Origin of the sequence: Burkholderia sp. FL-7-2-10-S1-D7 (assembly GCF_001524185.1) — a bacterium.
GTDB lineage: Bacteria > Pseudomonadota > Gammaproteobacteria > Burkholderiales > Burkholderiaceae > Burkholderia > Burkholderia diffusa.
On the sequence record NZ_LOWY01000083.1, the window covers coordinates 111,611 to 202,137 of the forward strand.

At 67.2% G+C, this 90,527-nt stretch carries 78 protein-coding genes, 1 tRNA gene and 1 riboswitch; of the genes, 42 read left to right on the forward strand and 37 right to left on the reverse strand.

Annotated elements, in window-relative coordinates; genetic code table 11:
- The first annotated feature begins 261 nt into the window (after positions 1-261).
- The 6 genes from moaC (at position 262) to WS75_RS24850 (ending at position 8,532) form a co-directional block, all read left to right on the forward strand.
- Entirely contained in the window at positions 262-750 is a 489-nt protein-coding gene (moaC, locus tag WS75_RS24825; protein WP_059684241.1) for a cyclic pyranopterin monophosphate synthase MoaC, read from the forward strand.
- 115 nt (positions 751-865) lie between these two features.
- The gene (locus WS75_RS24830) at positions 866-3,553 is read left to right on the forward strand and encodes a type VI secretion system Vgr family protein (RefSeq protein ID WP_059684243.1); all 2,688 of its coding nucleotides are present in this window, start codon (positions 866-868) and stop codon (positions 3,551-3,553) included.
- Positions 3,546-4,451: a hypothetical protein gene (locus tag WS75_RS24835; protein ID WP_059684245.1), complete on the forward strand. Its 906-nt coding sequence runs from the start codon at positions 3,546-3,548 to the stop codon at positions 4,449-4,451. The genes WS75_RS24830 and WS75_RS24835 overlap by 8 nt, the downstream gene beginning before the upstream one ends.
- Positions 4,452-4,527: 76 nt before the next feature.
- Entirely contained in the window at positions 4,528-5,688 is a 1,161-nt protein-coding gene (locus WS75_RS24840) for a WD40/YVTN/BNR-like repeat-containing protein (RefSeq protein ID WP_059684378.1), read from the forward strand.
- Positions 5,689-5,961: 273 nt separating this feature from the next.
- The gene (locus WS75_RS24845) at positions 5,962-7,131 is read left to right on the forward strand and encodes a WD40/YVTN/BNR-like repeat-containing protein (RefSeq protein ID WP_059684247.1); all 1,170 of its coding nucleotides are present in this window, start codon (positions 5,962-5,964) and stop codon (positions 7,129-7,131) included.
- Positions 7,132-7,338: 207 nt separating this feature from the next.
- Positions 7,339-8,532, forward strand: a complete 1,194-nt coding sequence (locus WS75_RS24850; protein ID WP_059684249.1) for a hypothetical protein — start codon at positions 7,339-7,341, stop codon at positions 8,530-8,532.
- Between the two features lie 75 nt (positions 8,533-8,607).
- On the opposite strand, the gene WS75_RS24855 is transcribed toward WS75_RS24850, so the two are convergent.
- The 9 genes from WS75_RS24855 to recA all read right to left on the reverse strand — a co-directional run bounded on the left by WS75_RS24855 (position 8,608) and on the right by recA (position 17,724).
- The gene (locus tag WS75_RS24855; protein ID WP_006749941.1) at positions 8,608-8,958 is read right to left on the reverse strand and encodes a TonB family protein; all 351 of its coding nucleotides are present in this window, start codon (positions 8,956-8,958) and stop codon (positions 8,608-8,610) included.
- 392 nt (positions 8,959-9,350) lie between these two features.
- Positions 9,351-11,126, reverse strand: coding sequence for a PglL family O-oligosaccharyltransferase (locus WS75_RS24860; RefSeq protein ID WP_059684251.1), 1,776 nt, complete (start codon positions 11,124-11,126; stop codon positions 9,351-9,353).
- A 165-nt stretch (positions 11,127-11,291) separates the two neighbouring features.
- Positions 11,292-11,888, reverse strand: coding sequence for a pilin (locus tag WS75_RS24865; protein WP_059684253.1), 597 nt, complete (start codon positions 11,886-11,888; stop codon positions 11,292-11,294).
- Between the two features lie 97 nt (positions 11,889-11,985).
- On the reverse strand, positions 11,986-12,687 hold the full coding sequence (locus WS75_RS24870) for a TerC family protein (protein ID WP_059684255.1): 702 nt from the start codon (positions 12,685-12,687) through the stop codon (positions 11,986-11,988).
- A gap of 158 nt (positions 12,688-12,845) precedes the next feature.
- On the reverse strand, positions 12,846-13,727 hold the full coding sequence (gene sucD, locus WS75_RS24875) for a succinate--CoA ligase subunit alpha (RefSeq protein WP_010090788.1): 882 nt from the start codon (positions 13,725-13,727) through the stop codon (positions 12,846-12,848).
- A 64-nt stretch (positions 13,728-13,791) separates the two neighbouring features.
- Positions 13,792-14,958, reverse strand: a complete 1,167-nt coding sequence (gene sucC, locus WS75_RS24880; protein ID WP_059684257.1) for an ADP-forming succinate--CoA ligase subunit beta — start codon at positions 14,956-14,958, stop codon at positions 13,792-13,794.
- A gap of 68 nt (positions 14,959-15,026) precedes the next feature.
- Positions 15,027-15,635 carry a DUF2889 domain-containing protein gene (locus tag WS75_RS24885; protein WP_059528036.1) on the reverse strand — a complete coding sequence of 203 codons (609 nt, stop codon included), beginning with the start codon at positions 15,633-15,635 and terminating at the stop codon, positions 15,027-15,029.
- 146 nt (positions 15,636-15,781) lie between these two features.
- Positions 15,782-16,651 carry a recombination regulator RecX gene (gene recX, locus WS75_RS24890; RefSeq protein WP_059684260.1) on the reverse strand — a complete coding sequence of 290 codons (870 nt, stop codon included), beginning with the start codon at positions 16,649-16,651 and terminating at the stop codon, positions 15,782-15,784.
- Complete coding sequence (gene recA / locus WS75_RS24895) at positions 16,651-17,724, reverse strand: recombinase RecA (protein ID WP_059684262.1); 1,074 nt, start codon at positions 17,722-17,724, stop codon at positions 16,651-16,653. The genes recX and recA overlap by 1 nt, the downstream gene beginning before the upstream one ends.
- 190 nt (positions 17,725-17,914) lie before the next feature.
- Here recA and WS75_RS24900 point away from each other — a divergent pair, with 190 nt between their 5' ends.
- The 4 genes from WS75_RS24900 (at position 17,915) to WS75_RS24915 (ending at position 22,294) form a co-directional block, all read left to right on the forward strand.
- Positions 17,915-18,643 carry a response regulator transcription factor gene (locus WS75_RS24900; protein WP_059607556.1) on the forward strand — a complete coding sequence of 243 codons (729 nt, stop codon included), beginning with the start codon at positions 17,915-17,917 and terminating at the stop codon, positions 18,641-18,643.
- A gap of 17 nt (positions 18,644-18,660) precedes the next feature.
- Positions 18,661-20,214: a sensor histidine kinase gene (locus WS75_RS24905; protein ID WP_059684263.1), complete on the forward strand. Its 1,554-nt coding sequence runs from the start codon at positions 18,661-18,663 to the stop codon at positions 20,212-20,214.
- 222 nt (positions 20,215-20,436) lie between these two features.
- Positions 20,437-22,095, forward strand: coding sequence for an MFS transporter (locus WS75_RS24910; protein ID WP_059684265.1), 1,659 nt, complete (start codon positions 20,437-20,439; stop codon positions 22,093-22,095).
- A 122-nt stretch (positions 22,096-22,217) separates the two neighbouring features.
- A tRNA-Met gene (locus WS75_RS24915) sits at positions 22,218-22,294 on the forward strand.
- Positions 22,295-22,410: 116 nt separating this feature from the next.
- Here the strand turns inward: WS75_RS24915 and WS75_RS24920 are convergent.
- Both WS75_RS24920 and WS75_RS24925 read right to left on the reverse strand, forming a co-directional pair.
- A complete protein-coding gene (locus WS75_RS24920) occupies positions 22,411-23,382 on the reverse strand; it encodes a LysR family transcriptional regulator (protein WP_059684267.1) in 972 nt (323 codons plus the stop codon).
- Between the two features lie 248 nt (positions 23,383-23,630).
- Positions 23,631-24,599 (reverse strand): GlxA family transcriptional regulator, encoded by a 969-nt coding sequence (locus WS75_RS24925; RefSeq protein ID WP_059684269.1) that lies wholly within the window; start codon positions 24,597-24,599, stop codon positions 23,631-23,633.
- Positions 24,600-24,715: 116 nt separating this feature from the next.
- On the opposite strand from WS75_RS24925, the gene WS75_RS24930 reads away from it, so the two are divergent.
- The gene (locus WS75_RS24930; protein ID WP_059684271.1) at positions 24,716-25,399 is read left to right on the forward strand and encodes a DJ-1/PfpI family protein; all 684 of its coding nucleotides are present in this window, start codon (positions 24,716-24,718) and stop codon (positions 25,397-25,399) included.
- Positions 25,400-25,489: 90 nt separating this feature from the next.
- A complete protein-coding gene (locus WS75_RS24935; protein WP_059684274.1) occupies positions 25,490-25,801 on the forward strand; it encodes a cupin in 312 nt (103 codons plus the stop codon).
- A gap of 9 nt (positions 25,802-25,810) precedes the next feature.
- On the opposite strand, the gene WS75_RS24940 is transcribed toward WS75_RS24935, so the two are convergent.
- The gene (locus WS75_RS24940; RefSeq protein WP_059684380.1) at positions 25,811-26,095 is read right to left on the reverse strand and encodes a PAAR domain-containing protein; all 285 of its coding nucleotides are present in this window, start codon (positions 26,093-26,095) and stop codon (positions 25,811-25,813) included.
- Positions 26,096-26,479: 384 nt separating this feature from the next.
- Positions 26,480-26,872, reverse strand: coding sequence for an MAPEG family protein (locus WS75_RS24945; protein ID WP_059684277.1), 393 nt, complete (start codon positions 26,870-26,872; stop codon positions 26,480-26,482).
- Positions 26,873-27,273: 401 nt separating this feature from the next.
- Between WS75_RS24945 and WS75_RS24950 the strand changes: the two genes are divergently transcribed.
- Both WS75_RS24950 and WS75_RS24955 read left to right on the forward strand, forming a co-directional pair.
- Complete coding sequence (locus tag WS75_RS24950; protein WP_059684278.1) at positions 27,274-30,381, forward strand: biosynthetic peptidoglycan transglycosylase; 3,108 nt, start codon at positions 27,274-27,276, stop codon at positions 30,379-30,381.
- 139 nt (positions 30,382-30,520) lie between these two features.
- Positions 30,521-30,766, forward strand: a complete 246-nt coding sequence (locus WS75_RS24955; RefSeq protein WP_059528077.1) for a DUF1272 domain-containing protein — start codon at positions 30,521-30,523, stop codon at positions 30,764-30,766.
- A 21-nt stretch (positions 30,767-30,787) separates the two neighbouring features.
- Here WS75_RS24955 and WS75_RS24960 read toward each other — a convergent pair whose 3' ends face one another.
- Positions 30,788-31,471: a FadR/GntR family transcriptional regulator gene (locus WS75_RS24960; protein WP_059684280.1), complete on the reverse strand. Its 684-nt coding sequence runs from the start codon at positions 31,469-31,471 to the stop codon at positions 30,788-30,790.
- Between the two features lie 156 nt (positions 31,472-31,627).
- On the opposite strand from WS75_RS24960, the gene dgoD reads away from it, so the two are divergent.
- Positions 31,628-32,776, forward strand: coding sequence for a galactonate dehydratase (gene dgoD, locus WS75_RS24965; RefSeq protein ID WP_040144789.1), 1,149 nt, complete (start codon positions 31,628-31,630; stop codon positions 32,774-32,776).
- Positions 32,777-32,915: 139 nt separating this feature from the next.
- On the opposite strand, the gene WS75_RS24970 is transcribed toward dgoD, so the two are convergent.
- A complete protein-coding gene (locus WS75_RS24970; protein WP_059684283.1) occupies positions 32,916-33,848 on the reverse strand; it encodes a copper resistance D family protein in 933 nt (310 codons plus the stop codon).
- Between the two features lie 376 nt (positions 33,849-34,224).
- Here WS75_RS24970 and WS75_RS24975 point away from each other — a divergent pair, with 376 nt between their 5' ends.
- The 3 genes from WS75_RS24975 to WS75_RS24985 all read left to right on the forward strand — a co-directional run bounded on the left by WS75_RS24975 (position 34,225) and on the right by WS75_RS24985 (position 37,902).
- The gene (locus WS75_RS24975; protein ID WP_059528087.1) at positions 34,225-34,989 is read left to right on the forward strand and encodes a c-type cytochrome; all 765 of its coding nucleotides are present in this window, start codon (positions 34,225-34,227) and stop codon (positions 34,987-34,989) included.
- 19 nt (positions 34,990-35,008) lie between these two features.
- Positions 35,009-36,307, forward strand: a complete 1,299-nt coding sequence (locus WS75_RS24980) for a c-type cytochrome (RefSeq protein WP_059684285.1) — start codon at positions 35,009-35,011, stop codon at positions 36,305-36,307.
- A 128-nt stretch (positions 36,308-36,435) separates the two neighbouring features.
- The gene (locus WS75_RS24985; RefSeq protein ID WP_059684288.1) at positions 36,436-37,902 is read left to right on the forward strand and encodes a DEAD/DEAH box helicase; all 1,467 of its coding nucleotides are present in this window, start codon (positions 36,436-36,438) and stop codon (positions 37,900-37,902) included.
- Here the strand turns inward: WS75_RS24985 and WS75_RS24990 are convergent.
- The 3 genes from WS75_RS24990 to WS75_RS25000 form a co-directional block, all read right to left on the reverse strand.
- A complete protein-coding gene (locus WS75_RS24990; protein WP_059684291.1) occupies positions 37,896-38,405 on the reverse strand; it encodes a hypothetical protein in 510 nt (169 codons plus the stop codon). The two genes, WS75_RS24985 and WS75_RS24990, sit on opposite strands and share 7 nt — an antisense overlap.
- A 71-nt stretch (positions 38,406-38,476) precedes the next feature.
- Entirely contained in the window at positions 38,477-39,304 is an 828-nt protein-coding gene (locus WS75_RS24995) for a ferritin-like domain-containing protein (RefSeq protein WP_059684382.1), read from the reverse strand.
- Positions 39,305-39,626: 322 nt separating this feature from the next.
- Positions 39,627-41,267 (reverse strand): gamma-glutamyltransferase family protein, encoded by a 1,641-nt coding sequence (locus WS75_RS25000; protein WP_059684293.1) that lies wholly within the window; start codon positions 41,265-41,267, stop codon positions 39,627-39,629.
- A 223-nt stretch (positions 41,268-41,490) separates the two neighbouring features.
- On the opposite strand from WS75_RS25000, the gene WS75_RS25005 reads away from it, so the two are divergent.
- The gene (locus WS75_RS25005; protein ID WP_040141834.1) at positions 41,491-42,270 is read left to right on the forward strand and encodes a DeoR/GlpR family DNA-binding transcription regulator; all 780 of its coding nucleotides are present in this window, start codon (positions 41,491-41,493) and stop codon (positions 42,268-42,270) included.
- 302 nt (positions 42,271-42,572) lie between these two features.
- Positions 42,573-42,770: a hypothetical protein gene (locus WS75_RS25010; protein WP_006751304.1), complete on the forward strand. Its 198-nt coding sequence runs from the start codon at positions 42,573-42,575 to the stop codon at positions 42,768-42,770.
- A gap of 89 nt (positions 42,771-42,859) precedes the next feature.
- On the opposite strand, the gene WS75_RS25015 is transcribed toward WS75_RS25010, so the two are convergent.
- Positions 42,860-43,228 (reverse strand): hypothetical protein, encoded by a 369-nt coding sequence (locus WS75_RS25015; RefSeq protein WP_059684296.1) that lies wholly within the window; start codon positions 43,226-43,228, stop codon positions 42,860-42,862.
- 161 nt (positions 43,229-43,389) lie between these two features.
- On the opposite strand from WS75_RS25015, the gene glpD reads away from it, so the two are divergent.
- From glpD to WS75_RS25035, 4 genes are all read left to right on the forward strand, one after another.
- A complete protein-coding gene (glpD, locus tag WS75_RS25020; RefSeq protein WP_059684298.1) occupies positions 43,390-44,913 on the forward strand; it encodes a glycerol-3-phosphate dehydrogenase in 1,524 nt (507 codons plus the stop codon).
- A 105-nt stretch (positions 44,914-45,018) separates the two neighbouring features.
- The gene (glpK, locus tag WS75_RS25025) at positions 45,019-46,521 is read left to right on the forward strand and encodes a glycerol kinase GlpK (RefSeq protein ID WP_059684301.1); all 1,503 of its coding nucleotides are present in this window, start codon (positions 45,019-45,021) and stop codon (positions 46,519-46,521) included.
- Between the two features lie 88 nt (positions 46,522-46,609).
- The gene (locus tag WS75_RS25030) at positions 46,610-47,326 is read left to right on the forward strand and encodes an MIP/aquaporin family protein (RefSeq protein ID WP_059607602.1); all 717 of its coding nucleotides are present in this window, start codon (positions 46,610-46,612) and stop codon (positions 47,324-47,326) included.
- Between the two features lie 259 nt (positions 47,327-47,585).
- Complete coding sequence (locus WS75_RS25035; RefSeq protein ID WP_059684302.1) at positions 47,586-48,272, forward strand: HAD family hydrolase; 687 nt, start codon at positions 47,586-47,588, stop codon at positions 48,270-48,272.
- 101 nt (positions 48,273-48,373) lie between these two features.
- On the opposite strand, the gene ribB is transcribed toward WS75_RS25035, so the two are convergent.
- From ribB to WS75_RS25050, 3 genes are all read right to left on the reverse strand, one after another.
- Positions 48,374-49,084: a 3,4-dihydroxy-2-butanone-4-phosphate synthase gene (ribB, locus tag WS75_RS25040; RefSeq protein WP_059684305.1), complete on the reverse strand. Its 711-nt coding sequence runs from the start codon at positions 49,082-49,084 to the stop codon at positions 48,374-48,376.
- A 118-nt stretch (positions 49,085-49,202) separates the two neighbouring features.
- A riboswitch (FMN riboswitch) is annotated at positions 49,203-49,351 on the reverse strand.
- A 185-nt stretch (positions 49,352-49,536) separates the two neighbouring features.
- Entirely contained in the window at positions 49,537-50,220 is a 684-nt protein-coding gene (locus WS75_RS25045) for a helix-turn-helix domain-containing protein (protein ID WP_059684307.1), read from the reverse strand.
- A 212-nt stretch (positions 50,221-50,432) separates the two neighbouring features.
- The gene (locus tag WS75_RS25050) at positions 50,433-51,608 is read right to left on the reverse strand and encodes an MFS transporter (RefSeq protein WP_059684309.1); all 1,176 of its coding nucleotides are present in this window, start codon (positions 51,606-51,608) and stop codon (positions 50,433-50,435) included.
- A gap of 147 nt (positions 51,609-51,755) precedes the next feature.
- Here WS75_RS25050 and WS75_RS25055 point away from each other — a divergent pair, with 147 nt between their 5' ends.
- From WS75_RS25055 to lnt, 8 genes are all read left to right on the forward strand, one after another.
- Positions 51,756-52,688 (forward strand): LysR family transcriptional regulator, encoded by a 933-nt coding sequence (locus WS75_RS25055; RefSeq protein WP_059607610.1) that lies wholly within the window; start codon positions 51,756-51,758, stop codon positions 52,686-52,688.
- Positions 52,689-52,902: 214 nt separating this feature from the next.
- A complete protein-coding gene (miaB, locus tag WS75_RS25060) occupies positions 52,903-54,276 on the forward strand; it encodes a tRNA (N6-isopentenyl adenosine(37)-C2)-methylthiotransferase MiaB (RefSeq protein ID WP_059684311.1) in 1,374 nt (457 codons plus the stop codon).
- A gap of 38 nt (positions 54,277-54,314) precedes the next feature.
- The gene (locus WS75_RS25065) at positions 54,315-55,361 is read left to right on the forward strand and encodes a PhoH family protein (RefSeq protein WP_059684313.1); all 1,047 of its coding nucleotides are present in this window, start codon (positions 54,315-54,317) and stop codon (positions 55,359-55,361) included.
- Positions 55,362-55,510: 149 nt separating this feature from the next.
- Positions 55,511-56,296, forward strand: coding sequence for an rRNA maturation RNase YbeY (ybeY, locus tag WS75_RS25070; RefSeq protein WP_059684315.1), 786 nt, complete (start codon positions 55,511-55,513; stop codon positions 56,294-56,296).
- A gap of 13 nt (positions 56,297-56,309) precedes the next feature.
- Complete coding sequence (locus tag WS75_RS25075; RefSeq protein WP_059684317.1) at positions 56,310-56,942, forward strand: gamma-glutamylcyclotransferase; 633 nt, start codon at positions 56,310-56,312, stop codon at positions 56,940-56,942.
- 52 nt (positions 56,943-56,994) lie between these two features.
- Entirely contained in the window at positions 56,995-57,144 is a 150-nt protein-coding gene (locus WS75_RS34255) for a hypothetical protein (RefSeq protein WP_179948948.1), read from the forward strand.
- Between the two features lie 287 nt (positions 57,145-57,431).
- Positions 57,432-58,319, forward strand: coding sequence for an HlyC/CorC family transporter (locus WS75_RS25080; RefSeq protein WP_059684319.1), 888 nt, complete (start codon positions 57,432-57,434; stop codon positions 58,317-58,319).
- Positions 58,320-58,371: 52 nt separating this feature from the next.
- Complete coding sequence (gene lnt, locus WS75_RS25085) at positions 58,372-60,069, forward strand: apolipoprotein N-acyltransferase (protein WP_059684321.1); 1,698 nt, start codon at positions 58,372-58,374, stop codon at positions 60,067-60,069.
- Between the two features lie 37 nt (positions 60,070-60,106).
- On the opposite strand, the gene WS75_RS25090 is transcribed toward lnt, so the two are convergent.
- Positions 60,107-61,744, reverse strand: a complete 1,638-nt coding sequence (locus tag WS75_RS25090; RefSeq protein WP_059684322.1) for a tetratricopeptide repeat protein — start codon at positions 61,742-61,744, stop codon at positions 60,107-60,109.
- Between the two features lie 343 nt (positions 61,745-62,087).
- Between WS75_RS25090 and glyQ the strand changes: the two genes are divergently transcribed.
- Genes glyQ through WS75_RS25115 form a run of 5 tightly spaced genes read left to right on the forward strand, consistent with a single transcriptional unit; the run spans position 62,088 to position 67,551 of the window.
- Positions 62,088-63,092 carry a glycine--tRNA ligase subunit alpha gene (glyQ, locus tag WS75_RS25095; RefSeq protein WP_082729730.1) on the forward strand — a complete coding sequence of 335 codons (1,005 nt, stop codon included), beginning with the start codon at positions 62,088-62,090 and terminating at the stop codon, positions 63,090-63,092.
- Positions 63,093-63,114: 22 nt separating this feature from the next.
- Positions 63,115-65,214 (forward strand): glycine--tRNA ligase subunit beta, encoded by a 2,100-nt coding sequence (glyS, locus tag WS75_RS25100; protein ID WP_059684324.1) that lies wholly within the window; start codon positions 63,115-63,117, stop codon positions 65,212-65,214.
- Between the two features lie 10 nt (positions 65,215-65,224).
- A complete protein-coding gene (gmhB, locus tag WS75_RS25105; RefSeq protein ID WP_059684326.1) occupies positions 65,225-65,788 on the forward strand; it encodes a D-glycero-beta-D-manno-heptose 1,7-bisphosphate 7-phosphatase in 564 nt (187 codons plus the stop codon).
- Between the two features lie 43 nt (positions 65,789-65,831).
- Complete coding sequence (locus tag WS75_RS25110; RefSeq protein WP_059684328.1) at positions 65,832-66,596, forward strand: lysophospholipid acyltransferase family protein; 765 nt, start codon at positions 65,832-65,834, stop codon at positions 66,594-66,596.
- Between the two features lie 46 nt (positions 66,597-66,642).
- Complete coding sequence (locus tag WS75_RS25115) at positions 66,643-67,551, forward strand: M48 family metallopeptidase (RefSeq protein ID WP_059684385.1); 909 nt, start codon at positions 66,643-66,645, stop codon at positions 67,549-67,551.
- Positions 67,552-67,658: 107 nt separating this feature from the next.
- On the opposite strand, the gene gloA is transcribed toward WS75_RS25115, so the two are convergent.
- Positions 67,659-68,048 carry a lactoylglutathione lyase gene (gene gloA, locus WS75_RS25120; RefSeq protein ID WP_011657880.1) on the reverse strand — a complete coding sequence of 130 codons (390 nt, stop codon included), beginning with the start codon at positions 68,046-68,048 and terminating at the stop codon, positions 67,659-67,661.
- A gap of 360 nt (positions 68,049-68,408) precedes the next feature.
- On the opposite strand from gloA, the gene WS75_RS25125 reads away from it, so the two are divergent.
- Positions 68,409-69,344 carry a DMT family transporter gene (locus WS75_RS25125; RefSeq protein ID WP_059684330.1) on the forward strand — a complete coding sequence of 312 codons (936 nt, stop codon included), beginning with the start codon at positions 68,409-68,411 and terminating at the stop codon, positions 69,342-69,344.
- 122 nt (positions 69,345-69,466) lie between these two features.
- Here WS75_RS25125 and rsmA read toward each other — a convergent pair whose 3' ends face one another.
- From rsmA to WS75_RS25145, 4 genes are read right to left on the reverse strand one after another with little or no spacing between them, the layout of a single operon-like run.
- Positions 69,467-70,297 carry a 16S rRNA (adenine(1518)-N(6)/adenine(1519)-N(6))-dimethyltransferase RsmA gene (rsmA, locus tag WS75_RS25130; protein ID WP_059684332.1) on the reverse strand — a complete coding sequence of 277 codons (831 nt, stop codon included), beginning with the start codon at positions 70,295-70,297 and terminating at the stop codon, positions 69,467-69,469.
- A gap of 55 nt (positions 70,298-70,352) precedes the next feature.
- A complete protein-coding gene (pdxA, locus tag WS75_RS25135) occupies positions 70,353-71,342 on the reverse strand; it encodes a 4-hydroxythreonine-4-phosphate dehydrogenase PdxA (RefSeq protein WP_059684334.1) in 990 nt (329 codons plus the stop codon).
- 11 nt (positions 71,343-71,353) lie between these two features.
- Positions 71,354-72,712, reverse strand: a complete 1,359-nt coding sequence (locus WS75_RS25140) for a peptidylprolyl isomerase (protein WP_059684337.1) — start codon at positions 72,710-72,712, stop codon at positions 71,354-71,356.
- A 51-nt stretch (positions 72,713-72,763) separates the two neighbouring features.
- Complete coding sequence (locus WS75_RS25145; RefSeq protein ID WP_059684340.1) at positions 72,764-75,124, reverse strand: LPS-assembly protein LptD; 2,361 nt, start codon at positions 75,122-75,124, stop codon at positions 72,764-72,766.
- A gap of 223 nt (positions 75,125-75,347) precedes the next feature.
- Between WS75_RS25145 and WS75_RS25150 the strand changes: the two genes are divergently transcribed.
- Both WS75_RS25150 and murU read left to right on the forward strand, forming a co-directional pair.
- Complete coding sequence (locus tag WS75_RS25150) at positions 75,348-76,397, forward strand: aminoglycoside phosphotransferase family protein (RefSeq protein WP_059684343.1); 1,050 nt, start codon at positions 75,348-75,350, stop codon at positions 76,395-76,397.
- Positions 76,398-76,419: 22 nt separating this feature from the next.
- A complete protein-coding gene (murU, locus tag WS75_RS25155) occupies positions 76,420-77,142 on the forward strand; it encodes an N-acetylmuramate alpha-1-phosphate uridylyltransferase MurU (protein ID WP_059684346.1) in 723 nt (240 codons plus the stop codon).
- 210 nt (positions 77,143-77,352) lie between these two features.
- On the opposite strand, the gene WS75_RS25160 is transcribed toward murU, so the two are convergent.
- Positions 77,353-79,224: an ABCB family ABC transporter ATP-binding protein/permease gene (locus WS75_RS25160; RefSeq protein WP_059684348.1), complete on the reverse strand. Its 1,872-nt coding sequence runs from the start codon at positions 79,222-79,224 to the stop codon at positions 77,353-77,355.
- A 177-nt stretch (positions 79,225-79,401) separates the two neighbouring features.
- Between WS75_RS25160 and WS75_RS25165 the strand changes: the two genes are divergently transcribed.
- Positions 79,402-79,797: an acyl-CoA thioesterase gene (locus WS75_RS25165; RefSeq protein ID WP_059684352.1), complete on the forward strand. Its 396-nt coding sequence runs from the start codon at positions 79,402-79,404 to the stop codon at positions 79,795-79,797.
- A gap of 46 nt (positions 79,798-79,843) precedes the next feature.
- On the opposite strand, the gene WS75_RS25170 is transcribed toward WS75_RS25165, so the two are convergent.
- On the reverse strand, positions 79,844-80,326 hold the full coding sequence (locus tag WS75_RS25170; RefSeq protein ID WP_059528173.1) for a nitrate reductase associated protein: 483 nt from the start codon (positions 80,324-80,326) through the stop codon (positions 79,844-79,846).
- Positions 80,327-80,439: 113 nt separating this feature from the next.
- On the opposite strand from WS75_RS25170, the gene fdhD reads away from it, so the two are divergent.
- Positions 80,440-81,270: a formate dehydrogenase accessory sulfurtransferase FdhD gene (fdhD, locus tag WS75_RS25175; RefSeq protein ID WP_108064683.1), complete on the forward strand. Its 831-nt coding sequence runs from the start codon at positions 80,440-80,442 to the stop codon at positions 81,268-81,270.
- An 18-nt stretch (positions 81,271-81,288) separates the two neighbouring features.
- Here fdhD and WS75_RS25180 read toward each other — a convergent pair whose 3' ends face one another.
- From WS75_RS25180 to nudB, 7 genes are all read right to left on the reverse strand, one after another.
- Positions 81,289-82,056: an enoyl-CoA hydratase gene (locus tag WS75_RS25180; protein ID WP_059684354.1), complete on the reverse strand. Its 768-nt coding sequence runs from the start codon at positions 82,054-82,056 to the stop codon at positions 81,289-81,291.
- A 92-nt stretch (positions 82,057-82,148) separates the two neighbouring features.
- Positions 82,149-83,348, reverse strand: coding sequence for an acetyl-CoA C-acyltransferase (locus tag WS75_RS25185; protein ID WP_059684357.1), 1,200 nt, complete (start codon positions 83,346-83,348; stop codon positions 82,149-82,151).
- Positions 83,349-83,374: 26 nt separating this feature from the next.
- A complete protein-coding gene (locus tag WS75_RS25190; RefSeq protein WP_059684360.1) occupies positions 83,375-85,810 on the reverse strand; it encodes a 3-hydroxyacyl-CoA dehydrogenase/enoyl-CoA hydratase family protein in 2,436 nt (811 codons plus the stop codon).
- 113 nt (positions 85,811-85,923) lie between these two features.
- A complete protein-coding gene (locus tag WS75_RS25195) occupies positions 85,924-87,711 on the reverse strand; it encodes an acyl-CoA dehydrogenase C-terminal domain-containing protein (protein ID WP_059607654.1) in 1,788 nt (595 codons plus the stop codon).
- Between the two features lie 58 nt (positions 87,712-87,769).
- On the reverse strand, positions 87,770-88,369 hold the full coding sequence (locus WS75_RS25200; RefSeq protein WP_006751498.1) for a TetR/AcrR family transcriptional regulator: 600 nt from the start codon (positions 88,367-88,369) through the stop codon (positions 87,770-87,772).
- A gap of 199 nt (positions 88,370-88,568) precedes the next feature.
- Positions 88,569-89,843: a cardiolipin synthase ClsB gene (gene clsB / locus WS75_RS25205; RefSeq protein ID WP_059684363.1), complete on the reverse strand. Its 1,275-nt coding sequence runs from the start codon at positions 89,841-89,843 to the stop codon at positions 88,569-88,571.
- On the reverse strand, positions 89,840-90,334 hold the full coding sequence (gene nudB, locus WS75_RS25210; RefSeq protein ID WP_059684387.1) for a dihydroneopterin triphosphate diphosphatase: 495 nt from the start codon (positions 90,332-90,334) through the stop codon (positions 89,840-89,842). Before nudB ends, clsB begins: the two co-directional genes overlap by 4 nt.
- Positions 90,335-90,527: the final 193 nt, after the last annotated feature.

Genomic DNA, 90,527 nt, shown 5'->3' on the forward strand with positions numbered 1-90,527 from the left:
GACGCCGTCCCGCGCGCCGGGCGCGCATCGCGGCGTTTGGTCTGAATATTCGGGTCATTGTACCGGCGACATCGCGACTGTCCCGCGCGGCATATGCGCCATCTGCGCGCTCGGTGCCGCGAAGGCCACTGCTATGATAGGCGCCCATTGAAACGTTGGATCGGATCGGGGTGCAGAGACGGGATTCGGCGCCCCCGGCCGATCGCGAAGCAGGATCGAGGGACGTGCTCGCGCGCGCACTCCGTTCCACTGGAGCAAGACATGTCAGGACTCACCCATTTCGACGCCGCGGGCCACGCACACATGGTCGACGTCGGCGGCAAAGAGGAAACGCAACGCATCGCGATCGCGCGCGGCACGATCCGGATGCTGCCGGCGACGTTCGCGCTGATCCGCGACGGCAAGGCGAAGAAAGGCGACGTGCTCGGCGTCGCGCGCATCGCCGCGATTCAGGGCGCGAAGCGCACCGCCGATCTCATTCCGCTGTGTCACCCGCTCGCGCTGACGCGCGTGGCCGTCGACTTCGAACTCGACGACGCACTGCCGGGCGTGCACTGCGTCGCGCAGGTCGAGACGTTCGGGCGTACCGGCGTCGAGATGGAAGCGCTGACTGCCGTGCAGGTAGGGCTGTTGACCGTGTTCGACATGTGCAAGGCGGTCGATCGCGGAATGGTGATCACCGATGTGAGCGTCAGGGAGAAACGCGGCGGGAAGTCGGGGGACTGGAAGGCGGAGGACGCCGCCGGCTGACCGCTCGGAACCCTGTCGGCCGGTAAATTCGGGATACCGCCCGTTTATCTCATACAATTACCGGATTCCGCACGGGAGAGCGTGCGACTCAGCACAAAAAAAGCGAGCACGGGTGATGAATTCGCAAATGTTAAGAAGCGCATTGCTGGCCGGACCGGTTCAGCACGAGCGCCTTGTCAAACTGGATACGCCGCTGGGCCCCAACGTGCTGCTGCCGCATCGCGTCATCGGCCGATCGCGGCTCGGACGTCACTTCGAGTTCACGGTCGATACCGTGTCGGTGTCCGATAACCTCGAGCTGAAGAAGCTGATCGCGCAGCCGGTCACGCTATGGATCCTGCAGGCCGACCAGTCTTACGCGTCTCACCACGGCTACGTGCATTGCGCCCGCCGGCTCGGCTCGGACAGCGGCGTCACGCACTACCAGATCGTCTTCGCTTCGTTCCTGCACTTCCTGAAGTTCCGCCGCGACCAGCGAATCTGGCAGGACCAGTCCGCGGACGACATCATTGCCGACGTGCTGAACCAGCATCCGCAGGCCAAGGGTCGCTTCACCTTCAAGCTCCACCAGCCGCTGCCGCTCCGCTCGTTCTGCATGCAGTACGAGGATGACTGGAATTTCGTGCATCGCCTGATGGAATCGGAAGGCCTGTATGGCTTCTGGGAACAGGACCAGGACGGCAAGTCGCACCGGCTCGTCGTCGTCGACCGCGTCGACGCGTTGCCCGCGCTGTCGCCGCGAACGGTGCGCTTTCATCATGCGGGCACGGGTGACGAGGCCGACACGTTCGTCCAGTTCTCCGGCACGCGCACGCTGCGAAGTGTCGCCCGCGCCACACGCACGTTCGACTACAAGCAGCCGCCGAGCGCGGCGAATCCGAAGGCGACCCATACGCCGACGATCGCCAATCAGGGTGACCTGCCGCCGCAGCTCGAGGTCTACGAATACACCGGTGCGTACACGTACCTCGAACAGTCCCGTGGTGACCATCTGTCGAAGATATGGATGGAGGAACAGGAGTCGCGCGCGAAACGCTTTTATGGCGTCGGCGGCGTGCGGCGCATGGATGCCGGGCGGACCTTCGAGCTGGCGGATCACCCCGAACACGACAAGGACGATGCCGGGCAGCGCGAATTCGCCGTGATCGAGACGGCGTGGGTCATCGTCAACAATCTGCCCGTTGCCGACGAACAGGCGGTTTTCCCGCACAGCCTGCGCGCCGAGGTCGGCAGCATCGTGCAGGCAACCGATACGGCCCAGTCGCGCGTGCGTCATCCCGACGGCAGCGAAGGCTTCTTTCAGATCCGCGTCGAAGCCCAGCGCACGACCGTACCGTTCCGCAGCCCGTTCGAGCACGCGAAGCCGCCGATGCACCTGCAATCGGCGATCGTCGTCGCACCGAAAGGCGAGGAAATCCACACCGACGCGCTCAACCGGGTCAAGGTTCGCTTCCATTGGGACCGCCTGAACGACGGCGACGAAAAGGCGTCGTGCTGGCTGCGTGCCACCGCGTCGGATTCGGGCAAGGGTTATGGGGCCGTTCACCCGCACCGCAGCGGCGAGGAGGTGCTGGTCGATTTCCTCGGCGGCGACTGCGATCGCCCGATCATCGTCGGCAAGCTGTACAACGGCGCGACGAGCCCGCAGTGGCACAGCAACGGGATCCTGTCCGGATACCGGTCCAAGGAATATGCGGGCGCCGGCTACAACCAGCTCGTGCTCGACGACGCGACCTCGCAGAACCGCGTGCACCTCTACAGCAGCCAGACCAACGCGCACTTGCATCTCGGTTACCTGATCGACCATGCGGGCAACAACCGCGGCAGCTATCTCGGCAGCGGCTTCGACCTGCGCTCGGACGCGTACGGCGCCGTACGCGCGAGCCGCGGGCTGTACGTCACGACGCACCCGAAGCAGCCGGCGAGCCAGCCGCTCGACGTTCAGGAAACGCAACAGCAGCTCGTCCGTGCAGAAGGCCTGATGGAGGCCATGTCGGAGGTCGGCGCGCAGCATCAGGCCGAACCGCTCGACCACGGCCACTCGGCGCTGAAGCAGTTCACCGACGCGACGCAGAACAGCGTGAGCGGCGGCACGTCGGGCGGCAGGACCGCGGGCGGCGGAACCGGCACGGCCAACGCGTTCAAGGAGCCGGTGATGCTGTTCGGCAGCCCGGCCGGTATCGGGATGTCCACGCAACAGTCCGTGCAGCTTGCCGCGGACCAGCACGTCAACCTCGTCAGCGGGCAAAGCACGCACGTGGCCGCCGGAAAGTCGCTGATCGCGAGCGTCCTCGACCGGATCAGCCTGTTCGCGCAGAACTCCGGGATCAAGCTATTCGCCGGCAAGGGCAAGGTCGAAGTGCAGGCGCACGCGGACAACATCGAGCTGACGGCCCAGAAGGCGCTGAATCTGATGGCGGTAACCGAGTCGATCGAAGGCGCCGCGGCGAAGGAAATCCTGCTGACCTCCGGCGGCGCGTACATCCGCATCGCGAACGGCAACATCGAAGTGCACGCACCCGGCAAGATCGACATCAAGGGGGCGCAGCACGCGTTCAGCGGCCCCACGCACCTGTCGCAGACGATGCCGACCCTGCCGAACTCGACCGGCAACTACGATCAGGCGTTCATCGCGCACTGGGCCGGCACCGACATTCCGGTAGCGAACACGCGATACCAGATGTTCTCGAACGGCAAGCTGCTCTCGGAAGGCGTCACCAATGCGGCAGGTGAGACGGGGCTCACGCAGAGCCACGTGCCGCACGACGTCGTCGTCAAGTTTCTAGGGAAATCGAATGGCTGACGGACAACTGGACAAGGTGCTCGGCATCGGCGCGGGGATGCTAACGCCGACAGGGTACAAGGATCGGCCGAAGGTGGAGATCAACATCTGCGACAAGCATGTGACGCCGGCGGCGGATTCCATTATCGGAACGTGCCCGTACTACTACCGGCCGCTGCACGGCGAGTACTGGGAAACGGTCGAAAAAGTCAGCACGTCGAGTATCTGGGCGACCGTCAAGAAATTCGCGACGTCATGGGATCCGTGGAAAGACACGAAAGTTGCCCGTGAACTGCTGCATCGGCGGGAAAACCTGATACAAGCGGAAAGCACCGATTCCGACTGGTCCCGCCACGGCAATTTCATGATGCGTCATATCGGGTGCGGGCATAAGCCGCCGGGATATTACGTCAGCTACGGTTACTACTACTGCTCGAATTACGGCAAATACCTGCTGCCGGAATTGAGCGACAAGGGCAAAGCGTGGCTTGCGAGCGCACGCTGGTTCCTGCAGCATTATCTGGAACAGGGTTTGCAGCAGAACATGCGCGGCGACACCATTTCGATCAGGGGCAAGAAGCCGAACAGCGGCAGCTGCGTGATGAACGTGCCGCAGTACGCGCTCGAACTGGATGACGACACCTTCAAGACGTACGCGTTCAAGACCCACCCTCTCGCCTATCTCGACGGCGGTCTGGCCGGGCTCGGGCCTGTCGATATGTATTACATCCTGAAGCAACCCAACGCCCAGGAATGGGGGGATCTCAGGACATTCTCCCAGGCATTCGACAGCGGCGTCGGCGTGGGCAAACAGTACGTCGACAATACCGTGGAATATGCGAAAAAGGCCGGTGATGCCGTCAACGAACATGTCATCGACCCTGTTGCACAGGCACTCGAAAAACTGATGCCGAAATGAAATGACGAAAAAATTCCTGAAGCTGTCGCTGGCTGCGGCAGTCGTGCTCATTGTTTTGATTGTCGGGTTCTCGTATATGTCGAATGACTGGCAGGTCGTTTCCAACACTTTCATGAAGAACAGCAAGCCTTACGGCGGAGGCGACTTCGTGATATCGGGAAACGAGGCGATCACGCTGAAGATCAGCGATCCTGAAATCACGTTCAAGCCATATGCCGAATGGAAGGACAAGGAAAAAGCCGAGCCGGCCGAAGCGTGGATGAACGACAGTCGCGAAACGCTGAACCGGACGTCGGTCGAATTCTGGCGCGGCCCGGTGAACGGAGACATGACGCGCCATTTCAAGCAGGTGGGCCAGACCGCCGCCTGGTGGCACGCCAAGGACTGGACGGTCGAATTCATCAGCACCGGCTGGATGGACTACAAGTCGCCTCAGCCTGCCGACGGGCTGACGCCGCAAGTGACCAAGCTCTGGAAGTCGTCCAACGGCGGACGCGACTGGGTGCAACTCGCGTGGCCCGAAGACCGGAACATCGGTCGCCTGCTCTTTCTGGATCCGCAGCGCGGCTATGCGATCGGTTGGGGCCCGCACGTGTGGCGCACGTCCGACGGCGGTCAGTCGTGGCGGGAAATCGAACTGCCGCCGGGTGCCGCCGACGCCGGCAAACCCCACCGCACCTTTGACGGCATCGACCTGGGCCCGGACGGTACCTTGCGCGTGGCATACCACGTCGAGAAATCCGAGCATGCTTCCGCCGGAAGCGTCGTCTATCGGCTCGGCTGGGAACAATCCGGGTTCGCCCTGGACGCCGTGTTGCCCGAACAAGTGATCGTCAGCCTGTCCTCGTCACCGACCGCGTCGGATCACTATGCGCTTTACGCGCTGTCGCGCCTCGGCGAACCGCGCAATTTCGATAATCCCGCCGACAAGGGAAAACGCGTCGGCGCCATTTCGACCTGGACGAACGGCGCACCCGAGCAGGTGCGGCAATTGCATTCGTTTGACGACACGCTGACGCTCGATAGCCTGAGCGTCGGCCGGGACGGGTTGCTTCTCGTCTACGCAACCGACGCCAGCCGCAACGGCACACCGCTCGATCTCACGTTCGTCAGCAGCGACGGGGGGAAGACCTGGAACTCGAGCAGAGAGAAGACGGCTCAGGGCGGATATTTCAACGCCCAGACGAACACGCTGTATTCGCTGGTTGCCTATACGCTCAAGAAGCGGCAGTTCTGACGGTTCCGATGCGATTACCGCGGGGCCCCCGTCGCGATTCGGGCGTCGGCTCCGCGGCCTGCGGCCGATCCGAAATGGCCGGGCAATGCGGGGCCCGGCCGCACAATCGCGACGCGACGCCTGCCAGAACCGTCGGATACCGGTCCTGCCGGGTCGGTCATGTCTCGGGGTGACCGCGTATCCAATGACATGCAAAAACACACTCGCCGGATAGGATTCGTCGTGAGCCTCGCCGTCCTGGTCGTGGCGACATTGAGTTATATCCGCCCCACGATGGATCGGGAGACGATTTCGACACACTTCATGCGGGACGACACGCCATACGGCGGCGGCAGCTTCCGCATCAAGGGCAATGACGTGATGAGCGTCAAGCTCGCCAATCCCGTCGTAACGTTCAAGCCCCAGCCCGAATCGAACGAGCCGCAGCGGCCCGAGCCGACCGAAGCATGGATGAACGACACCGGCGAGTTGCTGAACCGCATGACGATCGGCTTCTTCCGCGGCACCATCGACGGCGGGATGAAGCGCCAATTCCAACAGGTCGGCCAGAATGCCGCCTGGTGGTACTCGCCAGACTGGACCGTTCAGTTCATCAGCACGTCATGGATGAACTACAAGGCTCCCGAAGCGCAAGGTGGCGACGCGCCGCAAACCACCAAGCTGTGGAAATCGAGTAATGGCGGCCAGACATGGTCGCAACTTCAATGGCCCGAAAGCCAGAACATCGACCGCCTGCTCTTTCTCGATCCGCAGCGCGGCTACGCAGCCGGCTGGGGGCCTCGCGTATGGCGAACTTCCGACGGCGGAAACACGTGGCAAGCGATCGACGTGCCGGCCGATGCACACGTCGGCAGCGAGACGCGCCAGGATTTCAATGCAATCAGCCTCGGCCCGGACGGTGTTCTGCGGATCGCCTACCATGTCGCACAGACTGCCGAAGCACCCGCTCACAGCGTGGTCGACCGGCTCGACTGGGGGCAGCACGCATTCGTGACAGATACCGTGCTGCCAGGCCAGGTCGTCACTGCGCTCGACACCACGCCGGAATCGGGATCACGTTATTCGCTGTACGCGCTGACGCATCTCGACAAGCCGCAAAACGGCGAGGGTCGCGACAACGGCCGCCGGACGGGCGCCATTTTCACGTGGACGAACGACCATCCCGAGGCCGTGCAGCAACTGCGCACGTTCGACGAGAAGCTCACACTCGACAGCATGAGCATCGGTCGCAACGGCCTCCTGCTCGTCTATGCAACCGATCCGAACTCCGGAAGCGGTGGCACCGGCGGCGGCGCACCGATCGACCTGACGTTCAGCAGCACCGACGCCGGCAAGTCGTGGAATAAAACGACCGACAAGACCGCACAAGGCGGCTACTTCGACGCGCAGACCAACACGCTGTACTGGCTGCACGCATTCACGCTGAAGAAGCGAACCTTCTGATCGCACGCCGGGCGTATCGGAAACCGGCCACCGCTGCGGCCCGCGATCGCGACTGACGATCCCGGACCACAGCAAGGTGCCGTGCCGCACCGGCTGACAGGCGATCCCGGTCGAATCGTCCGTTCAGCGCGCCGGGCGCCGATTCCGATTCGGTCTCCGGCCGACTGCTCGCCGTGATGAACGAAGAAAAGAAAAAAAAATGTTTCGATGAAAAACTTGCTGAACCGCGTAACACTCGCGCTCTCCATCGCCTGCATTACACCGGCCACCGCCGCCGCCGACACCGCCGCACGCGCGGCGCTCGACGCGCAGCACCGCGTACAGCAAGTCCGGAATCCGCAAGGCGACGGCGGCGGCACGGTCGACGTCTCGCCGCCTTTACGCGACGCGCTTCGCGCGTACAAGCAGGCGCTCGTCGGCGCGATCGACGCGCGGCTTGCGTGCAGCGACGAACACGTCGAGCCGGCTGCGCTGAAACGCACGCTTGCGGCCGCACTCGGCGTACCCGCCCAATCCACCCAATCCGCCCAGCCGAAAAACGCCGAATCGGCATTCGGTCGCAACCCGGACGTCGACGTCCAACGCGACGGCACGTCCCGCCCGCTCCTCTTCGTGCGCGCCGGCTTCGACATCCCATGCGGCGACGACAACCTGCTCACTGCCTACGCATGGGAAAACGGCGGCTGGCGGCGGGTGCTGCGCTGGCAGGCCGACGACTACAAGGACATCGGCGGCGCCTACGGCGGCGGCTTCTGGTTCGGCGCATTGCCCGGCGGCCAGGTGGCGGTCGTCCACGGCACGCCGTGGTGCTCGTCGCGCTGGAGCCGGTTCGGCGCGGACGTGGTCGCGCCGGCAAGCGGCGCGGCCGCGCAACACACGCTGTTCCATACGGCTCACGGCTACGTGCTCGACGACGACGCGATCCGCTTCAAGGTGCGCCCCGACGGCTTCGAACTGCGCATGACGGTCGGCTCGCGCGACAGCGACGTGATGACACGGCCGGGCATCTTCCGCTATCGCGTCGACGGCGACACCGTGCAACGCGTGCAGCCGGTCGCGGTCAACGGTCGCGATTTCGTCGATGAATGGCTGGGCGTGGACGATACGCTCGCGCGCGCCTGGAGCGAACCCGCGGCCGCTGCGGCGGCGCTGCAAGCGCGACAGGCGTTCATTGCGGAAAGCAAGGCGCCCGATACCGGGTTCGCCTATGGACCGGTACGCGGCTGCGCGGACAGCAAGGATCTCTTCCAGGTCGAACTGGATCTGACGGGCAAGGACGGAAACACGGTTGCGCGACGCTACGCGCTGATCCGCCAGGAGCGCAACGGGTTCACGATGCTCGGGCTACGCAAGGCGGCCGAGCCGGCATGCCACGGCGCGAACCTGATGCCGCGGCACTGAACGTCGGCGGCACGGCGGCGCCTCACAGGAATCGACGGCAAGCGGCACGCGCGCCTCGGCGTGCCTGGCCGCCCATCATTGGGCGCGTCGCGGCTCGAACACGAACGGTTGCGTGAGCAGGAACGGATTCGCGGTGGCGCCCGTCTGCGCGCAGGTCGCGTGCGTCATCGCATCGACGGCCGCGCGGTCCGCCGCCGCATTGCGGCTGCTCGTCGTCACGGTGACGTTCTGCGCTTCGCCCGCGGTCGTCATCAGCGCGCGCACGAGCACGGTGACCGGACGCGTGAGCGGCTTCGCGCTATCCGGATAGACGGCGCGCGGAATGTGGCAGGTCAGCTTGCTTTCCTGCGACGACGACAGCATCGCGCAGCCGGAAACCAGCACGGCGACGGCAGGCAGGATCAGGAGGGTCGAGCGAAGGGCCATGGTCGAATATCGTTCTTCAGTACTGTTGCGGACGAACGCCGCGCCGGCGGACATCGCCCCGCGCCGCGGCCATCGGACCGGCGCGCCGTTACGGCCGCACGACCGGCGGCTGCCCGGTCGCGATCCTGCTTGTCGGGTTCCCGGAGATCCGGGGCGGCGTTCGCGGTAGCGGCCCGCAGCGGGCGGCCGCGCACGCGAACGCTTTGCCGCATTGTGCACGCGCCGCCTTGCGCGTGGCCGCGATTTGACAATGGTTGACGCGAATCACACCGGATTCGGCAGGCATCCATTCCGCGGGGGAAGCAATCGCCGCCCCCTTCGCCCCGCCATCGCCCACCCGCCTCACCGCAATGCGGCGAGCACCGGGATTCCCCGCCCGGCGCCGCGCGGCATCACTCGGAATCGTCGTCCGAGTCGTCGTCCGCGTCGGGCGGGACTTCCCCGTACTTCGCGACGACGGCCGCCTTGAACGCTTTCAGCTCCGGCCGTTGGTCGCACAGCTTGTACAGCGACGCGAGCTGCTGCGGCCAGTCCTTCAACTCCTTCGCGAACACATGCAGGCGCGCGACCGTATCGAGGGCGTCGGCTTCGCGACCGGCCAGCGCCTGCAGCACCGCATAGCGGCGCAGCACCGTCTCGCCGGGCAGGAGCGCGATCGCGCGCTCATGCGCGACGAGCTTGAGCGGCAGGTTGTCCGGCGAAATCGCCAGCAGCGTGGCCGCCCCGTAATCGCCCCACGCGCCGAACAACAGCGACGGCGCATCGCGGTACTGTGCGGCCGGATCGCTGCCGTAGTACAGCACTTCCGCGCGCTGGTAGTCGCGCAGCACGGGCACCGCCGCCAGCACGCCGCCGAACGACAGCACCGCGAACAGCCCGAACGCCGCGCGCCCCGGCAGGATGCGCAGCGGCTTCACCTCGAGCAGGCCGATCACGAACATCGCCGGCAGCAGGAAGAACATGTACTGCTGCGGATATTCGACGAGCGCATGCATCAACAGGACGCCGATCAGGGCGAGGCCGAACACGCGCGCGCTCGACTGCGGCGCGCGCACCGCGCGCACGAACCACGTCACGAGCGCGACGACGAGCACGCCGAGGCCGACGAGGCCGGACTTCGCGAGCAGGTCGATGAAGATGTCGTGCGAGTTGTTCGCGATCTCGACACCGCCGAGCGTGCGCACGAGCGCGAACTGGTGCGACGGGAATTCGCCCCAGCCGACGCCGAGCACCGGATGCTCGCGGAACATCGCAAGCCCGTACTTCCACAGCGCGAGGCGCGGCGCGATCTGCCCCGCGTCGCGCATCCGGTCGGCCGCCGACTCGGCGAGCCCCAGATGGAAATGCACGTTGGCCCACCGCACCGCGACGTTCACCGCGACGAAGGCCACCGCGAGCGCGACCGGCATCACCCATGCGCGGCGGTTGCCAGGCGCGCGGCGCGACTCGAGCCACGCCATCCAGAAGCCCGCGACGACCAGCACCGCGACCTGCAGCCACGGGCCGCGCGACACCGTCAGCGCGAGCCCGGCCGACAGCACGATCGACAGCGCGAGCCACGCCCATACTGCGAGCCGGCGCGTCTGCACCAGATACAGCGCGCCCGCGAGCGCGAACGCGATGTAGGTCGCCAGGTGGTTCGCCTGTGCCATGTTGCCGTACGGACGGCGATCGACCGCGATGTTGTACACCACGACGAATGGCGACACCGCAGATTCGAGATGGAACAACTGCACGACCTGGCTCGCGACCGCGAGCATCCCGCCGAGCAGCAGCGCGCCCGACATCATTTGCGCGGCGGCTTCGACGAGCCGCTCGCGCGCGAGCGTGTAGCCTGCCTGCATCGCGACCAGCGCGGCGGCCATATAGCCGACCGCCAGCCAGTTCATCGACGGCACCTTCAGCGGCATGAGCGCGACCTGCGCGATCAGCACCGCCGCGAACCCGAGCGGCGCGACGAACGCGGCCGGCGCGGCGAACGGCTCGGCCGGGCGGCCCGTGCGTGCGAGCAGCACGACGGAGAGCCCCACCAGCAGATACAGCACCAGCGCGGCAAACTCGGAATAGAAGGTCGGGATCGGATACGTGTGATTCGTGATCGAGTACGGCACGATCAGGGCGACAGCCAGCGCAACGAGCGGCAACGAACGGGAAAAAGTAGAAGGCATGAGCGAACCGGATGTCAGCAACCGGCGCACTATACAAAACTTTCCCCCCTCTGTGCGGGCCCGTCGTGCCATCCCCCACGCGCTGGAGCGGGCGCAGCCGGCCGACGGGCACGGCGTGCGCCGCGCCGCGCACGCGGCCACGGACTTGCCGGCATGCCCCCGACACTACGCGCGGCACTCCGCGGGCGCATATCGCGCGGGCAACGTCGCGGCCTCCGCCGGCAACGGGCCCGCGCCCGGCGCCGGAAGCGACGACGCAGACTTGCCGGCGGCAAAGCACTCCCACGCGATCGCCCCCGCCTGCATCGCGCCCTTTTTCAGCGGCACGCGCGCGGTCGGCGTGTCGGCCTTGTCCGGGGCGGACGGCACCAGGACGAGCGTATTCGCGCCGGCCGCGGCGACGCGGGCGGTGAACGCCACCGTGATCTGGCCGGTGTCGCCGTCGATGGCGACGGATTCGACGTTGCGGGTAGCGGCCGGCGGGCTGTAGCCGCCGTCGAAGCCCGCGCCGCTCGCGGCGTTGTCGGCCACTGCGAGCCGCGCGGACGAAGCAAGCGCGAGCCCCTCGCCGACACGCGACCGCGCGAGGTAATCCTGGTACGCGGGAATCGCATAGGCCGCGATCACGCCGACGATCGCAAGCACGATCATCAGCTCGATCAGCGTGAAGCCGGCGGGCCGGCAGCGCGGCACCGGCCGGCTCGCGCGCCGCAGATCGGCGGCGATGCGACGGAACAGGGAAACGGAAAAGGCTTCGAACATGACTGGCTCCGGAAACGAAAAACGCCTGCCGAATCAGGCAGGCGTTTCGATCGTAGCCAGCAGGCCGCGGCCCCGGCAGTCGGCCGGACGGCCAACGTCACGCGTGCGTGGCACTGCGGCGTCGCCGGAGCGCGTAACCGGTGGCGACGACGAACAGCGCGCCGGCAATGCTCGCGCCGTAGATCGCCGCCGGCGTATCGAGCACCGGCCAGCGGTCGCCGACCGGGTCGTGCACCATCAGCCCGCCGGCGATCCAGCCCAGCAGCCCGGCGCCGAACGCCACGACGATCGGGAACCGATCGAGCAGCTTCAGCACCAGCGTGCTGCCCCACACGATGATCGGCACGCTGACGACGAGACCGAAGATCACCAGCGCCAGCCGGTGCGACGGATCGGCCTGCTCGGCCGCGCCGGCGATCGCGATCACGTTGTCGAGGCTCATCACGGCGTCGGCGATCACGATCGTCTTCACCGCGTCCCACAGCCGATCGGCCGGCTTCACGTTGTCGTGCGCGTCGGCGTCGGGCGCCATCAGCTTGACGCCGATCCACAACAGCAGCAGGCCGCCGCCGAACTTCAGGAACGGCACGTCGAGCAGCACGACCGCGAACGCGATCAGCGCGACCCGCAGCAGGATCGCGCCGGCCGTGCCCCACACGACGCCGCGCAACCGCTGGTTGGCCGGCAGGTTGCGGCACGCGAGCGCGATCACGACCGCGTTGTCGCCGCCGAGGAGGATGTCGATGATGACGATCTGAAACACCGCGCCCCAGTGGAGCGAGGTCAGGAATTCAAGCATGAGCGGTATCGGGTGCGGGGTAACGGCTGTCGGACAGGCGGGCCGGGTGAACGCCGGGACATGCATCGCGCATGCCTCGTGCTTACAAATTCATTGCGAGAGAATAACAAAAAACGCCGGCAAGGCCGGCGTTTTTTGCAGGACGAACCACACGGAAATTACAGCGCCTTCTTCAGCAGGCGGCCCATTTCCGACGGGTTGCGCGTGACGGTAATGCCGCACGCTTCCATGATTTCCAGCTTCGCTTCGGCCGTATCCGCACCGCCCGAGATCAGCGCGCCGGCGTGGCCCATGCGCTTGCCCGGAGGCGCCGTGACGCCAGCGATGAAGCCGACGACCGGCTTCTTCATGTTGTCCTTGATCCACTGAGCGGCGTTGGCTTCGTCCGGACCGCCGATTTCGCCGATCATCACGACCGCGTCCGTATCCGGATCGTCGTTGAACATCTTCATGACGTCGATGTGCTTCAGACCGTTGATCGGGTCGCCGCCGATGCCGACTGCCGACGACTGGCCGAGGCCCAGCGCCGTCAGCTGTGCAACGGCTTCATACGTCAGCGTGCCCGAACGCGACACGACGCCGATGCGGCCCTTGCGGTGGATGTGACCCGGCATGATGCCGATCTTCAGCTCGTCCGGCGTGATCGTGCCCGGGCAGTTCGGCCCGAGCAGGAGCGTCTTGCGGCCTTCGCGGCGCATGCGGTCCTTCACTTCGATCATGTCGCGCACGGGGATGCCTTCCGTGATGCAGATCGCGAGATCCAGGTCGGCTTCGACCGCTTCCCAGATCGCAGCGGCTGCGCCTGCCGGCGGAACGTAGATGACCGACACGGTCGCGCCGGTTTCTGCCTTCGCTTCCTTGACGCTCGCGTAGATCGGAATGCCTTCGAAGTCTTCGCCGGCCTTCTTCGGGTTCACGCCCGCGACGAATGCTTCGCGGCCGTTTGCATATTCACGGCAGGCGCGCGTATGGAACTGACCGGTTTTGCCGGTAATGCCCTGCGTGATGACCTTCGTGTCCTTGTTGATCAGAATCGACATGTATTTTGACCTCTGTTCGATTGGCGTCGCGTATCTGCCGCGCCGCCATGCGTATTCGATAGCGTTACTTGCCTTCGGCAGCCGCGACGACCTTCTGCGCAGCCTCTTCCATGCTGTCCGCCGAGATGATCGGCAGGCCCGAATCGGCCAGCATCTTCTTGCCGAGGTCCTCGTTCGTGCCCTTCATGCGCACGACGAGCGGCACGTTCAGGTTCACGGCCTTCGAACCGGCGATCACGCCTTCCGCGATCACGTCGCAGCGCATGATGCCGCCGAAGATGTTCACGAGGATCGCCTTCAGGTCCGGGTTCTTCAGCATCAGCTTGAACGCTTCGGTGACCTTCTCGGTCGTCGCGCCACCGCCGACGTCCAGGAAGTTCGCCGGCTCGCCGCCGAACAGCTTGATCGTGTCCATCGTCGCCATCGCGAGGCCTGCGCCGTTCACGAGACAGCCGATGTTGCCGTCGAGCGAGATGTACGCGAGGTCGAACTTCGACGCTTCGATTTCAGCCGGGTCTTCTTCGTCCAGGTCGCGGTAAGCGACGATTTCCGGGTGGCGGAACAGCGCGTTCGAGTCGAAGTTGAACTTCGCGTCGAGTGCGATGACCTTGCCGTCGCCGGAGACGTTCAGCGGGTTGATTTCCGCCAGCGACGCGTCGGTTTCCCAGAATGCCTTGTACAGGCCTTGCAGGATCGCGCGCGCTTGCGGAATCGAAGCAGCCGGCACGCCGATCTTCGTGGCGAGGTCGTCGGCCTGCGCGTCGAGCAGGCCCGTCGACGGCTCGACGATGACCTTGTGGATCAGTTCCGGGTGCTTTTCGGCAACTTCTTCGATGTCCATGCCGCCTTCGCTCGAACCCATCAGAACGATCTTTTGCGACACGCGATCAACGACGAGGCTGACGTACAGTTCCTGCTTGATGTCGGCGCCTTCTTCGATCAGCAGACGGTTGACCTTCTGGCCTTCCGGACCGGTCTGGTGCGTGACGAGTTGCATGCCGAGGATCTGGTTCGCGTATTCGCGAACCTGCTCGATCGACTTCGCCACCTTCACGCCGCCGCCCTTGCCACGGCCACCCGCGTGAATCTGAGCCTTCACGACCCACACCGGGCCGCCCAGCTCTTCTGCCACCTTGACGGCCTCTTCAACCGAGAACGCCGGCTTGCCGCGCGGTACCGCGACTCCGAATTTCCGCAGGATTTCCTTACCCTGGTACTCGTGAATCTTCATGCGTGATTCCCTTCAGTCTGAGAGTTGGATGAAATGTCGCTTAAGACGCTTCTTCGAATGATTTCCGTTCATTCCTTCGTGCTGCCCTCACCGGGCAAGTCCGGCCGGTTCGTGCCATACCAGCGCGGGTAGTACTGCCGCACGACCTCGCCGTCGAACCGCAACGCCCGGCAGCGACCGAGCTGAAAAGGCGGTTCGGCGTGCTCGCCGTCATGGTCCGGCCCTTCGCCTCCCTCCTCGCGCACGTTCCACACGTCACCGGCGAACGCCTGGATCGCTGCCGTCGGCAGCACGGCACACAGTTCGGTGAGATGGGAACAGCCTGCGACGCCGGCGAGCAGCCGGTTCGCGTTGCGGCGGAAATTGCGGAAGAGATTGAGCCCGATGAGGGCCCGATAGGCGGGCGGGGCGGATTGACAGTGACCGGGATAGGGAACCCATTCCGAAGACGCTTCGGCGTCGACGACGTTGAGGTCACGATCGATAGTCACGCGCAGCCAGAGTTCGTGGATCGGCAGGCCTTGGGGCCGGATGCCCGACGCAAGCGCGACATCGCGCGGCTTGTGGTCGGTCAGGCAGGCTTCGATGTCCCACAAGCCGTCGCCGCGCTCGTAGGCTTCCGCTCGGATTGCGCGTCGATGTCGCAACTGACGGGGCACGGGCTCGGATAGCGGCATGCTGGAGGTTGAGGCCGAAGAGGAAAACCCGTGGATTTTAGCATATTGGGTATTTGAGGCACCCGGCCGCGACGGCGGGTATTCACGCCTGTCCGGAAACGGTTGCATTGCAGCAAAATCGCGCGCAGCGCGCGCGACCGAACCGGTCAGTCGTCGATCGAGAAATCGTCGCCGACCTTCAGCAACTTCACGATGGTCGAGCTCGAGAAGCCGCGCGCGGCAAGGAAGCGCGCCTGCTTCGCGCGCTCGGCGGGCGTTTGCGGCAGTGCACCGAATTTCTTGCGCCAGACGGCCTGCGCGCGTGCCCACTCGGTCTCGCGCAATTGCGCATTCACTTCCTCGACGAGACTGTCGCCAACCGCATGACGCTTCAGTTCGCTGACGATGCGCGCGACGCCGACGCGCGATGCGCGGCGATGCACGAGGCTCTCGGCAAAGCGTGCGTCGGACAGCCAGCCGTCCTTTTCCAGTGCATCGAGCACCGGCTCGACGGATTCGTCCTCACCGACGTACGGCGCGAGCTTGCGCGCGAGTTCGGCCCGGCTGTACTCGCGCCGGGACAAATAGCCGAGCGCGCGGCCCTTCAGCGAACGCGGCGGTTTCGACGACTTGCGCTCGGTGGCACCGGATTCGTCGCCGGCAGCAGCATCGGCTGAACCGCCGGACGCACGGCGCGTGCGACGCGGATGCTGGCTGCTGCGCGTATACACATCTTCCTTGACCGACGCAGGCGCATCAGCCGCGCGCTCGCCCGGAAAGTTGACACCGGACACGCGACGGCGCGACCGGTCGTGCGCGTCGAACGATTCGTCGTCGTCGAACGGATCGACCGGCACGGTCATCTCAAACGAAACGAGGGCATCCTCGGATGCCCTCGTCGCGGTGCGGCGCGCGGCATGACCGCCCGCGCTCCGCCGGTTGGCCCCCGAGGATTCGGCTTGCCGGCCGGAGCGACCCGCCGTGTCGGACGCGTCGCTCGGTTCCGGTTCGCCAGCCTGACCTCGGCGCCCGACCATCACTCTTCTTCGTCCATCGCCTCGGCTTCGTCGAGCCTTACACCATCCGGCATGGCGACAACGCCGAGCGATTCGCGAATGCGGTTTTCGATCTCGCGCGCGATTTCCGGATTCTCGCGCAGGAATTCACGCGCGTTGTCCTTGCCCTGGCCGATCTTCTCGCCGTTGTAGCTGTACCAGGCACCCGCCTTGTCGACGATCTTCGCCTGCACGCCGAGATCGATGATCTCGCCCTGACGCGAAATGCCTTCGCCGTACAGGATGTCGAAGATCGCTTCACGGAACGGCGGCGACACCTTGTTCTTGACGACCTTCACGCGGGTTTCGTTGCCGATCACCTCGTCGTTCTTCTTGATCGAACCGATCCGGCGGATATCCAGACGCACCGACGAATAGAACTTGAGCGCGTTGCCGCCCGTCGTGGTTTCCGGGTTGCCGAACATCACGCCGATCTTCATCCGGATCTGGTTGATGAAGATCACGAGGCAGTTCGTGCGCTTGATCGTGCCCGTCAGCTTGCGCAGTGCCTGCGACATCAGGCGAGCCTGCAGGCCCGGCAGCGAATCGCCCATCTCGCCTTCGATTTCGGCCTTCGGCACGAGCGCCGCGACCGAGTCGATGACGATCATGTCGATCGAGCCCGAGCGCACCAGCGCGTCGGTGATTTCAAGCGCCTGCTCGCCGGTGTCCGGCTGCGAGATCAGCAGCTCCGGCACGTTCACGCCGAGCTTCGCTGCATATTGAACGTCGAGCGCGTGCTCGGCGTCGATGAAGGCTGCCGTGCCGCCCAGCTTCTGCAGCTCGGCGATGACCTGCAGCGTGAGCGTGGTTTTACCGGACGATTCCGGACCGTAGATCTCGACCACCCGGCCGCGCGGCAGGCCGCCGACGCCGAGCGCGATATCGAGACCCAGCGAGCCCGTGGAGACGACCTGGATGTCTTCGGCCGCTTCGCCGTCGCCCATCCGCATGATCGACCCCTTGCCGAACTGCTTCTCGATCTGCGCGAGCGCGGCCGCCAGCGCCTTGCTCTTCTCGGCGGTCATCCCGGAGCCCTTCTTGCTATCTTCCATGAATCGTCCTTTGCTATGATGAGCAGCGTCTGTCAGAGGCGCGCCCGCTTTCAAGCGCTGCCCACGAATGCAGACACTGTATAAAAAAACAGTGTTTTATGCAAGCCCGCAATGCAGGCTGCGTTGTACACGGATAACTTCGGAGACAGCCGCGCCGGCGCGAACGCCCCGCCGGCCATCGGTCAGCAACATGCGAATTCTCATCGCCGAAGATGACAGCATACTCGCGGACGGCCTCACCCGGTCACTCCGCCAATCGGGCTATGCCGTCGACCACGTGAAGAGCGGCGTCGAGGCCGATACCGCGCTGTCGATGCAGTCCTTCGACCTGCTGATCCTCGATCTCGGGCTGCCCAAGATGTCCGGGCTCGACGTGCTCAAGCGCCTGCGCGCGCGCAATTCCAATCTCCCCGTGCTGATCCTGACCGCCGCCGACAGCGTCGACGAGCGCGTGAAGGGGCTCGACCTCGGCGCGGACGACTACATGGCCAAGCCGTTCGCGCTCAACGAGCTCGAGGCCCGCGTGCGCGCGCTGACCCGGCGCGGCGCGGGCGGCGGCCCGACCGTCGTGCGCCACGGCTCGCTCGCGTTCGACCAGGTCGGCCGCATCGCCTATGCGAACGACCGCGTGCTCGATCTGTCCGCGCGCGAGCTCGGGCTGCTCGAAGTGCTGCTGCAGCGCATCGGCCGGCTCGTGTCGAAGGAGCAGCTCGTCGACCATCTGTGCGAATGGGGCGAGGAAGTCAGCAACAACGCGATCGAAGTGTACGTGCACCGGCTGCGCAAGAAGATCGAGCCGAGCGGTGTGCGGATTTCGACCGTGCGCGGCCTCGGCTACTGCCTCGAGAAAGTCGCGCCCGCGGCGCCGGCCGACTCGGCCGCGCCCCAGTCCGCGGCGGCCGGCACGCCGCTGCGCTGACCCCGGCCGTTGCCGCGATGGCCACGCCGGCCCATTCCCGCCATCCGACCGGCGATCAACCGTCCGCCGCCGACGTCGCGCGCGACGCGCGCTACGAGAACCCGTTCGCGCCGCCCGACGAAACCGACACGTCCGAGGCCGCGCGTCCGCGCTCGCTGTTCGGCGAAATCCTCGACTGGATGCTCGCGCCGCTCCTGCTGCTGTGGCCGATGAGCATCGCCGTCACCTATCTCGTCGCGAAGACGATCGCGAACGGCCCGTTCGACCGCGCGCTCGAGACCAACGCGTACGTGCTCGCGCGGCAGATCCATCCGGTCAACGGCGTCGCCGAGCTGACGCTGCCGCAGCAGACGCGCGACTTCCTGCGCGCGGACAACGTCGACAGCGTTTACTTCCAGGTGCTCGGCACGCGCGGCGAGCTGGTCGCGGGCGAGGCCGACATGCCGCTGCCGCGCGACGAGGACCGCCCGCCGCCGGGCGTCGTCGTATTTCGCGACGACCTGCTGCGCGGCAACGACGTGCGCGTCGCGTATACGACTGTCGCGCTGCCCGAGTCGAACAGCACGCAGCCCGTGCTCGTGCAGGTCGGCGAGACGCTCGACAAGCGCAACGCGCTCGCGAACGACATCATCAAGGGCGTGATCCTGCCGCAGTTCGTGATCCTGCCGCTTGCGATCCTGCTCGTCTGGTTCGGGCTTTCGCGAGGGCTCGCGCCGCTCAACGCGCTGCAGGCACACATCCGTGCACGGCGGCCCGACGACCTGTCGCCCGTCGAGGCGCAGCGCGCGCCGCCCGAGATCGAGCCGCTCGTCACGTCGTTCAACGACCTGCTCGCGCGTCTCGAACAGAGCATGGCGCTGCAGAAGCGCTTCATCGCTGACGCCGCGCACCAGATGAAGACGCCGCTCGCGGGGCTGCGCACACAGGCCGAGTTCGCGTTGCGCCATCCCGTGCCGCCCGACGTGCAGCGTTCGCTCGAACAGATCGCGACGAGCTCCGAGCAGGCCGGGCGACTCGTCACGCAACTGCTCGCGCTCGCGCGGGCCGAGAACCGCGCGAGCGGGCTGACGTTCGAGCCGGTCGAGATCGCCGCGCTTGCGCGCCGCACGGTGCGCGACTGGGTGCAGGCCGCGCTCGCGAAGCGCATGGACCTTGGCTACGAAGGCCCGGAGGACGACGCGCCACTCGAGGTCGACGGCAATCCCGTGATGCTGCGCGAGATGCTCGGCAACCTGGTCGACAACGCAATCCGCTACACGCCCGAAGGCGGTCGCATCACCGTGCGCGTGAGGGCCGAGCGTGCGGCGCGGCGCGTGCATCTCGAAGTCGAGGACACCGGGCCCGGCATCCCGGCCGCGGAACGCGACCGCGTGGTCGAACGCTTCTACCGGATCCTCGGCCGCGAAGGCGACGGCAGCGGGCTCGGACTTGCGATCGTGCGCGAGATCGCCGCCCAGCACGGCGGCACGCTGACGCTCGACGATCACGTCTACCAAAGCGCGCCTCGCCTCGCGGGCACGCTCGTGCGCATTAGCCTGCCGCTGTCGGACACCGCGCCGGATCAATCCTGATACGCGCGCGTCCGTACCGCGCCGCGATCGCGTCGAAACCGGCGCTTTACCACCCGATTGCGACACGATCGGAACGCGAAACGACCGATTCGGCGCGGGTTAACGCGCAGTCGTTTTGTGCCCGCGAGTCAGTGCGCCGTAAGTTTCCGTGCCAATAATCGTCGACAGGCCCGCCCACCCAAGGCGGCCGCATATCTATATCAAGGGACTTGGAGACGATTCATGGCAACGTTAGGCGAGCAAATTTCGCACTCGCCGATGACGGGCGAAGAGAAGAAGGTGATCTTCGCGTCGTCGCTCGGCACCGTGTTCGAGTGGTACGACTTTTACCTGGCCGGATCACTCGCGGCCTACATCAGCAAGAGCTTCTTCTCCGGGGTCAATCCGACCGCCGCATTCATCTTCACGCTGCTCGGCTTCGCGGCGGGCTTCGCCGTGCGTCCGTTCGGCGCGATCGTGTTCGGCCGGCTCGGCGACCTCGTCGGCCGCAAGCACACGTTCCTCGTGACGATCGTGATCATGGGCATCTCGACCTTCGTGGTCGGCTTCCTGCCCGGCTACGCATCGATCGGCATCGCGGCGCCCGTGATCTTTATCGCGATGCGGCTGCTGCAGGGCCTCGCGCTCGGCGGCGAGTACGGCGGCGCGGCGACCTACGTCGCCGAGCATGCGCCGGCGAACCGTCGCGGCTTCTATACCGCGTGGATCCAGACGACCGCGACCCTCGGCCTGTTCCTGTCGCTGCTCGTGATCCTCGGCGTGCGCACGTTCATCGGCGAGGAATCGTTCGGCAGTTGGGGCTGGCGCGTGCCGTTCGTCGCGTCGATCCTGCTGCTCGCGGTGTCGGTGTGGATCCGGATGCAGCTGAACGAATCGCCGGTGTTCCTGCGCATCAAGGCGGAAGGCAAGACGTCGAAGGCGCCGCTGACCGAAGCGTTCGGCCAGTGGAAGAACCTGAAGATCGTGATCCTCGCGCTCATCGGCCTGACCGCCGGCCAGGCCGTCGTGTGGTACACGGGCCAGTTCTACGCACTGTTCTTCCTCACGCAGACGCTGAAGGTCGACGGTGCCAGCGCGAACATCCTGATCGCGATCGCACTCCTGATCGGCACGCCGTTCTTCCTGTTCTTCGGTTCGCTGTCGGACAAGATCGGCCGCAAGCCGATCATCCTCGCGGGCTGCCTGATCGCGGCGCTCACCTACTTCCCGCTGTTCAAGGCGCTCACGCACTACGCGAACCCGCAGCTCGAACTCGCGACGCAGAAGGCGCCGATCACGGTCATCGCCGATCCGGCCACCTGCTCGTTCCAGTTCAACCCGGTGGGCACGTCGAAGTTCACGAGCTCGTGCGACATCGTGAAGAGCGCGCTCGCGAAGGCCGGCCTGAACTACGAGAACGTCGCGGCGCCGGCTGGCGCGACCGCGCAGATCAAGGTCGGCGATACGGCGATCCCCGCGTATGACGGCAAGGCCGCCGACGCGAAGGCGCAGGGCGCGGCGTTCGACAAGACGCTCGCGTCAACGCTGAAGGCGGCCGGCTATCCGGCGAAGGCCGACCCGGCGCAGCTCAACTGGCCGATGACGATCGTGATCCTGACGATCCTCGTGATCTACGTGACGATGGTCTACGGCCCGATCGCCGCGATGCTGGTCGAGATGTTCCCGACGCGGATCCGCTACACGTCGATGTCGCTGCCCTATCACATCGGCAACGGCTGGTTCGGCGGCTTCCTGCCGGCGACCGCGTTCGCGATCGTCGCGGCGAAGGGCGACATCTACTCGGGGCTCTGGTATCCGATCGTGATCGCGCTGGCCACGTTCGTGATCGGCCTGCTGTTCGTCAAGGAGACGAAGGACTCGAACATCTACGCGCAGGATTGAGGTCGGGCGCGGGCGGCATCCCCGCCCGCAACCCGTGCCGGCCCCGGCCCCGGCACTTTTTTTCAGGAAAGTGAAAAAAGGTGTTGACAGCCCGGCGGCACATCTACATAATTCAAGTCTTCGGCGAATTAGCTCAGTCGGTTAGAGCGACGGAATCATAATCCGCAGGTCCGGGGTTCGAGTCCCTGATTCGCCACCAAATGCGAAAAGCCGCTGTTCCGAAAGGATCAGCGGCTTTTTTCATTGCATCATCCGGGCGTGCGCGGATTCACGCGTCGCCTGTCCGTCAGGCGCGCGCGCGTTCCGTTCCACTTGTTACGCCACCACCGGCCCGCGCTCCTCCATCGCCTCCGCCCGCACCTTCCCCCGCCAGTTCTCCCCGCCCTCCAGCGCCGGCGTCGACTCGAACAGCTCCGCGATCCAGTCCGCGAACACGCGCACCTTCTGCGACAGATGCCGGTTGTGCGGGTACACGATCGAAATCGGCTTGGGCTTAGGATTGCAGTCGGGCAGCACCTCGACCAGCGAGCCGTCGCGCAGGTGCGGCAGCACCATGAACAGCGTCGGCTGGATCAGCCCGAACCCTTCGAGCCCGCACGTCACGTACGCATCCGAATCGTTGACGGTGACACTGCCGTTCATCCGCACCTCGACCGGCTTGCCCTCGATCATGAACACCCACGGAATCGCCCGTGCACCGTGGCTCGCGCGGAAATTCACCGCATGATGGTCGGCCAGGTCGGCGATCTCCAGAGGCTCGCCGCGACGCACCAGATAGTCGGGCGACGCGCAGGTCACGCGCTTGAGCATCCCGATCCGCCGCGCGACCATCGACGAATCCTCGAGCGGCCCGACCCGGATCATGCAGTCGATGCCCTCCTCGACCGGATCCACGTAGCGGTCCGACAAGCCGAGGTCGAGCGTGATGTCCGGATAGCGCTGCCGGAAGACCGACAGCGCCGGCAACACGACGCGCCGCCCGAGCGAATTCGGCATGTGGACGCGCAGCACGCCGCTCGGCTTGCGGTTGCCGGTCTGGAAACTCGCGTCGGCTTCCGCGATCTCCGAGATGATCTTCATGCAATGCTCGTAATACGCGGCGCCCTCCGGCGTCAGCGAGAGCCGGCGCGTCGTCCGGTGCATCAGGCGCACTCCGAGCAGCGCCTCGAGATTCTGGATGATGGTCGTCACCGATGCGCGCGGCATCCCGAGCGTGTCGGCCGCGCGCGTGAAGCTGTTCGCGTCGACCACGCGAGTGAAAACTTCCATTGCCTGAATGCGGTCCATGCTGCGCCCCCTTCGAATCGCCAACGGAACAGAATAGAGCGCGCAACCCGCGCGGCACAAGCCCCCGTCTATTGTTTGCCACCTCTGAATAGTTGCAGCGCTTCGGACTGGAAAGTGATACGGATTCGTGCAGTTCCAGACGCGGCGGCTCCGTCCCCGTTCGCCGTTCGCCGTTCGCCGTTCGCCGTTCGCCGTTCGCCGTTCGCCGCTCACCGCTCACCGCTCACCGCTCACCGCTCACCGGCACGTTACCGCACGAACCGCTCGCGATAGCCCTGCGGCGACACGCCGAGCACGCGCACGAAACTGCGCCGCAGCGTCTCTTCCGAGCCGAATCCGCACCGAGTGGCGATCCGCTTGACGGGCCACGCGGTTTCGCCGAGCAGACGCTGCGCGGCCTCGACGCGAATCTGCTCGACCGCGCGCGCGGGCGTGCGGCCGGTGCCGGCGCGGTAGTGACGCACGAAGCTGCGCTCGCTCATGCTGACGCGCTCGGCGAGCGCCGGCACCGACAGGTCGGCCGTCAGGTGCTCGGCGATCCATGCATGGAGTTCACCGAAGCGGTCGTCGGTACGCTGCATCGATAACATCGTGCTGAACTGCGCCTGCCCGCCCGGCCGCTTCAGGAACACGACGAGCTCGCGCGCGGCGTCGAGCGCGACCGCCCGCCCGAGATCCTCCTCGACCAGCGCGAGTGCGAGATCGATGCCGGCCGTCACGCCGGCCGACGTCCACAGCGCGCCCTCGCGGATGAAGATCGGATCGGGCTCGACGCGCACGTTCGGATAGCGTGCCGAGAATTCATCGCAGCGCGCCCAGTGCGTGACCGCGCGCCGCCCGTCGAGCAGGCCGGCCTCGGCGAGCAGGAACGCGCCGGTGCAGACCGACGCGACACGTCGCGCGCGCTGCGCCTGCTGCCGGACCCAGCGCACCATCCGCGCATCCTGCGAAGCGGCGTGCACGCCCTTGCCGCCGGCCACGATCAGCGTATCGGGCCGCCCGGCCGAGCGCAGCGAATCGGCCATCACCACGAGGCCGGAGGACGTCTCGACCGGCCCCGCCTCCGCGGCGACGACACGTGGCGCGTACGGTGCGGGCCGCCCGCGCTCCTGCGCGAGTTCGTTGACGGATGCGAACACCTGCAGCGGCCCGGACACGTCGAGCAACTGCGCACGGGGGAACGCGAGGACGATGATCGAGCGCGGAGCAGCAGGCATGGCAATTGGCTGAAAACGTGGGCGATATGGCAATTTCGCCAAACACTACGCGCCTAGAATCGATCTGTCCATCTTGCGCCGACCGTGGCGCATCCCCTTCCCTTCGGAGCGTTCGCATGACCCTGCATATCGGCCTTCTCGTGTTTCCTGGCGTCCAGCAACTCGATCTCACCGGCCCGCACGACGTGCTCGCATCGTTGCCCGACGTGTCCGTCCACCTGGTCTGGAAATCGCGCGACACCGTCGCGTCGAGCAGCGGCCTCGCGCTCGCGCCGACCTGCACGTTCGACGATTGCCCGCCGCTCGACGTGATCTGCGTGCCCGGCGGGATCGGCATCAACGACCTGCTGCTCGATGCCGAAACGATCGCGTTCGTGCAGCAGCGCGCGGCCGCCGCGCGCTACGTGACGTCGGTCTGCACGGGTGCGCTGCTGCTCGGCGTGGCCGGCCTGCTGCGCGGCCGCCGCGCGACGACGCACTGGGCATTTCATTCGCTGCTCGCGCCGCTCGGGGCGGTGCCCGTGCGCGAGCGCGTGGTGCGCGACGGCAACCTGATCACCGGCGGCGGCGTGACGGCCGGCATCGACTTCGCGTTGACGATCGCCGCCGAACTCGTCGGCGACGAAGAGGCGCAGTCGATCCAGCTGGCGCTCGAATACGCGCCCGCGCCGCCGTTCGATGCGGGCTCGCCGGATACCGCGCCGGCGTCGGTGCTGAAGCGCGTGACCGAGCGCTCGGCGGCAGTGCTGGAGAAGCGCAGGCAGACGATCGACGCGGCGTTGCGCGCGATGTCGCGCTGAAGACGGGCAAACGAAAACCGAAGGGTGGGCGCGCCGCACGGCCACGCGCCTGCATGACCTCCGTAGCGCATTGACGGACCGGACCTACCGATGAATATCATCCGCAGCACCGCATTCACCGCGCCATGCCCGTGGGGCGCGCTGGATATTGCGAACCTGAACGGCATCACGGTCCGCCTGCACTGGACCGATCGGCCATACCATTGGCACGTGAACGACGGCGAGGAAGTTTTCGCGGTGCTCGACGGCCGCGTCGAGATGCGCTACCGCGCAGCAGGTGTCGAGCACGCGACGGTGCTCGAAACGGGAGACGTATTTCACGCGACGATCGGCACCGAACACGTCGCGCACCCGCTCGGCGAAGCGCGCATCCTCGTGATCGAGACCGAAGGCAGCGACTGACGACGGGCCTCAGCCCGCGATGGTGCCCGTCCCCTGCGACGGGATCAGCTTCGGCTGCGGCGTGCACTGGCACTGGCACAGGTCGTGTTCGAGCGCGACGACCTTGCCCATCACGGTCATCGTCCGCTCGCCGCCGTCGGACACGATCACGCCCTGGGTCTTGCACGCGGCGCAGAACACCGGCGCGCCGAGATAGGCGAGTTCGCGGCCGTCGAACGACGAATTGGCGATTCCGTCGAGCACGACACCGCCATGGTCGGTCGTGTCGCCCTTCAGGATGAATTTGCGGCTCATGCTTCGGCTCTCCCTCGGAAACGCCCGCGCAGCGCGGCGTCGAGCCGCGCGCGGGCAGTCGGTATCCGCCCGTCGGTCGCGGGCGTTTCGCGAGGATATCACCGCGCAGCCGATCGTCGAATGCACGTCGTTCAGCGCGGCGTTCGCACTGCCGCCATGCACCGACACCGTGTCATGCGCGCCGAAGCACTTCATGGAGGTCGACTGGATGCGCGCGCGGATGGTCACGATCGACGTGAAGGAATCGATCCGGGCGTTGTCGGCCGGCGTGCTCACGCGGCGCGATGCGCTGAACACGATCACGTGCGACGACCTCATTTGCTGCTTCGTCGAAGCCGTGCGCCGGCACGATCGCGCGAAGCGGCCATCGCGACAGCGATGCGCTCAGACGAATAGCGCGACGCAAAGCGCGGCGCCGCACAGATACGTACCGAGCGCGCCGATGAAACGCAGGGGGTTCGGCTTGTCCATCGTCGGCCACGCGAGCAGTCCGATCACGAGCAGACAGCGGCACGCGGTTGCCGCGACGATCAACGAGACGATCGCGTGCGACGGGTCGTGTGCGCCGAAATAGAGAAACAGCACCGCGAGAAACGGCGCGTATTCGGCCGTGTTGCCGTGCGCGCGCACGATCTTGTGCAACCCGTCGGTCGGATCGGACGCACACCCGGAACCAGTGGTGTGCCGGAAGCGCGTAACGGACACGATCAAGCCGAGTCCGAATAGCAACAATCCCAAGATCGTCGTGCAAACGAGCGCGACGGGATGGATCGACATGGCCCCCCCGGTGAAAGCGGACACGCGCCGCACATCCGCCGATCGTACCTGCAGCCCGTGCACCCAGCTATCGCGGAAACCCGTACCGGCTTCACGCACCGGCCACTGATTCGGAGAGGATCGGACCCGAATTGCGAACGCTACGGCGGCGATGCACAAACCCGGTGCGTGAACGGCCGGCGCGGCCAACCGCCGTCGCGCCGGGCGCGCAAGCGGTGCACGCAAACGTTACTCCACGGCGACACACGCCCCCCACCGCAACACCGATGCCGGATGTCACGGGCATGTGCGTTGCGTCGACGCATCTTGGTATTGAACCACCCTTGGCAGCCCGCCGCGGAGGACTAAACTAATCCTTAATGAGGTGCGGCCGGAGCCTGCGCCTTCAGGGAGACGCCGCCATGAATCGGCCGCTGAATCGCATCCTGCCGCGTGTGACCGGGAGTGCCTCGGTCTGGACGTGGATCAAGTGGTCCTTGCTGGCCGCGCTGGTGATCGCGATCGCGATCGTCGCGCGACTCGTGATGACCGAGATCGAGACGTCGCGCCTGCAGGCGCGCTATCTGTCGGAGCTCACCCGCGACGTCGGCTACACCGTCGAGGCCGGCGCGAGCGACCACATCCGCTTTCCCGCCAACGGGCCGTACGACCAGCGCCTCGGCTACTCGCTGATTCCGGCGTTCCAGCAGCATCTTCTCGCGCGCGGCTTCGTCGTCGGCAAGCAGGCGCGCGATTCGGAACGCATGCTGTCGCTCGCCGATCACGGCCTGTTCCTGCCTTACGAAGAGAAAGACCAGGCCGGGCTGATGCTGTTCGATTCGACCGGCTCGCCGCTGTTCGCGACCGTGTTTCCGCAGCGCGTCTACGCCGACTTCGACACGGTGCCGCGCGTGATCGCGGATTCGCTGCTGTTCATCGAGGATCGCTACCTGCTCGACGCGAACCAGCCGAACCGCAACCCGGCGATCGACTGGGGACGCTTCAGCCGCGCGCTCGCCGACCAGGCGCTGCACGTCGTCAACCATCACCAGGCGCGTCCGGGCGGCAGCACGCTCGCGACGCAGATCGAGAAGTTCCGCCATTCGCCCGACGGCCGCACCGCGACGCCGCCGGAGAAGCTGCGGCAGATCGCGTCCGCGTCGGTCCTCGCGTACCTGAATGGTCCGCAGACGATGCTCGCGCGGCGCGCGATCCTGGTGCGCTACCTGAACTCGGTGCCGCTCGCCGCGCGGCCGCACGTGGGTGAAATCACCGGCATCGGCGACGGTCTCGCCGCGTGGTACGGCCGCGACTTCAACGACGTGAACCGGATTCTGTCCGCGCCGACGACCGGCGACAACGTCGACGAACAGGGCAAGGCGTTCCGCGAGGTGCTGTCGCTGATCATCGCGCAGCGCGCGCCGTCGTACTTCCTGAATCGCGGCTATCCGGCGCTGCAGAAGCTGACCGACAGCTATCTGCGGCTCCTGTCGAACGGCGGCGTGATCTCGCCCGCGTTGCGCGATGCGGCGCTCGCCGCGCAGATCGAGCGCAGCGCGCCGCCGCCCGCCGCGCACGTGCAGTCGTTCGTGTCGCGCAAGGCAATATCGTCCGCGCGCGCGTCGCTGCTGTCAGCACTCGGGATCAGCGACCTGTACCAGCTCGACCAGCTCGACCTCGAAGCAACCAGCACGCTCGACAACGGCGTGCAGCAGGCCGTCGCCGAACGGCTCGCGCAGGCGTCGACCCGCGCCGGCGCGCAGGCCGCCGGCCTGTACGGCTTCGAGATGCTCGCCCCGAAGGACGACCCGTCGCACCTCACGTACAGCTTCACGCTGTACGAGCACCGCAACGGCGCGAACATGCTGCGTGTGCAGACCGACAGCGTGAACCAGCCGTTCGACGTCAACCGCGGCGGCCGCATCAACCTCGGGTCGACCGCGAAGCTGCGCACTCTGATCACCTACCTGCAGATCGTCTCCGACCTGCATGCGCGCTACGGCGACCTGTCGAACGCGCGACTCGCGAAGGTGAAGCCCGACCCGATCGACGGGCTGTCGCGCTGGGCGCTCGATTACCTGTCGCATACGCGCGATCGCTCGCTGCAGGCGATGCTCGACGCGGCGGTCGAACGCAAGTACTCGGCGAGCCCCGACGTGTTCTACACGGGCGGCGGTGCGCAGGTGTTCTCGAACTTCGAAAAGTCGGACAACGGCCGCATCCTGACGCTGCATGCGGCGTTCGAGCACTCGGTCAACCTCGTGTTCGTGCGGCTGATGCGCGACATCGTCCATTACGAGATGCTGCAGGCAGCCGGCCCGTCGTCGTCGTGGCTCGGCGATCCGGCGCAGCGCAAGCATTACCTCGAGCAGTTCGTCGACGGCGAAAGCAAGGTCTACGTGAAGCGCTACTACACGCGCTATGCGGGCAAGGCGCCCGACGACGCGCTCGCGCTGATGCTGAAGGACGTGCGCAAGTCGCCGCCGAAGATCGCGACGGTGCTGCGCAGCGTCGCGCCGAACGAATCGCTCGCGTGGTTCAGCGCACAGATGCGCGCGAATCTGAAGGGCACGCCGGCCGCGACGCTTTCCGACGACGATCTCGCCGCGCTCTACGCGAAGTACGCGATCGGGCGATTCAACCTCAACGATCGCGGCTATATCGCGAGCGTCCACCCGCTCGCGCTGTGGACGCTCAACTATCTGCGCGCGCACCCGAACGCGCCGCTCGGCGACGTTCAGCGCGACAGCCGCGATGCGCGCTTCTACGCGTACTCGTGGCTGTACAAGACGCGCTACCACGCGACCCAGGACCGGCGCATTCGCCACATGGTCGAGCTGCGCGCGTACGGGGAGATCACGAAAGCGTGGCGTGCGCTCGGCTACCCGTTCGCGGAAGTCACGCCGTCATACGCGGCCGCGATCGGCGCATCGGGCGACCAGCCCGACGCGCTCGCGAAACTGATCGGCCTGATCGCGAACGGCGGCCAGAAAGCGCCGACCGAGACGATCACGCGCCTCGACTTCGCGAAGGGCACGCCGTATGAAACGCGCTTCGTGCGCGCGGCCGCGCAGCCGCAGCCGATGCTGTCGCCGGAGATCGTCAACGTGGCGCGCACGCTGCTGCGCGACGTCGTGCTCAACGGCACCGCGCGGCGTCTCGCGGGCGGCTTCACGCTGCCCGACGGCAAGACGCTCCAGGTGTACGGCAAGACCGGGACGGGCGACCAGCGCTTCAACGTCTACGCGCGCGGCGCGCGGCTGATCGAGTCGCGCAAGGTCAATCGCAGCGGCACGTTCGTGTTCGTGCTCGGCGACCGCTTCTTCGGTGTGCTGACGGCGACCGCGCACGAGCCGTACGCCGCACGCTACGACTTCACGAGCGCGATGGCCGTGCAGTTGCTGAAGTCGATGGCGCCGGCGCTCGCACCGCTGATCGAGCGTCCTGTCACGGCCGGCCCGCGCCCGACGGGCCCGGCGCCGCAGGCGGAAACGCCGGCGCCGCAGGCCGCGCCCGTCGAGCCGTCCTGACGGCCGCGCGCGGGTCGGCGACGGCCCGGCCGGACACCATTGGCGGGGCCGATTCAAGCGCGTACAGTAGTGCGCACCGCGGCGCGCGCATGGTGCGGCAGCGCCCTCCCCAGCCACGCCGACCACGAGGAAAACCGCCATGCTCGAACTGCGCCCCGGCTGCGAATGCTGCGACAAGGATCTGCCGCCCGATTCGCCGGACGCACGCATTTGCACCTTCGAATGCACGTTCTGCGCGACCTGCGCGGACGACGTGCTGAAGGGCCGCTGCCCGAACTGCGGCGGCGATCTGGTGGTGCGGCCGCGCCGCCCGGCGAGCCTGCTCGCGAAATATCCGGCGTCGACGCAACGCGTGCTGAAACCTGGCGGCTGCGCGAACCACTGACGGCCCGCACCGCCCTCCCTGTCAAGACATCTCGATCCGCGCGCGCGTCACCGCGAGCAGCGACGCCATCGCGCGGCGCGCGCCGTCCTCGTCGCGCACGCGGATCGCGTCGCTGACGGCCATGTGCTCCGCGAGCGACGCATTGAACACATGCGCCCGGCGCGCGTTCAGATGCAGCTGTGCCTCGAGCGTCCGATCGATCAGCGCGCCGAGCGGCACCAGCAGCTCGTTGCCGCCGGCCTCCAGCACGCTCAGGTGAAAGCGCAGGTCCGCGCGCACCCATTCGTCTACGTTGCGGGCGGCAGCCATCGCGCGCACCGCATCCTCGATCGCTTCGAAGGCGCCCGGCCCATGCGCGCGCGCGGCGAGCGCGGCCGCATGCGGCTCGATCATCTCGCGCATCTCCTGCAGCTTCAGCGCGAACGCGAGCGGCGGCGCGACGCGCGCGTACCAGTCGAGCAGGTCGGCGTCGAGCAGGTTCCATGCGCGGCGCGGCCGCACGCGCGTGCCGACCTTCGGCCGCGATTCGACCAGCCCCTTCGACGTCAGCGTGCGCAGCGCCTCGCGCATCACCGTGCGGCTCACGCCGAACATCTCCATCAGGTCCGGCTCCCGCGGCAGCAACGACTCGGGCGGATAGTCGCCGCGCAGGATCGCCGTCGCCAGCTGGAAAGCCGTCTGTCCATGCAGGTCGCGTTGAATGATCGTTCTCCGGTGGCCGGGTGCGCGGGCGGCTGCCCACTATCTGCACAATAGTGCTATTAATACTATTTTTTATCGGGCTACGCTAGGATAACCGTCACGCATTCGACCGGCGCCGCATCCGCATGTCCGCGCCGGTCTACCCTGGAGACTCGCGACATGAAAATCACCCGCCTCGAAACCTTCGTCGTCCCGCCGCGCTGGCTGTTCCTCAAGATCGAAACCGACGAAGGGATCGTCGGCTGGGGCGAACCGGTCGTCGAGGGCCGCGCGCACACGGTCGAAGCCGCCGTGCACGAACTCGCCGACTATCTGGTCGGCAAGGATCCGCTGCTGATCGAGGATCACTGGCAGGTGATGTACCGCGCCGGCTTCTACCGCGGCGGCCCGATCACGATGAGCGCGATCGCGGGTGTCGACCAGGCGTTGTGGGACATCAAGGGCAAGCATCACGGCGTGCCCGTGCACGCGCTGCTCGGCGGCCAGGTGCGCGACCGCATCAAGGTGTATTCGTGGATCGGCGGCGACCGACCGAGCGACGTCGCGAACAACGCGCGCGCGGTGGTCGAGCGCGGCTTCAAGGCCGTGAAGATGAACGGCTCCGAGGAGCTGCAGATTGTCGACACGTACGACAAGGTCGAGCAGGTGATCGCGAACGTCGCGGCGGTGCGCGACGCGGTCGGCCCGCACGTCGGGATCGGCGTCGACTTCCACGGCCGCGTGCACAAGCCGATGGCGAAGGTGCTCGCGAAGGAGCTCGATCCGTACAAGCTGATGTTCATCGAGGAGCCGGTGCTGTCGGAAAACGCCGAGGCGCTGCGCGACATCGTCAACCAGACGAACACGCCGATCGCGCTCGGCGAGCGGCTCTACTCGCGCTGGGACTTCAAGCACATCCTCGCGGGCGGCTACGTCGACATCATCCAGCCCGATGCGTCGCACGCGGGTGGCATCACCGAGTGCCGCAAGATCGCGACGCTCGCGGAAAGCTACGACGTCGCGCTCGCGCTGCACTGCCCGCTGGGCCCGATCGCGCTGGCCGCGTGCCTGCAGCTCGATGCGGTCAGCTACAACGCGTTCATCCAGGAACAGAGCCTCGGCATCCACTACAACCAGGGCAACGACCTGCTCGACTACCTGCGCAACCCCGAGGTATTCCGCTACGAAGACGGCTTCGTCGCGATCCCGCAGGGCCCGGGGCTCGGCATCGACGTCAACGAGGAGAAAGTGCGCGAGATGGCGAAGACGGGACATCGCTGGCGCAACCCGGTGTGGCGTCACGCGGACGGCAGCGTCGCCGAGTGGTGATGAGGGCGTGAGATGAGGTGCGTTGCGCGGCGCGCATGCCGCGCACGGCTTCGAGACGGCCGCCCGGCAGGCGGCCGCTTGTCCATCTAAAGCACGGCGACGCGCGGGCATCCGGCCCGGCACCGCGCCGCCCCGGCCGTCAGCCGAGCGCCGCGAACCCCGGCACGCTGAACGACAGCACGGCGGCCGCGACGAATACGCCGATCATCGTCAGCGCCTCGAGATGCAGAATGTTGCGGAACGTGTGCGCGTCTTCAGTCGACGCGGTACGGCGCAGGCGCGGCAGCGCGGAGAAGCGGTTCAACCCGCCGAGCACGAGCGCGAGCGCGACGAGCAGCAGCTTGAGCAACAGCACGCGCCCCCACGTGCTGCCGTCGAGCGGCGCGAGCGAGCCGCCGAGCCCGCGCAGCGCGTTGAGCACGCCCGTGCCGAGCACGAACACGACCGCGATCACCGACGTGCGCGACAGTTGCTGGCCGATCCGGATCAGCGCGCCGCGCGCGACCGACGAGCCGAGCACCGGCAGCACCGCGAGCCCGCCCGCGAGCACGAGGCCGCCCCACACCGCGGTGGCGAGCAGGTGCAGCGTCTGCACGCCGACCGCAGCGGACAGCGGGCCGGTATCGGCCGCATGGCCGAGCGACGCCTTGCCGGCCGCGACCACGATCACCGCGAACCACAGCACCGCGTGCGCGACCGGGCCCTCCGGCTTCGCCAGCGCGACGATCGCGAGCACGATGGCGCCGGCGAACGCGACGCTCCATGCGAAGCCCGTGTGCGTCTGCGCGATCATGACGGGAATCGCGGCGAACGCGCCGCCGAGCCCCGCGCCGCTCATCGACGCGGCTTCGTACACCAGCCAGCCGAGATCGGCGAGCACGAGCGCCAGCGCCGCCGCGACCAGCGAATGTTGCGCGCGCAGCCACGCGGGATGCGACGGCGCGACGACCGGCCGCGCGCCGTCCTTGCCGAGCCACGCCTTGAGCAGCGCCGAGCCGACGGCCATCGCGAACGTCGCGTCCATCAATGCCGCCAACGCGACCTGCCCGATCCACAAGCTGTCGATCCTCATCGCGCGCGCCCTCCCGGGAACGGCCGGCCTGCGGTACGGCGGCAAATGGAACGACAGCGGGAAGACGGCAACGGCATGGTAGGGAACGTCATCGATGAATCCGGAAACGGGAGAAATGACTGGGTCTGCGGCGAAGGCGGCGCCGCGCGACCCGCGAGTGTAGGTCTTCGATGGTCAAAGCGCACGCCGGTTCACACGACCCGCGCACAAAGCGCGTCAAATTGTCGCAAGTCGCAAACAGGCAGGAACCGATGTCCTTTTGCCAAATAGCCGTCATTACCCATCGATGATAGAATGCCGCGTCGCAGCAGCCCGGCTGTCCTGCCGTCCATGCGCCGAGCCGATCGTAGCCCGGACAGGTCCCCGACGAATAAACATGGAGTCTCGTGTGTCTTCAAGACGCCTCTTCCGTCCGTTGCTTGCCGTTCTCCTGATCGGTGGCGCGGGCCTTACGAGCGCTGCCCAAGCGCAGACCAAGCCCACGGAGCAAGCGCACGCCCAGCAGGCGCCGCTCAAGGCACCCGATACCATGGCCGAGCGCGTGCGCGGCTGTACCGCATGCCATGGCGTTCACGGCCAGGGTACGGACAACGACTATTTCCCGCGGCTTGCCGGCAAGCCGGCGGAGTACCTTTACAACCAGCTCGTCAACTTCCGTGATGGCCGGCGCAAGTACCCGCCGATGAACTATCTGCTGACGTACCTGAACGACGATTACCTGAAAGAGATCGCCGAGCACTTCTCGGCCGAGCGCCCGCCGTACCCGACGCCGGCCAAGCCGACGCTGCCGGCTGCCACGCTCGCGCGCGGCAAACAGCTCGTCACGCAAGGCGATCCGTCGCGCAAGCTGCCGGCCTGCGTGGCCTGCCACGGCGCGGGCCTGACCGGCATGCAGCCGGCGATCCCGGGCCTCGTCGGCCTGCACGCCGATTACCTGAGCGCACAGCTCGGCGCATGGCGCTCGGGCAACCGCCACGCGAAGGCACCGGATTGCATGCACGAAATCGCGTCGAAGCTGTCGGACGAAGACGTGACGGCCGTGACCGCATGGCTCGCCGCGCAACCGGCGCCCGCCAACCCCGTGCCGGCCCCGGCGCGTTCGATGAAGACTCCGCTCGCCTGCGGCAGCGAACCGCAATAAGGCAAGGGAGACAGACACAATGAAACGCAAGTCCCTGTTTGCACTCTCGGCCGTCGCGATCGTCGCGGCTGCCGCCCTCGTGCCGGTCCTGTGGCCGAGCAACGACACGCTGCACGGCAACGCTGCCGTCGCGGCCACGCCGGCCGACCAGGCCGCGCTGATCAAGAAGGGCGAATACCTCGCGCGCGTCGGCGACTGTATCGCGTGCCACACCGTGCGCGGCGGCAAGTCGTTCGCGGGCGGCCTGCCGATGGCGACGCCGTTCGGCACGATGTACACGCCGAACATCACGCCGGACGACAAGGACGGTATCGGCAAGTGGACGTCGGACGACTTCTACCGCGCGATGCACACCGGCCGTTCGAAGGACGGCAGCCTGCTCTACCCGGGCTTCCCGTTCGCGAGCTACACGAAGGTCACGCGCGCCGACTCGGACGCGATCTACGCGTACCTGCGCTCGGTCCCGCCGGTCTCGGTGCCGAGCCGTCCGCATGAACTGAAGTTCCCGTTCAACAACCGCAACCTGCTGATCGGCTGGCGCACGCTGTTCTTCAAGGAAGGCGAATACAAGCCGGATCCGACCAAGTCGGTCGAATGGAACCGCGGCGCGTACCTCGTCGAAGGCCTCGGCCACTGCTCGATGTGCCACACGTCGATCAACATGATGGGCGGCCCGGTGAGCTCGGCGGCCTTCGCGGGCGGCCTGATCCCGCTGCAGAACTGGTATGCGCCGTCGCTGACGAACGACAAGGAACTCGGCCTCGGCGACTGGCACGTGCAGGAGCTGTCGGACCTGCTGCAGGCCGGCGTGTCGAACAAGGGCGCTGTGTTCGGCCCGATGGCCGACGTCGTTCACAACAGCCTGCAGTACATGAGCGACGAAGATACGCGCGCGATGTCGACGTACCTGAAGTCGATCCCGCAGAAGGCTGAAGCGCCGAAGAACATGCAGTACGAGCCGTCGAAGCAATTCGGCAACGCGCTGTTCGACCAGGGCAAGAAGATCTACGCGGACAACTGCGCGACCTGCCACGCCGAAACCGGCGCGGGCAAGCCGCCGGCGTATCCGCCGCTCGCGGGCAACCATTCGATCGTGATGGAATCGGCAGTCAACCCGATCCGCATGGTGCTGAATGGCGGCTATCCGCCGAGCACGTTCAAGAATCCGCGCCCGTACGGGATGCCGCCGTTCGCGCAGTCGCTGTCGAACCAGGAAGTCGCGGCGGTCGTCACGTATATCCGGATGTCGTGGGGCAACAACGGTACGCCGATCTCGCCGCAACAGGTGAGCGACCTGCGTTCCGCGCCGCTTGACTAAATAACGCGCGACACAGACGGGGGCGCGGCTGCGGGAAACCGCAGCCGCGCCCCTTTGCTTTTTGCGACGCCGTTCCCCGCGCGGGCCGCGCGAGGCGTCGCCGATCATAAAACTTAAGAGTGGTATCTATGTCTTTCGAATCTCTCGGCCTGGCCGAACCGCTCGTCAGGGCAGTCAACGAGCTCGGCTACACGTCGCCGACTCCCATCCAGCAGCAGGCGATCCCGGCCGTCCTCGGCGGCGGCGACCTGCTCGCCGGCGCACAGACCGGCACCGGCAAGACCGCCGGCTTCACGCTGCCGATCCTGCAGCGCCTGCACACATTCTACGCCGAGCATCGCGGCGCGAAGCGCGCGGTGCGTGCGCTGATCCTCACGCCGACGCGCGAACTCGCCGCCCAGGTCGAGGAAAGCGTGCGCGCATACAGCAAGTACCTGAAGCTGCGCTCGACCGTGATGTTCGGCGGCGTCAGCATCAATCCGCAGATCGATGCGCTCAAGCGCGGCGTCGACATCGTCGTCGCGACGCCGGGCCGCCTGCTCGACCACATGCAGCAGAAGACGATCGACCTGTCGGATCTCGACATCCTCGTGCTCGACGAAGCCGACCGGATGCTCGACATGGGCTTCATCCACGACATCAAGCGCGTGCTCGCGAAGCTGCCGCCGAAGCGCCAGAACCTGCTGTTCTCGGCCACCTTCTCCGACGAGATCAAGGCGCTCGCCGACAGCCTGCTCGATTCGCCGGCACTGATCGAGGTTGCACGCCGCAATACCACCGCCGAAAGCGTCGCGCAGAAGATCCACCCGGTCGACCGCGATCGCAAGCGCGAGTTGCTCACGCACCTGATCCGCGAACACAACTGGTTCCAGGTCCTCGTGTTCACGCGCACCAAGCATGGTGCGAACCGGCTCGCGGAACAGCTGACGAAGGACGGCATCAGCGCGATGGCGATCCACGGCAACAAGAGCCAGTCGGCCCGCACGCGCGCGCTCGCGGAATTCAAGAGCAGCACGCTGCAGGTGCTGGTCGCGACCGACATCGCCGCACGCGGAATCGACATCGACCAGCTGCCGCACGTCGTCAACTTCGACCTGCCGAACGTGCCGGAGGATTACGTGCACCGGATCGGCCGCACGGGCCGCGCGGGCGCGACGGGCGAAGCCGTGTCGCTCGTGTGCGTCGACGAGAAGCAGCTGCTGCGCGACATCGAGCGGCTGATCAAGCGCGAGATTCCGCAGGAGGTGATCGCGGGCTTCGAACCCGATCCGAACGCGAAGCCGGAGCCGATCCAGCAACGCCGCGGACAGCAGCAGCCGCGCGGCGGTGGCGGTGGCGGTGGCGGCGGCGGCGGCGGCGGCGGCGGCAATCGCCAGCCGCGTGCAGGCGGCTCCGGCCAGCCGGCCGCGAAGCGCGAAGGCAATGCGCAGCCGAAGGCCGCGAAGGCAGCCAAGCCGCGCACGGCAGGCGGCGCGAGCGGCAACGCCGGCGGCGGCGCTCGCCCGTCAGGCGGCAACGGCGCGCGTCCGGCGAACGGCAATGCCGCGCACCCGAACCGCAACCGTTCGTCGCGCAGCGGCCAGCGCGGTCACTGAAGCCGCGCGGCCGCGCGCCGCAGGTGCTCGACCTGGCGCTGCCAGCGCGCGAGCACCTCGGCGCGCGCCTCCCCTTCCAGCGCGAACGTGATACCCGTCGCGAGACGCGCATAGCCAACCCGCTGCGCATCGCCATGCGCGATCGTCGCGGCGAATCCGGCCAGTCCGCCGAAGTCTCCTTCGAGCGGCTCGATCCTCAGTTGTGCCTGAAAGAATGCGCCGTCCGCGACGAGCGTCAACGCGGCCGCGCGCCGTTGCACCAGCGCGCGCGCCGCGCGCGATTGCGGCCATAGCGCAAGCAGCAGCGTGCGCGCGTCGCGTGCATGAATCTCGCCGACGCTGAGCAGCGTCGTGCGCAACTGGCCATCGTCGGTCGCGACGATCAGCGATGCGGCGAAGTCGGCATGGCGTTCGAGCGCGGTGCCGTCGAACAGCGCAACGACGGCCGGCGGCCACGCGTCGAACGTCCATTGTTCGAGCGCGTGGCGATGGGTATCGGTCATGATGGCGGCCCCGGTGAGAAACAGACGATGATGCCGAAGCATACGCGCACCGCCGGACCGCGCGGCGACACTCAGCGCATGAACACGTGCCGCGTGATCTTCGTCAGCGGATAGTGGACACTCGGCTGGATCTTCGCGGGCAGGTCGAGCGGCTTGAGCAGCATCTTCACGCACATGTCGGCCGACAGGTTGCGACGCACGAGCGAGCTGATGCGCGCAGCGCGCTCGCGGTTGTATTGATTGTCGCCGACACGATCCGGGTAGCGGATCGCGAACACGTGGCGCAGCGCGATCTCGGAATCCTCGTTCTTGATTTCCATCACACGTCGCATCAGCGCGCCGAGCACCGCGAGCCGGCCGTTGCCTTCGAGCTTGTTGTACTTCTTGAAGAACTTGAAGAAGTGCTTGTAGTGACGCACTTCGTCCGTGCGGATGTTGTCGGTGATTTCCTTCAGCACCGGCTCGTCCGAGCATTCGTTGATCGCGCGATACAGCGTGGCCGTGCCCGTCTCGACCACGCAGCGCGCGACCATCTCGAGCGCACGGGTCTTCTCGAACGCGTCGACCGAGCAGGTCTTCGAATACTCGGCGAAGAAATTCGCGAAAGCGGTATCCCAGTCGAACTCGGGCCATACGTGCGCGATGTACGCCTTCAGCGCGCGCCCGTGCTGCAGTTCCTCGTGCTCCCACGCATTGTTGAGCCACGCGGACACTTCCGGATCGTCGTTGAAGAACTCGCTCAGGTTGCTCGTGTAGAGATCCGAGCCGCTTTCGATGAACGACGACGCGCACAGCAACAGCAGCAGATCCTCATTCGCGGCGGCGCGCTGACGATCGATCCGGTTCAGGTCGATGTCCTCGATACGCCACGGCATGACATGCGTCGTTTCAGTAGGCATGGTGGTGCGCTCCCAGTCGTCGCGCGGCCGGTCGGCCCCGATCTTCGGCACAGGCCCGGCACGCCCGCAGGCGACGTTTTGCTTGCATTCTTGGTGAGTTGGTCCGGCCGAACCATGCTGGCATCTTAGCCGGACTTTTTTGTTCGTGCTTCAAACCACTGACCATACCCGACGGGCGCAGTTCCTCCACGCATGCCGCGGTTCGTTAGATGAGTTGTTCGAACCGGGTGCGCGCGTTCGATACGATGCGCCAGATGCGCTGCGTCAAGCAAAACGGGCGGCCATTCGGCCGCCCGTCGAGCGCAAGACCGGAAGCGTTCCGTCAGAAACCGGCCGCGAGACCGTCGCGGCGGCTGTCGCTCGCGGCCACGTAGCCGCGCTCGGGATCGTCGCGATCGAGCCGCCACACGAACTGCCCCGAGCCGAAATCCATGTAAGGATCGTCGATCGACTTGATCGTATGGCCGCGCGCGGCGAGCGCATCGACCGTCTCACGATTCATCGTCGACTCGACGTCGAGCGTGAAGTCGCGATTGACCTTCCAGCGCGGCGCGTCGCAGGCGGCCTGCGGCTGCTGCCCGTAGCCGAGCATTCGCACGACGGTCTGCAGGTGGCCCTGCGGCTGCATGTCGCCGCCCATCACGCCGAAACTCATCGCCGCCTCGGTGCGGCCATCGACTTCCTCGGTGACGAACGCCGGGATGATCGTATGAAACGGCCGCTTGCCGCCCGCGACCACGTTCGGCGACGCCGGGTCCATCGAGAAGCCGTGCCCGCGGTTCTGCAACGCAACGCCGGTACCCGGCACGACGAGCCCCGATCCGAAACCCATGTAGTTCGACTGAATGAAGCTCACCATCATCCCGCGCTCGTCCGCCGCCGACAGATAGATCGTGCCGCCCGAATGCGGCCGGCCGGCAGCGAAGTGCGTCGCGCGCGCGCGATCGATCAGCTTCGCGCGTTCCGCGAGATACGCGTCGTCGAGCATCTGCGCGGGCGTCACGTCCATCGCGCACGGGTCGGCGACGTAGCGATAGACGTCCGCGAACGCGAGCTTCATCGCCTCGATCTGCAGGTGCTGCGAGTCGGCCGAATCGACCGGCCATTCGGCCACGCCCGCATATTCGGCGATCCCGAGCGCGATCAGCGCCGCGATGCCCTGCCCGTTCGGCGGAATCTCGTGAATCGTGTGCCGGCCGAAGCGCTTGCCGATCGGCTCGACCCATTCCGGCCGGTACGCACGCAGGTCGGCTTCGGTCAGCGCACCGCCGCCTTCGCGCGCGAAGGCCGCGATCTGCCCGGCGAGCGCGCCCTCGTAGAACGCGCGCGGACCGTCCTTCGCGAGGGTGCGCAGCGTCCGCGCGTGGCCCGGCAGGCACATGCGCTCGCCGACGAGCGGTGCGCGCCCGCGCGGCATGAAGGTATCGGCGAAGCCGGGCAGCCCCTGCAGCTCGGGCACCGCGGCCGCCCACTTGTGCGCGACGATCGGCGACACCGAATAGCCGCGCTCGGCGATCTCGATCGCCGGCTCGAGCAGGTCCGCGAACGGCAGCGAACCGAACTTCGCGTGCAGCGCTTCCCAGCCCGCGATCACGCCCGGCACCGTGACGGTGTCCCAGCCACGCGTCGGCTTGTTCGCGATGCCGCGTGCGTCCTTGCCGTGGCGCTGGCGGAAGTATTCGGGGTTCCACGCGGCCGGCGCGACGCCCGACGCATTCAACCCGGACAGCCGCTCGCCGTCCCACACGAGCGCGAACGCATCGCCTCCGAGCCCGCACGACACGGGCTCGACCACCGTGATCGCGGCCGCCGCGGCCAGCGCCGCATCCACGGCATTGCCGCCCTTCCACAGCATCCGCAGACCGGCCTGCGCCGCGAGCGGATGCGACGTCGACACGACGTTGCGCGCGAACACCGGAATGCGGGTCGTCGGATACGGGTTGTGCCAGTTGAAGCCAGTCATCGGTTGCACCTCGTCGAAAGCGGAATGAACGCGCCGGACGCACGACCGGCGCGCGCGGACAGTCCGCCATTGCAGCGCGATCCGCGCGATCGCACAAATTCATTTGTCACATGAATACATGTACTTTCCGCATGAATTCCGCACAGTGATATGCCGGAGGCCGGTCGAACGCCCTTCCCGCCCTTACAATACCCGCTCCGCCTCACGACCTGACCGCCGAGCCATGACCCGAGATCCCCGCCTCACCCTCAACGCGCGCCAGCAGGAACTGCTCGAATGGGTGCAGCGTGACGGCTTCGTGACCGTCGACGATCTCGCCGCGCACTTCGCGGTCACGCCGCAGACGATCCGCCGCGACGTGAACTGGCTCGCCGACCTGAACCTGCTGCGCCGCTACCACGGCGGCGCGAGCCTGCCGACCAGCTCGGAGAACGTGTCGTACACCGCGCGCCAGCGGATGTTCCACGACGAGAAGCGGCGCATCGCGGCGCTCGCCGCATCGCACATCCCCGACCAGGCATCGCTGTTCATCAACCTCGGCACCACGACCGAGGAAGTTGCGCGTGCACTGAACCGCCACCATGGGCTGCACGTGATCACGAACAACCTGAACGTTGCGTCGATGATGAGCGGCTACCCCGACTGCGAGGTGCTGATCACGGGCGGCATCGTGCGGCCGTGGGACAAGGGGATCGTCGGCGAACTCGCGATCGACTTCATCCGCCAGTTCAAGGTCGACTACGCGATCATCGGCACGTCGGCGATCGAGGCCGACGGCACGCTGCGCGACTTCGACACGCGCGAGGTGCGCGTGGCCGAGGCGATCATGCAGCATGCGCGCACGGTCTACCTCGTGGCCGACCATTCGAAGGTCGGCCGCCCCGCGCTGGTGCGCCAGGGCCATCTGAGCCAGGTGCACGCGCTCTTCACCGACAAACCGCTGCCCCCCGAGATGGCCGATACGGTGGCGGCCGCCGGCACTCAGGTGTACGTCGCGGAATGACCGCGCCGATGCTGCACCGCACCCGAAACTTCAAGTGAAATCAAGAAGTTGGCGTCGCAAGCAAACCGCTTGCGCGCGGCCCGGCTGTCAAACGGAAAATTAACGGGGCACGATTTGTCGTTGCCTGCGCGCTCGACTAGACTCCAGTTCCCCGGCCCGTTCGACCGTTCCGCCTGTGCCAGGGCGCGGACGAATGACATGGCCGGCGAATACAGCTTTCCCCCCAAGCCATACCCTGACGGGTATCGCGCGTCGGCTTTTGCGCCGGCCGCGCGGGCTGACTGGTCGCCATGGAGAGAACGATGCTGAGTCCGCATGAATTCGCCACGCTATTGCTTGTGAAGGACGCCCCCGATCAAACCAACATGGATCGGGACGAGATCGACGCACTGCTTGAACAGCAGCTCGTTCGTCTGGAAGGACTCGGATCGGGGCGCAAATACTGCGTGACCGAAACCGGTGACGCCGCGCTGCGATCCATCAAATACCGCTATTCGTAAAACCACACCGCTCCTGACCTGACCGCGCGGCCCGGATTCCGGGCCGCGCGGCCGTTTCCGCACCCGCCGCCAGCCCGCCGAGGCCTGCTTCAGCCGCCGCGCAGCGTCGGATCGACCGCCGCCCGCCAGCTGATGGCCTGCGCGCGCGCACCGTTGAAGTACGCGATCCAGCCGGCACGCGCCGCCGCATCCGGCGCCGCATAGTGCGTCGAAAGTTCGTTTACGAACGCGCAATAGTTCGCTTCGGTCAGCCCGCGATACCGTTTCGCCACGTACGCGTCGTACAACGTCGCATAGACGGGCTGCGCGTCCGCGCCCCAGTCGCGCGCCGTGCCGCCGCACGACGCCTGCAGGTCGACGAACGACGGCGTGCGCCAGTTGCCGACGAGCGGCGGCATGCCGGCACTGCACCCCGCCAGAAGGACGGCGCACACGCCGGCCCACATCCCAATACGCATGATTCACCTCGCGAAACGGTCGATTTCACCAGTATCGTCCGGGATCGCGCCGCGCGCTACTGGCCCGCTTTTTCGAACTTTACTTTTTCGATTTCGTTCGTTAAATTTCGAATTCGAACATTTTCTGTTCACCCATTTCCATCAGACGATAAGGACAGCAGGTGACCCAACCGAATCGCTACGATCTGCTCGTCGTCGGCGGCGGCATCAACGGCGCCGGCATCGCGCGCGATGCGGCCGGCCGCGGCCTGTCGGTCATGCTCTGCGAGCAGGACGATCTCGCGTCGCACACGTCGTCGTCCAGCACGAAGCTGATTCACGGCGGCCTGCGCTACCTCGAATACAACGAGTTCGGGCTCGTTCGCAAGGCGCTGCAGGAACGCGAGACGCTGCTGCGCGCGGCGCCGCACATCATGTGGCCGCTGCGCTTCGTGATGCCCCACATGCCGAACCTGCGTCCGGCCTGGCTGATCCGCATCGGCCTGTTCCTTTACGATCACCTCGCGAAACGCGAACTGCTGCCCGGCTCGCGCGGCATCGACATGCGCCGCCATGCGGCCGGCGCACCGCTGATCGATTCGATCAAGCGCGGCTTCGTCTATTCGGACGGCTGGGTCGACGACGCACGCCTCGTCGTGCTGAACGCGATGGATGCGAAGGAGCGCGGCGCCGAGATCCTGACGCGCACGAAGCTGGTGTCCGCCGAACGCCGCGGCGACGAATGGGAAGCGCGGCTGCAGCACGCCGACGGGTCGATCCGCGTCGTGCATGCGCGCGCGATCGCGAACGCGGCCGGCCCGTGGGTCGGCGAAGTGCTGCACGGCGCGCTCGGCCGCGGCGCGCACCACAGCGTGCGGCTCGTGAAGGGCAGCCACATCATCACGCGCCGCCTGTTCGATCACGACCACGCGTACATCTTCCAGAACCCGGACAAGCGAATCATCTTCGCGATTCCGTACGAACACGATTTCACGCTGATCGGCACGACCGACGTCGAATACACGAACGATCCCGCGAAGGTCGCGATCGATCGCGACGAGACGCAGTACCTGTGCGACTCGATCAACCGCTACTTCAAGCGCAAGATCTCGCCGGCCGACGTGCACTGGACCTACTCGGGCGTGCGCCCGCTGCTGGAAGACGAGAACGCCGCGAACGCATCGGCGGTCACGCGCGACTACCGTCTCGAGCTGGACGATGGCGCGGGCGCCCCGCTGCTGTCCGTGTTCGGCGGCAAGATCACGACGTTCCGCAAGCTCGCGGAAGAAGCCGGCGACATGCTGTGCCGCGCGCTCGGCCGCGACGCGACGACCTGGACGGCCGGCGTCCCGCTGCCGGGCGGCGACATCGCCGATGCGAAGTTCGACGCGTTCGCCGCGCAGTTCGCGAAGCGCCATCCGTGTCTGCCCGCCGCGCTCGCGCGCCGCTACGCGCGCGCGTACGGCACGCGCGCGGAACGCGTGGTCGACGGCGCGACGTCGCTCGCCGACCTCGGCGCCGAGATCGCACCGGGCATCCACGAAGCCGAACTGCGCTACCTGCGCGACGCCGAATGGGCGACCTGCGCGCAGGACGTGCTGTGGCGCCGCTCCAAGCTCGGCCTGCACGTCGCGCCGGGCACGCTCGACACCGTGACGGCCGCTGTCGACGCGTGGTTCGCCGCAGTACATGCGCCGCACGCGTGATTCGTTTGCAGTTGCAATTGTCTGACCGACGTTGATTCACCGACGCGCCGCGTAACATGCGGCGCGCATCACAACTACGCCAATCCACGGATGGAGATGAGAGACATGCAGGATCAGTACATCCTCGCGCTTGACCAGGGCACGACCAGCTCCCGCGCGATGCTGTTCGATCGCCAGGGCAACATCGTATCGATCGCCCAGAAGGAATTCGAACAGATCTACCCGCAACCCGGCTGGGTCGAGCACGACCCGCAGGAAATCTGGTCGACCCAAGCGGGCGTCGCCGCCGAAGCGGTCACGCGCACGGGCCTGAACGGCACGTCGATCGCCGCGATCGGGATCACCAACCAGCGCGAGACGACGATCGTCTGGGATCGCGAGACGGGCCAGCCCATCTACAACGCGATCGTGTGGCAGGACCGCCGCACGGCCGACTTCTGCGATACGCTGAAGAAGCAGGGCCTCGAAGCCAAGGTGCGCGCGAAGACCGGCCTGCCGATCGACTCGTACTTCTCCGCGACCAAGATCCGCTGGATCCTCGACAACGTGCCGGGTGCGCGCGACAAGGCGCGCCAGGGCAAGCTCGCGTTCGGCACCGTCGACAGCTGGCTCGTGTGGAACTTCACGAAGCACGAACTGCACGTGACCGACGTGACCAACGCATCGCGCACGATGCTGTTCAACATCCACACGCGCGAGTGGGACAGCGAGCTGCTGGAACTGCTCGACATCCCGCGCAGCATGCTGCCGGAAGTGAAGGCGTCGTCGGAAATCTACGGCCATACGAAAACCACGGTGTTCGCGTCGAAGATCCCGCTCGCGGGCATCGCCGGCGACCAGCACGCGGCGCTGTTCGGCCAGATGTGCACGACGTCGGGCATGGTGAAGAACACCTACGGCACCGGCTGCTTCCTGATGATGAACACCGGCAACAAGCCGATCGAGTCGAAGAACAACCTCGTCACGACGATCGCCTGGCAGATCGGCGACGACGTGCAGTACGCGCTCGAAGGCAGCATCTTCATCGCGGGCGCGGTCGTGCAGTGGCTGCGCGACGGCGTCGGCATCATCAAGACGGCCGCCGAGATCGAAGCGCTCGCCGCGAGCGTGCCGCATACCGACGGCGTCTATCTCGTGCCGGCGTTCGCGGGCCTCGGCGCGCCGCACTGGAACGCACGGGCGCGCGGTTCGGTGTTCGGGGTCACGCGCGGCACGACGTCCGCGCACCTCGCGCGCGCGGCGCTCGACGCGATCGCTTACCAATCGCTCGACGTGCTGGCCGCGATGGAAGCCGACTCCGGCATCAGCATCGGCGAGCTGCGCGTCGACGGCGGCGCGAGCGCGAACAATCTGCTGATGCAGTTCCAGGCCGACCTGCTCGGCGTCGACGCGGTGCGACCGCAGATCACCGAGACGACCGCGCTCGGCGCGGCCTACCTCGCGGGCCTCGCGATCGGCTACTGGAAGAACCTCGACGAAGTGCGCAGCCAGTGGCAGCTCGATCGCCGTTTCTCCCCGTCGATGCCGAAGGAGCAGGTCGAGCGCTGCATGGCCGGCTGGCAACGCGCGGTGCGCGCCGCCAAGGCGTGGGCCGACGACACGCAGTAACCCGCAGCAACCAGAAGCAATCCGAACGAATTAAAACAACACCGGCGGACCGCGACGCGCGAGTCCGCCGTCATCTACGAGAGACAACATGTCACCTTACATTGCGGAATTCATCGGCACGGCGATCCTCGTGCTGCTCGGCAACGGCGCGGTCGCAAACGTGCTGCTTGCGAAGACCAAGGGCAAAGGCGCGGACCTCATCGTGATCGTCATGGGCTGGGCAATGGCGGTGTTCGTCGCCGTCTACGTGACCGCTTCGTTCAGCGGCGCGCACCTGAACCCGATCGTCACGATCAGCCTCGCGCTCGCGGGCAAGTTCGCATGGTCGAAGGTCGGCGGCTACATCCTCGCGCAGATGCTTGGCGGGATGGCCGGCGCGCTGCTCGTGTGGCTCGCGTATCGCCAGCACTTCGCGAAGGAAGTCGATGCGGACCTGAAGCTCGCGGTGTTCTGCACGGCGCCCGCCATCCGCAGCACCACGCACAACGTGCTGACCGAAGCCATCTGCACGTTCGTGCTGATCCTCGGCGTGCTGTACCTCGCGTCGCCGCAGGTCGGTCTCGGCGCGCTCGACGCACTGCCCGTCGGCCTGCTCGTGCTCGGCATCGGCATCTCGCTCGGCGGCCCGACCGGCTATGCGATGAGCCCGGCGCGCGACCTGTCGCCGCGCATCATGCACGCGCTGCTGCCGATTCCCGGCAAGCGCGACAGCGACTGGCGCTATGCGTGGGTGCCGGTGATCGGCCCGCTGCTCGGCGGCGCCGCGGCGGCCGGCCTGTATCTGCACCTGCACGCGATGGCCTGATCGCGGGTTCGATCGAGCGCGAGCTCGAGCGCGCGGCAGCAACTGCCGCGTGCTTCCGCCCCGCTTCCGCCCCCGCATTCTTCACACGATCGACGACGCGCCCGCCTCGCTCTCGCCGGCCGACGCCGCGATGACGCGTCGGCCGACGGAGTGCGTAGCCGGGACGGGGCGCAGGCGCCGAACGGCTCGCGGTGCAACTTCGAAAGCACGTATCATGGCGGGACGCTCGGCGTCGCCGACACCCCGCTTCTTCACCATCATGCTCGATCACCTTATCTGCGACTGCGACGGCGTCCTCGTCGACAGCGAAGTCATTGCCGACCGCGTGCTGTTCGAAACGCTGTCCGCCACCTTCCCTCACCTCGACTTCGAAGACGCCGCGAAGTCCGCCTTCGGCCAGCAGACATCGCGCTTTCTCGCCGGGCTCGAAGCGCGTTTCGGCATCCAGATGCCCGACGACTTCATCGAGACCGTCGAGCGCAACATCGAGACCGGTCTCGCACAATCGCTCGCGCCGATCAGCGGCGTGCGCGACGCGCTGCTGAAGGTCAGCCTGCCGGCCGCGGTGGTATCGAACAGCCGGCTCGTGCGCGTGCGCAGCTCGCTGAAGCGCGCATCGCTCACCGAAATCTTCGGCGATCGCGTGTTCAGCTCCGAGCAGGTCGCACGGCCGAAACCCTACCCCGACGTCTACCTGCACGCCGCGCAGACGCTCGGCGTGGCGCCGGCGCGCTGCGTCGTCGTCGAGGACAGCGTGTCGGGCCTGAACGCCGCGCGCGCGGCGGGCATGAAGACGATCGCGTTCGTCGGCGCGAGCCACATCCCGGACAACTACGCGGACGCGCTCCGCGCGATGGGCATCACGCGGATCATGCGCAGGATGGATGAACTGCCGGCGCTCGTCGAAGCCGGCCTGCGCGGCGAATTCGGCGACGTGCAGTCCTGACGGACGGTCGCGCCGGAGCCACATGACCGGCGTGCGGCTCGATGCGCACGCCGTCCCGCGGGCGCAACGGCGCGCCCGCTACACCCCCGCTACACCGACCGTCAGGCCGGCTCGCAGCAGCGCTCGCGCGCGGCCGCCAGCGCCTCGCGGAATTCGACGAGTTCCGCGATCGTCAGCATCGGCAACCCGTGCTGCTGCGCGAAACGCTCGACGTCGTCGCCGCGCGTCATCGTGCCGTCCGGATTCATCAGCTCGCACAGCACGCCCGCCGGCTTCAGGCCAGCGAGGATCGACAGGTCGACCGTCCCTTCCGTGTGACCGCGGCGCGCCAGAACGCCGCCCGGTTGCGCACGCAACGGAAACACGTGGCCGGGGCGCACGATGTCGTACGGCTTCGCATCATCGGCGATCGCCGCGCGGATCGTCGTCACGCGATCGGCCGCGGACACGCCGGTATGCACGCCTTCGCGCGCCTCGATCGACACGGTGAACGCGGTGCCGTTGCGGCTCTCGTTGGTCTGCACCATCGGCGGCAGCTCGAGCGCGCGGACCTTGTCGTCGGTCAGGCACAGGCACACGATGCCGCTGCACTCGCGGATCAGGAGCGCCATCGTCTCGGGCGTGATGCGCTCGGCGGCGACGATCAGGTCGGCCTCGTTTTCACGGTCGTGATCGTCCTGCAACACGACTGCACGGCCCGCGCGCAACGCGTCGAGCGCAGCGGCGATGCGCGGCGGCACCGGTTCGGAATCGAGCAACGGGAGATCGGCAAAGGCGTCGGCGGCTGCCGACGAAACGGACATGAAGGACATGTGAAACGCTCCTCGCAATTACGATTTGGGCGAAAAACGTTTCAGGGCATTGCAAACAGACAGAACGACAACCCGCTTCGCACGCATGGCAAAGCGGCCCTGACGGACATGACTATCTGCACATCTTCTCTCATCCGGACTGTGACCGTCGGCTCTGGCATTCGACCAGATCTGCTGACCCCGCGCGGATGCGCGGGCGCTCGCGGGCTCGCCGGCTAACGCCAGCCTACCGCCGGTGGGGAATTTCGCCCCGCCCTGAAGACGCACTGATTACCGGCCGGGGTCTACCCCGAAACCGGCGGGCCAAGCATACATCAGCTGCGCACGCGGCGCAGCGAACCACACTTAAAACCTTACTGACGACTCCGTCTAACGGCATCGTCCGAACGGCCGACACCGGGCCTGCACGCCCGTCCTGAACGGAATCGGCGCCGGCCCTGCGAGCCGCGTGCTCAGCCGGCCGCGTGCGCGGCGTCGGGCACGAGCCAGCGCGGCGGCACCTCGGGGCTCACCGTCACGCGGAACGCGCGCGCCTCGCTGTCGCCCGGATTGCGCAGGCTGTACGGCTGGTCGGCGTCGAACACGATCGCGTCGCCCGTCGCGAGCAGCTGGCGCCGATCGTGCACGCCGACTTCGAGCGTGCCTTCGCTGACGACCAGGTTGACCGTCGTGCCGGGCGCGCGGCGCGTGCCGGGTTCCGTGTGCAGCGGCGCGATCCGCAGCTCGTGGAATTCGGCCGCGGCAGGCTCGCCTTCCGGATACAGCGCGCGCGCCGAGAAGCGGCCGTTCGAGCTGACGACGCGCGCCGCGCGCTCGGCCGCCAGATGCTCGAAGCCGTTCACCGCATGACGGCGCAGGAACGCGGCGACCGATACCTTCAGCGCCGCGGCGATCTTGCAGAGCACCTTGATCGACGGCACGCTGCGCGCGGATTCGATCTGCGCGAGCATCGCGCGCGACACGCCGGACAGCCGCGCGAGCGCATCGAGCGACAGCTGCCGCTCGGCGCGCAAGCGCGCGAGATTCACGCCGACAACCTGCTCGAGGACGTCGAGCGACGCGGTCGTCCGCGCGTCGGCGGCATTGCCGGACTCGAAGGAAGACACGTCGCGCACCAGCGCCAGGGGTGAAGACATAGCATGGCCTCCGGGCCGCCGCGCGGCCCTGCGAATGGGGTAAGCCGGAATCGGGTTGCGCCACGAACGGCGCGTATCGAGACGCTATCACCGGGCCCCGGCCCGGCAAACGAAGTTATCTTCACACCGTTATCAGCATCGCGGAGGAAAGCGTTTCTCGCGAACCTTTTCCTGTCGCCATAGCGCCGGCGCACCGCCGCCCGACACACCCCTCAATGCGCGGCCGGTGCCGCGCCGTGCGCCGGTGCGCGGGCATCGAGCCGCATCGCGAGCCACGTGACGACGAGCGCCGCGAACGTCACCGCGACGGCGACCCACGGCAACGCATCGAGCGCGAAGCCGTGCCCCAGCGCGAGACCGCCGAGCCACGCGCCGCCCGCGTTGCCGACGTTGAACGCGCCGATGTTCAGCGTCGACGCGAGATGCGGCGCGCTCGCGGCCTTTTCGACCACGCGGGCCTGCAGCGGCGGCACCGTCGCGAACGCGGCGATCCCCCAGACGAATACGGTCACCGCGGCCGCGACCGGCTGGTGGCTCGTCTTCGCGAACACGGCCATCACGGCCATCAGCGCGACCAGGATCGCGATCAGCGACGGCATCAGCGCGCGGTCGGCGAGCTTGCCGCCGAGCGTGTTGCCGACCGTCAGCCCCGCGCCGAACAGCACGAGGATCAACGCGACCGCGCGCGGCGAATAACCGGTGACGGTTTCGAGGATCGGCGCGATGTACGTGAACACGACGAACACGCCGCCGAAGCCGAGCACGGTCATCAGGAGCGCGAGCCAGACCTGCGGCTCCTTCAGCACCCGCACTTCGTGGCCGAGGCCGACGGGCCCGCTGTCGTGGCGGTTCGGCACCAGCAGGGCAACGCCGCCGAGCGACAGCACGCCGAGCGCGGCGACGATCCAGAACGACGCGCGCCAGCCGAGCAGCTGGCCGACGAACGTGCCGAACGGCACGCCGAGCACGTTCGACAGCGTGAGGCCCGTGAACATCAGCGCGATCGCGCTCGCGCGCTTGTCGGCCGGCACGAGCGACGCGGCCACCACCGCGCCGATCCCGAAGAACGAGCCGTGCGCGAACGACGTGACGACGCGCGCGACCATCAGCATCGCGTAGCCGGACGCGGTCGCGCACAACACGTTGCCGACGATGAAGATCGCCATCAGCAGCTGCAGCGCGGCCTTGCGCGGCATGCGGCTCGTCAGCACCGCGAGCAGCGGCGCGCCGACCGCGACGCCGAGCGCGTAGCCCGTGACCAGCAGGCCGGCCGACGGCAGCGACACGGCGAGGTCGTGTGCGACTTCGGGCAGAAGCCCCATGATGATGAATTCGGTGGTACCGATGGCGAAGGCGCTGATCGCTAGCGCCAGTAACGGGATGGGCATGACGTTCTCCGGAAAGGCAGCGGACGCGGCAGCCGGTCCGTACCGCAGTGCACAAAAAGCGGGATGTGCGCGCATTGTCCCGAATACGCCTATCTTTGATAATTGGCGTGGCATTTGAATCATTTTCAAAAAACTGTGGAAAATCCGATGGATCGACTGGGCGACATCCGGCTGTTCGTCGAGGCGGCGGAACTGGGTAGCCTGTCCGCGGCAGGACGCAAGCTGAACCTCACGCCGGCCGCCGCGAGCGCGCGCCTCGCGAAGCTCGAGGCAAAGGTCGCGACGCGGCTGTTCGAGCGCTCGACGCGGCAGCTGCGCCTCACCGACGAAGGCCGGCTCTACCTGAACTGCTGCCGGCAGGCCCTGCAGGCGCTCGACGACGCGCACGCGCTGCTGCAGGAAGGCCGCAACGTGGTGGCCGGCAAGGTGCGGCTGTCGTCGACGTCCGATTTCGGCCGCAATCAGCTGCTCGACTGGCTCGACGAATTCACCACGCTGCATCCGGGCGTCACGTTCTCGCTGACGGCGTCCGATTCGTCGTCGAACCTGTGGCAGGACGAGATCGACCTCGCGATCCGCTTCGCCGCCCCGCCCGACGGCGCGCTGATCGCACGCCGGCTCGCCGCGAACCGGCGCGTGCTGTGCGCGGCGCCGTCGTTCGTCGAGCGCCACGGCGTGCCGGCCGATCCGCACGATCTGGCCCGCTTTCCCTGCAACGTGATCACGATCGCGTCGGGCCCGATGAACACGTGGCGCTTCACGCGCGGCGACGAGGTACAGACCCACACGGTGCCGGTGTCGACCGCGTTCGAGACCAACGACGGCGGCCTCACCCGCGAATGGACGCTGCGCGGCCACGGCATCGCGCTGAAGTCGCTGTGGGACATCGCCGACGACGTGCGCGCCGGCCGGCTGCGCGTGCTACTGCCCGACTGGCGACACCAGGACGCGCCGCTGCACGCGCTCTATCACGGCAAGCGCTACATGGCGCCGCGCGTGCGCGTGCTGCTCGACTTCCTCGCCGAACGCTTCGCGCGCGAGGAAGCGGCGCTCGACGACCTGCTGAACGCGTGCCGCTGAAGGTTGCCGCCCAGCCATATCGGGGTCGGAGTTCAATGACAGGCGTCGCGCGGCCGCAACCCGCCGCCCGCCCGGCGCAGCGCGAAAAGCTATAATGGAAGGCTTTCCCGACGGTTTTTCATGCTCGATGCGTGCAACCTGCGCGCAGCGCACGGCCGTCCCGATTCACCCTTGACGACGCCCCCAGGTCAACCACTGCGAACGGCGAATCCCCATGACCAAGAAAGTTTACGTAAAGACCTTCGGCTGCCAGATGAACGAGTACGACTCGGACAAGATGGTGGACGTGCTCAATGCGGCCGAAGGCCTCGAAAAGACCGATACCCCGGAAGACGCGGACATCATCCTGTTCAACACGTGCTCGGTGCGTGAGAAGGCGCAGGAAAAGGTGTTCTCCGACCTCGGCCGCGTGCGCGAGCTGAAAGAAGCGAAGCCGGGCCTGCTGATCGGCGTCGGCGGCTGCGTCGCCAGCCAGGAAGGCGCGTCGATCGTGTCGCGCGCGCCGTACGTCGACCTCGTGTTCGGCCCGCAGACGTTGCACCGCCTGCCGCAGATGATCGACGCGCGCCGCCAAAGCGGCCGCGCGCAGGTCGACATCACGTTCCCCGAGATCGAGAAGTTCGACCACCTGCCGCCCGCGCGCGTCGAGGGGCCGAGCGCGTTCGTGTCGATCATGGAAGGCTGCTCGAAGTACTGCAGCTACTGCGTCGTGCCGTACACGCGCGGCGACGAAGTGTCGCGTCCGCTCGACGACGTGCTGACCGAAGTGGCCGGCCTCGCCGACCAGGGCGTGCGCGAAGTCACGCTGCTCGGCCAGAACGTGAACGCGTATCGCGGCGCGCTGACGGCCGGTTCGACCGAGATCGCCGATTTCGCGACGCTGATCGAATACGTCGCCGACATCCCCGGCATCGAGCGGATCCGCTACACGACGTCGCATCCGAAGGAATTCACGCAACGCCTGATCGACACCTATGCGAAGGTGCCGAAGCTCGTGAGCCACCTGCACCTGCCGGTCCAGCACGGCTCCGACCGCATCCTGATGGCGATGAAGCGCGGCTACACCGTGCTCGAATACAAGTCGGTGATCCGCAAGCTGCGCGCGATCCGCCCGGACCTGTCGCTGTCGACCGACATGATCGTCGGCTTCCCCGGCGAGACCGAGGAAGATTTCGACAAGATGATGGCGCTCGTGCACGAGATGAGCTACGACACCAGCTTCTCGTTCATCTACAGCCCGCGCCCCGGCACGCCGGCCGCGAACCTGCACGACGACACGCCGCGCGAGGTCAAGCTCAAACGCCTGCAACATCTGCAGGCGACCATCGAGGAAAACGTCGCGCGCATCAGCCAGTCGATGGTCGGGAAGGTCGAGCGGATCCTCGTCGAGGGCCCGTCGCGCAAGGACCCGAACGAACTGTCGGGCCGCACCGAGAACAACCGGGTCGTGAACTTCCCGGCGCCGCTCGCGTCGCACCCGCGCCTGATCGGCCAGATGATCGACGTGAAGATCAACCATGCGTACCCGCACTCGCTGCGCGGCGAGCTCCTGCTCGTGAGCGACGACGCGAGCACGGCCACCCACTGACCCGACCGACTGACGCTCAACAGGAGCCCGACGCTACTTTGAAGACCGTCCAAGCACTGGAATTCACCGCGCCGCGCGACGACAACGCGCGCCTCGCCAATCTCTGCGGCCCGCTCGACGAGAACCTGCGGCAGATCGAACAGGCGCTCGACGTCACGCTCGCGCGGCGCGGCCACCGGATCACGATCCGCGGGCGCGGCGCGAAGCTCGCGCTCGCGGCGCTCGAGAACTTCTACAACCGCGCGCGCGATCCGCTGTCGGTCGACGATATCCAGCTCGCGCTGGTCGAAGTGCGCCACACGTCCGGCAACGGCCGCCAGGACACGGTCGACGTGCGCTTTCGCGGCGACCCCGACCATCCGTTCGACGAGCCGGTCGTGCAAATCGACGCGGACATGCCGGACGAAGAGCCCGCGCCGAAGCTCTATACGCGGCGCGCCGACCTGCGCGGTCGCACGCCTGCGCAGCGCGAATACCTGAAGCAGATCCTGTCGCACGACGTGACGTTCGGCATCGGGCCGGCCGGCACCGGCAAGACCTACCTCGCGGTCGCATGCGCGGTCGACGCACTGGAGCGCGACCAGGTCAAGCGGATCGTGCTGACGCGCCCGGCCGTCGAGGCCGGCGAGCGGCTTGGCTTCCTGCCGGGCGATCTCGCGCAGAAGGTCGACCCGTACCTGCGGCCGCTGTACGACGCGCTGTACGACCTGCTCGGCTTCGACAAGACCGCGAAGATGTTCGAGCGCCAGATGATCGAGATCGCGCCGCTCGCCTATATGCGCGGCCGCACGCTGAACCACGCGTTCATCATCCTCGACGAGGCGCAGAACACGACGCCCGAGCAGATGAAGATGTTCCTCACGCGGATCGGCTTCGGCTCGAAGGCCGTCGTCACCGGCGACACGAGCCAGGTCGACCTGCCGCGCGGGCACAAGAGCGGCCTCGTCGAGGCGCAGCAGGTGCTCGGCGGCGTGCGCGGCATCGCGCTCACGCGCTTCACGAGCGCGGACGTCGTGCGCCATCCGCTCGTCGCGCGCATCGTCGAGGCGTACGACGAGTTCCACGTGCAGCATCAGGACGGCTGAACGGCGGCGCCCGCGCGCTGCCCCGGCCTGCCGGCCCGGCCCGCCCGACGGCGCGCCGGGCTTTTTTTCACCCGCGTGCGGCCGTTTCGAATTCGGGAGCGATCGGCCGTTTGGTGTATCCTCAACGCGTTCCAATCGCCGCACCCGTCATGAAATCTTCCCGTTCCCGCAAGTCCGGGCGCGACCAGTCCGCCGCGCCCGATTTCCCCCGTCTCTCGCTGTTCGATGCGAAGGGCAAGGCCCGGACCGTCAGCGCGCAAGGGCTTCGAATCGACTTCCCCGACGGCCGCAGCCTGATGTTCGACCTGTCCGGCAGTTCGGGCGAGGCGGCCGTTGCGATCGTCGCGCAGCACCACGATCCGGCGATGCGCGCGAAGCTCGCGCTGCAGCCCGAGCACTACGACAGCGTGACGCTGCACGTGGGTGCCGAACCCGCGCCGCGCGACGAGGAAATCGCGGAAATGGCGAACGAGGTGCGTGAGCTGGAGTTCGACCTGTCCGTGCAGTACGGTGACGAAATCACCGGCGACATCCGCAAGACGCTTCCCAAGCGCAAGCTGATCGCCGAATGGATCGAGCCGGCGCTGTTCGCGAGCGCGCAGCTCACCGTGCGCTTCGTCGGCGAGGAAGAAGGCCGCACGCTGAACGCCGGCTACCGCCAGAAGGACTACCCGACCAACGTGCTGACCTTCGCGTACGACCCGGCGCCCGACGGCACCGTGATCGGCGACCTCGTGCTGTGCTGCCCGGTGGTCGAGAAGGAAGCGCACGACCAGGGCAAGCCGCTCGCTGCCCACTACGCGCACCTGCTGGTGCACGGCGCGCTGCACGCGCAGGGCTACGATCACGAGACGAGCGACGAGGACGCCGCCGAAATGGAAGCGCTCGAAGTCGACATCCTCGCGAAACTGGGCTTTCCGAACCCGTACCAGTAAAGCCGTCCGCACCATGCACCACGCCGCGATGCTGCCGCCCGCCTACCCGCCGTCGATCGGCGACGGACGGCTGCTGACGGAAGACGAGCTCGCCGCGTCGCTCGCGCACACGATGCGCGACTGGGATGGCCGGCAGGATCTCTGGCTGTTCGGCTATGGCTCGCTGATCTGGAACCCCGGGCTGCCGACCCTCTCCGCCGTGCGCGGCAAGGTGCACGGCTATCATCGTGGGCTTTACCTGTGGTCGCGCGTGAACCGTGGCACGCCCGAACGTCCGGGCCTCGTGCTCGCGCTCGATCGCGGCGGCTCGTGCTCGGGCATCGCATTCCGGCTCGCGGGCCCGACCGCGCAGCCGCATCTCGAGACGTTGTGGAAACGCGAAATGCCGATGGGGTCATACCGGCCCGCGTGGCTGCCGTGCTCGCTCGAAACCGGCGAACGCGTGCGCGCACTCGCATTCGTGATGCGCCGCGACGTGCCCACTTACACCGGCAAGCTTTCCGACGCCGTCGTCAAGGAAGTGTTCAGCTGCGCGGCCGGCCGCTACGGCACGACGCTCGACTATGTGAGCCGCACCGTGGACGCGTTGCGCGCGAGCGGCATCCCCGATCGCGCGCTGGAAGGGCTGCTCGCGCGATGCCGATGAGGCTCGACAGGCGGGCCGCACCGCCCGTGCACGCGAAGGAGGCACCGCGCCCATGAAACCGTCACGCAAATCGAGCACGAAGCTGGCCGCACTGCTCGTCGCTGCCAGCGTCGCGCTGTCCGGCTGCGGCATCCTCGGCTGCGGCGGCGCCGCGACCAACGGCGCGGCTGCCGGCGGCTGCTCTGCCGGCATGCGCTTCTGAGGGCCAGAACGTCGGCTCGGCTAGTCGCGCTCGCGACGAAATGCCGCCGACACCGACAGGCCGGCCGGTCGCCCCCGCTTTTTTGCCATCGCTGCCCCGCCGCCCCTTTCTGAGATAGGATGGAGACGAAGGACGGCGCCGCGCCCGATGCGGCTGTTCCCGAGCGGGGCTTGCGCGCGCCGCATGCCCCTGGCCGGACGGCCGGTGCGACACGGCCGCGCCATGTCCTTGGTGTATCCTTGCCTACTCCGTGACCGCGCGCTCCGGCATGACCCGGGCGCACCACCATGAACGATTCGTATCCCAGTCGTAAGCTCACCGACAAACCGCAAGAAAAGCGCTCGCTGCTCGAGCGCCTGACCGACTTCATCTCGCCCGAGCCCGAGTCCCGGACCGAGTTGCTGGAAATTCTCCAGGACGCCCACGAACGCAACCTGATCGACGCCGATTCGCTGTCGATGATCGAAGGCGTGTTCCAGGTGTCCGACCTGTGCGCACGCGACATCATGGTGCCGCGCGCGCAGATGGACGCGATCAACATCGCCGACAAGCCCGAAGACTTCATCCCGTTCGTCCTCGAGAAGGCGCACTCGCGCTACCCCGTGTTCGAGGAGAACCGCGACAACGTGATCGGCGTGCTGCTCGCGAAGGACCTGCTGCGCTTCTATGCCGAAGATGAATTCGACGTGCGCGGGATGCTGCGCCCCGCCGTGTTCATTCCCGAATCGAAACGCCTGAACGTGCTGCTGCACGACTTCCGCGTGAACCGCAACCACCTCGCGATCGTCGTCGACGAATACGGCGGCGTCGCTGGCCTCATCACGATCGAGGACGTGCTCGAACAGATCGTCGGCGACATCGAGGACGAATACGACTTCGACGAGGAAGCCGGCAACATCATCTCGGGGCCGGACGGCCGCTACCGCGTGCGCGCGCTCACCGAGATCCAACAGTTCAACGAGACGTTCGGCACCGACTTCTCCGACGACGAGGTCGACACGATCGGCGGGCTCATCACCCATCACTTCGGCCGCGTGCCGCACCGCGGCGAGAAGCTGCAGCTCGGCAACCTCGTGTTCGAGATCCAGCGCGGCGATGCGCGCCAGGTCCACGTGCTGCTGGTGCGCCGCAACCCGCTCGCGAGCCGCCGCGCCGAAACCTCGCACGAGGACTGACCGTCTCGCGCCGGCCGCGTCTCCTTCAACCGCTCGCCCTCTTTCGCTTCACATGGACGATCCGATCCCGTCCCGCCCGGCTGGCGGCCTTTTCGCGCCGGCCCCCGGCCGCACGCTGCCGCGCTGGCACTATCCGGCCGCACTGCTCGCCGGCGCGGCCAATACACTCAGCTTCGCACCGACCCCGCACGGCGGCTGGCTGCAGCTCGCCGTATTCGTCTGGTTTTTCGCGCAGCTGACGCGCACGTCGAGCTGGCGCGGCGCCGCGCTCACCGGTGGCGCGTTCGGCTTCGGCAACTTCATCAGCGGCATCTGGTGGCTGTACATCAGCATGCACGTGTACGGCGAGATGGCCGCGCCGCTCGCGGGCGGCGCGCTGGTGCTGTTCTCGCTCTACCTGTCGCTGTACCCGACGTTCTCGGCGGGGCTCTGGTCGTTCTGCGCGGGCCATGCGTGGCACCGCCGCGCACCCGATCCGCGGCCGTTCTCGCCGAGCTGGCACGGTGCGTTCGCCTTCGCGAGCGCATGGGCGCTCGGCGAATGGCTGCGCGGCACCGTGTTTACCGGCTTTCCGTGGCTCGCGAGCGGCTATCCGCAGGTCGACGGCCCGTTCGCGGGCTTCGCGCCGGTCGTCGGCGTATACGGGGTCGCCTGGGTGCTCGCGCTGTTCGCCGCGCTGGTCGTGCAGGCGCTCGTCGCCGCGCGCCGGTCGCCCGAATTCGAATCGGAATCCGGCGGCGCCGGCAACGCGCGCGTGCGCGTCGTCGCGCCGGCCGGCATCGCGGTCGCGCTCGTCGCGGCCGGCATCGGGCTGTCGCAGGCCACGTGGACCGTGCCCGCGAACGCGCCGCTCACGGTGCGGCTGCTGCAGGGCAACGTGAAACAGGACATCAAGTTCGAGCAGGAAGGCATCGACGCGGCAATCAAGATGTATACGCAGATGATCGTCGAGAAGCCCGCCGACCTGATCGTCACGCCGGAGACCGCGATCGCGGTGATGATCCAGGAGCTGCCCGAGCCATTCGCCGTCGCGGTCCGCAAGTTCAGCGACACGACGGGCTCGGCCGTGCTGTTCGGCGCGGTCGGCGCGTCGGTGACGCCGGACGGTCGTTACGTCGACTACACGAACAGCCTGTACGGCGTGACGCCGCATTCGCGCGACATCTATCACTACGACAAGCACCATCTCGTGCCCTTCGGCGAATTCATCCCGTGGGGCTTCCGGTGGTTCGTCGACCTGATGAAGATGCCGCTCGGCGACTTCGCGCGCGGCGCGCCGGTGCAGAAGCCGTTCCTCGTGCACAACCAGCCGGTGATGGCCGACATCTGCTACGAGGACTTGTTCGGCGAGGAAATCGCCGCGACGATCCGCGACAACCCGCAGCCGCCCGGCGTGCTCGTCAACGTGACGAACCTCGCGTGGTTCGGCGACACAATCGCGCTCGACCAGCATCTGCAGATCGCGCGGATGCGCGCGCTCGAAACGGGCCGGCCGATGCTGCGCTCGACCAACACGGGGATGACGGCCGCGATCGACGCGCACGGCCGCGTGCTCGGCCAGCTCAAGCCGTTCACCATCGGCTCGCTCGACGTGCGCATCGAAGGCACGAGCGGCTTCACGCCTTACGTGACGAGCGGCAACAACATCGTGCTCGCGGTGTCGCTGGTGCTGCTCGCGTTCGGCTTCACGTTCGGACCGGGCCTGCGCCGCCGCAACGGCGCGAAGGCCCGCGACGACCGGAACGCCTGACGCATCGGGCGGCCGTCGCACGCGGTGCGGCGGCCGCTCAGCCCCTACGCTTCGCGTCCGCGGCCAGGCCGCGGAGATCCCGCCCGAGTCTCTCCATCACCGGCGCCCAGGCGCCGAACGTCGGCTGCCGGTACAGCGTCGCGGTCGGATACCACGGGCTGTCGGTGCGCTCGAGCAGCCACGGCCAGTGCGGATTCACATCGAGCAACACCCAGGTGCGCGCACCGAGCGCGCCCGACAGGTGCGCGACCGACGTGCACACCGTGATCACCAGATCCAGCGCGCCGATGAACGCGGCCGTATCGTCGAAGTTCTTCAGTTCGGCGGTAAAGTCCTCGATCGCGAAACCGGCCGCGCGCGCCGCCGCGAGATCCGCGTCCGCACCCGGCTGCAGCGAGTGGAACGCGACGCCGTCGATGCCGCGAAACACATCGACGTAGCGCTCGAGCCCGACGCGCCGGAACGGATTGCGCTGGTGCCCCGCGCTGCCCGTCCACACGAGCCCGACCTTCAGCCGGCCGTCGCCCGCGAGCCGCGCCCGCCAGGCGTCGCGCGCGTGCGGGTCGGCATGCAGGTACGGCACCGACGCGCCGAGCGTCGACATCTCCATCCCGAGCATCAGCGGCAGGCCGATGAGCGGCACTTCATAGTCGAAGGCAGGCAGCGCGTCGACGCCGCCGCCCGCGCTGAACGCGTCCGCGTGTGCGCCGAGACTGCGCCGCATCAGCGTGCCCACCTGCGGAAACGTGTTCCACGCGAGCCGGCCGCCCTCGCGGTGCACGCGCTCGGCGAGCGGCGCGACGAAGCGCGCGAACTGCAGCACGTCGCCGAGCCCCTGCTCGCCCCAGACGAGCAGCGTCTTGCCCGCGAGCGGCTCGCCCTGCCAGCGCGGGCCGGGCAGCACCGGCCGCTGGCCGCGCAGCTCGCCGGCGCCGTCCCAGCGTGCTTCATGGCCGCGCCAGCCCGCCGCGTAATTGCCGCGCACGAGCTGGATGATCGCGAGGTTGAAACGGAACGACGCGTCGTCGGGCGCCAGCTCGCACGCGCGCGCCGCGTAGCGCTCGGCGTCGTCCCAGCGCTGCGCCTCCTTCATCGCCATCGCGATGTTGTTCGACGCGAGCGCATTGTCCGGCGCGATCTCCGCCAGCCGTGCCGCGCAGGCGCGCGCGCCGTCGAGGTCGAGCGTCGCAAGCCGCGCAACGATCAGGTTGATCCACGCCTGCACGTCGTGCGGGTCCGCTTCCACGGCCGCGTCGAGCAGCGCGATTTCCTCGCGGCGGTCGCCGCCCGACAGCCGCAGCGCGATCGCCAGGTTGTTGCGCAGCGACGGCCAGCGTGGATCGAGCGCATAGGCGGCGCGGTACGGCGCGACGGCATCCGCGTGACGACCGAGCATCTGCAGCGCGTAGCCATGATTGAAATGGCCACCGGCGTCCGGATGAATGCGCACCGCGCACTCGGCCAGCGCGAGCGCGTCGGCCGTGCGCTGCCGCGCCACGAGCGTCACGGTGAGCTGCGAGAGCGCAGCCATGTCGACTGCGTGCAGGTGGCCGGCGGCGGCGAGCCAACATCCATATGCGTCGCGCTCGCCGCGCGCTTGCGCGTCGGCGGCCTGCCCGAGCAGCGCGAGCAGCGGCGGCATCAGTGGAATGAGGAGATCGTTCGAATCGTCCATGCGGTCCGGAGTGGAAAATCGGTCGCGCGGCAGGCGTCGCGCGCATCGCGATACGCGCATCTTAACGCCCGCGCAAAGCGGCGCGGCAGGCGGCGCAACGAGCGCATCGCGCCGCCGCACGCGCGCGCACCGCGCATACCGGCGAGCCGCGCACAGGCTGCGCACGGCTCGCCGGAACCCTGCCTGCGGCACCTTCGTCCGCGTTCCAGCCGCATCCGCCCGCCGATCCGGTAAAATTGCACGTTTCAGCACACTAACAAGCCGCGCCGCCGCGCGAGCCGACCCTCCGGGCCCCGCCCGGAGCGCCGCCCGCAACGGAGCGCCAGCGCCACGAAGGCTCTTCATGCTTACGTTTCAGCAAATCATCCTGACGCTGCAGTCCTACTGGGACAAGCAGGGTTGCGCCCTGCTCCAGCCCATCGACATGGAAGTCGGCGCGGGCACGTCGCACGTTCACACGTTCCTGCGCGCGGTCGGCCCCGAGCCGTGGCGCGCCGCCTACGTGCAGCCGTCGCGCCGCCCGAAGGACGGCCGCTACGGCGAGAACCCGAACCGCCTGCAGCATTACTACCAGTACCAGGTCGTGCTCAAGCCGGCGCCGGAAAACATCCTCGACCTGTACCTCGGCTCGCTGGAAGCGCTCGGCTTCGACCTGAAGCAGAACGACGTGCGCTTCGTCGAGGACGACTGGGAAAACCCGACGCTCGGCGCATGGGGTCTCGGCTGGGAAGTGTGGCTGAACGGGATGGAAGTCACGCAGTTCACGTATTTCCAGCAGGTCGGCGGCCTCGACTGCAAGCCGGTGCTCGGCGAGATCACCTACGGCCTCGAGCGCCTCGCGATGTACCTGCAGAAGGTCGAGAACGTGTACGACCTCGTGTGGACCGAGTGGGAAGAGCACGGCCCGAACGGCCCCGAGCTGCGCCGCCTGTCGTACGGCGACGTCTACCACCAGAACGAGGTCGAGCAGTCGACCTACAACTTCGAGCACGCGAACGTCGACCTGCTGTTCACGTTCTTCAACAGCTACGAGGCGGAAGCGAAGAAGATGATCGACGCGCAGCTCGCGCTGCCCGCGTACGAACTCGTGCTGAAGGCCGGCCACACGTTCAACCTGCTCGACGCGCGCGGCGCGATCTCGGTGACGGAACGTGCGGCATACATCGGCCGCATCCGCGCGCTGTCGCGTCTCGTCGCGCAGGCTTACTACGACTCGCGCGAGAAGCTCGGCTTCCCGATGCTCGGCAACCCGCCGGGCGTGCCGGGCCTCACCACCGACGCCCAGGACGCCGCGCAGCCGGCATGGGCGCCGCCGCTCAAGGTCGAACGCAAGATCGATCAGGACTGACGAGACGAGATTTATTCCAGACATGACGCACAATCATCCCGCCCCCCTCCTCGTCGAACTGCTGACCGAAGAGCTGCCGCCGAAGGCCCTCGCGCGCCTCGGCGACGCATTCGCCGAAGGTCTCGCGCAACGCCTCGCGGCGCGCGACCTCGTCGAAGGCGAACTCGTATTCGAACGCTACGCCACGCCGCGCCGCCTCGCGGTCGTCGTGCAGAACGTGCGCGCCGTCGCGCCTGAAAAGCAGGTCCGCGAAAAAGTCCTGCCCGTGTCGGTCGCGCTCGACGCCGAAGGCAAGCCGACCGCCCCGCTCGCGAAGAAGCTCGCGGCGCTCGGCCATCCGAACCTGTCGATCGCCGACCTCGAGCGCGCGCAGGACGGCAAGGCCGAAGCGTTCTTCGTCAACTACTCGGCCGCCGGCGTGACGCTCGCCGACGGGCTGCAGGCCGCGCTCGACGAAACGCTCGAGAAGCTGCCGATCCCGAAGGTCATGACCTACCAGCGCCCGGACGGCTCCGACGTGAAGTTCGTGCGCCCCGTGCATCGCCTGACCGTGCTGCACGACGATCGCATCGTGCCCGTCACCGCGTTCGGCGTCGACGCCGGCGACACGACGCTCGGCCACCGCTTCCTGTCCGACGGCCTCGTCGCGATCCAGCATGCGCGCGCGTATGCCGACACGCTGCGCGACAAGGGCCGCGTGATCGCGCACTTCGCAGATCGCCGCGAAACGATCCGCACGCAACTGAACGAACACGCCAACGGCGACACCGTCGTGATGCCCGAATCGCTGCTCGACGAAGTGACGTCGCTGGTCGAATGGCCGGTCGTCTACCCGTGCCGCTTCGAGGACGAATTCCTGCAGGTTCCGCAGGAATGCCTGATCCTCACGATGCAGACGAACCAGAAGTATTTCGCGCTCACCGACATCGCCGGCAAGCTGCGCTCGCGCTTCCTGATCGTGTCGAACATCGAGACGCAGACGCCGGGCGAGATCGTCGAAGGCAACGAGCGCGTCGTGCGCCCGCGCCTCGCCGACGCGAAGTTCTTCTTCGAGCAGGACAAGAAGAAGCCGCTCGCCGACCGCGTGCCGCTGCTCGCGAACGTCGTCTATCACAACAAGCTCGGTTCGGCGCTCGCGCGCGTCGAGCGCCTCGAAGCGCTGGCCGGCGAGATCGCACCCGCGATCGGCGCCGACGCCACGCACGCGAAGCGCGCCGCGCGCCTCGCGAAGGCCGACCTGCTGACCGACATGGTCGGCGAGTTCCCGGAACTGCAGGGCACGATGGGCACGTACTACGCGCGCCACGACGGCGAAGCCGACGACGTCGCGCTCGCGTGCGCCGAGCACTACCAGCCGCGCTTCTCCGGCGACGCACTGCCGACCACGCCCGTGTCCACCGCCGTCGCGCTGGCCGACAAGCTCGAGACGATCGTCGGCATCTGGGGCATCGGCCTCGCGCCGACCGGCGAGAAGGATCCGTTCGCGCTGCGCCGTCACGCGCTCGGCGTGCTGCGCCTGCTGGTCGAGAAGCAACTGCCGCTCGATCTCGTCTCGCTGCTGCGCACGGCCCACGCACGCTTCGAAGGCGTGCCGGGCGTCGCCGAATCGACCGATGCGATCTTCGCGTTCTTCATGGACCGCCTGCGCGGCCTGCTGCGCGAACGCGGCTACTCGGCCGGCGAAGTCGACGCGGTGCTGAGCCTGAACCCGACGCGCGTCGACGATCTCGTCGCGCGCCTCGATGCGGTGCGCGAATTCACGCGCCTCGCGGAAGCCGAAGCGCTCGCGGCCGCGAACAAGCGGATCTCGAACATCCTGAAGAAGTCGGAGGGCGGCGCGAACGGTGCGGTGCAGCCGTCGCTGCTCGTCGAGGCCGCCGAAAAGGCGCTGCACGAACAGCTCGCGGCCGTGACGCCGCGCGTGCAGTCGCAGCTCGAGGCGCGTGAGTACACGGGCGCGCTGTCGGCGCTCGCGGCGCTGCGCGCGCCGGTCGACACGTTCTTCAACGACGTGATGGTCAACGCCGAGGATCCCGCGCTGCGCGCGAACCGTCTCGCGCTGCTGTCCGCGCTGCATCAGCAGATGAACTGCGTCGCCGACATCTCGAAGCTCGCCGCATAAGGGCCGAACGATGCCGACCAGCCCCAACCGCAAGCTCGTCGTCCTCGACCGGGACGGCGTGATCAACGTCGATTCGGACGCGTTCATCAAGACGCCCGACGAGTGGATCGCGCTGCCCGGCAGCCTCGAGGCGATCGCACGACTCAACCACGCAGGCTATCGCGTGGTCGTCGCGACCAACCAGTCCGGCATCGGCCGCGGGCTGTTCGACATGGCCGCGCTCAACGCGATGCACCTGAAGATGCATCGCGCGGCGGCCGCCGTCGGCGCGCGCATCGACGCGGTGTTCTTCTGCCCGCACGTGGCCGAAGACCACTGCGACTGCCGCAAGCCCAAGCCCGGCATGATGCAGATGATCGCGGAGCGCTTCGAGGTCGACCCCGGTCACACGCCGGCCGTCGGCGATTCCCTGCGCGACCTGCAGGCCGGCGTCGCGGTCGGCTTCAAGCCGCACCTCGTGCTGACCGGCAAGGGCAAGAAGACGCTCGCCGCGGGAAATCTGCCGGACGGCACGAAGGTCCACGATGACCTGCGTGCATTCGCGCTCGACTTCCTTTCACACGAACACGAGTGATGCGGCTGCCGCGCGCATCCTCCCTACTGTCAGACCCACGCCGATGCGCTTCGTCCGCTCCCTGCTGCTGCTGATCTACTTCATCGTGTACACGGTGCCTTACGCCACCGCGTGCTTCATCGCGTTCCCGTTCATGCGTCCCGACGCGCGCTACTGGATGGCGGCCGGCTGGTGCAAATCGACGCTGTGGGTCGTGCGCTGGCTGAACGGCATCCGCTACCGGATCGAAGGGATGGAAAACCTGCCCGACGGCCCGGCCGTGCTGCTGTCGAAGCACCAGTCCGCGTGGGAGACGCTCGCGTTTCCGGCGCTGATGCCGAAGCCGCTCTGCTATGTGTTCAAGCGCGAACTGCTGTACGTGCCGTTCTTCGGCTGGGCGCTCGGGCTGCTGCACATGGTCAACATCAACCGCAAGGAAGGCAAGAACGCGTTCGCGTCGGTGATCCGCCAGGGCAAGAAGCGCCTGACGGAAGGCGCGTGGATGATCATGTTTCCGGAAGGCACGCGCACGCCGGTCGGCAAGCAGGGCAAGTACAAGACGGGCGGCGCGCGCTTCGCGATCGAAACCGGCACGCCGGTCGTGCCGATCGCGCACAATGCAGGTCGCGTGTGGCCGCGCAATTCGTTCACGAAATTCCCGGGCGTCGTCACCGTGTCGATCGGCAAGCCGATTCCCGTCGAAGGCAAGACGCCCGACGTATTGAACTCGGAGGTCGAAGCATGGATCGAAGCGGAAATGCGCCGCATCGATCCCGATGCCTATCGCCAGCCGGGCAATGCCGGCACGCGCGATGCCGCGCGCGTCTGAATCACCCGGATTGCAGCCGTTGCGAACGACGAAAAGAAGCGAACTGATGAAAAAGCGTCCGCGGCCACGGCCTGCCGTCGTGGCCCTCGATCATCGCCAGATGGACCTGCCGCTCTTCGACGGGCCGGCGGCATCGCCGGCACCGTCGGCACCCGCCGCACCACCCTCGTCGCCTGAAGCGGCTGCGGCTCCTGCCGTGCCCACGGCGCCGCTCGATCCGGGCCCCGCGCGCGATCGCTCCCGCGTCCGCACATTCGCACTCGACAGCCGTGTGCTCGAATATCGGCTGAAGCGCTCCGCGCGCCGCACGATCGGCTTCACGATCGACGGCAGCGGGCTGTCGATCACCGCGCCGCGCTGGGTCACGCTCACCGACATCGAAGCCGCCATCGCCGAGAAGCAGCGCTGGATCTTCGCGAAGCTCGCGGAGTGGAAAACCCGCACCGAGCAGCGCGCGCTGCCGCAGATCGACTGGCGCGACGGCGCGCAACTCCCGTATCTCGGCAAGACGATCACGATCGCGCTCGGCGCCGGCGCGGCCGCATTCGATGCCGAAGCGCAGCGGCTGTCGCTGCCGCTGCCCGCACAAGCCGACATGCAGCAGATCAAGGATCGCGTGCAGGGCTGGCTGCAGGGCGAAGCGAAGCGAATCTTCGGCGAGCGCCTCGTCGTCTATGCGGAAAAGCTCGGCGTCACGTATTCGATGTACGCGCTGTCGTCGGCCGCGACGCGCTGGGGCAGTTGCTCGAGCGACGGCAAGATCCGGCTGAACTGGCGGCTGATCCACTTCCCGATGTCGATCATCGACTACGTCGTCGCGCACGAGCTGTCGCACCTGCGCGAAATGAACCACAGCCCGGCCTTCTGGCACACCGTCGAATCGATCTTCCCGGAATTTCGCGAAGCGCGGCACACGCTCAAGCATCACCCGCCCGAGCTGCTGCCGTCGCTGTAACGCGATCGGTCGCACCAAAATACGAACGGGCGATGCGGATCCCTCCGCATCGCCCGTTTTCCTTGCCCGCGACGCCCATCGTGCGTCGCGCGCCGCTCATCCCGCGCTCAGTGCGCCTTCTTCTGGATGAACTCGATCTTGTAGCCGTCCGGATCCTCGACGAATGCGATCACGGTCGTGCCGTGCTTCATCGGGCCCGCTTCGCGAGTCACCTTGCCGCCTTGCGCCTTGATCTTGTCGCAGGCCGCGTACGCATCGTCGACTTCCACCGCCAGATGGCCGAAGCCGTTGCCGAGATCGTAGGACGGCGTGTCCCAGTTATGGGTCAACTCGATCACGGTGCCCGTGCTTTCCGCTTCATAGCCGACGAACGCGAGCGTGAACTTGCCTTCCGGATAATCCTCGCGACGCAGCAGCTTCATGCCGAGCAATTCGGTGTAAAACTTGATCGAGCGGTCGAGATCGCCGACTCGCAGCATCGTATGCAGCAAACGCATGTGTTGTACTCCTGTGGGGACTTTCCAGAAGCGGAAATTCTACCGGAGTCAGGTGAATCCCGCCGGCGGCGCCCCGTGCGCCGTCGGCCGATACCGGGCTTCTGGACGGCGAGCCCGATGCCCGCGCGGCGGCAGTGATCGCCGTATCCGACGGCCCCCCGGCAAGTCCACTGATCGGGTAACATCCTCTCACCTCGCACCAAAAGCGGGCATGCCGTCCGCCGCTTGAACGCCACCACCACCTCATTCAGCCACACAGCCCGCCGTGCCAAACCGCCAAATCGAGCGCGCCGGACGCGACATCCGTCCGCCGCTGCCCATGCCTGTGCCCCCTTCCCGCCGCATCGGCGAGGTCCGCCGATGACCGCGCTCGCCGGCACGCACGCGCGCCGCGCGCTCGACACGCGCGCCATCGGTGTGATGCTGCTGCTGTGCGCGATCTGGGGCTTCCAGCAGGTCGCGATCAAGAGCACGAACGCCGCGATCCCGCCGATGTTCCAGGCCGGGCTGCGCTCGGTGATCGCCGCGCTCCTGCTGTGGGGCTGGGCCCGCTCGCGCGGCACGCCGCTGTTCCGCGCGGACGGCACGCTCGGCGCGGGCATCGCGGCCGGTGCGCTGTTCGCCGGCGAGTTCGTCTGCGTTTTTCTGGGGCTGACGCTGACGAGCGCGTCGCACATGGCGATCTTCCTTTACACGGCACCGTGCTTCACGGCACTCGGCCTGCACCTGTTCGCGCCGGGCGAGCGGCTGCAGCGCGTCCAGTGGGCCGGCGTCGGCCTCGCGTTCGCCGGCATCGCGCTCGCGTTCGCGGACGGCTTCCTCAAGCCGCGCACGCCTGGCGCATCGGTGCTGGCAGGGCTGGCCGGTGACGCGCTCGGCATCCTCGGCGGCGCGATGTGGGCCGCCACGACGGTCGTCGTGCGCTCGACGTCGCTCGCGCGGACCAGCGCGAGCAAGACGCTGTTCTACCAGCTCGCTGTGTCGGCCGTCGTGCTGATCGCGCTCGCCGCGCTGCTCGGCCAGACGTCGTTCGCTCAGGTCACACCGATCGCGCTCGCAAGCCTCGCGTACCAGTCGGTGATCGTCGCGTTCGTCAGCTACCTGTCGTGGTTCTGGCTGCTGACGCGCTACAGCGCGTCGCGGCTGTCGGTGTTCACGTTCCTGTCGCCATTGTTCGGTGTCGCGTTCGGTGTGCTGCTGCTCGGCGAGTCGGTCGGCTGGCGCTTCATGTCCGCGGCCGCGCTGGTGCTGATCGGGATCGCGCTCGTCAACGCGCCGCCGCGCCGGCGCGCGTAACGCCGCCCGGCCGCGGTCCGGCCGCGACGAGAGCGGCGCGGAAAAACAAAAAGGCTGCCCGTCAGGGCAGCCTCATGAATCTCGAGCCGGCGGGCACCACGCGCGTTGCCCGCGTGGTCCTGCTACTCCGCGGCCTTGCGCACCTTCGCAAGCGCCTGCGCGACGCCGACATATTCGGCCACGCTCACATCCTCCGCGCGTCGCGCGAGGTCGAAGCCGAGCCCGTCGAAATCGATCGTCTCGCGGTAGTCGCCGAGCGTGTTGCGCAGCATCTTCCGACGCTGCGAGAACGCAGCCGTGACCACTTCGCCGAGCAGCACGGGATCGACGTCCGGCAGTTCGTGCGGCTCGTACGGAATCATCCGGACGATCGCCGAATCGACCTTCGGCGGCGGCTGGAACGACTCCGGCGGCACGTCGAGCATCTTGTCCATCACATAGCGGTACTGCAGCATCACCGACAGCCGCGAGAACGCCTTCGTGCCCGGCTCCGCGACCATCCGTTCGACGACCTCGTTCTGCAGCATGAAATGCTGGTCGATGACCACGCCGGCGAACGTCATCAGGTGAAACAGCAGCGGGCTGGAAATGTTGTACGGCAGGTTGCCGACGATCCGCAGCGACGGCTTGTCGCCGGGTGCCGCGAGCGAGCCGAAGTCGAACGCGAGCGCATCGCCCGCGTGCAGCTCCAGCAGCGCACCGAAGCGCTGCTGCAGGCGACCGATCAGGTCGCGGTCGAGCTCGACCGCATGCAGCGGCGACTCGGGCGTCGCGAGACGCGCGATCAGCGGCTCGGTCAGCGCACCGAGGCCGGGGCCGATCTCGACCATCCGCTGGCCGCGCGCGGGACCGATCGTCGCGACGATCGAGTCGATCACGCCGTGATCGACGAGGAAGTTCTGCCCGAAGCGCTTGCGCGCGAAGTGGCCTTGGTGCTGTCTGCTGTTCGACATCGACTGAGAAAAACGAAAAATACGACGAATGAATTCAGGCCTGGGGCCGCGCGCGTCAGGCCGCGCGGCGATGGCGCGCCATCGTGACGGCCGTGTCGAGCGCGGCGACCATGCTGCCCGGATCCGCGCGGCCCGTGCCGGCCAGATCCAGCGCGGTGCCGTGATCGACCGACGTGCGGATGATCGGCAGCCCGAGCGTGACGTTGATGCCCTCGCCGAAGGTCGCATACTTCAGCACGGGCAAGCCCTGATCGTGGAACATCGCGAGCACGCAATCGGCATCCTCGAGATGGCGCGGCTGGAACAGCGTGTCGGCCGGATACGGGCCGCGCGCGTCGATGCCTTGCACTTGCGCGCGCGCGAGCGCCGGCGAGATCACGTCGATCTCCTCGCGCCCGAGATAGCCGTTCTCGCCCGCGTGCGGGTTCAGCCCCGTCACAAGGATGCGCGGCGCCGCGAGACCGAAGTCACGCCGCAGGTCGCGATCGATGATCGCCAGCGTCTCGACGAGCCCGTCGATCGTCAGCGCGGCCGACACGTCCTTCAGCGGCAGGTGCGTGGTCGCGAGCGCGACGCGCAGCGGCCGCTCGCCCGTGCCTGCCAGCATCATCACGACGCGTGGCGTGTGCGTGCGTTCCGCAAGGTATTCGGTATGGCCGGTGAACGGCACGCCGGCATCGTTGATCGTGCTCTTCTGCAGCGGCGCGGTGACGATCGCGTCGAACCGGCCCGCCATCGCGCCGTCGATCGCGGCATCGAGCAGCGCGAGCACGTAGCGGCCGTTGGCTGCATCGAGCTTGCCGGCCTGCGCGGGCACGGCGAGCGGATGATGCTCGACCGACACCGCACCGCGGCCGGCGAGCAGCGCACGGTCGGCATCGACCGCCGCCGCGCGCGCGTCGAGCAGCGCGGCGTCGCCGAGCACGGTGAAATGCGCGCCCGGCCAGCGCCGCGCGGCATCCTGCAACGCCTGCACGGTCAGCTCCGGGCCGACACCCGCGGGTTCGCCGGTCGTGATCGCGATCTGCAGCGCGGATGCCGTCATGTGAAGCTCGCTCAGTTCGCCGGTCCGACGCCACCGATCTTGTACTGCACGTACGACGAATCGCGCAGTTCGCGCAGCCAGTCGGCGTACGCCTGCTCGGCCTTGCGCTGGCCGATCGCCTGGCGCGCGATATCCATCTGCTGCTGCACCGAGCCTTCCGCCTCGCGGCGCTCGATCACCTGGATCAGGTGGTAGCCGTATTCGGTACGAATCGGCTGGCTGATCTGGCCGTCCTGCAGATTGTTCATCGCGCGCTCGAATTCCGGCACGGTCTCGCCCGGGCTGATCCAGCCGAGATCGCCGCCTTGCGACGCCGAACCGTCCTGCGAGTAAGTGCGTGCAAACTTCGCGAAATCGCCGCCCGCCTCGACCTGGCGGCGGATGTCCTGCAGCTGCTGGCGCGCCTGGCCTTCCGACTTGCCTTCGCCGACCCGCAACAGGATGTGGCGCACGTGCGTCTGGACGATCTTCGGTGCCGCGGCGGTCGCGCCCTGGCTCTGGCGGCGGTCGACGAGACGCACGATCTCGAAGCCGTCCGGCACGCGGATCAGCGTCGGGTTGACCTGGCCCGGGCGCAGCTTCGATGCGGCTTCGACGACGTCGGCCGGCAGCGCGCCCGGCGCCTTGAAGCCGAGGTCGCCGCCCTTCTTCGCGTCATTCGCTTCCGAATTGTTCTTCGCGAGCTTCTCGAAATCGGCGCCCGACACGGCCTGCTGCAGCAGCGCCTCAGCCTTCTTCTGTGCGACTTCGATGTCGGCCTGCGGCGCGTTGGTCGGTGCCTTGATGAAGATGTGCTGGAAGCGCAGGTCCTGCTGCTGCGATGCGTTCGGCCCGCGCTGGCTCGCGATGTAGTTCGCGACCTCGGCGTCCGACACGGTGATCTTGCCGTCGACCTCGCGCTCGCGCAGCTTCGACAGCATCAGCTCGGTGCGGGCGTCGCTCGTGAACACGCTCCAGGGCACGCCTTGCGCGACGATCCGCGCGCGGTACTGCTCGAGCGTCATCCCGTTCGCCTGCGCGAGGCGCTGCAGCGTGGACTGCACGGTCGCGTCGTCGATGCGGATCCCGTCGTCCTTGGCTTTCTGCACCTGGATGCGTTCGAGCACCATCTGGTTCAGCACCTGCGCGCGCAGCTGGTCGGCCGGCGGCACGGGCGCGTTCTGCTGCTGCAGCCGGCGCGAGATCAGGCCGACGCGCTGGTCGAGTTCGCGGCCCGTGATCACGTCGTTGTTGACGACCGCGACGACTTCGTCGGCGAGCTGCGCACCTTGCGAACCGAGCGCCTGCGCCGCGGCCGGCGCGGCGGCGAGCAGCGCGGCGGACGCGGCGAGGCTGGACACGACTGCCGCGAAACGAAGGGTTTTCTTCATTGCCACTGATACTCCATTGAAATCGTGCTGACTGGTGCAGACAAGCCGGCGTTACTCGTAGTTGCTGAAGCGGGACATCGGCGGCGGCGTGGACGGCAGGGGCGTGTAGCCCGGCACCCCGGCGCGGAATGCGGCCACGAGACCGTTGTCGACGCTCGACAGCCCCTTCAACGTCAGCTGCATCATGACTCGCGTCGACGAATTCTGCTGCCCCGATGTGTTCACGCCGTTCGCGTACCGCTGGACACCGACCCCGAGCGCCCAACAATCCGCGTCGTATTGTAAGCCGAGCAGACCGTCGACGATCCGGTCGGCGGCCAGGTCGTAGTTGAAGCGGCCGATCGCATACAGGCGTCGCGTGAGCGGCCATTGCGCGGACACCAGGAACTGGTTGATCGGCTGGTTGTCGAGCGTCGTGTTCGCACGCGTATAGCGGTAGCCGACGTTGATCACGCGGCGCTCGCCCGGGCTGAAACCGAAACCGACGCTCGACTTCACGAGCTGGTTGTTGTTCTGGTTGTACTGGAACGCCGTCTCCGACATGAAGCCGGAGCCGAGTTTCAGCGCGGCGCCGACGATCAAGTCCGAGTGGCGCGCCAGCACGGCGCTCTGGCCGGAGTTCAGCGTGACGCGCTGGTCGGCGAAATAGTACTGCTGCGCGACCACGAAGCGCGCGCGTTCGTCACCGGTGCGCGGATCGATGAAGCGCGACGTCAGGCCGGCCGTGATCCGGTTCGCATCCGCGATCCGGTCGTTGCCGACGAACGTGTTCGGCTGGTAGATCTCCGCGAGGCCGAAGTCCGATTCCGCCGTGTCGAACAGCGGCGCGTTCGACTGGTCGCGATACGGCGTGTACACGTAGTACAGGCGCGGCTCGAGGGTCTGGATGAAGTCCTGGCCGAACAGGCGCACCGAGCGGTCGAAGATCAGGCCCGTGTCGAAGCTCACGGTCGGGATCGACTCGGTGAAGCGCTTCGGGCTATTCGGCGTGCTCGACGACAGGTAGTTCAGGTCGTACGACGCGAAGTGATACTGGACCTTCGGCACGACGAAGTAGCCGGGGCCGTACACGCCGTACGCGATGTACGGGTTGAAGACGATCCGGTCGCCTTCGGTCGCATCGGCGGTCGTGATGCGGAACCGCGAATAGTCGGCTTCCGCGCCGAAGTCGAAGCCGCCGACGTTGTACTTCGTGTACTTCACGTTCAACTGCGGTTCGCGGCTGTACGGCGCGATCGACGGCGGCAGCGTCTGCCAGTGCTGGTAGCGCGCGAGCACCGACCAAGGGCCGTTGTTGTACGTGAGCCCGGCTTCCTGCTGGTACAGCGTCTGCGTCCCGTTGATGAACTGGTTCATCGACCCAAGGTCTTCGGGATACGTGTTGTCCGAGACCTTGTTGAAGTAGACGTAGCCGCCGAAACCGCCGCCGAAGTTCTGCTGGTGCTGCCAGTAGATCGCGTAGCGGTCGCGGTGAGCGAGCCGGTCATCCGGCAGGTAATTGGCCGTAAACGTGCCCGAATACGTCGGCGACAGATAGCGGAACGTCGCTTCGGTCTGCACGCCGCGCCGCGAGATGATGCGCGGCGTGATCGTCAGGTCGCGGTTCGGCGCGATGTTGAAGTAGTACGGCAGCGTCAGCTCGAACCCGTTGTTCGAGTTCATCGAGAACGTCGGCGGCAAGAGGCCGCTGCGCCGCTCGCCCGACAGCGGGAACGTCATCCACGGGCTCGCGAAAATCGGCACGCCCTGGAAGAACAACACGCCGTTGCGCGCGGTGCCTTCGTCGGCGCCCGTGTCGAAGTCGAAACGGCTGCCCTTGATGTACCACGCGGGGTTCGTCGAGCACTGGCACGCGGTGTAGGTGCCGTTGACGAACACCGAGCGCTCGCTGTCGAGCAGGTCGACGCGCTCCGCGCTGCCGGACCCGCCCGTCACGTTGAAGTGGTACTTCGGCGCCGTCATGAAGCCCTGGTTCGCCTCGACCTTCAGATGCGCCTCGGGGCCCGCAAACGACGTGCCGCCGTTGATCACCTTGACCTGGCCGTACGCATCGGCCATGTCGGTATCCTGATCGTAGTGGATCGCGTCGGCCTTCACGACCGCGTCGCCGCGGCGCAGCTCGGCCGAACCCTTCGCGGCGAGGTCCTGATCGGCCGTGCCGCTCGTATGGTCGGCAATCACGAAGGTGGCCGGCTTCGCGCCGTCCTTCAGCGGATGATCCTCGAGCTGCGGGGCGAGACGCAGGTCCCACGGCGAGTCGAGCGGCTGCGGCTGCGCGGCCGCACCCGACAGCTGCGCGTACGACACGGCCGGCACGAGGCCGGGCACGGCCAGGAGCGCGAGCGCGAGCCGCCGTTTGCGCGGCGCCCCGTCACCGGGGAAGACATTCGGGAATAGCGGTTTGGGCGGCATCTATCGTTTGGCGAATCGCCCCTTGTCAACCGCACCTGCACGGCACATTCGCGCGCGGCGGGCCACGCCTTCGCACCGCGACTGCGGCTGAGCGCAAACCGGGGAGGCGATCGGGCGGACGGCGCGACAGGCGGCGAGCCTGCACGGCGGAAGCTGACGCGGGGCGCGTCAAAAAAGTCGTGGGGTATTATATGGCAAGACGTTCCCCCCTCCGCCGAGTTTCATGACACCCCCATCCGCCGCATCCCAGCCCGACGCCCGTCTCGACGCACTGACCGCGTGGCTGCGCCCGCTCGCCGAGCGCTTCGCCCTCGACCTGTCGACCCTCGCACCCGCGTCCTCGGACGCCAGTTTCCGCCGCTATTTCCGGGTCGCGTCGGCCACGCGCCCCGGCGGCTCGCTGGTCGCGGTCGACGCGCCGCCGCCCGAGAAGTGTCGCGAATTCGTTCAGGTCGCGCAGTTGCTCGCCGCGGCCGGCGACCACGTGCCAGACATACTGGCCCACGACTTCGACGCGGGCTTCATGCTCGTGAGCGACCTCGGCCGCACGTCATACATCTCGGTGCTCGATCCGGCCGACCCGGTCGCGGCGCGCCCGCTGATGCGCGACGCGCTCGACGCGCTGATCCGCTTCCAGCTGAGCTCGAAGCCCGACGTGCTGCCGCCGTTCGACGAGGCATTCCTGCGTCGCGAGATGGAGCTGCTGCCCGAATGGTTCGTCGGCCGGCACCTCGGCAAGCCCGTCACCGACGCGATGCGCGGCACGCTCGACCGCACCTTCGCGCTGCTGGTCGCGAGCGCCCATGCGCAGCCGCAGGGCTTCATGCTGCGCGATTTCATGCCGCGCAACCTGATGGTCTGCGAGCCGAACCCCGGCGTGCTCGACTTCCAGGACGCCGTGTACGGGCCGCTGACGTACGACGTCGTGTCGCTGCTGCGCGACGCGTTCATCAGCTGGGACGAGGAGTTCGAGCTCGACTGCTTCGCGTATTACTGGGAAAAGGCGAAGAAGGCCGGCCTGCCGGTCGATCCGGACTTCGGCGAGTTCTACCGCCAGCTCGAGTGGATGGGGCTGCAGCGCCACATCAAGATCCTCGGCCTGTTCGCACGGATCAACTACCGCGACGGCAAGCCGCATTACCTGAACGACCTGCCGCGCTTCCTCGCGTACGCGCGCAAAGTCGCGCTGCGCTACCGCCCGCTCGTGCCGTTCGCGAAGCTGCTCGACGAGCTCGAGGGCAAGGGCGCGGCCGACGTCGGCTATACGTTCTGACCGCCCTCACATTCAGCCGAACATGAGCACTACCCTGACCACGGCGATGATCTTCGCCGCCGGACGCGGCGAACGGATGCGCCCGCTGACCGACACCCGCCCGAAGCCGCTGCTCGAAGTCGGCGGCAAGCCGCTGATCGTCTGGCAGATCGAGGCGCTCGCGCGCGCGGGCATCGAGACGATCGTGATCAACCACGCGTGGCTCGGCGAACAGTTCGAGGCAACGCTCGGCGACGGCTCGCGCTGGGGCGTGCGGCTCGCGTATTCCGCCGAAGGCGACGCGCTGGAAACCGCCGGCGGCATCGCGCAGGCGCTGCCGCTGCTCGAGCGCGACGGCCGGCCGACGGTGTTCGCGGCGGTCGCGGGCGACGTGTACTGCGCATTCGACTACCGGACGCTCGCCGCCCGCGCTGCGCGGATGGCCGCGCTCGACGCGCCCGCGATGCATCTCGTGATGGTGCCGAACCCGCCGTTCCATCCGGACGGCGATTTCGTGCTCCGCGACGACGGCCGGCTGGCGCTCGCCGGCGAGCCGCGTGTCACGTTCGGCAGCATCGGCGTGTACGACACGCGGATGTTCCGCGACATCGTGCCCGGCACGCACCGGCCGCTGACGCCGTACTTCAAGTCGACCATCGAGGCCGGCCGCGCGAGCGGCGAATTGTATGAAGGTATCTGGGAGAACGTCGGCACGCCCGCGCAGCTCGGCGAACTGGATGCGCGGCTGCGTGCCGCCGCAGGCTGATCCGATTCGCGGCTGACCGTCAGGCAACCCGGCGTGGCGGCCAACGGCCCGAAAGGCCGATGACGGCCCGGTCGATCGCCGGCGGGCCGCTCCTGGATCACATGCCGCGAACGCTGCGCCGCAGCGCCGGGCCGTGACGGCGCAACGCCGCCCGATGCCGAACGGCCGGCGAACCGACCGTTCCCACGCCGCCCGGCGCAACATCCACGCTCACGCGGCCTCGGCCGCTTCCCCGCCCGCCGCCGCGCGCTGCTGCTGCAGCGCCCACATCTGCGCATACAGCCCGTCCGCGCGCACGAGTTCGTCGTGCGTGCCGCGCTCGACGATCCGCCCGTGGTCCATCACGAGAATCTGCTGCGCATGCACGACCGTCGACAGCCGGTGCGCGATCACGAGCGTCGTGCGGTGCCGCGCGATCTGGTCGAGTTCGTGCTGGATCGCACGCTCCGAGCGCGAATCGAGCGCCGACGTCGCCTCGTCGAACAGCAGCACCGGCGGATTCTTCAGCAGCGTGCGCGCGATCGCGACGCGCTGCTTCTCGCCGCCCGACAGCTTCAGCCCGCGCTCGCCGACCGGCGTGTCATAGCCCTTCGGCAAGCTCTCGATGAAGTCGTGGATATGCGCGGCGCGCGCGGCCGCGATCACTTCGTCGCGGCTCGCGGTCGGCCGGCCATAGGCGATGTTGTAGTAGATCGAGTCGTTGAACAGCACGGTGTCCTGCGGCACGATCCCGATCGATGCACGCAGCGAGTCCTGCGTGACGTCGCGAATGTCCTGGCCGTCGATCCGGATCGCACCGCCCGTCTCCCGGTCGAGATCGTAGAAGCGGAACAAGAGCCGCGACAGCGTCGACTTCCCGGAGCCGCTATGGCCGACCACCGCGGTCGTCGTGCCCGCGTCGATCGTAAACGTCACGTCGTGCAGGATCTGCCGCGCCGGCTCGTATGCGAAATTCACGTGCTCGAAACGCACCTGCGCGCCGGCCACCGCGAGCGGCCGCGCATCGGGCAGGTCGGCCACTTCCTTCGCGGCCGACAGCAGCCCGAACATGCGGTCCATGTCGGTGAGGCTCTGCTTCAGTTCGCGATAGACGACGCCGAGAAAGTTCAGCGGAATGTACAGCTGCAGCATGAACGTGTTGATCAGTACGAGATCGCCGAGCGTCAACTTGCCCGCGAGCACGCCCTGCGTCGCGCGCCACAGGATGAACACGAGCCCCGTGCCGATGATCGCCTGCTGGCCGAAGTTCAGCACCGACAGCGAATTCTGCGAACGAATCGCGGCCTTCCGGTAGCGCTTCAGGTTCTCGTCGTAGCGCTGGGCCTCCCACTCCTCGTTGCCGAAATACTTCACCGTCTCGTAGTTGATCAGCGAATCGATCGCCCGCGAGTTCGCGCGCGAATCGAGTTCGTTCATCGTGCGGCGGAAATGCGTGCGCCAGTTGGTGACTTTCACCGTGAACACGATGTAGGTAACCAGCGCCGCGAACGTCACGTACGCGTAATAGGCCTCGTACTTGACCACGAAGAAGCCGAGCACGAGCCCGACCTCGACGAGCGTCGGCAGGATGCTGTACAGCGAATACGAAATCAGCTGCTGGATGCCGCGCGTGCCGCGCTCGATGTCGCGCGACATGCCGCCCGTCTGGCGCTCGAGATGGAACCGCAGCGACAGCCCGTGCAGATGCCGGAACACCTGCAGCGCGAGCTGGCGCACCGCGCTCTCGGTGACCTTCGAGAACAGGATCTCGCGCAACTCGGTGAACAGCGACGTCGACAGCCGCACGAGCGCATACGCGACGACCAGCAGCCCCACGCCGCCCGCGAGCACGATGCCGGCCGACTGTTCGGCGCGGCCGATCGCGGTGATCTGCTGGACGTAGGACAGGTGATCGACGATGCGCTTCATCACGACCGGCACGCCGAGGTTGGCGACCTTCGCGCCGATCAGGCAGCCGAGCGCGAGCGCGACGCGCCATTTGTAGGTGGCCAGGTACGGCAGCAACGACCGGATGGTCTGCCAGTCGTTGCGGGGCCCGGTCGAAGCCGGCGCGGGCTCGCCGGAAGCAGGAAATCGGCGCATGGGGGGGGAAGGATCGGGGGCGGCGCCGGGCGCGTGCATCGGCGGCCGGCTTGGTCACTTTCTCGTACAATTTGCGAACGTTGTATTGTCGCAGAAGCCGCTTCGCGCCGCTGCCGGCGCCCTCGCCGGCCGGCCTGCGCGCGGCGGCACGTTTATTACAGGATGAAAGCCCCCGCCATGACCGATTCGACCCTCGAACTCCCGCAAAAGCAACCCGCGCTGCGCGTCGTCCCGCAACCGCACGACGCGAACGTCCACGGCGACGTGTTCGGCGGCTGGATCATGTCGCAGGTCGACATCGCCGGCTCGATCCCCGCTAGCCAGCGTGCAAACGGTCGCGTCGCGACGGTCGCGGTCAACTCGTTCGTGTTCAAGCAGCCGGTGTTCGTCGGCGATCTGCTGAGCTTCTACGCGACCATCACGCGCACCGGCAACACGTCGATCACGGTCGACGTCGAGGTGTACGCGCAGCGCATGCGCCTGATGGGTGAAATCGTGAAGGTCACCGAAGCAACCCTCACCTACGTCGCGACCGGCACCGACCGCAAGCCGCGCCAACTGCCGCCGCTCTGACGGGCGCGCGCCGTGCGACGGCGCCCTCCACCGGCCCGCGGCCGCCTCAGTGCGTGGCCGTCAGCCCGAACTCCCGCATCGCGGGCAGGAAATCGTGGTTCAGCTTCGGCTTGCGCGACAGCTTCATCAGCACGTAGCGCTGGAACGGCGCGAGCCGCTGCCACTGCGCGAGCGCGGGCGCCGGCAGCCCGGCCAGCGCGCTCTGCTGCACCAGCGCGTCCGGCACCGAATCGGTCGCGCGCCAGCTCGGCTGCTCGTCCGGCTGGAACCACGACGGTTCGAGGTCGGCGTGCGTGCGCAGCATTTCGAACAGCGCGTGATCGAAATTGGGCTCGATCGCGGTGTCGTCGTCGGCCGGAAAACGCGCGAGCAGCTTGCGGTCCTCGAGCGGCAGCAGCTGCCACTGCTCCAGCGAAATCCGCAGACCGAAACGGTCGAGATTGAAACGCACGATCATCGGGATGTACGTCAGGTTTTCCGACGAATCGTGTTCGAAATTGAATAGCAGCGGAGCGTCGCTGAGTCCCATGGTCGTTACCTGAAAGGCGGATGCCGGCGCGGCCGGCCTGCCTGAGGTATTTTAGAACCTCTGCGCGCGAGCGGCGGACACGATCGTCGCCGCCCTGCCTCGAATCAACTGGAGTGCTCGTGAATCCGACTGAAACAGAAGAACCGCGCGGCGCGATCGAGCTGTCCGTGCGCCGCACGCGCGGCGGCGCCGTCGAAACCGCGCACGACTACGTCGGCCAGGAATGGCCGGTCGCGCTGGTCTTCAACGGCATCTCGCACGCGGTGATGATGTGCACGCCGCGCGACCTCGAGGCGTTCGCGGTCGGCTTCGCGATCTCGGAAGGGATCGTCGAACGCGGCAGCGACATCAAGGACATCGAGGTGATCCTCCACGCCGACGCGTCGCTGCCGCACGCGGAAGTGCATCTGGAGGTCGTCCAGCAGGCGTTCGCCGCGCTGAAGGACCGCCGCCGCGCGCTCGCGGGGCGCACCGGCTGCGGCGTGTGCGGGATCGAGAGCATCGACCTGCTCGATCTCGCGCCCGAACGGGTGCCCGATACCGGCTTCCTCGCGCGCCTCGCGCCCGACGCGCTCGCGCGCGCAGCCCACGCGCTGCCGGCGCACCAGGCGCTCACGAGACTCACCGGCGGCCTGCACGCGGCCGCGTGGTGCGACGCAACAGGCGCGATCCGGATGGCGTTCGAGGATGTCGGACGCCACAACGCGCTCGACAAGCTGATCGGCTCGCTCGTGCTGTCGCGAGCCGACGCGACCGACGGCTTCGTGTTCCTGTCGAGCCGCGCGAGCTACGAGCTCGTGCGCAAGTCGGCGCGGGTCGGCATCCCGATGGTCGCGACGATCTCCGCGCCGTCGTCGCTCGCGATCGAGATCGCGAAGGCGGCCGGCCTCCGGCTGCTCTGCTTCTGCCGCGAAACCGGCCACGTCGATTACGGCACGGCCTGATGCCGTCAGGCCGCGCCGTCAGTCGAACTGACGGAAATCCGGCTTGCGCTTCTCGAAGAACGCCGTCATCGCCTCGCGTGCTTCCGGCGCGCGCAGCATCGCGGAGAAGTGGCCGGCTTCCTCACTCATCCGCGCGGCAACGGCCACGCCTCCCGTCTCCTTCAACAGCGCCTTCGTCACGCGCAGCGACGACGCCGGCAGCGCCGCGAGTTTCGCGGCCTGCTTCGCCGCGAAGGCGTCGAGCTCGGCGGCCGGCAGCACGCGATTGACGATGCCGATGCGGTGCGCTTCCAGCGCGTCGAACGCTTCGCCGAGCAGCAGCTTTTCAGCGGCGACCTGATGGCCGGCCAGACGCGGCAGCAGCACGCTCGATGCGGCTTCCGGGCACAACCCGAGCTGCGCGAACGGCAGCGAGAACGCCGCGGTGTCGGCCGCGTAGACGAGATCGCAGTGCAGCAGCATCGTCACGCCGACGCCAACGGCGATGCCCGGCACCGCCGCGACGATCGGCTTGGTCGCACTGCTGATCCGCGCGAGAAACTGGAATACCGACGCGTTTTCGTCCTTCGGCGGCGCCTTCAGGAAATCCTCGAGATCGTTCCCCGAGCTGAAGTTGCCGTCGCTGCCGCGCAGCAAGATCACGCGGACTGCCTTGTCCTCCTGCGCGTCGGCGAGCGCATCGGCCATCGTCTGGTACATCGCCGCCGTCAGCGCGTTCTTTTTCGCCGGGCGCGCGATCGTGATCGTCATCACGCCATCGGCGCGTTCCACTTGAATTTCGGCCACAACCGTCTCCTTTGACTTTCCTCTATCGGAATGAAAAAACGGTGCGCGAGCTCGTGGCCCGCGCACCGTCGTCGCTTTTCGTCGCGTCCCGCTTACAGGCGTTCGATGATGCCCGCCGCACCCATGCCGGTGCCGACGCACATCGTGACCATCCCGTACTTCAGGTTGCGGCGGCGCAGGCCGTGCACGACGGTCGCCGCGCGGATCGCGCCGGTCGCGCCGAGCGGGTGGCCGAGTGCGATCGCACCGCCCATCGGGTTGACCTTCGACGGGTCGAGGCCGAGATCGCGCATCACCGCCAGCGATTGTGCGGCGAACGCTTCGTTCAGCTCGATCCAGTCGAGATCGTCCTGCTTCAGGCCTGCGGCCTTCAGCGCGGCCGGAATCGCTTCCTTCGGACCGATGCCCATGATTTCCGGCGGCACGCCACGCACCGCGAAGCTCACGAAGCGCGCGAGCGGCGTCAGGTTGAATTCCTTGAGCACCTTCTCCGACACGACGAGCAGCGCGCCCGCGCCGTCCGACGTCTGCGAGCTGTTGCCGGCCGTGACCGAGCCCTTGTTCGCGAACACCGTGCGCAGCTTCGCGAGGCCTTCGAGCGACGTATCCGCGCGCGGGCCTTCGTCCAGCGCGATCTCGCGCGTCTTCACGTCGACTTCACCCGTCGCGAGGTTCGGGAAACGCTCGGTGATCGTGTATGCGGCGATTTCGTCGCCGAACTCGCCCGCCTGCTGCGCGGCGAGCGCCTTGCGGTGCGATTCGACCGAGAACGCGTCCTGGTCTTCGCGGCTCACCTTCCACTGCTCGGCGACGCGCTCGGCGGTCAGGCCCATCCCGTATGCAATGCCGAAATCCTCGCTGCGATCGAAGATGTGCGGCGACATCGACGGCTTGTTGCCCATCATCGGCACCATGCTCATCGATTCGCAGCCGCCCGCGAGCAGCGCGTCCGATTCGCCGACGCGGATGCGGTCCGCCGCCATCGCCAGCGCCGTGATGCCCGACGCGCAGAAGCGGTTGACCGTCACGCCGCCGACCGTCTGCGGCAGCCCCGCGAGCAGCGCGCCCATGCGGGCGACGTTCAGGCCCTGCTCGGCTTCCGGAATCGCGCAGCCGATGATCGCGTCCTCGATCACCTTCGTGTCGAGGCCGGGCACCTGGGCGACCGCCGACTTGATCGCGTGAACCAGCAGCTCGTCGGGTCGCGTGTTCTTGAAAACACCACGCGGAGCCTTGCCGATCGGGGTGCGGCTGGCGGCGACGATGTATGCGTCTTGCAGTTGTTTGCTCATTTCAGACTCCTTGCCTTGTCGCTCGCTCAGTTACGCACCGGCTTGCCGGTCTGCAACATGCCCATGATCCGTTCCTGCGTCTTCTGCGTGCCGAGCAGTTCGACGAACGCGCGGCGCTCGAGTGCGAGCAGCCACTGCTCGTCGACGAGGCTGCCGGCTTCGACGTCGCCGCCACACACGGCTTCGGCGATACGGCTCGCGATCAGGTAGTCGTGGTCGCTGATGAAGCGGCCGTCACGCATGTTGACGAGCGATGCCTTGATCGTCGCGATCGCCGAGCGGCCTGCGACCGGCACGTCCTTCGCGCGCAGCGGCGCACGGTAGCCGACGGCCGCCAGCGCGCGTGCTTCCTTCTTCGCGGTGTCGAGCAGCTCGAACACGTTGAAGATGATCGTGTCGGACGGCTTCAGGTAGCCCATCGCACGTGCATCGTGCGCCGACGACGAAACCTTGGCCATCGCCGCGTTCTCGAACGACTTCGTGACGAACTTCAGGATGTCGGTGGTCGCGTTCGCGGCCGTTGCCGCTTCCGCCGCGCGCAGCGCCGCTTCCTTCAGGCCGCCGCCCGCCGGCACGAGGCCGACGCCCACTTCGACGAGACCGATGTAGCTTTCGACGTGCACGACGCGCTTCGCGCTGTGCAGCATCAGTTCGCACCCGCCGCCGAGCGCGATGCCCGACACGGCCGCAACGACCGGCACGTTCGCGTACTTCACGCGCAGCATGCCTTCCTGGAACTTCTTCACGAACGGCTCGATGCCCTTCGCGCCGCCCATCATGAACGCGGGCATCGCCTCTTCGAGGTTCGCACCGGCCGAGAACGGGCCACCCGGCGTGCCGAGCTTCAGCGACGTCGGCTGCCAGATCACCACGCCCTTGTAGTCCTTCTCCGCGAGTTCGATCGCCTGCACGAGGCCGTCGATCACGCTCGGCCCGATCGTGTTCATCTTCGACTTGAACGACACGATCACGACGTCGTCCTCGCCTGCACGATCGTCGACCCATGCACGCACCGCGTCGGTTTCGAACAGCGTCTTGCCGTACGTCTTCGGATCGGCGCCGGCTTCGCCGACGAGCGGCGCGCGGAACACCTGCTTGCCGTAGACGGCGAGGTCGGAACGCGGCACGAAGCGCTTCGAAGCAGGCGCCCACGAGCCTTCGGCCGTGTGCACGCCGCCCTTCTCGGCAACCGCGCCTTCGAGCACCCATGACGGCAGCGGCACGTTCGCGAGCGCCTTGCCGGCCGCGAGGTCTTCCTGCACCCACTCGGCAACCTGCTTCCAGCCAGCGGCCTGCCAGCCTTCGAACGGGCCTTCGTTCCAGCCGAAGCCCCAGCGGATCGCGAGGTCGACGTCGCGCGCGTTGTCGGCGATCGACTCGAGATGCACGCCGATGTAGTGGAACACGTCGCGGAAGATCGACCACAGGAACTGCGCGTGCGGATGGTCCGTCTCGCGCAGCAGCTTCAGGCGTTCCGCCGGCGGGCGCTTCAGGATGCGGCCGACGGTTTCGTCCGCCTTCGCACCCGAATCGACGTAAGTGCCCGTCTTCGCGTCGAGCACCTTGATCGCCTTGCCTTCCTTCTTGTAGAAGCCGCCGCCCGTCTTCTGGCCGAGCGCGCCCTGCTTCACCAGTTCGGCGAGCACGGCAGGCGTCTGGTAGACCGGGAAGAACGGATCGTCGGCGAGGTTGTCCTGCATCGTCTTGATCACGTGCGCCATCGTGTCGAGGCCGACCACGTCCGCCGTGCGGAACGTCGCCGACTTCGCGCGGCCGAGGCGGCTGCCCGTCAGGTCGTCGACTTCATCGAAGCGCAGGCCGAACTTCGCGGCCTCGGTAATCACCGCGAGGATCGAGAAGATGCCGACGCGGTTCGCGATGAAGTTCGGCGTGTCCTTCGCGCGCACGACGCCCTTGCCGACGATGCTCGTCAGGAAGGTTTCGAGCTGGTCGAGGATCTCCGGGCGCGTATGCGCGGTCGGGATCAGCTCGACGAGGTGCATGTAGCGCGGCGGGTTGAAGAAGTGCACGCCGCAAAAGCGCGACTTGAGCTCGTCCGAGAAACCTTCGGACAGCTTCGTGATCGACAGGCCCGACGTGTTGGTCGCGAAGATCGCATTCGGTGCGATGTGCGGCGCGACCTTCTTGTACAGGTCGTGCTTCCAGTCCATCCGCTCGGCGATCGCCTCGATCACGACGTCGCATTCGGCGAGCTTCGCGATGTCGTCTTCGTAGTTCGCGGCTTCGAGGTATTTCGCATCGTCCTTCACGCCGAACGGCGCGGGCGACAGCTTCTTCAGGTTCTCGATCGCCTTCAGCGCGATCGCGTTTTTCGGGCCTTCCTTGGCCGGCAGGTCGAACAGCAGCACCGGCACGCGCGCGTTGACGAGATGCGCGGCGATCTGCGCGCCCATCACGCCGGCGCCCAGCACGGCGACCTTGCGAATCAGGAAATTGCTCACGGGATGTCTCCGGATAGTGTCGTGCAGCGCGGGATGTGAGGGCTGCACGGCGAAGTGAGTACCAGGAACCGTTGCGTTCGGGCGGCGCGCGGCGCGCACCGCCCGGACTCGCGTCAGAACAGCGATTCGTCGACTTCCATCAGCGTCTTCGAACCGGCGCGCGCGGCGCGGATCGTCGCCGCCGTTTCGGGCAGCAGGCGCGCGAAGTAGAAGCGTGCGGTCGCGAGCTTCGACTTGTAGAACGGGTCGCCCGACGCTTCCTTGTCGAGTGCGAGGCGTGCCATGCGCGCCCAGAAGTACGAGAACACCAGGTGGCCGACGGTGCGCAGGTACGGCACGGCGGCAGCGCCGACTTCGTCCGGGTTCTGCATCGCCTTCATGCCGATTTCCATCGTCAGCTTCTGCACCTTGTCGCCGATGTCGGCGAGCGGGTTGATGAACTCGGCCATTTCCGGCTTCACGCCTTCGGCTTCCGCGAATTCCGTGACGAGCTTGCCGAACTTCTTCAACTTCGCGCCCATGTCGCCGAGCACCTTGCGGCCCAGCAGGTCGAGCGACTGGATCGAGTTCGTGCCTTCGTAGATCATGTTGATCCGCGCGTCGCGCACGTACTGCTCCATGCCCCACTCGGAGATGAAGCCGTGGCCGCCATAGATCTGCATCGCGTGGTTGGTCGACTCGAACGCGTTGTCGGTCAGGAACGCCTTGATGATCGGCGTGAGCAGCGCGACGAGATCGGCCGCTTCCTTGCGCACCGCTTCGTCGGCGTGCGACAGCTCCTTGTCGATCTGCAGCGCGGACCAGTACGTGAACGCGCGCGCGCCTTCGGCGTAGGCCTTCTGCGTGAGCAGCATGCGGCGCACGTCCGGGTGCACGATGATCGGGTCGGCCGGCTTGTCCGGTGCCTTCGGGCCCGTCAGCGAGCGCATCTGCAGGCGTTCCTTCGCGTACGTCAGCGAGTTCTGGTACGCGACTTCCGTGAGACCCAGGCCCTGCATGCCGACGCCCAGACGCGCGGCGTTCATCATCACGAACATCGCGTTGAGGCCTTTGTTCGGCTCGCCGACCATCCAGCCCTTCGCGTTGTCGAGGTTCATCACGCACGTCGAGTTGCCGTGAATACCCATCTTGTGTTCGATCGAGCCGCACTTGATGCCGTTGCGCTCGCCCGGCTCGCCCGCGGCGTCCGGAATGAACTTCGGCACGATGAACAGCGAGATCCCCTTGGTGCCCTGCGGCGCGTCCGGCAGGCGTGCGAGCACGAGGTGGACGATGTTCTTCGACATGTCGTGCTCGCCGCTCGAGATGAAGATCTTCGTGCCGCTGATCGAGTACGAGCCGTCGCCGTTCGGTTCGGCCTTGGTGCGCAGGATGCCGAGGTCGGTGCCGCAGTGCGGCTCGGTCAGGCACATCGTGCCCGTCCATTCGCCCGACACGAGCTTCGGCAGATACTGCTTCTGGAGTTCCGGCGCGCCGTGCGCGTGCAGGCATTCGTAGGCGCCGTGCGACAGGCCCGGATACATCGTCCACGCCTGGTTCGCCGAGTTCAGCATTTCGTAGAGCGCGTTGTTCACGAACGCGGGCAGGCCCTGGCCGCCGTAGTCCGGATCGCAGCCGAGCGCCGGCCAGCCGGCCTCGACGTACTGCTGATACGCTTCCTTGAAGCCGGTCGGGGTCTTCACGACGCCGTCGCCTTCATACGTGCAGCCTTCACGGTCGCCGACCTGGTTCAGCGGGAACAGCACCTCGGAGCAGAACTTGCCCGCCTCCTCGAGGACCTGGTTGATCGTGTCGGCGTCGAGGTCCGCATGCCGCGGCATTTGCTTGACCTCGGCTTCGACGTTCAGAAGCTCGTGCAACACGAATTGCATGTCGCGCAGCGGCGCGGCGTACTGTCCCATGACTCTCTCCAAAGGTGGGCAAAACGGCTCGAGCTCCTGGCGGGCGGATCACGCGCCGCTAACGGCTCTCGCTCTGATACGAAACGATCGTTTTTTCCAGCGCGGCCCACGTGAGGCGCACGGCATCCGGCGAATGCAGGAATCGTGCGTCGTGATGCAGGCCGAGCGTGAAGCTGTACAACTCGAAGAGCATCAGGTCCGGATCCGTATCCGCACGCAGATGGCCTTCTTCCTTCGCCTGCGAAATGGCACGCAGCATCGCGGCACGCCAGGCCGTCACGCTCGCGATCAACTGCTCGCGCACGGGGCTGTCGGGCCGGTCGTCGTACTCGACGGCGCCGCTGATGTAGATGCATCCGGTCGTCACTTCCTGGATGCGCTTCTCCGTCCAGCGGGCCAGCATCGCCCGAAGGCGCGGCAACCCTCGCGGCTCGCGCAGGCTCGGAAAGAACACCTCGTTTTCGAAACGATGGTGATACTCGCGGACGACCTCGACTTGCAGGTCCTCGCGCGATCCGAAGTGCGCGAACACACCGCTCTTGCTCATCTGCATGCGCTCGGCCAGCAGGCCGATCGTCAGCCCCTCCAGCCCGTCACGGCTGGCGAGGTCCAAAGCAGCTTCGAGTATCGCGGCACGCGTCTGTTCGCCTTTTCGCATAGCTATTTCTGTAACCGTTCGGGGGTTCGAATAAAATCGAACGGCCGTACTATTATTGAGTGCAGCCGCTCGCGAAACAAGGAAATTATTAGAAACCGGTGTCTAACCGAGCCGCTATTTTGCGCGATTCCGGCGGGACCGGAGCGGCTTTTCCGCACGAACGTGCGGACAGATTTTTGAAGCGAACGCTTAGTCTTCGTCAGTCGTAACCACCGACCGTCAGCGCCTTCATCACGATGCGGTACGTGTTGTACGCGAGCCAGTTCAGCATACGCTCGATGCGCGGCCGCGCGGCATACCTAGCCGCATCGATTTCACGGCCTTCGGTAAAGGCGGCCGCGATTGCGTCGCGCAGTTCGTTGGTGATCTCATCGTAGCGCACCAGCACGACGTTCGCCTCATTGTTCAGCATCAGGCTCAGCGCGTCGAGGTTCGACGAGCCGACGGTCGCCCAATTGTCGTCGATCACCGCCACTTTGCCGTGCAGGATCGTCTTGTCGTATTCCGCCACGCGCACGCCCGCGCGCAGCAGCGCGTGATACAGGAACGGCACGGCCGTATCGAGCGCCGTGAACTCGTTACGGCCGATCAGGATCCGCACGTCGACGCCGCGGCGTGCGGCGCCCGTTAGCGCGCGGCGCAGCTTGCGGCCCGGCATGAAATACGGATTCGCGAGCAGGATCCGCTGGCGCGCCTGGCCGATCGCGGCGAGATACGCCTTCTCGATCGCGCGGCGGTTCACGACGTTGTCGCGCGCGACGAACGCGACGCTCGGCTCCGTCACGACCCGCAGCGCACCGGCCTTGATCCACCGGTGGCTGCGCATCCAGCGCCGGAACATGTCCGGGAACGCCTCGCCGCCGTGCAGCCCGGCCGCGTACTGCGCATAAGGCTTGTGGCCGAACTGGATGCGGTGCCACTGCAGCTCGAACGCGGCGCGCACGTCCGACACCACCGGCCCGGCCATCTCGACCGCGAAATCCCAGCGCGGGAACGGCAGCGTCGCGCTGCCCTGCGTGTAGTCGTCGACGATGTTGATGCCGCCGCAGAACGCGACCGCATGATCGATCACCGCGAGCTTGCGGTGCGTGCGCGAGAAGCCGAAGCGGCCGAACAGGAAGCGGTTGTAGATGCAGTGCTCGACACCGGCCTCGGCCCACGTATCGAACAGCGGCAGGCGCGCGGTGCCGACGCCGTCGGTGATCACGCGCACGCGCACGCCGCGCTGCGCCGCGCGCATCAACGCATCCGACACCGGGCGGCCGGCCGCGTCGTCGCAGAAGATGTAGGTTTCGAGCATCACCTGCTCGCGCGCCGCATCGATCCGTTCGATCAGCGCGTGGAAGAATTCATTGCCGGTCTCGCAAAGGCGCACCGTGTTACCGGCCGTGAACGCGAGCCGCGACGCGGAGCCGCGCTCCTGCAGGAACATCTGCCGCAATTGCGCGAAGCGCTTGCGGGTTTCCGCATTCATGCGGACGAGCCGTGCGGTGATCGTGCGAGCGACACGCGCACGGGCAGTTGCAGGATCGCTTCGGCATTCGACGGAGAAAAGCAACGCGCGGCCGCTTCGCGGAACGGCAGCCACGCGTAGTCGACATGCTCGCGCGGCGACAGCGTCACGTCCACGCGGCGCGGCACGCACAGGCCGAACCAGTGCTCGATATTGCGCGTGACGCCCGGCGCATAGCGATGCAGGTATTGCGGATAGATGTTGTATTCGATCCGGTGGTGCCAGTCGATCAGCGCGGTGGCCGGCACGTCGGGCGACCCGACCGCGATGCCGGTTTCCTCGGCGACTTCGCGCGCGGCCGTGAGCGCGAGCGGCTCGTCGAGCGCGTCCTTCGATCCGGTCACCGATTGCCAGAAATCGGGCTGGTCGGCACGCTTGATCACCAGTACGTCGAGTTCGGGCGTGTAGATCACGACGAGAACGGATTCGGGGATTTTCGGCGGCTTCGTCATCTTTGTTTCATGCGGCACAGGGCCGTGCGCCGGGCCTGGACCCGAACGTGCGGCAAGTGCTGCGACTGTACCGCAAAAAGCGAAAAAGGCGCACAACGGCGCCTTTTTTGTTGGGCGTGACCCGTCCTGAAATAGGTTGACACTTTTTCGCCGAAACGAAGAGGTGCCAAATGGAGCAAGGGATCAAGCGGAC

What these genes read in the sequence shown, in the direction of transcription:
- WS75_RS25125 (WP_059684330.1), top strand. Translation starts at nt 68,409, where the DNA reads ATGACCGCGCTCGCCGGCACGCACGCGCGCCGCGCGCTCGACACGCGC.
- nudB (WP_059684387.1), bottom strand. Translation starts at nt 90,334, where the DNA reads ATGACGAAGCCGCCGAAAATCCCCGAATCCGTTCTCGTCGTGATCTAC.
- WS75_RS24920 (WP_059684267.1), bottom strand. Translation starts at nt 23,382, where the DNA reads ATGGACCGCATTCAGGCAATGGAAGTTTTCACTCGCGTGGTCGACGCG.
- WS75_RS24955 (WP_059528077.1), top strand. Translation starts at nt 30,521, where the DNA reads ATGCTCGAACTGCGCCCCGGCTGCGAATGCTGCGACAAGGATCTGCCG.
- glyS (WP_059684324.1), top strand. Translation starts at nt 63,115, where the DNA reads ATGACGCACAATCATCCCGCCCCCCTCCTCGTCGAACTGCTGACCGAA.
- WS75_RS24845 (WP_059684247.1), top strand. Translation starts at nt 5,962, where the DNA reads ATGGATCGGGAGACGATTTCGACACACTTCATGCGGGACGACACGCCA.
- recX (WP_059684260.1), bottom strand. Translation starts at nt 16,651, where the DNA reads ATGGTCGGGCGCCGAGGTCAGGCTGGCGAACCGGAACCGAGCGACGCG.
- WS75_RS24840 (WP_059684378.1), top strand. Translation starts at nt 4,528, where the DNA reads ATGTCGAATGACTGGCAGGTCGTTTCCAACACTTTCATGAAGAACAGC.
- WS75_RS25195 (WP_059607654.1), bottom strand. Translation starts at nt 87,711, where the DNA reads ATGGGACAGTACGCCGCGCCGCTGCGCGACATGCAATTCGTGTTGCAC.
- WS75_RS24980 (WP_059684285.1), top strand. Translation starts at nt 35,009, where the DNA reads ATGAAACGCAAGTCCCTGTTTGCACTCTCGGCCGTCGCGATCGTCGCG.
- WS75_RS24935 (WP_059684274.1), top strand. Translation starts at nt 25,490, where the DNA reads ATGAATATCATCCGCAGCACCGCATTCACCGCGCCATGCCCGTGGGGC.
- WS75_RS24985 (WP_059684288.1), top strand. Translation starts at nt 36,436, where the DNA reads ATGTCTTTCGAATCTCTCGGCCTGGCCGAACCGCTCGTCAGGGCAGTC.
- dgoD (WP_040144789.1), top strand. Translation starts at nt 31,628, where the DNA reads ATGAAAATCACCCGCCTCGAAACCTTCGTCGTCCCGCCGCGCTGGCTG.
- glpK (WP_059684301.1), top strand. Translation starts at nt 45,019, where the DNA reads ATGCAGGATCAGTACATCCTCGCGCTTGACCAGGGCACGACCAGCTCC.
- WS75_RS24855 (WP_006749941.1), bottom strand. Translation starts at nt 8,958, where the DNA reads ATGGCCCTTCGCTCGACCCTCCTGATCCTGCCTGCCGTCGCCGTGCTG.
- WS75_RS24910 (WP_059684265.1), top strand. Translation starts at nt 20,437, where the DNA reads ATGGCAACGTTAGGCGAGCAAATTTCGCACTCGCCGATGACGGGCGAA.
- WS75_RS24930 (WP_059684271.1), top strand. Translation starts at nt 24,716, where the DNA reads ATGACCCTGCATATCGGCCTTCTCGTGTTTCCTGGCGTCCAGCAACTC.
- WS75_RS25150 (WP_059684343.1), top strand. Translation starts at nt 75,348, where the DNA reads ATGACACCCCCATCCGCCGCATCCCAGCCCGACGCCCGTCTCGACGCA.
- WS75_RS24900 (WP_059607556.1), top strand. Translation starts at nt 17,915, where the DNA reads ATGCGAATTCTCATCGCCGAAGATGACAGCATACTCGCGGACGGCCTC.
- sucC (WP_059684257.1), bottom strand. Translation starts at nt 14,958, where the DNA reads ATGAAGATTCACGAGTACCAGGGTAAGGAAATCCTGCGGAAATTCGGA.
- ribB (WP_059684305.1), bottom strand. Translation starts at nt 49,084, where the DNA reads ATGTCCTTCATGTCCGTTTCGTCGGCAGCCGCCGACGCCTTTGCCGAT.
- WS75_RS24995 (WP_059684382.1), bottom strand. Translation starts at nt 39,304, where the DNA reads ATGCCTACTGAAACGACGCATGTCATGCCGTGGCGTATCGAGGACATC.
- pdxA (WP_059684334.1), bottom strand. Translation starts at nt 71,342, where the DNA reads ATGACGGCATCCGCGCTGCAGATCGCGATCACGACCGGCGAACCCGCG.
- WS75_RS24835 (WP_059684245.1), top strand. Translation starts at nt 3,546, where the DNA reads ATGGCTGACGGACAACTGGACAAGGTGCTCGGCATCGGCGCGGGGATG.
- sucD (WP_010090788.1), bottom strand. Translation starts at nt 13,727, where the DNA reads ATGTCGATTCTGATCAACAAGGACACGAAGGTCATCACGCAGGGCATT.
- clsB (WP_059684363.1), bottom strand. Translation starts at nt 89,843, where the DNA reads ATGAATGCGGAAACCCGCAAGCGCTTCGCGCAATTGCGGCAGATGTTC.
- ybeY (WP_059684315.1), top strand. Translation starts at nt 55,511, where the DNA reads ATGAAATCTTCCCGTTCCCGCAAGTCCGGGCGCGACCAGTCCGCCGCG.
- WS75_RS25055 (WP_059607610.1), top strand. Translation starts at nt 51,756, where the DNA reads ATGGATCGACTGGGCGACATCCGGCTGTTCGTCGAGGCGGCGGAACTG.
- moaC (WP_059684241.1), top strand. Translation starts at nt 262, where the DNA reads ATGTCAGGACTCACCCATTTCGACGCCGCGGGCCACGCACACATGGTC.
- WS75_RS24990 (WP_059684291.1), bottom strand. Translation starts at nt 38,405, where the DNA reads ATGACCGATACCCATCGCCACGCGCTCGAACAATGGACGTTCGACGCG.
- WS75_RS25030 (WP_059607602.1), top strand. Translation starts at nt 46,610, where the DNA reads ATGTCACCTTACATTGCGGAATTCATCGGCACGGCGATCCTCGTGCTG.
- WS75_RS24970 (WP_059684283.1), bottom strand. Translation starts at nt 33,848, where the DNA reads ATGAGGATCGACAGCTTGTGGATCGGGCAGGTCGCGTTGGCGGCATTG.
- rsmA (WP_059684332.1), bottom strand. Translation starts at nt 70,297, where the DNA reads ATGTCGAACAGCAGACAGCACCAAGGCCACTTCGCGCGCAAGCGCTTC.
- WS75_RS25015 (WP_059684296.1), bottom strand. Translation starts at nt 43,228, where the DNA reads ATGCGTATTGGGATGTGGGCCGGCGTGTGCGCCGTCCTTCTGGCGGGG.
- WS75_RS24860 (WP_059684251.1), bottom strand. Translation starts at nt 11,126, where the DNA reads ATGCCTTCTACTTTTTCCCGTTCGTTGCCGCTCGTTGCGCTGGCTGTC.
- WS75_RS25010 (WP_006751304.1), top strand. Translation starts at nt 42,573, where the DNA reads ATGCTGAGTCCGCATGAATTCGCCACGCTATTGCTTGTGAAGGACGCC.
- WS75_RS25170 (WP_059528173.1), bottom strand. Translation starts at nt 80,326, where the DNA reads ATGGGACTCAGCGACGCTCCGCTGCTATTCAATTTCGAACACGATTCG.
- WS75_RS24945 (WP_059684277.1), bottom strand. Translation starts at nt 26,872, where the DNA reads ATGTCGATCCATCCCGTCGCGCTCGTTTGCACGACGATCTTGGGATTG.
- WS75_RS24950 (WP_059684278.1), top strand. Translation starts at nt 27,274, where the DNA reads ATGAATCGGCCGCTGAATCGCATCCTGCCGCGTGTGACCGGGAGTGCC.
- WS75_RS25035 (WP_059684302.1), top strand. Translation starts at nt 47,586, where the DNA reads ATGCTCGATCACCTTATCTGCGACTGCGACGGCGTCCTCGTCGACAGC.
- WS75_RS25140 (WP_059684337.1), bottom strand. Translation starts at nt 72,712, where the DNA reads ATGAAGAAAACCCTTCGTTTCGCGGCAGTCGTGTCCAGCCTCGCCGCG.
- WS75_RS24830 (WP_059684243.1), top strand. Translation starts at nt 866, where the DNA reads ATGAATTCGCAAATGTTAAGAAGCGCATTGCTGGCCGGACCGGTTCAG.
- WS75_RS25005 (WP_040141834.1), top strand. Translation starts at nt 41,491, where the DNA reads ATGACCCGAGATCCCCGCCTCACCCTCAACGCGCGCCAGCAGGAACTG.
- WS75_RS24905 (WP_059684263.1), top strand. Translation starts at nt 18,661, where the DNA reads ATGGCCACGCCGGCCCATTCCCGCCATCCGACCGGCGATCAACCGTCC.
- glyQ (WP_082729730.1), top strand. Translation starts at nt 62,088, where the DNA reads ATGCTTACGTTTCAGCAAATCATCCTGACGCTGCAGTCCTACTGGGAC.
- WS75_RS24975 (WP_059528087.1), top strand. Translation starts at nt 34,225, where the DNA reads ATGGAGTCTCGTGTGTCTTCAAGACGCCTCTTCCGTCCGTTGCTTGCC.
- WS75_RS25145 (WP_059684340.1), bottom strand. Translation starts at nt 75,124, where the DNA reads ATGCCGCCCAAACCGCTATTCCCGAATGTCTTCCCCGGTGACGGGGCG.
- WS75_RS25115 (WP_059684385.1), top strand. Translation starts at nt 66,643, where the DNA reads ATGAAAAAGCGTCCGCGGCCACGGCCTGCCGTCGTGGCCCTCGATCAT.
- WS75_RS25110 (WP_059684328.1), top strand. Translation starts at nt 65,832, where the DNA reads ATGCGCTTCGTCCGCTCCCTGCTGCTGCTGATCTACTTCATCGTGTAC.
- murU (WP_059684346.1), top strand. Translation starts at nt 76,420, where the DNA reads ATGAGCACTACCCTGACCACGGCGATGATCTTCGCCGCCGGACGCGGC.
- WS75_RS24885 (WP_059528036.1), bottom strand. Translation starts at nt 15,635, where the DNA reads ATGCCGCTATCCGAGCCCGTGCCCCGTCAGTTGCGACATCGACGCGCA.
- WS75_RS25080 (WP_059684319.1), top strand. Translation starts at nt 57,432, where the DNA reads ATGAACGATTCGTATCCCAGTCGTAAGCTCACCGACAAACCGCAAGAA.
- WS75_RS25165 (WP_059684352.1), top strand. Translation starts at nt 79,402, where the DNA reads ATGACCGATTCGACCCTCGAACTCCCGCAAAAGCAACCCGCGCTGCGC.
- WS75_RS25050 (WP_059684309.1), bottom strand. Translation starts at nt 51,608, where the DNA reads ATGCCCATCCCGTTACTGGCGCTAGCGATCAGCGCCTTCGCCATCGGT.
- gmhB (WP_059684326.1), top strand. Translation starts at nt 65,225, where the DNA reads ATGCCGACCAGCCCCAACCGCAAGCTCGTCGTCCTCGACCGGGACGGC.
- WS75_RS24925 (WP_059684269.1), bottom strand. Translation starts at nt 24,599, where the DNA reads ATGCCTGCTGCTCCGCGCTCGATCATCGTCCTCGCGTTCCCCCGTGCG.
- WS75_RS34255 (WP_179948948.1), top strand. Translation starts at nt 56,995, where the DNA reads ATGAAACCGTCACGCAAATCGAGCACGAAGCTGGCCGCACTGCTCGTC.
- WS75_RS25000 (WP_059684293.1), bottom strand. Translation starts at nt 41,267, where the DNA reads ATGACTGGCTTCAACTGGCACAACCCGTATCCGACGACCCGCATTCCG.
- recA (WP_059684262.1), bottom strand. Translation starts at nt 17,724, where the DNA reads ATGGAAGATAGCAAGAAGGGCTCCGGGATGACCGCCGAGAAGAGCAAG.
- WS75_RS25075 (WP_059684317.1), top strand. Translation starts at nt 56,310, where the DNA reads ATGCACCACGCCGCGATGCTGCCGCCCGCCTACCCGCCGTCGATCGGC.
- WS75_RS24850 (WP_059684249.1), top strand. Translation starts at nt 7,339, where the DNA reads ATGAAAAACTTGCTGAACCGCGTAACACTCGCGCTCTCCATCGCCTGC.
- WS75_RS25160 (WP_059684348.1), bottom strand. Translation starts at nt 79,224, where the DNA reads ATGCGCCGATTTCCTGCTTCCGGCGAGCCCGCGCCGGCTTCGACCGGG.
- WS75_RS25185 (WP_059684357.1), bottom strand. Translation starts at nt 83,348, where the DNA reads ATGAGCAAACAACTGCAAGACGCATACATCGTCGCCGCCAGCCGCACC.
- WS75_RS25045 (WP_059684307.1), bottom strand. Translation starts at nt 50,220, where the DNA reads ATGTCTTCACCCCTGGCGCTGGTGCGCGACGTGTCTTCCTTCGAGTCC.
- miaB (WP_059684311.1), top strand. Translation starts at nt 52,903, where the DNA reads ATGACCAAGAAAGTTTACGTAAAGACCTTCGGCTGCCAGATGAACGAG.
- gloA (WP_011657880.1), bottom strand. Translation starts at nt 68,048, where the DNA reads ATGCGTTTGCTGCATACGATGCTGCGAGTCGGCGATCTCGACCGCTCG.
- WS75_RS24870 (WP_059684255.1), bottom strand. Translation starts at nt 12,687, where the DNA reads ATGCTTGAATTCCTGACCTCGCTCCACTGGGGCGCGGTGTTTCAGATC.
- WS75_RS24940 (WP_059684380.1), bottom strand. Translation starts at nt 26,095, where the DNA reads ATGAGCCGCAAATTCATCCTGAAGGGCGACACGACCGACCATGGCGGT.
- WS75_RS25090 (WP_059684322.1), bottom strand. Translation starts at nt 61,744, where the DNA reads ATGGACGATTCGAACGATCTCCTCATTCCACTGATGCCGCCGCTGCTC.
- WS75_RS24865 (WP_059684253.1), bottom strand. Translation starts at nt 11,888, where the DNA reads ATGTTCGAAGCCTTTTCCGTTTCCCTGTTCCGTCGCATCGCCGCCGAT.
- WS75_RS25200 (WP_006751498.1), bottom strand. Translation starts at nt 88,369, where the DNA reads ATGCGAAAAGGCGAACAGACGCGTGCCGCGATACTCGAAGCTGCTTTG.
- lnt (WP_059684321.1), top strand. Translation starts at nt 58,372, where the DNA reads ATGGACGATCCGATCCCGTCCCGCCCGGCTGGCGGCCTTTTCGCGCCG.